The sequence below is a fragment of the Solibacillus sp. FSL R5-0449 genome (genome assembly GCF_037975215.1).
Lineage (GTDB): Bacteria > Bacillota > Bacilli > Bacillales_A > Planococcaceae > Solibacillus.
The window spans coordinates 2,196,757-2,312,099 of the sequence record NZ_CP150239.1 but is presented as its reverse complement, the minus strand read 5'-3'; the positions used below and the strand labels follow the sequence as shown (position 1 = coordinate 2,312,099).

Below are 115,343 nucleotides of genomic sequence, written 5' to 3'. Positions count from 1 at the left end.
GAAGCCAAATCCTGGCGAGATTCATAAAGAAGTTGTACTCAAGCTGCCAAAGGAACGTGATCGTGCTGATACGGATTTTCAGCATTACCGTGAAATCATATTTAATGAATTCCAATTTACGCATAAAGCAGCAATTGAATTTAATATTTAGGAGGATAGTAGATGAAAAAAGTTGTGTTAATGATGACGATGCTGTTCGTGGCATTGTTGGCAGCATGTGGGTCGAGCGAAACAGGCAGTTCTGCAGGTAACGGGGAAAAACCAACGATTAAAATCGGATATTTACCGATTACGCATGCAGTTCCGTTGTATATGCAGAATGACGAAAAGTATGAAGATTATAATTTAGAGCTTGTGAAATTCGGATCTTGGCCAGAGCTGATGGATGCACTGAATACTGGTGCTATTGATGGAGCATCTGTATTGATTCAGCTAGCGATGAATGCAAAGGAAAAAGGCATTGATCTAAAAGCAGTAGCACTTGGTCACAGGGACGGCAATGTATTAATCGGTGGTAAAGATATTAATTCAGTGGAAGAACTGAAAGGGAAATCTTTTGCGATTCCAAGCAGATTTTCAACACATAATATTTTGCTGTATGAAATGCTGAAAAAACATGGTATTGCTTACGATGAAGTAGATGTTATTGAATTGCCGCCAGCGGAAATGCCTGCAGCATTAGCGGAAGGGCGTATTGCTGGTTATGTAGTTGCTGAGCCGTTTGGTGCGATTTCCGTTGCTTTAGAAAACGGTAAAGTGCTTTATCAGTCAGAAGAAATTTGGAAAGATTCAATTGATTGCGGTTTAGTATTGCGCGGTCAGTTTATTAAGGAAAATAAAGAATTGGCTGGAAAGTTTGTCGATGACTATGTAGCGGGCGGAGAGCTTGCACAAGGTAAAGATGACCATATGCATGAAGTTGTTGGTCAGTATTTAACAGTTGAAAAAAATGTACTGGATATTTCATTGGATTGGATATCCTATGACAACTTAAGCATTGAACAGGACAGTTATGCGATTTTGCGTGATGCATTACTGGAAATGGGATTATCCGAAAACCCGCCTTCCTATGAAGATTTTGTTGATGCCAGCTTTGTAAATTAGTATAGGACGGAGGGATATTATGGCGATAGTGAAGAAATTGTCCCCGATTGCACTTGGCTTTCTATTATTAATAGTCGTTTGGCAAGCTGCAATTATGATCGGCGGGCATCAGTCGGCACTCTTCCCTCCGCCTTTAAAAGTGGGGGAAGCGTTACTGGCGATCATTTCCGATGGTACGCTGTTTGGACATATACAAATTAGTTTATTTCGATTTTTCTCAGGTTATCTGATTGCTGTCGTTGCAGCCATTTCATTAGGGCTGATTTTAGGAAGGCTGCCGGCAGTCTGGAAAGTGCTTGATCCGGTTGTGCAAGTATTGCGACCGGTTTCGCCGATAGCGTGGTCACCATTTATCGTTTTATGGTTCGGCATCGGGAATATGCCGGCGATCGTTATTATTTTTATCGCTGCTTTTTTCCCGGTCTTGTTGTCAACGGTATCAGCGGTAAAAAAGGTCGATAAAACGTATTTACGTATTGCAGCGAATTTTGAAATGAGTCCTTTTGAAACAATGAGAAAAATTATATTGCCGGCTTCATTTCCGATGATTGCCAATGGACTTCATATGGCGCTAGGTTCTGCATGGATTTTCCTCGTAGCCGGGGAAATGGTCGGTGCGCAATCGGGTTTAGGATTTTTAATTGTCGATGCGCGAAATTCTTTGAGCCTGGATTTAGTTATGGCGAGCATTGTTGTAATTGGGGTACTTGGCCTATTACTGGATAAGGGAATCCATTATTTTGAAAGCTGGGTAAACCGCATTTGGGGAGGCGCAAATAAAACTGCCTAAAGGTTTTAGACAGTTTTTAGCGGACGTATATGTATCGTGTCGACGCGTTCGCCTGATTCAGTAGAATAATATCCGATTTCTACACGCTGTTCATCAGGACCGACGATTTCTTTATAGCAGGTTTCCAGATGGTCAGCACCCCATATAATCATCGCATTGAATACATGCTCAAGCGCGGTACCTTTTTCCGTTAATGTATAACGGTAGCGCGGGGGATGGACGGAATATAGCTCACTTTGAACAATCTGCGCTTCTTCCAATTCTTTTAACCGGTTTGACAGAATATTTGCTGACAAACCAGGAAGCTTCAGCTTAATATCATTGAAGTTCGTTTCACCGATCAGCAGTTCATGAATGATGAGAAGCGTCCAGCGATCACCAAGAATATTTAATGTTTGTGCAATGTTACAAGGTAAGTCATAACGTGTTTTCATGTTTTCGCCTCCTTGATACAAGTATAAACATTAATTTTATGCAATGCGAGTTAATTTTTTTAACCTGTATAAGACACATTTAAAACGGGTATTCATAGTGCGCTCAATCCGAACGCCTATTTGAATATATAACTATCTAACATTTACTATTAGGAGGAAAATACAATGAGTTTATATTTAGTAGAATCAACAATTAACGAGGTTTCTTCGAAGGAAGCATTTTCGGCATTAGTCGAAAAGGTGCATGCTACAGAAGGTGTTGGAGTTATCGAAGTTCAAGTGGCAAAAGATTTTTCACGTGGTTATTTCATTATTGAAGCATCTAATGAGGAAGCTGCAAAAACAGCATTACAAACACAAGGTGTTGCAATTGATTTAGTAAAGGAAGTACGTTTAATCGGGAAAGAACTTGATGAAGTGAAAGCAGGCGGCGAGCAAGTAAACTACCTAGTAGAATGGGAAATTCCAGCAGAAATCACAATGGAAAAATATTTAGAGCGTAAAAAGAAAAATTCCGTAAAATACGAAGAAGTTCCAGATGTTAAATTCTCTCGTACGTATGTATGTGAAGATATGACGAAATGTTTATGTTTCTATGATGCACCAGACGAAGCAGCTGTTAAACGTGCACGTGAAGCCGTACAAACACCGATCACATCATTAACGGAATTGGCAGACTAAAAGGAAAGGATGCGGGGACAATGGCATTGAACAAAGAATTGTTAGATCAAATCATCGATGAAAAACTGAAGCCCGTAGTGAAGAAGGTCGATGAGCAGGCACATTATGCAGAAGATTATATTTTAGCGCTAAGTGAGGCTGGTTTCTTCCAATCGGCAAATAAGAACCAATCGACGCTATTACAGGATGAGGCAGCGGTTGTTCGTGAAACGGCAAAGGTTTGTATGACAACAGCATTTTGCGTTTGGTGCCATTTAGCCGCATTAACTTATATACGTAATAGTAATAACACATATTTAAAGCAGATAATACTACCTGAGCTGGAAACCGGTGTTAAACTTGGTGCAACAGGGTTATCTAATGCGATGAAGTACTATTCAGGATTGGAAAAACTTCATTTGAAGGCAGAAAAGACAGATGAAGGCTATGTTATAAATGGAACATTGCCGGCTGTATCAAACTTGGGGAATCGTCATTACTTTGGTGCAGTTGCGACAGTCGATGATCATGAAATTTTGGTGCTTGTCCCAACTGATAGTAAAGGGCTTGACATGAATGAACGACTTGGTTTCCTTGGCGTGAATGGCAGCGCGACCTATTCATGCAAATTCGATCAAGTCTTAATTTCGAAAGACTTTGTTATTTCCGAGGATGCGAAAGCATTTTGCGATATTATTCGCCCTACGTTTATTTATTATCAAGTTCCGCTTGGAGCAGGTGTGATTGCCGCAGCAGTTGAAGGAATTGAAAAAGTTAAGGCGAAGCAAAACGGCTGTAACGAGTTTTTAAAAGTACAGGCAACCGAACTGCGCGATCATTATGAAAGAATTAATGCGGAGTTGAACAACTTGGCAAGTAATTTGACTTTGAAGGATATTGTCAACACACGTCTGCAAGCAGTGCACGATACTTTATCTGCCGTACAGGCAAATATGATTCACAATGGAGCTGCCGGTTATGTTGCAGGAAGTGTACCATCCCGCAAGTTGCGTGAAGCATACTTTTTTGCCAACTTGACGCCAACCGTGCGACATCTTGAAAAAATTAAATCATCTTTTGCTTGAGTTTGAAAAGGCAAGGACTATACGAAAATATCATTTTTCTCAACGGGGGAAATGATATTTTTTATTTTTCCATTTGTTATCTTAATCCATATTGACGAAAGAGTTTTTAAAGTTTTCTTCATCTTCGCTTCGAACTAGTAATTCAATGAGTGACATGAGAAAATGGATGAGTAGAAAAAGGGGGATCGGCATGGATATTAAATTAACTGAAAAACAAATAAAAAATCTATGCGGAACCGTTTCTTTTAAAAAAGGGCAAACTTTTTATCAAACAGGGAAAGTGAATTTCCTGCAATACACGGATATGTATGGAGAAGCGGTTGTAAAAAGCACAGAACAATTCGTTGTCCGCATAGAAAAAGAGGGCACAGGTCAATTTAAGTCAACGTGCAGTTGCCCAACATTGGGTGATTTCAGCAAAAGCTGTCAACATGTAGCGGCAGTTCTGATCGCTATTTATAATCTCAACAAAAACAAGACACAATCTCTGCCAAATGAGGAATACGATGTAAGTAATATTTCTGAAAACAGTTTTCTTTCTATTTTTAAACAACAGCCGGTACAAACAACAAGTCGGCAGCGACACTTCGAAAAACGGGAAGTATTGGATGTACAATTCTCGATAACACCTGTTCAATATACAGAACAAGACCCCCTTATCGGAATGCAACTTCAAGTTAATGGAGACCAAGTTTTATCAATTCGTGAGTTTTTAACACATATAAAAAATAAAAAACCATACCGGATTTCCCGTAATACAACCTATAATTTTGAACAGTTTTGTTTTGACGAACAGCATGACGCCATCTTACAGCTCCTGATTAAAATTGTAGAAGATGATGCACTTTATAATGACATGCATGTACAAAATCAGGAGCAACAATTGCTGATTATTCCGCCTTCATCGTGGAATGTACTTGCTTCATTGATTCCGAATACGAAAAATGTGTCATTAATTTATCAAAATGAACGCTATAGCGAAGTTAATATACAAACAAAACCTACAGCACTTCGCTTTTACATTGAAGCAAAAGGGAAAGAGTATCGGCTTTATATAGAAGGAATTGAACGTGCTGTCTTACTTCCTAGTTACCGGTTAGCGCTATTTGAAGGCGAACTGACACATTTGAGTGAAGACAGCTTAATGCAGCTTTTCGAATTAAGGCAAATGCTGCTGCAAAAACCTTTCTTAACAATTGAACATTCACACTGGGATTACTTTAGGGAACAGGTCATACCTAAACTGAAAAAAATAGGTAATGTCGAAATGGCGCGGGAACTTTCGGTAAAACAGATGGAAAATCCGTTAGTTGTAAACGTTTATTTAGACCGTCTGAAAAACCGTTTCCTTGCAGGTGTGGAATTTCAGTACGGACAATTTGTCATTCAACCATTGGATGATCAGCTTTCGGATGACGTGTTCATCATACGGGATATTGAAAAGGAAGCGGCGGTATTGGCGTTGATGGATGAAAGCGGCTTTACAAAAACGGATGGCGGCTACTATATGCAGAATGAGGAACTTGAATATGAGTTTTTATATCACCAGCTTCCAAAGCTCACAAAGCTCGCGAAAATCTATGCAACCAATTCTGTTAAACTGCGGATTGCCAAAGAAAACAACTTTCCGAAAATCCGGGTGAATGTCCAAAAGGAACGGACAAACTGGCTGGAATTTAAATTTGAAATGGACGGGGTTACAAATAAGCAAATTAAAGAAATATTAGCGGCCATCAAAGTAAAGCAAAAATATTACCGTTTACAAGATGGGGCGTTGCTGTCTCTGGAGACGAGGGAAATTGAAGAAATTCAGCGCTTCCTTCGAGCAATTCCAGCTCAGGATGATGAGTATGAGTTATCCTTTAATATGCCGATATTGGATAGTCTGCCGTTTTTGGAGCAGTTTGAACAAAGTGACGTTTTCAAAGCGGAAGAATCGTTTAAACAGTTTACAGGACAGTTACTACATCCTGAATCTTTGACATTTGAAGTTCCGGAAAGTTTGGAACCGATTCTTCGCGATTATCAGAAACATGGTTTTAACTGGTTGAAATTGCTCTCGAATTATGGATTCGGTGGTGTGCTTGCCGATGATATGGGACTTGGAAAAACGGTACAGAGTATTGCGTTTATCGTATCTGAATTGCCGATAATCCGTGCGAACAAACAGCCGGTTCTTATTGTTTGTCCATCATCGCTTTCGTACAATTGGCTGTATGAGTTTATGCAATTTGCACCGGAAGTCGAAGCGATTGTCATTGATGGGGAAGTAGCGGAGCGGCGTCATTTACTGCGTACTATGGAAGATCATGATGTCATTATTACAACTTATCCATTATTACGTAAAGATAGCGCATTTTATGAACGTCAGCATTTCCATACCGTATTTTTTGACGAAGCGCAGGCATTTAAAAACCCTGTAACACAAACAGCAAGAACAGTGAAGAGAATCCAGGCTACAAATCGCTTTGGGTTAACAGGCACACCGATTGAAAATTCATTATCGGAATTATGGTCGATTTACCGCGTCATCTTTCCGCAGCTGTTTCGTGAGCTGGAGGAGTTCCGTCATATGCAGCGAAAAGATATTGCACGAAGAGTACGGCCATTTCTTCTTCGCCGAATGAAAGAACAGGTATTAGGAGAGTTGCCTCAAAAAGAGGAAATGATTGAAAAAGCAGAATTGTTACCGGAGCAAAAGGCGTTGTATGCGGCCTATTTGGCTAAGTTGCGTGTTGATACAATGAAGCATCTGGACAAAGAAACGTTTCATAAAAATCGTATCCGTATTTTGGCGGGAATTACGAGACTGCGTCAAATCTGCTGTCACCCGGCACTGTTTGTAGAAGGCTACAAAGGTGGTTCCGCGAAGTTTGAACAGCTGTTCCGGTTATTAGAACAATCAAAAGCATCCGGACGACGCGTATTGATATTTTCACAGTTTACGCAAATGCTTAAAATGATTGCGACAGAGCTTTCCAAGCGCGCGGAACAATATTTTTATCTTGATGGGCAAACGCCATCGGAAGATCGGATTGCGCTTTGTAACTCTTTTAATGATGGAGAGCGTGATCTGTTTTTGATTTCATTAAAAGCAGGGGGTACCGGACTGAATCTAACCGGGGCAGATACTGTCATTTTATATGATTTATGGTGGAATCCGGCAGTCGAGGAGCAAGCAGCTGACCGTGCCCATCGTATGGGGCAAAAGGAAGTTGTTCAAGTTATTAAGCTTATCGCCAACGGAACGATTGAGGAAAAAATGAGTGAGCTTCAACAGAAGAAGAAAATGCTTATTTCGGATATATTGGACGGTGATGAATCGTCGAAGGGAACTTTAACCGAGCAGGATATCCGTGAAATTTTAATGATATAAAAAGGTTATGAGGACATTTTTATGCACCTCATAACCTATTTTTATATTTCTGGTGTACGCACAATTAAAACATCGCAAGTTGCATGTCGAACGATTGCTTCTGTAGTGGAGCCCATGAATATCTGCTCGGCCGCATTCGATCCTGTGGCACCGCAAATGATAATATCTGCCGGCGCATGTTCTGAAAGCTTTCTTGCTAAAATTGTTTTAGGCGTCCCTTTTATTAAAATTTTATTGACCGCAGGAATGCCGGCTTCTTTTGCTTCCAATTCATAGCGGTCCAATAAAACTTCACCATGTTTTCGAACCAATTCAACCATATTATCGTAAAGCATATCAAAAGATGCGGAGAAGCTCGTATCGATTACATGGATAATGTGAAGAGTCGAACCGATATTTCGTTTTGCTATATCAATTGATTTTTGAAAAGCAAGTTCGCTTATTTCTGAACCATCTACTGCAACAACGATATTTTCATAATGATTTGCCATAACAAATTCCTCCTTCATCTATTGAATAAAGTATATCAAATATATGAACCTCGGTATAACGATGACGCCGAGAACATGAGATGAGGAGTCGCCATCAATCTACTATATTATTTTGTAGGCAGGATTTTCAGGATCTTTTGAATACGATATGCAAAGAATCCGGCAAAAATTGAAAGAATAATATCTTTAGGCATTGGAGGAATCATCCAAAGCCATGCCATTTTGAAAGTAAAACCTTCAGGTGCGGATGCCCATAATGTATAGGCAAAATACATCCACGTTGTTCCTATAATATAGTTAACTGCCATCGCAACTAACGCACCAATAATATAGGCAAGTCGCGTTTGAAACTTTTCGGCAATTTTACCGGCAATATATGCACTGATAATAAATGTTACGATAAAGCCGAAAGTCGGAAGCAGAATTGCCGAAAATCCACCTGTGAATTTAGAAAATACCGGTGCCCCTGCTAATCCAATAAACATGTATACGGCACATGCAATGGCACCTTTTTTTGATCCAAGCACTAAACCTGCTAATATTGCAAAAAATGCTTGTAAAGTTATCGGCACACCACCGACCGTTAGAAACGGTACGAACGAAGTAATATTTGCTCCTACCATAATAAGTGTCGCAAAAAGTGCACTATAAATTAAATCAATCGTTTTAAAACTTTGTGTTTTGTGAACAGTCTCCATAAATTACTCCCCTTATTGTTAACTTCTATATTATTTTAGTTAACATAAATATAAAATGAGGATTGTTTTGTGTCAACTTTTATTTTCGATAGGTTAACATATTAAATGAGCTTTTTTATAGAAAGGTCGGACGTAATTTTGGTTAACTTGCATAAAAAAGTTTATAATAAGTGCATCTTTGAAAGAAATGAGGCGAAAACAATGACAGATAAAAAGAAGAATTTCGGTTTTCGTTTTAATAACAGTTACATGGAGTTGCCGCAAACTTTTTATTCCCATGTAACGGCTAATGAAGTGACATCACCTTCCATCGTCATCTTTAACCGGACATTAGCAGAACAGCTTGGTTTAGAGGCTCAGGAACTAAAAGAACATGGTGCCGCTATTTTGGCAGGACATGAAATGCCGGATGGTGCTGCGCAAATTGCACAGGCCTATGCGGGTCATCAATTTGGTCATTTTAATATGTTGGGCGACGGAAGAGCGTTATTACTGGGAGAGCATCTTACACCGAATGGAGAACGATTTGATCTTCAATTGAAAGGATCCGGTCGTACACCGTATTCTCGTGGCGGTGATGGACGAGCTGCACTCGGCCCGATGTTGCGGGAATTTATCATCAGTGAGGCAATGCATGCACTTTCGATTCCGACAACACGCAGCTTAGCTGTTACTGCAACAGGGGATGTTATCTATCGGGAGACAGCTTTGGAAGGCGCTGTTTTAACTCGTGTCGCTTCAAGTCACTTGCGGGTCGGTACGTTTCAATATGCGGCTGCATTTGGTGAACCGGAAGATTTAAAAGCTTTGGCGGATTATGCAATAGAGCGCCATTATCCTGAGCTATTGCAGCAAGAAAACCGCTATCTTGCATTTCTTGAATCAGTGCTTGACAGACAAGCGGCCCTTATAGCGAAATGGCAAAGTGTCGGCTTTATTCATGGTGTAATGAATACGGATAATATAACGATCAGCGGTGAAACAATTGATTATGGTCCATGTGCGTTTATGGATACATATGATGTGGCAACGGTATTCAGTTCGATTGACCGTCAAGGGCGTTATGCCTACCGCAATCAGCCACCGATCGCATCATGGAACTTAACACGTTTTGCCGAGAGTTTACTGCCGCTCCTTCATGAAAAGGAAGAAGAAGCAGTCCAACTGGCTCAAAATACTCTTGGAAAATTCCCATCTATGTATGAAGCTTATTATTACAGTGAAATGCGGGAAAAATTAGGTCTGCTTTCGATTGATGAACAGGATGAAAAGCTGATTGATAATCTGCTGGATTTAATGGAAGAACACGAGGCGGATTATACAAATACATTCCGTGCATTGTCGGAAGGTAAGCGACCGAACAATGACTTGTTCCAGTCAGACGCCTTTAAAAAATGGGAAGAAACATGGTTTGAACGGATCGGACAGCAGGACACGACGATTGAAGAAACGATGCAAGTAATGCAGTCTGTTAATCCAGCCTTTATTCCTAGAAATCATTTTGTGGAACAGGCAATTGATCAATTTGCTGAAGGTGACCCATCAATGTTTGCGGAGATGCTGCAAGTGCTGACAAGTCCGTTTAGCATGACAGAGCAGTACAAAAAATATACAGAGCCGCCGACAGACGAAGAACCACCGTTTGTAAGCTATTGCGGGACATAAAAAGGAGCACGGTACAACGTATAAGTTGTTGCCGTGCTCCTTTTTTATTAGCTAATAAAAAAACATCCATTTCTTCAAAGAGAGAATGGATGTTTTTGTTACCCTGTATTGTTAATTAAGATAGACGGTTACGGTAGTCTTCATATTGGAATGTACGAACTACTTTTACACCATCTTGTTCATTGTATGTGCAAATACTTGGTAAATTTACACCGTTGAACATATGCGTTTTTACCATTGTATAATGGGCCATGTCCGTAAAGACAAGTTTATCGCCTGCTTGAAGCGGTTCATCAAAAGAATAGTCTCCGATAATGTCACCTGCTAAGCAAGTCATACCGCCTAATCGATAAGTGTAAGCTTTTTCGTTTGGCTGACCTGAACCGATAATATGCGCGCGATAAGGCATTTCAAGTGTATCCGGCATATGGCAAGTAGCTGAAGAGTCGACAATTGCAAGCTCCATACCGTTATGCACGATATCAAGCACTGTTGCCACTAAATACCCTGTATTCAGTGCAATTGCTTCACCTGGCTCTAAAATTACTTTTACACCATATGTCTCTTGGATACGGTTGATTAAGCTGATTAATAGCTCAACATTATAACCTGGTTTCGTAATATGGTGACCTCCGCCGAAGTTGATCCACTTCATTTGATGCAAGTATTCACCATATTTCTCTTCGAAGTGTACTAAAATACGCTCCAGTACTTCAGCGCCTTGTTCACACATTGCGTGGAAGTGAATGCCTTCAACACCGTCAAGTTCATCCGGACGGAATGACTCCACCGGAATACCTAAACGCGAGTTAATATAGCAAGGGTCGTACAGAGGTGTTTCCACTTCTGAATAACCAGGATTTACACGTAAACCAATTGAAATATTTTTCTCGTGATTTAACACTTTGTCTTTGTATTTATTTAACTGATCAAATGAGTTAAATACAATATGGTCGACATACGTTAAATATTCATCGATTTCATGCTCTGCATAGGCAGGGGCATATGCGTGCACTTCCTTGCCGAATTCTTCGAAACCAAGACGTGCTTCAAATAGTGAAGAAGATGTGATCCCCGCTAAATAATTGCGCGCCATCGGAAATGTTGACCACATAGAAAAGCCTTTAAGTGCAAGTAAAATATCACAATTCGTACGATCTTGTACAGATTTTAATAGTTTTAAATTGCGCTCAAGTAATCGCTCGTCCACTACGAAGGCAGGAGATGGTGCCTGTGACCAGTCGATCCCTGTTTCTTCAGCAAGTGCAGCCGCCATCACAGGTTTTTTCACATTTTTGATGTCTGTCATTACGCTTTTTCTCCAGCAGAAGTGAATTCCAAGTCGATTAATTCAGGGTTTTCTGTTTCGTGCCATGGTAATCCCCATTTATTTAGTGCATCCATGAATGGGTCCGGATTGAAGTCTTCCACATTCCATACACCTGGTTTTTGCCATTCGCCGTTCATTACAAGCATAGCGCCGATCATTGCCGGTACACCAGTTGTGTAGGAAATCGCCTGTGAGCCAACTTCTCTGTAGCATTCTTGGTGATCACAAACATTGTATACATAGTAAGTTTTTTCTTTACCGTCTTTAATACCGCGAACGATACAGCCGATGTTTGTTTTACCTTTTGTAAGTGGACCTAATGTAGCTGGGTCTGGTAAAACAGCTTTTAAAAACTGGATTGGCTGAATCATTTGTCCTTGGAATTCGATTGGCTCAATTGAAGTCATACCTACATTTTCAAGAACGTTTAAATGTGTTAAGTATTTTTCACCAAACGTCATCCAGAAGCGGATTTGTTTTAAACCTTTAATGTTTTTCGCTAAAGATTCTAATTCTTCATGGTATAGAAGGTAGCAATCTTTTTCACCGATTTCCGGTAAGTTATAAACTGTTTTATATTCTAAAGGCTCCGTTTCAACCCATTCGCCATCTTTCCAGAAACGTCCGTTCGCAGTAATTTCGCGAATGTTGATTTCAGGGTTGAAGTTTGTTGCGAATGGAAGTCCGTGGTCCCCACCATTTGCATCAACGATATCGATGTAATGAATTTCATCGAAATGATGCTTTTGTGCATGCGCTGTGAATACGCCTGTTACACCTGGGTCAAAACCTGAACCTAGAAGCGCAGTAATCCCTGCTTCTTCAAAACGCTTTTTATACGCCCATTGCCATTTATATTCGAATTTAGCAGTATCTAAAGGCTCGTAGTTCGCTGTATCTACATAGTGAGTCTTCGTTGCTAAACATGCATCCATAATAGTTAAGTCTTGATATGGTAAAGCTACATTGATCACCACATCTGGATTAAATCCATTGATTAGGTCAATTAGTTCCTCGGTGTTATCCGCATCCACTTGTGCTGTGTGAATAATCGTTTTTCCACCATCTAATTTTTCTTTTAAAGCATCACATTTTGATTTTGTTCGACTTGCGATCATAATCTCTTCGAATACTTCTGAGTTTTGTACACATTTATGTACGACAACGCTAGCTACTCCACCAGCTCCAATAATCAATGCTTTACCCAATTTCTTGTCACGCTCCAAATCTATAATTTTTTGGTTTCATTTTTGAAACAAGATTGATTATATAGAATAGTACGGTAGTTAGCAATTATGTTCTCGAATTTTTTTTAGGAGAATTTAGAGAAATTTAAATCATAATTTAATATCATTTTTGTCTAAAGAAGAAAAAGCCCAGTGAGAAGTCAATTCCACTGGGCAGATATTTCTATTTAACTGTCTGTTTTTGCAAAAAGCTATCACGATTTGTAACGGCCTCAACAGCTTCATAAATTGTACTTTCAAAATGATTGACTTGAAGGGAAGTGACACCTTGAATTGTCGTTCCTCCTGGTGAACATACTTGATCGATCAATGCCCATGGGTGAGATTCGGACTGTAATACCATTTGCGCACTGCCTAAAACAGAGCTTGCTGCAATTTGAAGAGCCATATCTTTTGGCATTCCTTCACGAACTGCCGCACGTGCCAATGAGTCGATATAAAGGTAAGTGAAGGCAGGGGAAGCACAACCGATTGTTGTAAAGATTGAGAACAGATTTTCAGGAAGCTCGACAATTGTTCCGACTGTAGCAAATAGCTTCTCAACGATTGCTTTTTGATCGGTACTAGCTTTCTGAGTTGAGTAACAGCTTGTCGATGCCCCGATTGTAGCGTTGATATTCGGCATAACGCGGAAAATAGATGTTTCGCTTCCTAGTTCTTCGTGTAAATAATCGAGCGATTTTCCGGCAGCGATTGAAATGACGATATGGTTATTTGTCAGATGTTGTTTAATTGCAGGTAAAACCTCTTCAAACATTTGAGGTTTAACAGCGATAACAATAACATTCACTTGTTTCATTAACTGTTCAATCGAATCAGTTGCCTGAATGCCGTATTTATCTACTAGGTCATCCGTTTTTTCGCGGCTCCGATTCATCCCGTAGACATCAGCAGCATTAAACTGCTCGCTTGTAATCATGCCGTGAATAATCGCGCCAGCCATGTTTCCGAGACCGATAAATCCAAATTTCATTTTTAAAGCCTTCTTTCAATTAATAATTATATTTAATACGTAAAATATCATAGCGCTTAGTATACCGCACTGGTCGGTCAATGCAACCAGAACGACTTTTTCCAAGCTTATAATGATGTTAATTCAGTTGCAATCCTCAATAAAACGGGTTATTTCCACGTAAGAACGGGAACATTGAGTGAAAAGGAGAACGATTTCGGATTAAATCACGCATTCGAGTAATAAATTGTATATAACGATAATTTTTGAGTACTTATTGTTGGAATGTATAAACAACGTTAAAATAAATGCAATGGACGAAGAGTGCAGCTGCATTACTTTGTCGCCGATGGAGTGATTAGATGAAGGAAAACAAAAAAAATAAGGGTCAGGGAAAAGTAATTATTTTTCCGGGGATGATGGACCGGTTACTTAATGAAGCGAAATATTTGGCCGAAAATAACCAATACAAAGAAGCGAATGAGTTATTTGAGCAAGCTTTGTTGCTAGGTGAAGGGGATGAAGTGTCACTTAGTATATTTGCATACTCTTTATATGAAGAAAAAAATTTCGAACGTGCCAAACAAGTATGTGAGGAACTGCTTGCGATAGGTCCTAACATGTACTTTGAAGTGATGGAACTGTATTTAACTATCTGCATGCAGTTACGCCAATTTAAACAAGTTGAAAAAATTATCGAATCATTGTTTGATGAACAATTAATTCCTGAACATGAAGCCGAAAAGTTTGAAAGGCTTAAGAACCTGAATGCGCATATCGCCGAAAATCAGGAATCTCATTTTCAAGCACCAATTATAGAAGGTGACGAACTAGAGGAATTTACGGCAGCTGAATTTTTAGAAATGTCCGCACAACAGCAAATGATGCGTATCCATGAGCTTACGGAAAAAAATATCCGTCCGTATTCAGAGGAATTGAAAGCGGTCATTGAAAATGAGTCAATTCAACCGTTTATAAAAAGTTTATTGCTTATTCTTCTTGTTGAACAGGAAGTTAATTTGGATGTAACTGTATCAAAATTTGGTCAGTCCAAAGCATTGAACCCAGTGGATTTTCCGTTGCCGACAGAGCTGCCTCGATATAAGGAAATCTCGGAAAAAATTGCGGAACAGTTAGCGCAGGAGCCCTCGACATTGGAGTTTGCGATGCACTTGATCGACAAGCATGCAATTGTCCTTTACCCGTATGAATGGTCAGGATACGCCACTGAAGAAGTCGCTTCAGGCTATATTGATTATGTGAAAACAATGTTTGGTGAAGAGAGAGAAATGAATGATGAAATAGTAACTTTTTTACAAAACATAGAAAAAATGTCGGATTTGCAAGAGTAGTGAAAAAAGTTGAAACATTGAGCATCTATGTTATACTAAAATGGTTGTCAAACAATATATATGACAGTTTGTTTAATCAAACGAATGTTAACTTTGGAGGTAATATATATGTCAGTAAAATGGGAAAAACAAGAAGGTAACGAAGGTTTATTAACAGTTACTGTAGAAGCTGCAGAAGTTGATAAAGCTTTAGACCAAGCTTTCAAAAAAGTAGTAAAACAAATTAACGTACCAGGTTTCCGTAAAGGAAAAATGCCTCGTAACGTATTTGAAAAAATGTACGGTGTAGAAGCTCTTTACCAAGATGCTTTAGAAATCGTTATCAATTCTTCATACCCAGTTGCTTTAGACGAAGCTGGTATTGAGCCAGTTGATTACCCAGAAATCGCGGGTACTGAGAATTTCGCTAAAGGTACTGACTTCACATACACTGCAACAGTAACTGTGAAACCAGAACCTAAATTAGGTGAATATAAAGGTTTAGAAGTAACAAAAGGATCAGCTGAAGTAACAGACGAAGAAGTTCAATCTTTAATCGACGCTCAATTAGCTAAAAAAGCTGAATTAGAAATTAAAGAAGATGAAGCAATCGTTGAAGGCGATACAGCTGTAATCGATTTCGAAGGTTTTGTTGGTGAAGAAGCATTCGAAGGCGGTAAAGGTGAAGACTACGCATTAGAAATCGGTTCTGGTTCATTCATTCCAGGTTTCGAAGAGCAATTAGTAGGCGCTAAAACTGGTGAAACGAAAGATGTAGTAGTTACTTTCCCAGAAGAGTACCATGCTGCTGAATTAGCTGGTAAAGAAGCGAAATTCGTAGTAACAGTTAAAGAAGTTAAAACAAAAGTATTACCAGAATTAACTGATGAGTTCGCTAAAGAAATCGATCCAGAAGTTGAAACTGTAGAAGCATTACGTACTAAATTAAAAGAAACAACTTTAGCTAACAAAGAAGCAGACGTTGAAGCGTCTTTACGCGACGAGTTAGTTGAAAAAGCTGCTGCTAATGCAGAAGTTGAAATTCCACAAGGTATGATCAACACTGAAGTTGACCGTATGATTCAAGAATTCGGCCAACGCTTACAAATGCAAGGCATGAACTTAGACTTATACTACCAATTCTCAGGTCAAAACGAAGAAGCATTACGCACTCAAATGGCTGAAGAAGCTGTAAACCGTGTACGTGTATCTTTAGTTTTAGAAGCAATTGGTCAAGCTGAAAATATTGAAGTATCTGAAGAAGATATCAATACAGAAGTTGAAAAAATGGCTGCTCAATTCGGTATGTCTAACGACCAAATTTTAACTGCTTTAGGTGGAACTCAAGTTCTTGAGAACGATATCCGCACTCAAAAAACAGTTGAATTCCTAGTTGAAAACGCTAAAATTTCAAACTAATTATTTGTTTTGAGTTATCGAATTTAAATTCGATCCTGTACTGATTCATGACCATGGTGAATCAAGAATCAGTACCGACAAGTATCGGTTTTATTACTGGGCTACCGTCTCACATAAAGGTAAAACTAGTACGGATTGAATAAAATGAGATTTTGACAAGGTACGGTATTCCCGTGCCTTGTTTTCTACCTTTGAATACATACATATAATAGTTGGTTCATTTGAATATTTAATGATAAAAAGTTACAATATAAAGTGAAACTTAAATCAGTGGGGTTCTTTATCTCCCACTGATTGTTAGTTGAACGAATCGGGCTTTTACGGGTAGTTGATTTCCCGTCTTTCCTATCGCTGTACTTTAGTCGAAAGGCGGGAATCATACTACCCGTTAATGCGGGATAACTTCATTAACTATTGAACAGCCAACAAAGTTTAATAGGACATAAAATAAGCTAGTAACAACGCGCAATCAATTTATTTGATAAAACAACTAGAATCTTGTAAGATTGTTGCTTGAATAGGGGTGAACCAAATTGTTTAAATTTAATGATGAAAAAGGCAATTTAAAATGCTCTTTTTGTGGTAAGCCACAAGAACAAGTTCGTAAACTGGTTGCAGGACCAGGCGTATATATTTGTGACGAATGTATCGAACTATGCTCGGAGATCGTAGTGGAAGAGTTAGGGATCGAAGAGGAAATCGAGTTCAATGAAATTCCAAAACCTAAAGAGATTTTAAATATTTTAGGTGAATATGTAATCGGACAAGAACGTGCAAAAAAAGCATTGGCAGTTGCTGTATATAATCACTATAAACGTATTAATTCGAATTCAAAAATTGACGAGGTTGAATTATCAAAATCGAATATCGTATTAATCGGACCAACTGGTAGCGGTAAAACTTTACTTGCTCAAACGTTGGCGCGTATTTTAAATGTACCATTCGCAATTGCTGACGCGACAAGCTTAACTGAAGCAGGTTATGTTGGTGAGGATGTTGAAAATATTCTTTTAAAACTAATCCAGGCTGCAGATTATGATATAGAACGTGCAGAAAAGGGTATCATTTATATTGATGAGATTGATAAGGTTGCTCGTAAATCTGAAAATCCATCTATTACACGTGACGTATCAGGCGAAGGTGTACAACAGGCATTACTGAAAATTTTAGAAGGTACAGTTGCAAGTGTTCCACCACAAGGCGGACGTAAGCATCCACATCAGGAGTTCCTTCAAATCGATACTTCGAACATCCTATTTATCGTAGGTGGCGCATTTGATGGTATTGAAACAATTATTAAACGTCGTCAAGGTGAAAAAGTAATTGGATTTGCTTCAACACAGAACAAAGGGATCGATGAAGATGCTTCAATTATGTCTCAGCTAATTCCTGAAGACTTATTGAAATTCGGTTTAATTCCGGAATTCATCGGACGTTTACCTGTATTGGCTACTTTAGAGCAGTTAAATGTTGATGCATTAGTACAAATTTTAACTGAGCCTAAAAATGCTTTAGCAAAACAATACCAAAAAATGTTGGAGCTGGATGATGTTGCACTAGAGTTTGAAGATGAAGCCCTTGTCGAAATTGCCAAATTGGCAATCGAACGCAAAACAGGTGCCCGTGGTCTTCGTTCAATCATCGAAGCGACAATGCTTGATGTAATGTTTGAATTGCCTTCACGTGAAGATATTAAAAAATGTATCATCACAGCTGAAACAATTCGTGATAAAGCAGAGCCAAAATTAATTTTGGATGATGGTTCTGAATTGAAAAAAGATGACAACAAAAAAACTTCAGCTTAATTTATAGCTGAATGGATTCCAACAATGTAGCTGACTTAGACTTCACAAGCAAGTCCAAAGTCAGCTTTTTCTTACAAAACGTATATACATAAAGTTTCGGGTATTTTCGCCGAATGTTACAGATTTTGAAGCGTTATTTATGGTTATTCCAGTATTTAGAGCACATAAACTCGGAAAAATCTGGACACAGTTACGCTAAGGCGTAATTGACAAGGAACTAACACATACTTATATTGCGGGTTGTTTTTAAGATTTGGATGGAGGTGAATACCCGCGTGACAAAAAAATTAACTAATATGCCAGTTTTACCGTTAAGAGGACTTCTTGTATACCCAACGATGGTTTTACATATTGATGTGGGTCGGGAACGTTCTATTGCTGCACTAGAACATGCGATGCTTGAAGATAGCACAATCTTTTTAGTAACTCAAAAAGATCTACGTGTTGATTCACCGGGAAAAGCAGATCTTTATAAAATGGGAACATTAGCGAAAGTAAAACAAATGCTAAAACTTCCAAATGGAACATTACGTATTCTGGTTGAAGGTTTAAACCGTGCGGAAATGGTTCGTTATGAAGATTCCGGTAAATTTACAACGGCAGATTTAGAACTATTTGAAGATGAGCTGCACAAAGATGCGGAAACCGAAGCTTTAATGCGTACGGTATTATCGTATTTTGAAAAATACGCAAAATCTTCAAATAAAATTACGACAGAAACAATCGAATCGGTGCTTGATATTGAAGAACCGGGCCGTTTAGCGGATGTCATTGCTTCTCATTTACCTTTCAAGATTAATGAAAAGCAAGAAGTGCTCGATATAACGAACATTAAAAAGCGTTTAGATCACTTAATGATTCGTTTGCATGACGAGCAGGAGATATTAAATCTCGAGAAAAAAATCAGTACAAAAGTGAAGCAGGCGATGGAGCGCACACAGAAAGAGTATTATCTGCGTGAGCAAATGAAAGCAATTCAAACAGAGCTTGGTGATCGCGAAGGGAAAACGGGAGAAATTGCCGAACTTCGTAAAAAAATCGATAGTGCCGGAATGCCTGAGTCTACACAAAAAGTTGCATTAAAAGAACTGGATCGCTACGAAAAGCTGCCTGCTGCAAGTGCAGAGAGTGGTGTCATCCGCAACTATTTGGAATGGCTTGTTTCGATTCCTTGGACAGAAAAAACGGAAGACCGTATTGATATTGCGTATGCAGAAGAAATTTTAAATCGCGATCATGATGGCTTGGAAAAGGTAAAAGAGCGTGTTTTAGAATATTTATCAGTACGTCAATTAATGAATTCATTGCGCGGTCCGATTTTATGTTTAGCAGGACCTCCGGGCGTAGGTAAAACGAGTTTAGCGCGTTCTATTGCAGAAAGCCTTGACCGTAAGTTTGTCCGTGTTTCACTTGGCGGTGTGCGCGATGAGTCTGAAATTCGTGGTCACCGTCGTACGTATGTAGGCGCAATGCCGGGACGTATCATTCAAGGAATGAAAAAAGCAGGTACGACAAATCCTGTATTTTTACTTGATGAAATTGATAAAATGTCAAATGACTTCCGTGGAGACCCATCTGCTGCTATGCTGGAAGTACTGGATCCGGAGCAAAACAATACATTCAGTGATCACTTCATTGAAGAGCCATACAATTTGCAGGATGTATTATTTATCGCAACAGCAAATGATTTAAGTACGATTCCTGCACCATTACTGGACCGTATGGAGGTCATTAATATTGCGGGTTATACAGAGTTCGAAAAAGTAGAGATTACGAAGAACCACTTGATTCCGAAGCAGATGAAGGAACATGGTTTAAAGAAAACGCAAATGGCAATGAAAGATGAAGCCATTACGGATTTAATTCGTTACTATACACGTGAAGCTGGTGTTCGTGGGTTAGAACGTCAAGTTGCAACGGTTTGCCGTAAAGCTGCGAAAAAAATCGTATCCGGCGAAAAGAAAAAAGTAACGGTCAACTCAAAAGTATTAGTAGATATGCTTGGGAAACACCGCTTCCGCTATGGACAGGCGGAAATGGAAAACCAAGTAGGTGTTGCGACAGGTCTTGCCTATACGACAGTCGGTGGAGACACATTGCAGATTGAGGTTTCATTAACACCTGGTAAAGGTAAATTAATTTTAACAGGGAAGCTTGGCGATGTAATGAAGGAATCCGCTCAAATAGCGCTTTCATTTGTCCGCACATTAACTAATGATTTAGGTGTCGATGCGGATTATTTCGATCAGCACGATATTCATGTCCACGTTCCGGAAGGTGCAGTACCTAAAGATGGCCCGTCAGCAGGTATTACGATGACGACTGCAATAGTTTCTGCAATAACTGGAAAAGCAATTAAACGCGAAATTGGAATGACGGGAGAAGTAACATTACGTGGTCGTGTACTGCCGATCGGTGGCTTAAAAGAGAAATCATTAAGTGCTCACCGTGCGGGATTGACGACGATTATCATTCCGCAAGACAATGAACGTGATATTGATGATATTCCTGAAACAATTCGTGAGCAACTCACATTTAAACTAGTTTCACAAGCGGAAGAAGTTCTTGCGCTCGCACTAGATGGAGGTTTTAATAAGTAATGAAAGTCCATAACGTAGAAATGATCGGCAGCTTTGTCCGACCAGAACAGTTCCCGGAAGACGGGCTACCTGAATTCGCTTTAGCGGGTCGTTCAAATGTCGGCAAATCTTCGTTTATCAATCGTATGATTGGCCGTAAAGCAATGGCGCGTATTTCGTCAAAGCCTGGTAAAACACAACAGCTGAACTTCTATAAAATTGAAGAACAGCTCTATTATGTTGACGTACCCGGCTACGGCTATGCAAAAGTTTCAAAATCAGAACGTGCAGCATGGGGAAGAATGATCGAGCAGTACTTTATGAGTCGTGAACAGTTAAGAGCGGTTGTCTTAATTGTTGATATCCGTCATAACCCTACTTCAGATGACTGCATGATGTATGATTTTTTAAAGCATTACAATATCCCGGTAATCGTTGTCGCAACGAAGGCCGATAAAATTCCGAAAGGAAAATGGGATAAGCATAAAAAGATTGTTCGCGAAACATTACAAATGGAAAAGCAAGATCCATTAATTGTGTTTTCTTCTGAAAAAGGTCTTGGTTTTGAAGAAGCCTGGGCCGAAATTGAATCACGCATGTAAACAATGCAACCCCGAATTAACTTTCGGGGTTGTTTTTATTTGGGCAATTTTCCTGTTTGAAATAATAATAATTACTTGATATTCATAGTATTTTGCCGATAAAGGTAAATAGGAGGTGTACTTTGGATATTGCTGCATTAGCGATGTCGATGAAACAAAATGAATTGATTCATGATGTTTCATTGGCCATGACGAAAAAAGTGATGGAGTTTCAGCAAGAAAATGCGGAACAAATAGTCGAAGTGATCGATGCGTCACACCCCGTATTAGGTAAAACAATCGATATTTCCGTATAAATAATTTCGACAACCAATGCCAATAGTCGGCAAATTTGTTACACTTATATAGGTCCTGCAACAATATTTGGGATTAAATACAAATATTTTCAGGCGTTTACTTTGATTAAAAAGAAAAGTTACTGAGAGAAGGAGGCGGAAAAATTGCTTAAAAAAATCATTACCGTATTGATGGCAATTACTTTTGCTTTAGCAATCTTACCAACAGGGCAGCAAGCTGAAGCATCAAATACATATACATTTATGAAAGCAAATTATAATGAAACCGAGGATAAGAAAGGGAATGTCACACGAACATTAAAAAGTGTCACATTAAAAAACAGCGCAGGGAAAACCGCAACATTTAATCTTGCAAATACGCAGAAATACTATATTAATAATACGCTGACAACAATTGCAGGGTTTAAAGCAGGCATGAGTGTCACGATTAAATTAAACTTAGGCAAAATTACTGAAATGCGTGGTTCTACAAATGTAGAAGGCGGTTCAATCGTCGAAAACAGCAAACAAGTAACCGGTGCTGTGACACAGATTGATCCGAACGGTTTGCAGATCCGTGTAAAAATCGATGGCTCTTCAACGAAAAATTATACAGTGACAAATAATACGGAAGTGTTCAAAGGAAACTCATCAGTAGATTTAAGCACACTTTATGTAGGAGACCGTGTCCGCTTAAAATTTGCAACAGCCAATACTTCCCGCATCGCTGAAATTACGATTATGAGCACAGCCAATATGGTAACGGAGTTATATAAAGCAGATTTAAATACAGTTAATACTAACAAAAATTCACTAAATGTTAAAAATGCCCATCCTTTACTAAACTGGCGTTTTGGAACAGTAAGAACAAAAACACAGGCAACATTCAATTTTACAAATAATACAAGCATTTATGTAGGGAATAAGAAAATTTCAAAAAGCCAACTGAAAAACTATAAAAATAGTGAACTATATTTTGTAACTAAAACTCAGTTCAGCAAAGAAGTAATCGATAAGATTATTGTATTAGCTAAAAATGAGCGTACATTCTATCAACCTATTACAAGTGTCAATCTTGGTGTAAACACGCTACAACTTAAAAACTCTTTAAAATTAAATTACCATAACGGTTCGATTTTAATCCGCAATGGCCGTTTAGTAGAACCAGAAGGCCTTATTGCGCTTGATTTAGCACAAAAACCAATCTCGACAACGGCGTTTGTATTAACGGATGGGGCGACTAAGAGTGATTATGCCCATATCGTCAATATTACAAATGATGCTTATTTAGCACCAAATCTATCGAAATACAAACTTTACTTTGGCCGAATTGATGTGGCGGATTTAGATGCTTATGAAGTGGAATTATCAGATTTACAACGCTTCGATAATCATTTCTGGAATACGGATAAATCCATTACATCATTTGCTTTCAGTAATTCAACAATCGCATCAGAACTGGATGGAACGAAGCAATTTAAAGTCATTCCGGAACTGGATCTCGATTTATATGATAATTACACAAATTCACCAAATCCATACTACGGATATTTCTTTGTAAATGATGGTCATATTGAAGGCATTCATTTTGTGCCAAATGAAAAACTGGCTACGTTAACATTAACTGGCCGTGCAAGTTCGATTAATTTCAATACGAAAAAGATATCTGTTGTTAACAGTAGCCAGTGGAGCAAGGATGGTCATTGGAGCTACCGTTCCGGTTCACTTTCACTCGACCTGTCTAAAGCGATGATTATTAAAGATGGGGAAGTTATCGACATTACTGATATTCATAAGGCAGATCATGTAACAGCGATTGCACGCTCTACATCGGAGGTCTATGTACTATTAGTGAACTAATTTAAAAAGGTGTGCGGGAGCATTTTCCCGCACACCATTTAAACTAAAATGATTTTAAAGAAATGGGGGACGAATTTGTGAGAAAGAAACTTTGCTTCACCTTCCTACTGGCATGCTCATTTTTTCTGATGCTGCTCCCTTCACTGAGTTCCGCACAATCTATTGATTTAACAGGCGGTATTAAAAATGAATATGAATATGAAGAATACTTTTTCTTAACAGGAAAGCCGATTAAATTTACAGGTACAAATAAAAATGCAACGATTTCTACGAAAGAGTCAAAAGGCAAGTTAACTGAAACATACAAGTTTACATTGGCTGGACCTAATGGAGAGAAGCTGACACGAAATTTTACGTATACATACGATGTGACGAACTATGACCAAGTAGGGCAAAGTTCGGCAACGGGTGAGGTTACTAAATTTACTGAGAAAATTACAGTTGGCGAAAGAACATTTACACTGGCGGATTATCAGCTGTCTAAAAGTACGATTACAGACAAACGGCCGGCATCCGACTATTATTCAGGCAATGCGATTGCCCGCAAAACATATACCGAAACAACAGGCCGTGGCAAAAATGCTGTGACAAAAACGATAACAGTACATGCAGATAGCCGAAACGAAGGATATGAAAACTTCTGGGGAGCTACAGAAACACAAATTACAGATTTTGAGATTGAATTTGATGACGGGACGATCGGGACAGTGAACAACAAAGTATCGACATCCAAGTCACGTACATTGGAATATAACGAAAGCGATGCATCTTTATCCAGTTTTTACGGCAACTATAAAACGATTAGCTCAGCCGATTCGCTATCGGAATATGAATATGATTTGCCTGATAGCGAGGGAACGGTCGCAAGCAATATCGATTATATGCCGAAGCTGGAAATGCTGAAAATCCCTAAATTCCGTGATTTATCTTCCAACTGGGCACGTGAGCAGATTGAAAAACTGTATTCACTTGGCATATTGGATGATCAATCGAACTTCTATTCACCAAATACACCTGTACAGCGCTACGATTTTGCAGTTGCTATTGGTAAAGCAATCGACCTTCGTGTATTGGAAGAAACGAACCGCAAAAAGACACAACCATCTATTTTTAAAGACGTGAAACGTACAGAAAAAGATTACAATTATTTAGTAGCGACTGTTGATAAAGGTGTTATTAAAGGGAAAAACCCAACGACATTTGATCCCGACGGTTTTTTAACACGCCAGCAGGCAGCAACAATTTTAGTGCGTGCACTGGGGCTGGAAGGAAAAGCGCCTGAACCGGGCTATACAACAGACTATAAAGACGACTATAAAATTACGGATTATGCACGCGATGCAATCTATGTCGCGACAGAGTTAGGATTAATGTCAGGAAGTGACGGTTATTTCAATCCGAAAGCTACATTGACACGTGCACAATCTTCTGCGATTATTGAACGATTTTTACGTTATTTAGAATCAGATTTAAAAGAGAATTACCGTGACAATATTCTGTTCTTTAACTAAGGGGTTGCAAACATGAGTAAGATGAAAAAAATAATGGCCATGCTGCTCAGTTGTCTTCTTGTATTTTCCGTAGTATTTCCGTTTGGTGCTACGGAAACGGAAGCTGCAAGCAAGAAAATTTCGGATATATCACAAAAAAATTCGAAGTATAAAGCAGCCAAGTGGACAATTGATAATGATTATTTGCAGTTGTATAAAGGCAATAAGTTCCAATCCGGCACACTCGTGATGGAATGGCAGATGCTGCAGTTTTTAGCAAAGATGGACAAAAACTATCATTTCAATACAAATGATAAAGATATGCTTTATGAATATTATGGTGATTTGAATATCCCGTTATATGGCGTGGATAATAAATCAAAGCGCAATGCCAATATTTCACGTGGCCACTTTGCAAGGCTCTATGCGGCGGTAAATGGTCTTGATTTATCCGAAATCCAGGCAGTCAGATATTTATATATGAATGAAATTACAACAGGTACAACAGGAAAACGAACTTATGAAGACTATAAGCCGACACGCAATATTAATCGCGGTGATATGGCGGTCTTCATGTACCGCATCAATCAACAAGGGAAGTTGGCGATTGAAGGCCTGGCAAGTGCTCCATCAGGCAAAGATAACAATAAAATTACATTACCTGTGAACTTTGTTGAGAGTAAGAACGGTACTGTGACGATTCCGACAACTCCGGGTAAAAACACGGATGATAAAGCGACACGTCCTGATGTTTATAAAGCGGTTAAAAAGATAAATGTAGAAAACGAAGAACTTACAGCAAACGGCGTCGATTCAACTTTAATTACGATTGATTTGCGTGATAGTTACGGTAATGACATTTCATATGATGAATCATTGGCATTTAAGGTGACTTCAAAAGCCGGGGCAAAAGTATCGGAAACGAATACAAGTACAAGCGGTCAATCAACAACAGTTTATACTGATGGACCACAGCTTAGCGTCTATGTAACGGCACCTGCTTTGACAAAATCAGTAGTCGATACAATCCGCTTTGAGATGATTAATCCATCAGAAAAATATTACACATATAAAAATCAGGTCATTGAAGCATCTGTCCGCTATGTACCGAAAGCGGAACTTCGAATTACTTATGAAGTGTTTGATCCGGAACAGACAGAATGGAACGGCGGAACGGTTGATCCTGGCGTACGCCCATTACCGGCATTACCACAAGGTGTTATAGGGACAACGACAGTACCATTTACACAAAATGGGGTTATTACCATTTCAGATTACGATCCCGATTTAAAACTGATGACAGGATCTAAATGGGAAAACTATACAACAGCTGACGGGAAACTGACTCAAGGTGAAGTTACTTCCAAGGAAATTCAGTACGGAAATGCGGATCTGAAGCTGGAAGGTCAAATTATTTCGGTTTGGCTGTTCGAACAAATTCTCGACTATATGATTGAAGGGCCAAAAGAGGAGTCTTCCTGGGGCGGTCTTGGCAGTGCTAAAGTGATGTACACGGTCAACAATGAGGGACGAGCAACATATGATTTGCAAGGTGTTATGAGTGAAGAAGACACTAAAGCATTCGATTCGATGCTCCATGCGGTCATTATTTATTTAACGGACAAGTTTTTACCGATTGCTGATCAGGTAACATTAGCACATGAAGAATCGGTAGAGGTCATTAAAGCGATGTATGATCGTTTAGGTCAAATCGACAAGAATTTATTGCGTAAAGATTATGCGGACGTAATCGGGAAGCTGGAAGGTGCCGTTGCAAAAGTTAAAGTATTACTTGCAGGAAAAGAACTGCAGCAACGTCCGGATGGTATGGATCGTTATACAAAAGTAATCATCAACCTTGTCGCACCGGGCGGGGTAATTATTACTGACTATAAAGGAACAGTGGAAGTGACATTTAACGGCAAAACACGTGTTGTATCATTTGATACAAACACGAAAGACTATAATAACGGCACAGGCAGCCGCGGCTCTGCTGTCGTATACTTTGACGATATCCTATATGGAAAATCACAAGTTAAGGCACGCTTGATCGATTTGGATCCCCGTTATGATAAAGTCATCCAGAGCCTGAAAAATACAACGGTCTCTGAACAAATCTTTGCCAATCCGCGCTATGAAAACAATTTATGTGCCGTTGAATCCGAAGTGATGTTCGTCGTAGACCACTCTGGTTCGATGAAAGCGCGAGATGCAAAAAATTATACAGCAAACAAAGTGAAGCAAACGATTAAACAAATCGGGGCAAATCCAAGTCATGTGTATCGTTTCAATAATCGACCAAATCACGAAGCGACAGATAAAGCGGATGTCGTTTCAAGTATTGACAGCTTATTGACGTACAAAAATGAAAACCGGTCGACAAATATTGTGAAAGCCCTTGAAACGGCAATCGCTAACTTCACGACAAACCAGTATACAAGTAAAGCCATTGTCCTTGTAACAGATGGTAATTCTAACAGTAACGGGCTTGAAAAAGTGCTGAATGATGCCAAAAATAAAGGGATTGCGATTCACACTGTATCGGTTGGTTCATATACAACGGTAAACGAAAAAATACTGAAAGATATTTCTTCCGAAACAAAGGGTACGTATCAAAATATTACATCGATTGAAAACCTGCACAGCTCATTGCAGGCGATTATTACAACGATTTTATGTAAAACACCTGTGATGAACAATAGTTGTTTAGTAGGAGATACAATCTTCAATAATACGGATGTGCGGATCGAAACATCAAAAGTAACTATATTAGCGGATGTGAATACTGGATGCGACAATGTAAAAGGTGTACGCGTTGTATTCATTTCACCAAGTGGCGATGTTAAATATGACTTGCCGGCACGAGGTTCTTCTCGCTATATGCATCGACCGAACCTGTATGAGTTCCCGGAATTTGATTTATATGTTGAAGTGGAATTCCAGGCACTTGATGCAACAGGAAAGGTAATAGGGACTAAAATTCATAATATGTGACAAAATAGAGGCTCACTCATAAAGTGAGCTTCTTTTTTGGTTTGAATGATTGAAATCTGTGTCGAACTTTGTTAGACTTACATTAGAATAATTCTAATTTAACAATATAAATTTCTTTTCCGAAAAGATTTCATCTTGCACGCTCTGTGACAAGATGTATTTTTCTGAAGTTAGGGTATAGATACAAAGATTTAAACATTTACTGACAATTTTAAAGTCGTTTTGGATTTAATTAAATACGTTTAGTAAATACTTTCAAAGCATGTTCACAAACTAAGCTAGAATCATGCTGTCATTATGTTACAATAAAAACTATGAATTAGAACGTGTGAGGTGTGGAGGTTCATGCATACATTAGTAGTAGGCCTGAATTATAAAACAGCGCCAGTAGAAATTCGTGAAAAGCTCTCATTTATCGAATCGGATCTTCCGAATGCTATGGAAGCGCTGCAAAAACAAAAAAGCATATTGGAAAATGTAATAATCTCTACTTGTAACCGTACTGAAATTTATGCGGTTGTCGATCAATTACACACTGGTCGCTATTATGTTAAGCAATTTTTGGCGAACTGGTTTAACATACCGATGGAACAATTTGAAGATCACTTATTCATCCGTGAAGAAGATGAGTCATTAAACCATTTATTCCGTGTAACGGCTGGTATCGATTCCATGGTGCTTGGGGAAACGCAAATTTTAGGACAAGTAAAGAAAAGTTTTTTACAAGGTCAGGAAATTGGGACAACTGGTACAGTTTATAACCAATTATTTAAACAGGCCGTAACATTCGCAAAACGCGCACATAGTGAAACAGCGATTGGGGAAAATGCTGTTTCGGTTTCTTATGCTGCCGTGGAGCTTGCCAAAAAAATCTTCGGTTCTTTAAAAGATAAGCATGTAGCCATTTTAGGTGCAGGGAAAATGGGTGAGCTTGCGATTCAAAACCTGTACGGAAATGGTGTAGGAAAAGTAACGGTAATTAACCGTACATTTGAAAAAGCTCAAAATTTGGCATCGAAGTTTGACGGTGATGCCAAAGCGATGAATGAGCTGCAATGTACGCTGCTGGAAGCGGATATTTTAATCAGTTCAACTGGGGCTACTGATTATGTCATCGATTATGACTTGATGAAAGATGTAGCGAAATTCCGTAAAGGCGATCCGTTATTTATGGTCGATATTGCAGTACCGCGAGATTTAGATCCGCGTATTGGCGATGTGCCAAATGTATTCCTGTACGACATTGATGACCTTCAAGGAATTGTACAAGCCAACTTGGCAGAACGGGAACGTGCGGCAAATGAAATTAGCACGATGATTCAAGAGGAAATCATTCAATTTAAAGATTGGTTTAATACACTTGGTGTCGTGCCTGTCATTTCTGCTTTACGCAAAAAAGCGGCATCTATTCAAGAAGAAACAATGATGAGTATCGAAAACAAAATGCCGAATTTAACGGAGCGCGAACGCAAAATTTTAAACAAGCATACAAAATCGATTATTAATCAGCTCTTGAAAACGCCGATTCTACAAGCAAAAGAACTTGCAAACGAGAAAAATGCGGAAGCACAGCTTGCTTTATTCCAGCAAATCTTCGGGATTGAAGACGAAGTGCAGCAAGAAGTACAGCAATTACGCCCGGAAGTAAAAAACAGTGAAACAGCAAAAGAGGCAACTTTAAAACCAGGTTTCTCTTATTAATTGAACAATAGCCAATAGACATTGAGCCTTATTGAAGCACTTTATTCAAATAAATCATAAGCGTTTTCGTATCTATATGGTAAAATTATAGATAGCGAAAGCGCTTTTTTTAGTAAGTTTCCATCAGGAGAAGGTGCATATGACAGAAATGGTAATGACAAGATTATATGAGCTCATGATCATTCTCTATGGGCTCTGTATCGTACTCTATTTTACAGACTACCTTTATAAAAATATGAAATTCAGACGTGTAGCCTTCTGGTTTGTTTCCATCGTCTGGGTATTGCAAACATTATTTATCGTCTTATTTATCATTGAAACGAAGCGATTTCCGATTTTGTCGTTGTATGAAGGGGTCTTCTTTTATGCATGGCTCTTAACGACGCTTTCGATTATCCTCCATTGTATAGTACGAGTTGATTTACCGGTGTTTTTTATTAATGTATTGAGCTTTGTCTTTATGACAATTCATTTATTTGCACCGCAAACTAATGATCAGATTGTTAGTGATTCATTAGTTTCAGAAATGCTGTTAATCCATATCAGTTTTGCGATTGTGTCATACGCCGCTTTTTCGGTTGCGTTTGTCTTCTCGCTGCTGTATTTAATTTTATATCGCATATTAAAGCAGAAAAAATTAACGAATTTATGGTCACGATTGCCAAGCCTGCAGCAAATGGTTAAGTGGATTAATTTATCGACCATTATTGGTATTCCATTGCTGTTAATAAGTTTAATTTTAGGGTTAGAATGGGCATTTTTAACATTAGAGGATGTTTCCGTTTTCGATGTGAAAATTTTAGGCTCGTTTATCGTATCGATTGTTTACTTAATTATCTTTTTGCTGCATCGGAAAGGAAAATTAATCGGCATGGTATATGCACAGGTGCATATCTACTTATTTTTACTCGTTGTCATTAATTTCTTCCTCGGCAGCAAATTATCAAATTTCCATCTGTGGGTTTAGCAGAATAGAAAGGTCGGAGTAACGTGAGAAAAATTATTGTAGGATCTCGAAAAAGTAAATTAGCATTAACACAAACAAACTGGTTTATTAATGAATTGAAAGAAGCTGACGTACCATTTGATTTTGAAATTAAGGAAATTGTAACAAAAGGCGACCGCATTTTAGATGTACAGCTTTCTAAAGTTGGAGGTAAAGGTCTATTCGTTAAAGAAATCGAACAAGCTCTATATGATAAAGAAATCGATTTTGCGGTGCATTCGATGAAAGATATGCCTGCTGTATTGCCTGAAGGACTGATCATCGGCTGTATTCCACCTCGCGAAGATGCACGAGATGCATTCATCTCAAATGGTCATGTAAAATTTGCCGATCTGCCAAAAGGTGCAATCGTCGGAACGAGTTCATTACGCCGCAGTGCACAATTATTACAGGCACGTCCAGATCTTGAAATTAAGTGGATTCGCGGGAATGTCGATACTCGCCTGAAGAAACTGGAAACGGAAGATTTCGATGCCATTATTCTTGCTGCAGCGGGGCTAAAACGACTTGGCTGGAGCGATGATGTCGTAACGGAATATTTAGATACAGATATTTGCCTTCCAGCTGTTGCGCAAGGTTCATTAGGAATTGAATGCCGTGCGGATGATGCGGAGCTGCTTGAACAACTGGCAAAATTAACGGATGACACAACATGGACTACTGCACATGCAGAGCGTTCATTTTTAGCTGCAATGGATGGCGGCTGCCAAGTGCCGATTGCCGGCTATGCTACAGTTGATGGTGAAACGATAACTTTAACAGGTTTAGTGGCAGCACCGGATGCTTCTGTATTTTATAAGGAAACATTAACAGGGACTGATGCGGATGCAGTGGGTAAAGCAGTTGCCGCAAAATTAACTGAGCAAGGTGCCTTTGACTTAATTCAAAAAGTAAAGGCTGAGTTAGATGCCGAGTAATGCGCTCTTAGGAAAAACATTGATTATTACAGGATCGAAGGTTGTAAGGTCAGTAGAGCAATTGATTGAGCAACATGACGGGAAAGTTTATAATTATCCATTAATCGAGACAGTAGAAAAGGTTTCGAAGGAAGATGAATTCTATTTTAGTCAATTACCTGCATACCAGTGGCTCATTTTTACAAGCCAAAATGCGGTGAAAAACTTTATCGATAAATGTATACGGCATGAGCAGTCGATTCCTGTAACAATGAAAATTGCGGCTGTCGGTGAAAAGACTGCTGCTTTATTACAGGAGCACGGCTATGAAATTCATTTTATGCCAACTGTTTACAGCGCGGATGTATTTGTGAAGGAATTTTCGATGAAGCCAGATGAACGTGCATTATTTGTCCGTGGATCGAAGGCAAAAAAGACGATTCATGAAGGTACCGGAGCAGATGAGTGGACCGTTTATGAAACCCGTCCGTGCAGAAAATATTTTTCGCAGTTAACACAATGCCTGCTGACAGAAAAACATCCGATAGTAATATTCGCCAGTCCTTCTGCGGTAGATATTTATGCTGAGCATATTGTGCCGCATGTAGAATGGCAAAATGTGAAATTTGCATCGATTGGTCATGTCACAACAGCAGCCCTTGAGAAATACGGGGTTGAGCCAATAGTGCAACCGAAAATCTATACGATGCAAGCTGTAATTGAACAGCTCATCCTGGAGGAACAGACAAAATGACAGAACTATATTTCCAACGTCACCGTCGCTTACGTCAAAATGCAGCGATGCGTGCACTTGTAAAAGAAACATACCTACAAAAAGAAGATCTAATTTATCCGTTGTTTATTATTGAAGGGGAAAATGTAAAAAACCCTGTAAGTTCAATGCCTGGCGTATTCCAATTATCTTTGGATAACTTGGCTGCGGAAGTGGATGAAATTGTAGACTTAGGTATTCGTGCGGTATTGCTTTTCGGTATTCCTAAAGAAAAGGATGCAGTCGGTACTGGTGCTTTCCACGACCACGGCATCGTACAGGAAGCGACACGTTTAATTAAAGAACGTCATCCAGAGCTTCTTGTCGTAGCAGATACTTGCTTATGTGAATTTACGGACCACGGTCATTGTGGTGTCATTGAAGGCGATCAAGTATTAAACGATCCTTCACTTGATGTGTTGGCACGTACAGCCATTTCTCAAGCGAAAGCCGGTGCTGATATCATTGCACCATCGAACATGATGGACGGGTTTGTAACAGCGATCCGTGCAGGATTGGATTCAGCAGGTTTCCAGCATATTCCGATTATGTCCTATGCGGTGAAATACGCTTCTAGCTATTACGGTCCTTTCCGTGAAGCGGCAGAAGGAGCCCCACAGTTCGGTGACCGTAAAACGTACCAAATGGATCCTTCTAATCGAATGGAAGCGATTCGTGAAGCAACTTCGGATGTTGAAGAAGGTGCAGATTTCCTAATCGTGAAGCCTGCATTGGCATATATGGATATTATCCGTGATGTAAAGAACAGCTTCCCATTACCTGTTGTGGCGTACAATGTATCAGGCGAATATTCAATGGTAAAAGCAGCTGCACAAAATGGCTGGATCGATGAAAAAGCGGTAGTAATGGAAACATTACTAGGTATGAAGCGTGCAGGTTCCGATTTAATCATTACTTATCATGCAAAAGACGTCTGTCGTTGGTTGGAGGAAAAATAATATGCGTAGTTATGAAAAGTCAAAAGCAGCATTTACAGAAGCGGTTGATTTAATGCCGGGCGGAGTAAACTCTCCTGTACGTGCATTCAAATCAGTAAACCTTGATCCGATTTTTATGGATTCGGGCAAAGGTGCAGTCATTAAAGATATCGATGGCAATGAATATATTGACTATGTCCTGTCATGGGGTCCTTTAATTTTAGGACATGCACACCCGGAAGTTGTTTCGGCTATTCAGGAACAGGCAGCTAAAGGCGCATCATTTGGTGCACCTACTGTTTCGGAAAACAAACTGGCAAAGCTTGTCATGGACCGTTTGCCTTCAGTGGAGATGATTCGTTTTGTATCATCAGGCACAGAAGCAACAATGTCTGCACTTCGTTTAGCGCGCGGGTTTACAGGACGCGATAAAATTTTAAAATTCGAAGGTTCGTATCACGGTCATGGGGATTCACTGCTTATTAAAGCAGGTTCAGGTGTAGCGACACTTGGTTTACCTGACTCACCGGGTGTTCCGGCTGATATTGCGAAAAATACTTTAACAGTTGCCTACAATGATCTGGAATCTGCAAAATTAGTATTCGAAAAATTCGGTGCCGATTTAGCCGCAGTTATTTTAGAGCCGGTTGCCGGGAATATGGGTGTTGTTCCGCCACAGCCAGGTTTCCTTGAAGGTCTGCGTAAACTGACTGAAGAAAATGGAACGGTTTTAATTTTCGATGAAGTTATGACAGGCTTCCGTGTAGACTATGGCTGTGCCCAGGAATATTACGGAATTAAACCTGACCTTACTTGTTTAGGTAAAGTAATCGGCGGAGGTTTACCGGTTGGTGCATTCGGCGGTAAGCGTGAAATTATGGAGAAAATCGCGCCTGCAGGTCCGATTTATCAAGCAGGTACATTATCAGGTAATCCGCTTGCCATGACAGCCGGCTATGAAACATTAAGCCGCCTGAACAAAGAATCATATGAATACTTCCGCAAACTGGGAGACCAGTTGGAAGAAGGTTTCCGCGCGGCAGCGACAAAATACAATATTCCGCATACAGTGAACCGTGCAGGCTCAATGATCGGTTTCTTCTTCACAAATGAAGATGTTATCGATTTTGATTCGGCGAAAAGTTCGGATTTAGAGCTGTTTGCAGAGTACTTCAAACTAATGGCCGAAGAAGGCATTTTCCTGCCGCCATCACAATTTGAAGGACTGTTTATTTCGACGGCGCATACGGAAGAACATATCGCAAAAACAGTTCAGGCATTCCATAATGTCTTTGAAAAATTAGCGAGATAATCTCATAAATAAATCATAAATTCCCTTTCTATGCATAATGTAAGCGTAGGGAGGGGATTTTTTATGCAACAGTGGGAAATGAAAGAAACATTTACATTTCCAAAGCAATTAGGAAATGTTCAAGAGAATTCTAAAATAGTAGTAGAACCAAAATGGCATGAAGAGATTAACGAAGATTCCGTTGTAGTAAGAGGCATTTATGTTGTAAAAGGAAATATTCAATTTGATCACGTAGCACGCGAGGAAGATGTTGAGGAAGGCATCTATATCGAACATATGGATATTGAAAAAGACCAAGGTTATTTCGAATACGCCCTGCCTTTTTCAGTAGATTTTCCGAATGAGGATATTGAAGCTGTTTCACTTCGCATAAATGATATTAAAGTGGAACCGAATAATGGCTACTGCTCATGTAGCTGGGCTGTCCATTGTGATGTGGAAAAGAAAGTACAAGCAATTCCTGAAGTAAAAGAACCGGCACCAGTAAAAGAAACCGTTGTGGAACAGCCAATCGTTGCCGAACAGCCTGCAGAAGAAGTACAACCCCGACTTCAAGCGGAAAAAGAAGTAGAGTCTACGCAGATGGCCCAAATCGTCCCGCATGAGCTTGATTTCCTGGAACAGTTGGCCGATGCATATAGCCGTGTGCAAATACAATTGAAAAAATAAACAAATGTTCCGTAAGATTGACCCTTACGGAACATTTTTTTGATTTAAAATTTTAAATAAAATCTGTGAGCAATAAGTAAGTGAATAAAATTAGAATGGCCAGCAATAATATATCACCCGTTGTCGGAAGGAAGACCGTTCGGATCGCCTGAAAGATCGTAATCGGCAAAATACAATGGCGCATAAAGAAACGGAATTTCCGCAGCCATGGAGGCAATAAATATGGATTGTAGTTTTTTCGCAATGTCCAGACTCCTTTTGCATAGTATATGTGAAGAGCGCAAATAACGTGTTAAAGTATATTCCCCATTCGTGCTTGATATTTCATAAAAAACAGCTTAAAATAAAGTGCAACTATATAATTGAAGCGAAGATTAGGAAGAGTACGTATGAGTTTGATGGCAAGAGAGGAAACGGCAGCTGAAAAGTTTCTCCATCAACCATGCAGAAGGTAGCCTAGGAGCTGACTTAGTGAACTAATAGTAGCTAGGATCCGGTTGAACACCGTTATCGAATGAAGTGCCGATTGGGCATTGCAACGCCGCAGATTACTGCATGCACGTTTCTTTTAAATCAAAGATCTAAAGGAAGTGTTGTCAGGTAGAAAAATGCGTGCGCTTGACTAAACCCGACCGGAAATAAAGGTGGTACCGCGAATTAACTCCCTCGTCCTTTTTTAAGACGAAGGGAGTTTTTTGATGTCCAATAATAAGTTGATAAAGGAGAGATTCATCATGTCGGAAATTACAATGCCAACAAAATATGATCCGCAACAAACTGAAGCCGGCCGCTATGAGTGGTGGTTAAAAGGCAAGTTTTTCGAAGCGGATCCAACAAGCGAAAAGGAACCATACTCTATCGTTATCCCACCGCCAAACGTAACAGGTAAGCTGCACCTTGGCCACGCTTGGGATACAACATTGCAAGATATTTTAATTCGTATGAAACGCATGCAAGGGTATGATGCGCTATGGTTGCCAGGAATGGACCATGCGGGGATTGCGACACAGGCGAAAGTTGAAGAAAAATTACGCGGTGAAGGGATTTCCCGCTATGATCTTGGCCGTGAAAAGTTCCTTGAAAAAACATGGGAATGGAAAGAAGAATATGCTTCCCACATCCGTGCACAATGGTCGAAACTAGGTTTAGGTTTAGACTATTCTAAAGAGCGTTTCACACTTGATGAAGGTTTATCGGATGCGGTAAAAGAAGTATTCGTTAAATTATACGAAAAAGGCTATATTTACCGCGGAGAGCGTATTATTAACTGGGATCCGGCTGCTAAAACAGCCCTTTCAGACATCGAAGTAATCCATAAAGAAGTAGAAGGTGCATTCTACCATATGGAATACCCGCTTGCTGATGGTTCAGGTAAATTACGCGTTGCTACAACTCGTCCGGAAACAATGCTTGGTGACTCTGGTGTAGCTGTACACCCGGAAGATGAGCGCTATGCACACTTAGTAGGAAAAACAGTTATTTTACCTATCGTAGGCCGTGAAATTCCTATCGTTGCAGATGACTACGTAGATATGGAATTCGGTACAGGTGTTGTAAAAATGACACCGGCACATGACCCGAACGATTTTGAAGTTGGGAACCGTCATGACCTGGAACGTATTTTAGTTATGAACGAAGATGGTACAATGAATGATCTAGCCGGTAAATATGCTGGTATGGACCGTTTCGAATGCCGTAAGCAAATCGTTGCTGATTTACAGGAAGCAGGCGTATTAATCGAGATTGAGCCACATGTACACCAAGTAGGCCACTCTGAGCGTACGAATGCTGTTGTAGAACCGTATCTTTCTAAGCAATGGTTCGTAAAAATGGGCCCACTTGCGGAAGAAGCATTAAAAATGCAGGCAGATGAAAACGAAAAAGTTAACTTCGTACCAAACCGTTTTGAAAACACATATAACCGCTGGATGGAAAATATCCATGACTGGTGTATTTCCCGTCAATTATGGTGGGGACATCAAATTCCAGCTTGGTACAACAAAGAAACAGGCGAGCTTTATGTAGGTAAAGAAGCCCCTGAAGATGCTGAGAATTGGACACAGGATGAAGATGTTCTTGATACATGGTTCTCATCTGCTTTATGGCCGTTTTCTACAATGGATTGGCCAAATGAAGAATCTGAAATGTTCAAGCGCTATTACCCGACAAATACGTTAGTAACAGGCTATGACATCATTTTCTTCTGGGTAAGCCGTATGATCTTCCAAGGGAAAGAATTTACAGGTGAGCGTCCATTTAAAGACGTTTTAATCCATGGTTTAGTTCGTGATGCTGAAGGCCGCAAAATGTCCAAATCACTTGGTAACGGGGTTGACCCGATGGATGTAATCGACCAATACGGTGCGGATTCACTGCGTTATTTCCTTGCAACAGGTTCATCTCCAGGTCAGGATTTACGTTACTCTACAGAAAAAGTAGAATCTACGTGGAACTTCGTAAACAAAATCTGGAATGCATCTCGTTTTGCATTGATGAACATGGAAGGCCTGACATATGAGCAAATCGATTTAACAGGTAATCTTTCAACAGCCGATAAATGGATTCTGTCACGCCTGAATGAAACAATTGACCGTGTGACAACATTATCTGATAAATACGAGTTCGGTGAAGTAGGCCGTGAACTTTACAACTTCATTTGGGATGACTTCTGTTCATGGTATATCGAAATGGCGAAATTGCCATTATACGGTGAAGACGAAGCAGCTAAATTAACAACGCGTTCAGTACTTGCTCACGTTTTAGATAACACGATGCGTTTACTGCACCCATTCATGCCTTTCGTAACAGAAGAAATTTGGCAGCACTTACCGCATGAAGGAGAGTCAATTACAGTTGCTGCATGGCCGACTGTAAATCCGGCGTTCAACTTTACTGCAGAAGCAGGCGATATGCAGCTGTTAATGGATATTATCCGTGCAGTACGTAATATTCGAGCAGAAGTGAATACACCAATGAGCAAAAAAGTACCGATGACAATTTCAGCGAAAGATGAACAAACATCGGCAGTACTTGAAGCAAACAAAGGCTATATTGAAAAATTCTGTAACCCGGATGGCTTAACAATCGGGGCTAATCTTGAAGCACCAGCACAGGCGATGTCAGCAGTTGTTTCAGGCGCAGAAATCTTCATGCCACTTGCAGGCTTAATCAATATCGAAGAAGAAATCGCACGTCTTGAAAAAGAGCTCGACAAATGGGCGAAGGAAGTAAAATTAGTTTCCGGAAAACTATCAAATGAACGATTTGTTTCAAAAGCGCCGGAAGCATTAGTAGCGACAGAACGCGAAAAACTTGCGGACTATGAAGCTAAATACGCAACAGTTGAGAAACGCATTGCAGAACTGAAAAATATGTAATGCCAAAGAGAGGTACCGTATAACGGTGCCTCTTTCTTTTAATTCAGCTATAATAAAACATATTACATATTACATATTAGCCGTATTAGGGAGAGAACATAATGTTTCAAACGATGGAGCAATGCACAGATTTCATTTTTAAATTAAAAGCAAGCCAATATAAAGGCGAACCATTACAGTCAGCGAAGATCATCCTCGATGCGCTTGGCAATCCGGAACAAAAAACAAAATTTATCCATTTTGCCGGCTCCAATGGCAAAGGTTCAACATTAAATGCAACAAGGGAGATTTTTATGGAGCACGGCTTAACGGTGGGTGCCTTTACCTCTCCGCATCTTGAGCGTGCCAATGAACGGGTGACAATCAATAAACAGCAAATTTCCGATGAGGATTTTTTACGTATTGCAAATGAAATAGCGGAAGTTATTAATCATAAAATGGACGGGAAATTCCCGAGCTTTTTTGAGTTCGTGACATTGCTTGCCTTAAAATACTTTTCGGAGCAGCAGTTGGATATCGCATTGCTGGAAACCGGTATTGGCGGGCGTTTGGACTCGACAAATGTTGTGACGCCTGAAGTAAGTGTCATTACAACAATATCGCTTGAGCATACGGATATGCTCGGGGAGACATATGCCGAAATCGCCGCAGAAAAAGCCGGGATTATTAAGCTAGGTAAGCCGGTCGTTGTCGGAGTGAAAAATGCCGAAGCGCTCGCGGTCATTCGGCAAACGGCAGCACAGCTTCATGCTCCAATCTATACATTGGGAGAACACTTTCATGTGGAAAATCAAAAAGGTACCCATTTTGATTACCGTGGAAATGTCCTGATCGAGGAAATTGAACTTGCGATGGCAGGGGAACATCAAATGGCGAATGCCGCGCTTGCCATTATGGCAGCAAAATTATACCTCGCGTCATTTAATGCGCAAAAAGTAAGGTTGGCCTTGCAGCATGCGAAGTGGGAAGGCCGTTTTGAAAGAGTGCGCCCCAATATAATTTTGGATGGAGCTCATAATTCGGAAGGGACGACAGCGCTCATAAATACATTAAAGGAAACGGCACCACAGCATAAAGTGAAGTTTGTGTACGCGGCATTACAGGATAAGGACCATGGTGTCAGTATAAATTTAATGGATGATGTCGCATCGGAAATGCACTTCACACAAATTAGCTTGCCGCGTGCGGCGACAGCAAAGCAGCTATATGAGCAAAGCGCACATCCAAATAAGTTTATGCATTCGGACTGGCAGGAGCTAATTGAAAAAGAGATGAATCATTTGGCTGAAGATGAGCTGCTCGTTATTACCGGGTCTTTATATTTTATCGCTGAAGTGCGCAGTTATTTTGCAGAGAGAGGTTGGATTTCATGATTCCGTTACTGGATGTATACAAAGAGAGTTGGCAAGTGGAAAGTGAACGAGCGATCAAGCCGGGTTTGGATGCTATTGAATCCGCGCTTCGTCTGCTTGGACAACCTGAAAAACAGCTGAATGTAGTTCATTTAGCAGGAACGAACGGTAAAGGTTCAACACTCGCTTTTATTGAAGGGATGGCACGAGAGTACGGGTTATCAGTCGGGAAGTTTATGTCGCCTTGTATTGTAGATGTTCATGATCAAATCCAGATTAATGGCCGTTCCATCACAAATGAGCAGATGGACAGGATGTTTCAGCAGTTGGCAAAAGCCGGACTTAGCGGAAAACTGACGGACTTTGAGCTATTGACGGCAGTTGCGCTTTTATACTTTGCTGAGCAAAAGCCGGACTTAGTGTTAATCGAAGCAGGTATGGGCGGCAGGGAAGACAGCACAAATGTGGTGACACCCATTGTCTCGGTTGTCCCGAGCATCGCTTTGGAACATACGAATTTTTTAGGCAATACATTAACGAGTATCGCGTATCACAAAGCCGGAATATTGAAAGAAAATCGTCCAGCGGTCATAGGACAGATGACAGATGAGGTTACCGAAGTTTTCGAAAAGGAAGCCGCTCAGAAAAATGTGCCGTTATTCAAGTTCGGTACCGACTTTTTCATTTCAAAAATTGAAGGAGAGGAAGCATATAAATATCCGCTAATGCAACTAAACATTACGGACTTGCATCGTCAGTTATTAGGACAACACCAAGGACATAATATGGCATTGGCCATTACAGCATTTTTGGAAGTGTTAAAGAAGTTTGAATTGCCGATAGATGATCAAAAGCTCCGCACAGGTGTGAACAATGCAAAACTTGCAGGCCGTTTTGAACAAATCCGACCGAACCTATATTTTGACGGAGCACATAATCCTGCTAGTATCCAGTCATTGATCGATACGGTAAAAGAACATTTCCCAAACAAGCGAATCGAGTTTGTCATCGGTTTACTTGCGGACAAGGATGTTAAAACAATATTACGGCTATTGGAAGAAGTCGGGGATGCTTTTTATTTCGCCAATATTCATAATGAACGGGCAATGCAGGCAATGACTCTTTACGATCATAGTCAGGCGATGGAAAAACATATCGTTGATGACGTAAATGAATTTTTACAGGGCCCAGTACTAGGTGAAACCGTACGGATTGTTACCGGTTCGCTTTATTTATTGAGTGAAATTCGACGGAATATGCAATGAAGACTCAATGACCAACCTTGGTAAAAGCTTGTATATTGCGGTATGGGGCAATTTGAAAGACCTTAAAGCGGGCTGCAAATAATGAAGAATAATAGCGAAAACTTTTTAGAAGGAGGCGACAGCAGTCTCCTCTTTTTTTATCGTTATTTTGCTATGGTTGTATGAAAAAGAGATGGAGCTGTGGCAACGATGAAAGCTTTAAGGAATAATGCCATTTTTCAAGCAATGTTCATTGGAAGTATTACAGGGCTTGCTGGCGTCATACTATTTGTTTTTATTCTGCAACTACCTTCAACAACCGAAGAAGCTGCAGAAACAATCCCGACAACTGTTCAAACACCTGAGGAGCAGCAAGTACAGCAAGAGTATTTTGCATTGCAGCATGGTGTTTTTTCAAATTTTGATAGTGCAGCACAATTTTTGGGGACTTATCCTACATTGAATAAAGCCGCCGTCGTTAAGGTGGGCGAACAATATTTTGTCTGGTCACGACTGGATACTGAAAAAGTGGAAACGGCATTAACGATAGTGCCGACAGGTTTTTATAAAAAAATTACGATTGCGAGCAGCTGTCCAAATCCTGCAGAACTGCAGCTGCCGGTTACATTAAAAGATTCAAAACTGTTCTCGATAGAGGAGGCAGAATCAGTTGACAAGCAACAGGTGCCGGAAGACTGGACAGGAGTAATGACCGAAGTTTCAAAGCTTTCCACGAATCCGAATGTTGTTCGTCTCCATATGTTTATAAATTATTTTGAGAGTCTTGATTGCTTGAAAGTGTCATTTTAATCGGTGGAAACTTCAAGAAATCGTGTTTTCTCATATATAGAAGTGGAGTTGGCTGTTGTTCAAATTTCCTTTTCTCAGTTACTATAGAGTGTAGGAGGATTGGAAATGAATTTTACTACTAATGAACAACTTATATTAGCTTCTGCATCACCACGGAGAAAGGAATTGCTCCAAATGCTGAACGTCCCGTTTGAAATTGTGACAAGTGATGTTGTCGAAACAAGTGTCACTGGCGATACGGTTCATGAATATGTGACAGAAGTGGCATTATTGAAAGCGCGTGATGTGGCTAAGAAATGTCCGGGGCATTGTATAATCGGAGCGGATACAATTGTTGTATTTAATGATCAAATATTGCACAAGCCAGTTTCGGAAGAAGAAGCTATAGAGCATTTAACGAAACTTGCAGGAAAACGGCATGAAGTGATGACTGCTGTTGCTCTGATTTTACCGGATGGAACTGAGCATACATTTGTTGAAGTCACATCGGTGCTGTTTAAAGCTATTTCCCCGCAGATGATCAAGGCCTATGTTCAGACAGGAGATCCTTTTGATAAAGCAGGCGGATACGGAATTCAGACGAGTGGCGCCATGCTCGTTGACCGTATTGAAGGCGACTACAATAATGTCGTCGGTTTACCGATTGCTACATTAGTGCAAAAAATGCTTACATTACAACTACTAAAACTACCATTTTAGGAGTGATGTAAATGACGGTCCAACAACCGTTATTAAATATGAAAATCCATGACGTGCATGAAGCGGACCGCCCGCGAGAACGCCTCATCCGCCAAGGCGCAAAAAGTCTGTCGAACCAGGAGCTTATTGCTATATTGCTCGGTACCGGAACAAAAAGAGAGTCTGTATTGACAGTAGCCAATCGGGTATTGATCAACTTCGAGAAATTGCATAATTTAAAGCATGCAACACTTGAAGAAATGACCGAGATTAAAGGGATTGGGGAAGCGAAGGCAGTTTTGCTGCTTGCTGCGATCGAACTGGGAAGAAGACTCGCATCCAAAGATTTGGAAGAGCGGTTTACAATTCGCTCGCCGGAAGATGCAGCTACCTTCTTAATGCAGGATATGACGTCATTACAGCAGGAACATTTTGTCTGTCTTTTTCTTAACGTAAAAAATCAGGTGCTCCATAAGCAAACCATTTTTGTTGGGAGCTTAAATGCAAGCATCGTCCATCCACGGGAAATTTTTCGCGAAGCTGTAAAACGTTCCGCTGCTTCTATCATTTGTTCCCACAACCATCCAAGCGGCATCCCGACCCCAAGCCCGGAAGATATCGATGTCACGACAAGACTTTATGAAGCCGGTAAAATAGTCGGAGTCGATTTGCTCGACCACGTCATCATTGGCGATCATCAGTTTATAAGCATGAAGGAAAAAGGATATTTCTAGGTAACTGGACAAACGTAGAAATTTTATAGAGAAAGTTCAATAACTCTTATAAAAGAAACGAATACTTTATAAAATTGATTGGAATGGAGGGCGACTCCAGCGGGAAAAGCACGACGCCTGAGACTACAGGCTCAGGCCGTGCCCGCGGAAAGCGTCCCGAAATGGAAATCATTAATACGGACAGTGAAAAAACACCATTTTTTCTTAAAAAGAAAAAATGGTGTTTTGAATTATGTCTCATGATTGTAGTTATTTTATAATTAGGAATTATTACATTGCGATAACAATTATTACGGATTTAAAAATTCATCGACAATTTTCGCAATCGCAACTTTTATCTGTTATATTCGTCATAAGTATGTGGCGATTTTGTTAAATCTTACATATTAATTTTATTTGTCTCGTAACGCAAATAGAAATACAATAGTAAAGTAGTGTTGCAGAAAAAAACATTCGACAAAAGTCGCGATTCGGTGCTAGTAACACTATAATTTTTTGATGGAATTCGTTATAATAGAGCGTATGATTTTGCTAGCATCATAAATTAGAAATCGTTTTAATAAGAAAGGGAGTACTTAATTTGTTTGGATTAGGGAATAAAGATGTCGGGATCGATCTTGGCACAGCTAATACATTAGTATTTGTAAAAGGTAAAGGAATTGTATTACGTGAACCTTCAGTAGTAGCGAAAAATACAAAAACAGGCGATATTGTAGCAGTCGGAAATGACGCAAAAAATATGATCGGTCGTACACCGGGTTCTATCGTGGCTATCCGCCCGATGAAAGATGGCGTTATTGCTGATTTTGAGATTACAACAGCAATGATCCAATATTATTTAAAAGAAGCAATGAAAGCATCGGGTTCTAACTGGAAGAAACCGAATGTCATGATTTGTGTACCATATGGTATTACTTCAGTTGAGCAACGTGCTGTAATTGATGCAAGCCGTCAAGCAGGCGCAAAAGAAGCATTTACAATTGAAGAACCATTTGCTGCGGCAATCGGTGCAAACTTACCTGTATGGGAGCCAACAGGTTCGATGGTAGTTGATATCGGTGGCGGTACAACTGAAGTTGCTGTTATTTCTCTTGGCGGTATTGTAACAAGTGAATCAGTACGTGTTGGTGGTGATGCAATGGATCAGTCTATCATTGCTTACATCCGTAAAACATATAACTTAACTATTGGTGAGCGTACGGCGGAAAGCATCAAGGTTGAAATCGGTACTGCACGTGCTGAAGGACCTGCTGAAACGATGGAAATTCGCGGACGTGACCTGTTAACAGGTTTACCAAAAACAATTGAAATTACATCAGATGAAATTTCAAAATCATTACATGAAGCAATTGTAGTAATTTTAGATGGCGTTAAGAAAACATTGGAACAAACACCACCTGAATTATCTGCAGACGTAATGGAGCGCGGCATTGTTTTAACAGGCGGTGGTGCATTATTACGCAACTTAGATAAAGTAATCAGCGATGAAACAAAAATGCCTGTATTTATTGCTGAAGATCCGTTGGATTGTGTTGCAATCGGTACGGGTAAAGCATTAGATAACATCGCTTTAATTCGCGCGCAACAATTGAAGTAAGGAGGACTGGCAGTGCCACATTTTTCTAATAAAAAGTTAATTGTCCTATTAGTAAGCGTGATTTTTCTAGTGGCATTGATTGGTTTCTCTTTACGTGATCGTCATAACGCAACATTACCCGAGAAAATTATTAAAGATACAGTTGGCTTTGCACAATCGCTTGTCGCAAAGCCGGCTAATTACATAACAGGTATTTTTAGCAATATTGATTCGCTGTTAAATACGTATGAAGAGAACCAGCGCTTAAAAATGCGTCTAGAAGACTTTGCCGTCCTAAAGGCGGAGGTAAGCACATTAAAGGCAGAAAATTCTTCATTGCGTGAACTCGCATCAATCGAGGAAAGTTTGCGTGATTTCGACCCAATTCAGGCGACGGTCATCGCGAGAAACCCTGATCAGTGGGAAGAAAAAATTATTTTAAATAAAGGGACAGCACATGGTGTTGAAAAAAACATGGCTGTTATGACTTCTCGAGGGCTAGTTGGTAAAATTGTCATCGCAACACCTTATACTTCTGAAGTGGAGTTGCTTTATACGAATAATGAAAACTATCGTGTATCAGCAGTAGTCCATGATGAAAAGAATAGGGAAATTCATGGTTTAGTAGAAGGGTATGACGTTGAGCGTAACGAATTATTATTAAAGCGTATCGATTCTAAAGTTGATCTGAAAGAAGGCGGAAAAGTCTTGTCTTCCGGACTCGGTGGAATCTTCCCGAAAGGTATCCTGATCGGTGAGATTACTGAAGTAACAACGGATGATTTCGGTTTAACGAAAATGGCCTATGTCAAACCAGCAGCAGATTTTTCAATGATCGAACATGTTATAATTGCTAAGCGCAAAACAATTTCGGTAGATGGGTCTGACGGGGGCAATACAAATGAAGATCTAGTAAATGGACCAGCCGATGAAAATGAGGGGGATAAGTAATGCTCGCTCGATTTTTAATTGGCTTCGTTGCTGTCTTGCTGTTTTTGCTGGAATCTGAATTCGCCGTCTTCTCTCCATTGCAGTTCGGCGAAGGAATCTATTATTTGATTCCGCGTTTTTTAATTTTATATTTAATTTTTCTATCCATTTATTACAGCCGAAAAAAAGCGATGATTTATGGTCTTATTTTTGGACTTTGTTTTGATGTGTTTTATATTAATATTATTGGTCTATATACAGTTTTATATCCCGCGATCTGCTATATTGCGGCATGGTGTGTAAAACGTGTTCATCCACATTTAGTATTTTCTACGATTTTGGCATTATTGCTAATGATTGTTTTCGAATTTGTTGTATATGAATTTTTCTATATGCTTCAATTTACAACGATGGCGCTTCAGCCGTTTCTAGTAAATCGATTAGTTCCGACAACAATTGGTAATCTATTATTTTTGATAATGCTTGCATGGGCGTTTAAATATTGTCTTAGCGCTCGTGTATTTCAACGGGCACAATAGCATTTTAAAAAAACGAAAAGAAACAAAACGGACCGATAATCCGTTTGTTTTCTTTTCGTTATTATGTAGCGCGAGGTGACTTGAAAAAGCTATGAAAAAACAACTTATCCATATTAAAGGAACAAAAGATGGGTTAGTACTACGTTTGGATGACCAATGTTCTTTTGCTGAGTTGATAGAAGAACTTGGAAAAAAAGTTACAGACGGCCATCTTGATGGTAAAATAGATGTACAACTGCACTTAGGAAAACGTTACTGTACACAAGAGCAAAAAGACCAGCTCACTGAAATTGTGGAAGGACAGCAAAAACTATGTGTAAAAAAGATCCAAAGTGATGTCATTACATTGGAAGAAAGCCATAAACTCCTAGAGACAAGTCGCTTAGAAACATTTGTAGGCATAGTGCGTTCCGGACAAACAATTCGTGTGACGGGTGATATACTTGTGTTAGGGGATGTGAATCCTAACGGACGTATTGAGGCAGGGGGTAATGTACATATTGCGGGTAAGTTAAAGGGCATTGTGCATGCAGGAATGGGTGGCAATGAACAAGCAATTGTATCCGCGTCACATTTTGAACCGACACATATATTAATTGGGAATTATGTGGAAGTAATGACGAACGAGTCGCAATATATATTAGATAATACCGATCAAATTTTTGCCTATCTTGGAGAAAACAATGTAATAGCATATGACAGAATCCAGGAAATAAGAAATGTACGACCGAATTTATCAACATTCAAAGGAGGAAGCTAAATGAGTGATGAAGAATTATTATTCTCTAAGAATACTGATGATACTGGAGCTCAAAAAGCTACCTTATATAAGGAAGGGGCCGCTAATGTGGGAGAAGCAATCGTTATAACTTCAGGAAAAGGTGGAGTAGGGAAAACTACTACGACTGCAAACCTAGGAACGGCATTGGCACTTCAAGGTAAGAAAGTTTGTCTAGTCGATACGGATATCGGACTGCGTAATTTAGACGTTATATTAGGCTTGGAAAATCGGATCATTTATGATTTAGTGGACGTAATTGAAGGGCGCTGTAAAATGCATCAGGCATTAGTGAAAGACAAGCGTGTAGATGAACGTCTATACTTGATGCCTGCTGCCCAAAATACAGACAAAAACGCCATCAACCCTGAACAGATGAAAGCTTTGATTGATGAGTTGAAGCGTGAGTTTGACTATATTTTAATTGATTGTCCTGCTGGTATTGAGCAAGGCTACCGCAATGCGGTTGCTGGTGCGGATCGTGCCATCGTTGTGACGACACCTGAAATTTCTGCAGTAAGAGATGCGGATCGAATTATCGGATTGCTTGAGCAGGAGCCGATTGAACCGCCAAAGCTTATTATTAACCGAATCCGTAAAAGTTTGATGAACACCGGAGATGCAATGGATATTACAGAAGTAACGACTCATTTATCGATTGATTTATTGGGAATCATCGTCGATAGTGAAGATGTTATCAGTTCATCCAACAAAGGTGAACCAATTGTCATGAATCCGAACAACAAAGCATCATTGGGATACCGTAATATCGCACGCCGTATATTAGGGGATTCTGTGCCGCTAATGTCCTTGGAAGATGATCAGCCAAAAGGCGTTTTCGCGAAACTGAAAGCATTATTTAAATAAGAAGTCAGCTGTATGGGATAGATTCAATTATTCTTTACAGCTTTTTTTCTGTTAAGGAAATTAAAGAGTTTTGGCATTGTGGATCACTTTGAAACAGGGTTACTTCCCGTCTAGGCTAAAGCGCCAGCTCCTCGGTCATTTCGGTCCCTCATGCAAAAGTGGTGAAGCGTTTACTTTTGCGTCGGGCCCTCCAATGTCTGAGGCTCACACGATGTGAGTCATTGGGGGCATGCCACATGGATGTGGCGTTTTGCCCACTCGGAGCTGAAAGGGCTTTAGCGCTTTTGTTTCTATGTACAGGCTTTCTTGAATTGTATTGTCATTCCTGACATATAATAGTGCAAAAAGATTGGATGGTGAGCTTGAAAAAATGGCAGTGGCTCATCGCGAGTATTGTCTTTGTTGTTATTTATAGCTGTAATTATTATGGGGATCTCGCTACAAAACGTGTCATCCATTCCATTGTCTACAGTTCGGATGATTTAGTCATGATGCGAAAAGCGGTTGTGAATATGTTATCTAAAGAAGACCAGCAGCTCCCTGTTAGTGCAGATGTATCGATTAATCAGTTACAGCTTTTTGAGACGATTGATCGTTTTAATGACGGATATTTACTCGTGTATGATGAACCGTTTGTATTAAATGCATTGTATGATGGGATGATTGTATTTACGGGCCATACAAAGTATAACGGGAAAACGGTCTCGGTTGTTTATGATACAGGCGATACGGTTACATTCGGATTTGTGGACGACTTCTATGTATTACCGTACACGACCGTAACAAAAGGAACGATAGTCGCAACGAAAAAAAGCGGGGAACTCTACATTCAGATCGAACGTGACGGGCAAGTGTTGAATATGGAAGAAACGATTCGCTGGCTAAAGGAACAGCCGATTTAGATGAAAGTTACGATTCATCCATTGTTTTTGTTACTGCTCTTATCGATTGTTTTATATGGAGATATTGCTTTATACAGCGTTATTATTGTTTCGCTTTTATTTCATGAGTTAGGTCATTTTATTGCTGCAAAACTCGTCGGAGCGAAAATAACGCAATGTAAAATTGTTCCGTACGGCGGGGAAATGACGATTAAGGATGAACTGCAGTTATCCTATAATCAGCTGATCATCATTGCTATTGGAGGACCTGTTGCAACATGTCTCGGAATCTTCATCAGTTTATTTCTGCCTGATATGCTGAGTGCTAAATTAATAGAAGTGCAGCTCTTTATTCTTGCTATTAATCTTGTTCCGATTTGGCCACTCGATGGTGGGAGAATAATATGTTACAGCATTTTGAAACGGCAGCCGTTTTCTAAAATTTTCGAATTTTATTTAACGGCTTCTTTTTATTTACTTACGGGAACAATTATCGTACTATTATATTTATTGCCGCAATCATTATCTTTAGTAATTATTAGCCTCTTTTTATGGAGCAAAGTTATTGGAGATTGGAAATATCGGAAATACCGCGCTGCTTTTGAGAAAATAGTAATGAAGCGGTTGACTTGATAATTTCGATGTGGTAGTATTTTAATGTTATTGTTTGTAGCACCCGTGCTACTGCAACCGCGCTGAACAGGTTTAAGTACCTTTATAGGTCACCTGCAATTCCGGGCGAGTCTGAGTCTAAGAGGAGGTGCATTTTAATGTACGCAATTATCGAAACTGGTGGAAAACAAATCAAAGTTGAAGCAGGTCAAGAAATCTATGTTGAAAAACTAGGTGTGGCTGCTGACGAAATCGTAACTTTTGACAAAGTTTTATTCGTAGGTGGAGAAACAGTTAAAGTTGGAGCTCCAACTGTTGCTGGCGCTACTGTAACAGCGAAAGTTGTTAAAGAAGGTAAGCAAAAGAAAATTACTGTTTTCAAACTTAAAGCGAAAAAGAACTACCGTCGTAAGCAAGGTCACCGTCAACCATACACTAAATTAGTAGTTGAAGCAATCAACGCTTAATAAGTAGGTGATGGACATGATTACAGTAACTATTTATAGTGATGATAATCGTAAATCGTATGGATTTGAAATTTCAGGACATGCTTTATCGGATGTCTATGGTCGAGATTTAGTTTGTGCAGGTGCTTCTGCTGTTGCCTTCGGTGCAGTAAACGCGATCCCGCAAATTACAGGAGTTACTCCTGAAATCGAACAAGGTGCTGAAGGCGGTTACTTAAAAGTGACTATTCCGCAAGCTGAACTGAATGATGAAACAGACGCTAAATTACAAGTTATTCTGAACACAATGGTGACACAGTTCTATACAATGACTGCAAGCTATTCAGAATATATCGAATTGAAATATAAAATGATCTAGGAGGTGGAACAGAATGTTATTATTAACTTTAGATCTTCAATTCTTCGCATCTAAAAAAGGTGTAGGTTCTACTAAAAACGGACGTGACTCTGAGTCTAAACGCCTTGGTGCTAAACGCGCTGATGGTCAATTCGTTACTGGTGGTTCAATTCTTTACCGTCAACGCGGTACAAAAATTTACCCAGGTACAAACGTAGGCCGCGGTGGTGACGATACATTATTCGCAAAAGTTGACGGCGTTGTTAAATTTGAACGCTATGGTCGCGACAAGAAAAAAGTATCTGTATACCCTACAGCTCAAGAAGCATAATTCTTGCAATGAAAGGACTGCATTTATTGCAGTCCTTTTTTTAAGTTTTTGCACAAATTATTGATGATTAACGATGCCTTCAAGTAATGCAAATGGATGATTGAACTTTTCTTAAGTATTGAATATGTCATGAGTATGGAGTATGGAAGGAAAACTGATAAAAAACTTGTTATACTAATAATACTGTAATACGGAGTGTGTGAAATGACCGTTTCGAAATTAACTGTAAGTGAAGCATTGCGCTTTGCAAATCACGATTATTTGAATCAGCTTCATTTAATCCAGATGAACCTGGATTTAGGACGAGTGGATGAAGCGAAAAAGGTGATTTTTGACCAGTCTGAATATTGTAAAATGCTTTCGAACATCAATCGTCTCCAAATTAAGGAAACAGTCGAATGGCTTCAGACCCTTTGCTGGCGTTATCCGGCTTTACAACTAAGCATGACGAGTGATGTAAATGCACCAATACAAAGCAAGTACGATGAAGCGATTGTTCAATACTTGGAAAACACAATTATTCATGTTTACGACAAGCTTGATCCATATGAAGAGCATCAATTACTGTTAAACATCGAAACATATGAAGATAAATGGAATATTTCATTTCATTTAAAGGGAAAATGGGAACAGTCGCCATTTTCAATAGAACAGAATATTTTTAATGTGGAAACATATGAACAAACGGATACAAGTTGGAAATATGTTCTTCACATATGAGGAGTGAAAGAAATGTTTGTCGATCACGTTAAGATTTATGTTAAAGGTGGAGACGGCGGGGATGGAATGGTTGCATTCCGCCGTGAAAAATATGTACCGAATGGTGGTCCTGCAGGTGGAGATGGAGCACGTGGCGGTAACGTAGTATTTGAAGTTGAAGAAGGTTTACGTACGTTAATGGATTTCCGTTACAAACGTCACTTCAAAGCTGAACGTGGAGAGCACGGAATGAGTAAAGGGATGCACGGTCGTCGTGCAGAAGATTTAATCGTTAAGGTGCCACCAGGGACAGTTGTAATGAATGCAGAAACAAAAACAGTCATTGCCGATTTAGTTGAACATGGCCAACAAGCGATTATTGCTAAAGCGGGCCGTGGCGGACGCGGTAACTGCCGTTTTGCAACACCTTCTAACCCTGCACCGGAATTAGCCGAAAAAGGTGAACCAGGTCAGGAACTTGAAGTAATTTTAGAATTGAAAGTATTAGCGGATGTTGGATTGGTAGGTTTCCCTTCAGTAGGTAAATCAACATTACTATCGGTAGTTTCTTCTGCAAAACCTAAAATCGGTGCTTACCACTTTACAACAATCGTACCGAACTTAGGTATGGTGGAAACAGATGATGGCCGTTCATTCGCAATGGCGGATTTACCTGGTCTAATCGAAGGCGCACACCAAGGTGTCGGATTAGGTATGCAGTTCCTGCGTCACATCGAGCGTACACGTGTCATCGTACACGTAATTGATATGTCCGGTATGGAAGGCCGCGAACCTTATGATGATTATGTAACAATCAACAATGAGCTTGAACAATATAATTTACGATTACTTGAGCGTCCTCAAATTATCGTTGCGAACAAAATGGATATGCCGAATGCGGAAGAGAACTTGGAAGAGTTCAAAAAGAAAGTAGGCGAAGATGTAAAAATCTTCCCGATTTCAGCCGTTTCCCGTCAAGGTTTAAAGCCATTGCTATTTGAAATTGCGGATCTTTTAGAAGTAACACCTGAGTTCTTATTACATGATGTACTTGAAGAAGAATCAGATGCGGTAGTAATGTACAAGCATGAAGGCCAAGGTGGCGACTTCGAAATTACACGTGATGATGATGGTGCATACGTACTTTCAGGATACACAATCGAACGCCTATTCAAGATGACGGACTTCAGCCGTGAAGACGGTATTCGACGCTTTGCTCGCCAGTTACGTGCGATGGGTGTCGATGAAGAGTTACGTAAACGCGGTGCTCAAAACGGCGATACTGTTCGTTTAATGGAATTCGAATTTGACTTTGTCGACTAATTAAGTGGGGGATGACGATGAAAAACGTAGCAAATCAGCGATATTATTTAGTGCGTGAAGATGTCCTGACAGATGCGATGCAAAAAACATTGGAAGCAAAACAATTATTGCAAAAAGGATCTGTTTCATCCATTTGGGATGCGGTAAAAGAAGTGGATTTATCTCGCAGCGCATTTTATAAATATCGTGATGCAGTTTTTCCTTTCCATTCGATTGTGCAAGAGCGTATTTTAACGGTTTTCATTCAATTGCAAGACCGAAAAGGTACACTTGCCAAATTACTCGAAACTGTATCTGATGCCCATTGCAATGTACTGACGATTCACCAGACGATTCCAATTCAAGGACGTGCCAATGTGACGCTTTCTTTAGATGTGACAAGCATGTCTTATGAGTTGGATGAACTTATTCGAAGCTTGAATCAGCTTGAATTTATCGAATCTGCTGAAGTAATCAGTTCAGGCGCATTTTAACTTACTTAAAATGAGATGTCCTATGTAATGGCAATGGCATCAGAAAATAAATAAAATTTGCTGTCCAATAAGTTTCAGGGCATATTGGACAGCTTTCTTTTTAGGGTAAATTTCCAGAAAATTTAGAACTTATAATAGAGGTGCTTTTTTATGTCAGAAAAAAATTGGGAAAAAAGAATTGCTTATCTAGGTCCGGAAGCATCATTTACATATTTAGCGACAAAAGGTCTGTTTCCGAATGATTGGCATATTCCATACAAGTCCATTCCGGAATGTATCGAAGCTGTATCGGAGGGGAAAGTCGAGCTGGCCGTTGTACCAGTTGAAAATGCGCTGGAAGGATCTGTTCCGCTGACAATTGACTATTTGTTCCATGAATCCGAGCTTTTCGTTACAGCCGAAGTCATGTCAAAAATCCAGCAGCATTTATTAGTTAATAAAAAATTTGCGGAAAATAGCGAGGCAATCGAAGAGATTTATTCACATCCGCATGCGTTGGCACAGTGTCATAAATATTTATATTATAATCATGGCGGAGTAAGACAAACATCTTATTCTTCAACTGCCGCCGCAGCAGAACTTGTTTCCCAAACGGAAGACCGCTGTATCGCCGCTGTTGCGAACCTTTCTGCCGCTGAGAAATATAATTTACATATACTCGAAAAAAATATTCATGATTTCCATTTTAATCATACGCGTTTCTTCGTTTTATCGAAGCAAAATATAAAGCATGGCTTAGTCCCGCTTCACGCACAGCCAAAAACTACATTCATGCTGACATTGCCGACAGATGTATCAGGGGCGCTCCATCAAGTACTTTCGGTATTTGCATGGCGTAAACTGAACTTGAGCAAGATTGAATCGCGTCCACTTAAAACCGGACTCGGGAATTATTTCTTCATAACTGATATACTAGCAGATGAAGAGGAACCGATGATGAAAGGCGCGGTGGAAGAACTGATTGCGCTCGGATGTAAGGTGAAGTCACTCGGAACCTATTATACATACGTCACACCAGAATGAGGTGAAAAGCATGAAGCGAATCTTATTATTTGATGGAGAGTGCAATTTCTGTGATGCGAGCGTCCAGTTTATAATTAAACGTGACCCGAATGCATTATTTCAGTTTGCCTCGCTACAAAGTGATGTCGGAGCAGCTTTGTTGAAAAAGTATGATGTGCCGGAAACAACGGACAGTATTGTGTTTATTGAAAATGACCGGCATTATACGGAATCGACGGCCGCACTTAAGATTACACGGAATTTATCAGGTTTGTGGAAGTTGTTTTATGTATTTATCGTTGTACCGAAGCCGGTTCGCGATCTTGTGTATCGCTGGATTGCCAAAAACCGCTACAAATGGTTCGGGAAAAAGCAGGAATGCATGTTACCGTCACCAGAACAGCGTAAACGTTTTTTATAAGATGTACAGGTGCACTTTGCTTTCATGCAGAGTGCGCTTTTTATTTGTTCGGAAGTTGTCGGGGGAGATTTTATTAGAACAATCTTGCCGGTTATTAGAACAATGGTGGTGTTTATTCGAACATGTGAAGAGGATATTAGAACTTTGGGGAAATTTGAATACGTACTCCGGATTTTTTGTCCGTATAGGGGCGAAAAAAATAGGCGTACCGTTTATATTAGAACATTGGTGCAACATATTAGAACATCTCATGCGGATATTTGAACATCCGGCAATGATATTAGAAAATAAGAAATTATATTAGCACATCCGGCCAGTATATTAGAAAACTGCCATTTTATTAGAAGATAAAAATTTATATTAGAAGATCTTCAAATATATTAGAATTTCCGATAAGAAATCAAACTTTCCCATATCGGGGCTCGTCTAATTGTTGAAAGGAGGTATTCCGATGGAAAGTTACTTAATCAATGATACCGCTAACTTATCAAATGAAGCGATTATAGACGAACTTATGCAACAGTACGGAGAAGACGTATTAAAGCTCGTCATGCAATATGTACATAACAACTCGGTTGCCGAGGATCTGACACAGGAAATTTTCGTGAAATGCTACAGGGCACTCCCAACGTTTCAGTATGGCTCGTCGTTAAAAACGTGGCTTTGGCGCATTGCCATTAACCATTCGAAAGATTATCTGAAAAGCTGGTATGCCAAAAATGTCGAAGCAAAAGATGATGATGTGTTTATGCAAGTGGAAAGCAGCCATTCCGTAGAACAGGAAGTCATCCAGCAGCAGGAAGATGCTGACTTAGTAAAGGCGGTCATGGCGCTGCCGGTCAAATACCGTGAAGTTATTTATTTATGCTATTACGAAGATCGGACGATGAAGGAAATGGCCGATGTACTGCAAATTAATGAAAACACCGTAAAAACGAGGCTTCGAAAAGGGAAGCAGCTATTAAAAAAACATCTGGAGCGTGAAGAAAATGGATGATCGTTTAAAAAATTTGAAAAAAGCGATGGATCGCACTGCATTTTCCGGCACGAAATTCACAGAGCAGCACAAGCAACAAGTTCAGCGTCAGTTAAACGTCGATGAGGTGAAAAAAGTGCTTCTATCACTTCTTTTCGAAGCAAAGTCCGGTATTGAAATTACGCAGTTACTCCATGTAAGGGGAGTACAGGATGTTGTCAACAATGAGGGCATGATCTATTCCATTCTACACGAACAGGAAAACGATGGACTTGTGCTTGCCAGTTGGAATGACGGTGTTAAGCGTTACGAGCTAACGAAGGCCGGTAAAAAACAATTACAGCAAGAAGGTCATGTGAAGCTGACATTGAAGGAACGTTTACTGGGGGTGCGCATGCATGCAGAGTGAAAGCTTCTTAAGAAAAGTCACTGCCTTTATTCGATCGAAGGAAGCTCAGGTTCATGTATATGATGAATTAAAGCAACATCTAGAACATTCGAAAATTGCATGGATGAAAAAAGGATATACAGCGGAGGAAGCAGAGCGAAAAGCAATCGAAGAAATGGGGTCGCCTTCTGAAATCGGTAAATCGATGGATAAAATTCACCGACCGAAAGTAGACTGGCTATTAATCGGTTTAGTGGCCATTCTTTTAGGTACAAGTTTTATCCCGATAGTAACATTTGACAGTACCATCTTTTTTGGAGCCGATATGACCGATCATTTTATTCGAGGTAAGTGGCTGCATCTTGTATTTGCCGTAATATTGATTGCCGTCCTGATGTATACCGATTATCGGAAGGTGGAACGATTCAGTCTCGCTCTATATTTAGGTGCACTTATTCTGTTAATGGTATTAAGTTATTTCCCGACAGTTAGAGTGCAGGGGCAAAGCTATTTAATGGCAGGACCGATACAGATTCAGGCTTTGACCGTTTTACCAATGCTGTTCATTGCCTGGGCAGGGTTTTTTACGCGGGGGAAATTTAAAAGCTGGCAGTTAATCGTCTTATTTGTTTTGCCGTTATGGTTTATTTTAAGTGCGCCAAGCCTGATAGCAGCATTCCTGTATGCTGGGGTAGTGACGGTTTTATTTTTTGTCAGTGACTATTCCGCCAAGGCAAAAATAGTAACAAGTTTAGCGGTAAGCGGGTTCGTAGCGAGCAACATGTTCCTCATTATACCCCGGTTGCATGATTACCAGCTTGTGCGGTTATACGCATATTTGGATCCGGCCAGTTATCCGACAGAGGAAGGCTATGTTTATTTGGCAGTTAAAAATGCATTAAATGAAGCAGGATGGTTTGGGACGGAGACGATTCGTTATATTCCGGAAGGACATACTGATTTCGCTTTAGTACTGCTTATTCAGAAATTCGGATATATTGCAGGAATTGCCGTCGTTTCGGTATTATTTGCCGTTGCCGTTCGTATACTTTGGAAAGTGAACCGATTACCCCGTTCCTATGGGAAAATGCTTGTAATTGGAGCAGTCTCTTTTTACTGCATGCAGTTTGGCTATTCTGTTGCGATGATCCTTGGCTGGCTGCCGATTATCGGATTGGCGCTTCCTTTTATCAGTTATGGTTTTACGTCTCTATTATTAAATTCGTTTGTCATCGGGATTGCACTAAGTGTATATCGCAGGAAAACATTCACCGGATATGGAGTACAACGGAATTATTCATAATGAAAAACAGCTTATTCATCGGACGAGTGTCTTTTGAATAAGCTGTTTTAACTTAGTTTTCAATTAAGAAGCCGCGCTGGCGTAATTTCTCTTCGGCCAGGTTCAGGCTTTCTTCAGAAGTCGAGCTAATGACGTGCAGGTGTGTACCATCCGTTAATGCAGATAGATACAGGGCGTTCGTTTCCTGGACGCGTTTCACAAAATGCTCAACTTCCAAACGGTTCGAAACCATAATCGAAGCGGTAATTTCTCCATATACCGGATGTTCGACAATAACGCTTTCGACAGTCACGCCACAATCGACCAATATGAAAAGTTCTTCTTTAGCTTCATTTGGATTGTGCATACACACAATTTTTCGCTGAAGGCGTGTTTGCTGGACATTGTGCATATAAATATACCCTTGGCTTGTTGCTACAATCGGTTCATTTCGTGCTTTCAATAAATTCATATCATTGACGATAACTTGTCTTGAAACATTTGTATGCTTCGCCAAATCTGTACCCGTCATCGGCTGTTCAGCATTTTTTAACAATGCGAGCAGTTCCAGACGACGTTCTTCACCTAATAATTTTTTCAATATCTTCACCTCAATTAGCATACCAGTTCCTTTTTATCTTATCATATTTACCGTTTGCTAAGCGTGAACATTGTGGCAATAGCACAATTTGTGCATATGCTATTACGAGAAAAGGAGGAAAGAAGTGCGCGTTCATATTGTTCAAAAGGGAGACACTTTGTGGAAAATCGCGAAGCAATACGCGGTTGGCTTTGATGAGTTAAAGCGATTAAATGCCCATTTAGCAAACCCTGACTATATTGTTCCGGGAATGGAAATCTATTTACCGGACACGACTACGAAAAAAGAAGTGCAGCAACCAGTGAAGGAACAGCCGAAGTCTGTTAAAGAGCAACCGGTACCAACACCGGCGCCGGCGCCAAAACCGGCTCCAGCCCCAGCGCCAGCGCCGAAAAAAGAGCAAGTTAAGCCGGCACCAGCGCCAGCACCGGCTCCAACACCGGCTCCGATGCCAATGCCACAACCGCAAAAACCGATTTGGCAAGGGGATATTATTTATTTCCAGCAACCGCAGCCGATGCCAATGCCGAATTGGCAAACACATGTACATGTTCAGCCGACATTCGAAAATACGGTGACAGTACCGCAACCAATGCCGACACCACAGCAACCGGTTGCTCAACAACCTCCGCAGCAACCACAGCAACCAATTTTTATCGAGCAACCGCAATATATCCAACCAATGCCGATGCCAATGCCGCAAATGCCGGTATGTCCAACATGTCACCATATGCCGATGCCAATGCCAATGCCAATGCCAATGCCTCAAATGCCTGTATGTTCAAAATGTCATCAAATGGCAATGGAATCTCCAATGCATATGCAGCCAATGCCAATGCCGATGCCAATGCCGCAAATGCCGGGTTGTTCGAAATGTAATCAAATGGCAATGGAATCCCCAATGCAGATGCAACCAAATATGTATATGGAGCCAATGCCAATGTCGATGCCGATGCAAATGCAGATGCAGCCGATTTGCCACGAAGAGTCATCATTAAAGAGAGATCATTGTCAGGATAAGGATCACCTAGTACATCAGTATTATGAAGAAATTGACCACATGATGCGTCAACCAAACCCTTGTCACCCACATATGATGCCGATGCCGTATCCTGAAAATACAATGCAGCAGATGATGCCATATCCAGCAAATACGATGCCTCAAATGCAACAAATGCCACACCCGCCGAAATCATGTCAATAGTAATTAAGGAAAATTGCTGGAAGTGGGATACACATAAAGGGTCCTTTTTTATGAAGTATTATGAAAATGGTTTTGTTGCACAGAAAGTTAAAGCGGTTCACCGAGAGCTTGAAAATATACAATTTCCATATCATATTCCACTTGTTGAAAATGAAGAGAAGCATATAATAAAGCAGTTTTGGTTTGAGGGGAAAAGTGCTGAGTATAAACGTTTTGAACATCAGCAGCTTTCCCTCCATGCTATCGAAAAACTGCATGAAACAAATGAAGTCATTCCTTGGGCGGAATTGGGCATCTTGTCCACGTATCAATTACAGGAGAAATGGACGAGGAGATTCGAGCGTTTTATCAATCATGAAAGAGAATTGAGACGTTTACTAAAAAGCAATTATGATATTTTAGTCAATCATGCTTCCTATGCCTTAGGTTTAATGGCTCAAATTACAGTGCCGAGTGAAAAGCCAACGATTTTACATGGGGATGTTGTTCATCATAATGTGATGCTACGTGGTGAAGATGTGAAACTTATTGATTTTGATTTAGCCTCTTTAGGAGAGGCGTCAGATGAAATTATTTTATGGCTTCATCGTGTATTGCCACATGTTCAATATGAAGTTCAGCCACTTGTAAATGATCATCAATATTTGCATAAAGCGCAGGAAAAGCTTCACTATCTGTTTTTCCCGAATGAAATATTAAGGGAATGTTTATACTATTTGAAACTCAGCGACCGGCAAAAGCTTTCCTGCTATCCGTTTATTCAATCGATTGTATATGACTGGATGAAACATTATGATTCTTTTGCAAGACAGATTGATACATTGCAAAACTAATTGGCAGTTTATAATCGATGTGAGATGGAGAAGAATATGATAAACTATTAAAGGCTGTCTTCAAGGACGGTCTTTTCTTTTTTGATGCAACATACGTTCGGTAATTCACAGTTCTTATGCTATAATAGAGCGAGAAATGTGAGGGATAAACGATGTATGATTATTTAAAAGGACAGGTTACTAGGGTTACCCCGGAATATATTGTATTGGAGCAGCAAGGGATAGGCTGGATGCTGTATACACCAAATCCATTTGCATTCCGTACGTCTGCAAGTGAACAGCAGATCTATGTGTCATTGCAAGTACGTGAAGATGCACAAAATCTATATGGGTTCAATAGTTTGGAGCAACGTGAATTATTTAAAAAACTGATTCAAGTATCAGGCATCGGACCAAAAGGCGCGCTTGCTATTTTAGCGAGCGGAAATCCGACTTCAGTCATCCAGGCAATTGAAATGGAAGATGAAGCATTTTTAATCCGTTTCCCGGGTGTCGGGAAGAAAACAGCACGTCAAATGATTCTCGATTTGAAGGGGAAACTGGATATGCTGCTTGATCACGTCGAGTTACCGAGCGCGGAAAATGAGCTGCCGTTGTTCGGAGTGAATCCGAATGAACATGAATTGCAGGAAGCGATGCTGGCACTTATGGCATTAGGCTATTCAGAAAAAGAATTAGATAAGATCAGACCGCAATTAAGTGAAGATGAAAAGTTAACGACAACAGACGCCTATATTAAGCAGGCTCTGAAGCTGTTGTTGAAATTGAAATAAAAAGGAGTGAGAATCATGTCAGACCGTGTACTTTCTGGTGAAGCAACAGATGCCGAAGAGCAGTTTGAGCTTTCTTTAAGACCGCAACGTCTAGCGCAATACATAGGTCAGGATAAAGTAAAGGAAAACCTGAAAATCTTTATCGAGGCCGCTAAGCTACGTCAGGAAAGTCTTGACCATGTTCTCCTTTATGGACCACCAGGTTTAGGTAAGACGACGTTAGCAATCGTTATTGCCAATGAGATGGATGTAAATGTGAAAATGACGAGCGGTCCTGCGATTGAGCGGCCTGGCGATCTAGCAGCGATTTTAAGCTCCCTTGAAGCAGGGGATGTACTTTTTATCGATGAAATTCATCGCCTGCCTAGAGCGATAGAAGAGGTGCTCTATTCGGCGATGGAAGATTACTGTCTTGATATCGTTGTCGGAAAAGGTCCTGAAGCCCGTTCGATCCGATTGGAATTGCCGCCATTTACTCTTGTCGGTGCAACAACGAGAGCTGGCGCTTTATCTGCTCCGCTTCGTGACCGTTTTGGTGTATTATCCCGCCTGGAATATTATGATGAACAGTCACTCGCTGAAATTGTTATCCGGTCCGGTGAATTGTTTGGTGTTCAACTCGATAAGCATGCCGCATTTGAAATTGCACGCAGATCCCGAGGGACACCTCGTATTGCAAACCGATTGTTAAAAAGGGTCCGGGACTACGCCCAAGTACTGGCAGATGGCATTGTTTCCACAAGTCTGGCTGAACAGGCACTGGAACTGCTGCAAGTTGACCCTCGTGGACTGGATCATATCGATCATAAGCTGATGCAGTCAATGATTGAACGATTCGGCGGCGGACCTGTCGGATTGGATGCATTAGCGGCATCAATCGGGGAAGAGCGCATTACGATTGAAGATGTATATGAACCATATTTACTGCAAATCGGATTTATCCAACGAACACCACGCGGCCGAATTGCGACAAATCTATGTTACGACCATTTCGGTTACCCGCCGACACAAAATGAATAGAAGGAAGTTTTAAACGTGAAAGTAGAAGATTTTGATTTTTATTTACCAGAAGAATTAATTGCCCAAACACCATTGTTGGACCGTACAGCGAGTCGTCTAATGGTAGTAAATCCAAACTCATTGGAAGTGGAGCATCACACATTCGGTCATATTTTGGATGAGTTAAATGCCGGAGATTGTTTAGTATTGAATGATACACGCGTATTGCCGGCACGCTTAATGGGTGTTAAAGCTGATACGGGTGCGAACATTGAATTATTGCTGTTAAAACAGACAAATGAAGATGAGTGGGAGACACTAGTAAAGCCAGCGAAGCGTGTGAAAATAGGCACTGTCGTGACATTTGGTGACGGACTATTGACGGCGACTTGTACAGGTGAGCTTGAGCACGGCGGCCGTACATTCAAATTCACATACGACGGGATCTTTTATGAGATTTTAGATCAGCTTGGTGAAATGCCGTTACCGCCATATATCCGTGAAAAGTTGGATGACCAAGATCGTTATCAAACGGTATTTGCGAAAGAGCGCGGGTCTGCAGCTGCACCAACAGCGGGTCTGCATTTTACACAACCTTTACTTGAGGCGATTAAAGCAAAAGGTGTTGAAGTTGTATTTATTACATTGCACGTAGGTCTTGGCACATTCCGTCCTGTGAGTGTGGATTCGATTGAGGACCATGATATGCACTCTGAATTTTACAGTGTGACAGAAGAGGCAGCTGCTGTAATCGAACGTGTTAAACAAGCGGGGGGCAAGGTGATCTCGGTAGGGACAACTTCCACTCGTACACTTGAAACGGTTGCATCGAGAAATGATGGGAAAATTGTCGCTTCTCAGGGATGGACAAATATTTTCATTTATCCGGGTTATGAATATAAAGCAATCGATGGACTCATTACAAACTTCCATTTACCGAAGTCGACATTAGTCATGCTTGTCAGCGCACTTGCATCGAAAGAAACAATAATGAACGCCTATGAACAAGCGGTTAAGGAAAAATACCGATTCTTCAGCTTTGGCGATGCCATGTTTATCCGCCCGGCTAAGTAATTTGCAATTAAATCAAAACCTATATACAATAATAATTTGTGCAACACCTACTAAATTTAGTAGGTGTTTTCATTCGAAGTACTGTTTTTACTTTAGAAACGAGAGGATTATTTAATATGACTGAAACAACAAAACAACCACCAATTCGTTATGAATTGATTAAAACATGTGCACAGACGGGTGCACGATTAGGTATTGTCCATACTCCGCACGGTTCATTTGAAACACCGACATTCATGCCGGTTGGTACACAAGCGACAGTAAAAGCAATGAGCCCTGAAGAATTAAAAGAAATGAATGCAGGAATTATCCTTTCAAACACATATCATCTATGGCTTCGTCCAGGGAATGATATTGTGAAAGAAGCAGGCGGGCTGCATAAATTCATGAACTGGGACCGTCCAATTTTAACGGATTCAGGCGGATTCCAAGTATTCTCATTATCTAAATTCCGTAAAATCGAAGAAGAAGGCGTTCATTTCCGTAACCATTTAAATGGAGACAAGCTGTTTTTATCACCGGAAAAAGCAATGGAAATTCAAAACGACTTAGGTTCTGATATTATGATGGCGTTTGATGAATGTCCTCCATTCCCGGCGACATATGAATATATGGAAGCATCTGTTGACCGTACAACACGTTGGGCAAAACGTTGTAAAGAAGCACACCAACGTCCTGACGAGCAAGGACTGTTCGGTATTATTCAAGGCGGAGAATATGAAGAGCTGCGCCGTAAATCGGCTGAAGCTTTAGTAGAGCTTGATTTCCCGGGTTATGCAATCGGCGGTTTATCAGTTGGTGAGCCGAAAGATATTATGAACAAAGTATTGGACTTTACTGCACCAATGATGCCGGCCGATAAACCACGCTATTTAATGGGTGTCGGTTCACCGGACTCTTTAATCGATGGAGCCATCCGCGGTATCGATATGTTTGACTGTGTATTACCAACACGTATCGCACGTAACGGTACATTAATGACATCTGAAGGACGTATGGTCATCAAAAATGCAAAATACGCAAAAGACTTTACGCCAATCGATGAGAATTGTGATTGTTATACTTGTAAAAACTATACTCGTGCATATGTGCGTCATTTATTACGTACGGAAGAAACGTTCGGTTTACGTTTAACTTCATACCATAACCTGCGCTTCCTTATTAAGTTAATGGAAGATGTACGTCAGGCGATCCGTGAAGACCGTCTTGGTGATTTCAAAGAAGAGTTCTTTGAAAAGTACGGCTACAATAAACCAAATGCTAAAAACTTCTAAAAATATGTTCGAAATCCGAAATTCACTATAATTTTTTGAGAAAAAATAGAGTTTTTTGCGCAATAACGTGCAATTCTATACTATACTAGGTAAGTGAGAAAGAGATAGAGAAAGGGGGCAATTTGAAAATGGAAGGTTTAGTACAATTTTTACCGATTATCGTAATGTTCGTTGCGATGTGGTTCATTTTAATTCGTCCAGCACAAAAACGTCAAAAAGCAACCGCTACAATGCAAAACAGCTTAAAACGTGGGGATAAAGTAGTTACTGTAGGTGGCTTACACGGAGAAGTTGATGCAATTGAAGATACGACTGTTTATTTAATTGTTGACGGGAATACTCGTTTAAAATTCGAACGCCAAGCAATTGGTCGTGTAGAATCAGTTTAAACGTTAAAAAAAGCTTGCGGAAATTTAATTTCCGCAAGCTTTTTTGTATCTTTCATGCAATTTAGAACAAGCTATTGTATGAGAGGTGAATCAATTGGAAGATTATACATTAATTATATTTCGAACAATTGTTTTGTATATTATTTTACTCATTGTTTTCCGTCTGATGGGCAAACGTGAAGTTGGTGAACTCAGTATTGTGGATTTGGCGATATTCGTGTTGATGGGTGAAATAGCTGCAATTGCTTTGGACGACTATGACCGGCAGTTCTTTAAAGCCGTTTTGCCTATTATTTTATTGTTTTTAATTCAATACTTAAACTCATGGCTTATATTAAAAAATAAAAAATTACGTGACTTTATTGAAGGCGATCCCTCTCTTGTTATCCGCGATGGATTCATATGTGAAGTAGAAATGAAAAAGCAACGCTACAATCTTGATGACCTACTCCAGCAATTACGTGAACAAGGAGTTTGTTCTGTTCAGGATGTTGCCTACGCTTTTTTGGAACAATCCGGAAAGCTATCGATTTATCAAAAAAATTCTGGCGGGTTTATATTGCCCCTCATTATGGATGGCTATGTTGACAAAAGACACTTGAGAATTATTGGTAAGGATGAAGAATGGCTCGTTCGCGAATTACTGGTTAATGGCTATCCGAATATACGGGATATTTTTTACTGCAGCTATGAAGACGGAAAGTGGTTTGTCCAATTACGAGCGCGAAAAAATGGAACGTAGATACTGGAAATCATTGAAACGAATTTGTTTTGTAATGAAAAGTAACAGCAAGACAAACCCGATTGTAATTGCAACGCTGATCATAAGCGGCATTCCGGCAGCAATGATCGGCTGTACAAACGACGTGAGGATAAAAATTCCGTATGGCAGAACGAAAAATCTGAAACCGACATTGATTTTCTTTTGCTGTTTAATTGAAGCGATGTGTAAAAAGGATGTGATAAGAACACCAAAGCCGATTGCAATAATCGCGCCTTTTTCCTGAATGGCTGGTTGTGAGGCAAGGAAGAACAGTAAAAACAGTTTTCCTATACCACCATAAATAGAATTCATCATGGCAGCCTGGGCTTCATCCAAAGCTTGTAAAATGGAGTGAAGCGGACTCTGAATATAGTAAAAATAAAAAATAGGTGCCAATATTTTCATATACCCACGATTTTCCTCAAGGTGAAACAGCACCATTGTCAACTCATCGCCGTGTATGAAAAACACAGTAGCGGCCATACAGCCGATTAATGAAGATAACCGTAATGAATGGGTGATCCGTTTATTCAGCAATGTGTAATTATTGCTCGCCAGTGCGCTACTTACTGCAGGAATCAGTACGATTGCCAATGCAGCAGGTATGAAAGCCGGGAACAGCAGTAATGGTATATGCACCCCGGAAATAATTCCGTACAATGTAGTAGCGGCTCCTGCAGCCAAACCTGAAACCGTCAGTGCTTTTAAGAAAATGATCGGTTCCAAAAACCATGTAAAGGTCCCGAACAACTTACTGCCGGCTGAAGGCAATGCAATGTTAAAAATCGGTTTTGTAAAGGAAGTGCCTGTCGACCCCTTTTTGAACATTTTACTCGAGCGTTTATAAAAAATCGCCAAAAACAGTAACGAGAAAATCTCACCAATTGCTGTTATTCCCATAGCGGCTGCGGCAGTCATTGCAGGCGATTCCGAAATGAAATAAGGCAATAAGACGACAATGAGGCCAATCCGTACAAGTTGCTCAAGAAGTTGTGCCCATGCAGTAGGGGCAATTTTTGCTAAACCTTGCAAATATGCTTTTATTAAGCTTGAAAAGATTACGATTGGAATTGTGAAAAGGCTAATATAAAGTGTGAAAATAAGGTTTTCATTATGTAAAAGCACTTTTGCAATATAAGGAATTGCAAAATAAATGAATGGACTAAATAAAATAATGGAAATGGCCGAAATTTTGATTGCTGTTTTCATTACGGATGTAACATGTTCTGTTTTTCGTTTCGCATGGTATTCTGCAATCAGCTTCGAGATCGCAATCGGAATACCTAATTGAATAAGCGAAATGAAAAATATAAATGTGGGATAAGCCGTCATATAGAGTCCGACCGCTTCCTCCCCGGCAATACGCATAAACTGCATTCGGTACAAAAACCCAAGACATTTTGAAATAAATATGACAAACATTAAAAATAATGTTCCTTTTAGAAATGAGCCCAAATAACTTCTACATTCTCCCTTCTCAATTTAATTTCATTCATATACAATAAAGTATGCAGTAGTAATCGCAGTTAAAACCTAAGTTCAGGAGTGATCGACATGCAAATTCCATTTTTCGGCCTTTACGAAAAGGTCCAGCTTATATTGACGAACAAAATCGAGGAATTTCATTACTATGGATATGATTCGATAACAGAACAGGATTTATGGAAATATTGCATCGATAAGGCGTGGCGCAAAAAAGATGTGCAAAATATGCGGTTGCATGAGCTGACAGCAGGCATTTTCGGTGCAACGGCTTCGGAAGTGCTGAGCTATATGCAAATAAGGGATTTTAAGCGTAATGAATTGAACTTAAAACTTTCTAATGAAGAGCTCCAAAGTTTATTTCAACCGCTTAAGGAATAGGGAAAAATAAGAATTCTATAATAAATTATCTAGTAATAATTTGACAGTTTCCACTAGCTGTTTCATAATGAGAGTGTTGTGCTTTTCAAACTATCGGATTGTTATTTTTGAAAAGTAATTCAGAAAATTATTGAAATGAATACATAGTTTGTGGAAGGTAATTTTTACGTTTTACATCACACCGCTTTTAGTGTGATATTGAGGAGGATTTTTTAATGAAATTAGCAAACCGTATCATTACGTTCGTTCTTGTCGTAGCATTGCTATTTACAGGAATGGGCACAACGGTAGAGAAGGTTTTAAACGATGTAAAACTTGGATTGGACCTTCAAGGTGGATTTGAAGTACTTTATGAAGTGGAATCACTTGTTGATGGACAAGCGATTACCCAGAGTGTACTGGCGGATACAACGACGGCATTAAACAATCGTATAAATGCATTCGGTGTTAGTGAGCCAAGCATTCAAATAGAAGGGGAAGACCGAATTCGTGTCCAGCTTGCCGGCTTGGCGGATCAGGACTCTGCTCGTGAGCTATTATCGAGTACAGCGAATTTAACTTTCCGTGACGTAAATGACAATATTTTATTGGATGGTACAGATTTAAAGGAAGGTGGCGCAGCAGCGTCATTTGACCAACAGAACCAGCCAATCGTAACTTTAACATTGAAAGACGCGGCTAAATTTGCGGAAGTGACGCAAAAAGTTATGAGCATGGGTGCACCGAATAACTTATTAGTTGTTTGGTTGGATTTTGAAGAAGGCGTAGATTCATACGCTAAAGAAAAAGAAAAGCCACCTGCAGAACAGAAATTCCAGTCAGCTGCTTCTGTAACACAAGTTTTAAATACAACAGATGTTATGATTTCGGGTAACTTCACAGTAGAAGAAACGAAAAACTTTGCATCTGTATTAAATGCAGGTTCTTTACCTGTTAAGTTAACGGAAATCTATTCAACATCGGTTGGAGCACAATTCGGTAAAGATGCATTGAATGATACAGTATTTGCAGGGGTAGTCGGCGTACTGCTAATCTTCCTGTTCATGCTGATCTACTACCGTTTACCGGGCTTTATCTCAATCATTACATTATCGGTATTCACATATTTAGTATTAATCGTCTTTAATGGTATTAATGCTGTATTAACATTACCAGGTATTGCGGCGATTGTTTTAGGGATCGGGATGGCCGTTGATGCGAACATTTTAACTGCTGAGCGTATTCGCGAAGAATTACGTGTTGGCCATACTGTAAAAGATGCATTCAAATTAGGTTCTAAGCAATCTTTATCAGCAATTATCGATGCACAGCTGACAACTTTGCTTGCTGCTGTCGTATTATTCTACTATGGTACAAGTTCTGTTAAAGGTTTTGCTACGACGTTAATCATTTCGATTTTACTATCATTTGTAACGGCTGTATGGGGTTCTCGCTTATTGCAAGGATTACTTGTAAACAGTGGCTACTTCAATAATCCGGCATGGTTCGGGATCAGCAAGTCGAAACAGCATTCACTTGATGAAGGAATCACTTCATTAGACTTAACAACGAAATTCGATAAATTGGATTTTGTTGGAAACCGTAAAAAATTCTATGCAATATCGACTTTTATTTTAGTTGCAGGGATTATTGTACTGGGTGTATTCAAACTGAACCTTGGAATCGATTTTTCACAAGGTACACGGGTGGAAATTAAATCCGATACGGAGCTAGTGCAAGAAGAAGTGGAAAATTATCTTGTTGAAATCGGTTTTGCAAATGATGATGTCGTAATTTCAGGCGACGATCATAATATTGCTGTAATGCGTTATAAAGATGACTTCTCCCAACAAGAAGTACTTGATTTTTCTGCGCAAGTAAAAGAAACATACGGTCATGAGCCAAGTTTGAGTACTGTATCAGCTACAGTCGGAAAAGAACTGGCTAAAAATGCAATCTATGCATTGGCATTGGCAGCACTAGGCATTATTATTTACGTAGCGATTCGCTTCGAATGGCGTATGGGTCTAGGTGCAATTGTTTCATTACTGCATGACGTATTCTTTATCATTGTGATTTTCAGTATGTTGCGTTTAGAGGTAGATATTACATTTATCGCTGCGGTGTTAACGATTGTCGGGTACTCGATAAACGATACAATTGTTACGTTTGACCGTATTCGTGAAAATATTGACCGTCAAGAAAAAATTACATCGAAAGAAGAGTTGGCTACGATCGTCAACAAATCGCTTCGTCAGACAATGGGACGTTCTGTTAATACAGTATTGACGGTTATTGTAGTAGTTATAGCATTGATTTTCTTAGGTGCTCCTTCTATTCAAAACTTCTCAATCGCTCTATTAATCGGATTAATTACAGGGATTTACTCTTCTATCTGTATTGCGGCACAAGTTTGGTATTCACTAAAATGCCGTGAAATGGACAAAAAAGGTACATCTGTTGTGAAAAAAGAGAAAAAACAATGGGGTTCAGACGAGCCACAAGTTTAAAACATATGAACCGCGTAATTGCATTTTGCAAATTACGCGGTTTTTGTTTACCCTTATTCAAAAAAAGGAATAAATTTCTTATATTATGTATGAGAGGAGACGAATATGAAAATTCAATGGACATTTGCAGTAGGACTCATTTTTGCTATTATCATTGCCATTTTTGCCACAGTAAATGTGGATAGCGTGCAGGTGAATTATGTCTTTGGTGAAGCGCGCTGGCCATTAATATTAATCATTTTAGGATCGGTACTCATCGGATTTATCATCAGCTTTTGCTTTTCAGCATTCCGTATGTACGGGGGAAAAAGGCAAACGAAAGCGATTCAGAAAGAACTGGATGCAGCACATGTATTGATTAACGAAAAGGATACAGAGATTGTCCGTTTAAAAAATGAACTCCACGAACTAGGTGCTTCCGCATTTGTGACAGAAGAAATGCCGGATGATAGCGAAATGCCGAAAAAATAGTGAAAACAGAAGATGACTAACTGAAGCAATTTTGAAGCAGGAATACGTTTCAAATTGCTTTTTTATTTTCAGTTAAGAACTGCATACTATCTCATTTTTTCAAACTGTCTTCCTGAAATTACATATCAACTTTTCTATTAATATCAGAAGAAACTTTGGGAAACAAGATAGATTTCCGTTATAATGAACTGCGTGAGGAAGTGAATAGATATGATACAGTCACAAAAATTATGGACAATAACACAGCAAGATGAGCAACTTGTAAAACAATTTAGTGAACAACTGAATATATCAACGATCGCAGCAAAAATCTTAATTGCCCGTGGCTGCACTTCGGTAGAACAGGCAAAGCCGTTACTGAAAATTGATGAAACCCAATATCATGATCCATTTCTAATGGCTGGGATGGAAGATGCAGTGATGCGTATTGAGCAGGCATTGGATAATGGCGAAAAGATTCTCGTATACGGTGATTATGACGCCGATGGTATTACAAGTACAACTGTGCTGCTTAATGCTTTACTAGATTTGGGTGCTGATGTCAGCTTTGTTATTCCGGATCGGTTTATTCATGGATATGGACCGAATGAAGAACTTTTCAAAAAAGCATATGAAGATGGCGTAAAATTAATTATTACGGTCGATAATGGGATAAGTGGAATCGAACAAGTAAAAGTTGCAAGAGAGCTTGGAATGGATGTCATTATTACCGATCACCATGAGGCGGGGGATGTATTGCCTGATGCCAATGTGATTATTCACCCACGTGTGCCCGAAGGCCATTACCCGTTTGGTGAGCTTGCCGGAGTAGGTGTTGCTTTCAAATTGGCGCATGCATTATACGGTGAGTTGCCGGACCATTTGTTTGAATATGTGGCAGTGGGAACTATCGCCGATTTAGTACCGCTCGTTGGCGAAAACCGTTATTTAGTTCAGCGGGGTTTGCAGGCATTGAAACAGTCTCCGAATCCTTGGGTTAAGGCTCTTTGTGATGCTTCAGGGGCAAACCAAAGAGATATCAATGAAGAAACTGTCGGTTTTTATTTTGGCCCTCGTCTTAATGCAATCGGCCGTTTAGGAAGTGCCGAGCCTGGAGTGCATTTTTTAATGAGTGAAGATCCGCAACAGGCAAATGCATTGGCAACCCAACTAAATGATAAAAATACAGAACGAAAAAAAATAGTAGAAGACATTACCAATGAAGCAATGGCAATGATTGAAAATGACGTTACCTTAAAAGATTCCCTCGTATTAGTCGTAGCAGGTGAAGGCTGGAATCCGGGTGTTGTCGGAATTGTTGCATCGCGATTAGTCGAAAAGTATTACCGACCGACAATTGTTCTATCACTTAATCCGGAAAAAGCGATCGCAAAAGGATCCGCGAGAAGTATTGAAGGGTTCCATCTGTATAATGAGTTGGCGAAAAACCGGGATATTTTACCGCATTTCGGTGGACATCCGATGGCAGCCGGGATGACATTGCCGATTGAACATGTCGATTCATTGCGTACACGTTTAAATGAACAAGCTAGACTTTGTTTAACTGAAGAACAGCTCGTACAGAAGATGCAGATTGATGTGCCGATTGAGCTAAGTGAAATTACCGTTGATGCGATTGAAGAGCTGCGACAGTTGGCTCCATTTGGCACAGAGTTTCCGAAGCCGGTCTTTGGCATCCAGGAAGTAAAGGTAAAATCGATGCGCAAAATCGGTTCAGGCGAAAATCACCTTAAAATGGAACTGGAAGATCCGTACCGTTCTCTTGATGCAATAGGGTTCAATAAAGGTTTTTTACACGATGAAATTTCGTATGGTGTTGCGTTGTCGGTAGTAGGCGATTTGCAGGTCAATGAATGGCAGGGCAATAAAAAACCGCAGTTTATGATTCAGGATGTCCGGGTTAATGAATGGCAGCTGTATGATTACCGCGGAAAAAGCAAGACGGCAAACTGGCTAGCAAAAATTAATGTGGAAAAAACCGATTTTATTGCGTTTTCCGAACAGACAAAGCTGCATTTTGAACAGGAGATACCGAAAGAAATAGTACATTTCACTGTTGGAACTGAAGCTGAAAAATTGCATAAAAATATCGTTTTACTGGATTTGCCGGAAAATGTAGCCACATTGGAAATACTACTAAAAGAAGTTCCAATTGAACGAATCTATGCACATTTATATACCGATCAATCCGCGTATTTCAATGGCATGCCGACAAGGGAACATTTTAAATGGTATTACGGATTCCTGAAAAAACGTCCGGATTTTAACCTGAAACAACATATTCGACAATTATCCGAACATATCGGACTAAATATAGAAGTAATTAAATTTATGACAAAAGTGTTTTTTGAGCTAGGATTTGTTACAATAGAGAATGGTTTGACGACCGTAAACGAAAATGCACCGAAAACAGCATTATCCGAAGCACCGTCATATAAATTGCGTTCACAACAAATTGAACTTGAGCAGAAACTGTTATATGCAACATACAGTGAACTGAAGCAATGGTTTAATGAACGATTGAGTTCTTGAGGAGGACATAGGAAGAATGGATTTAAAACAGTACGTAACAACAGTTGAAAATTGGCCGAAAGAGGGCATCAGCTTTAAAGATATTACAACGATCATGGACAATGGTCCGGCATATAAATATGCGACTGATGAAATTGTAAAATATGCAAAAGAAGTTGGCGCTGAAATTATCGTAGGTCCTGAAGCACGCGGATTTATTATTGGATGTCCAGTAGCCTATGCATTGGAAATCGGTTTCGCTCCAGTTCGTAAACCGGGAAAGCTTCCACGTGAAGTCATTTCTGCAGATTATGGATTAGAATATGGTACAGATACTTTAACAATGCACAAAGATGCAGTTAAACCAGGTCAGAAAGTTTTAATCTGTGATGACTTGCTTGCAACAGGCGGTACAGTAGAAGCAACTGTTCGCTTAATCGAACAATTAGGCGGCGAAGTAGTGGGTGCAGCATTCATTATCGAGCTTACAGAATTAAATGGCCGCAACAAAATCAACAATATTCCAATTAAAACATTAATACAATATTAATCCCTGAACTATCCCGTATAAACTTTGCGGGATAGTTTTTTTTCAATGAATTATCTTGTATAAGCTGTTCAATAATTCTACAAATTTCGACTTTCTGCAAAACTAAATGCCCGCGTGCCTTTACATTTAGTAGGCATTTTTTATACAATTGAACTTATACTTAAAGCGAAAATAGAAAGAACAGGTGGACTCATAATGGCGAAAGAACAAATATTGGCGCCCGAAGATGTTTTCGAGCTCGTCAAATCTTATATGAACGATGAACATGTTACCTTTGTTGTTAAAGCATATGAGGTAGCGAAAGAAGCACATAAAGAGCAGTTCCGCAGCTCCGGAGAACCATATATAATACACCCGGTACAGGTAGCGGGTATTTTGGCTGAGCTGCAAATGGACCCTGAAACGGTAGCCGCAGGGTTTTTGCATGATGTCGTGGAAGACACGGAAGTGACACGCGAAGATCTAGTAAATGAATTTAGTGAAGAAGTAGCCAAGCTTGTTGATGGGGTAACGAAGCTCGGTAAAATTAAATATATGTCAAAAGAAGAGCAGCAGGCCGAAAACCACCGGAAAATGTTCGTCGCAATGGCTCAGGATATCCGAGTAATTTTAATTAAGCTGGCAGACCGTCTGCATAATATGCGGACTTTAAAGCATTTACCGGCTGAAAAACAACGTCGTATTTCTCAGGAAACACTTGAAATCTTCGCTCCGTTAGCGCACAGATTAGGGATTTCAAAAGTGAAATGGGAGCTGGAGGATACGGCATTACGCTATTTAAATCCGCAGCAGTATTACCGGATCGTCAGCTTGATGAAGAAAAAGCGTGATGAACGTGAAGCTTATTTGGATAACGTAATGGACGAGATCAATTCCCAGCTGAAAGAAGTAGAGATTGAAGCGGATATTTTTGGCCGCCCGAAACATTTATATAGTATTTACCGGAAAATGGTGCTTCAAAAAAAGCAGTTTAATGAAATTTACGATTTACTGGCAGTGCGTATTTTAGTAGATAGTATTAAAGATTGCTACGCGGTAATCGGGATTATCCATACTTTATGGAAGCCGATGCCGGGACGCTTTAAAGACTATATTGCGATGCCGAAGCAAAACCTGTACCAATCCCTACATACAACTGTTATCGGACCATATGGGGATCCGCTTGAGGTGCAGATCCGTACGAAGGACATGCACAAAATCGCAGAGTTCGGTATCGCGGCACACTGGGCCTATAAAGAAGGTAAAACGGTAGAACAAAATGCCGAAACAATTGACCAGAAACTGACTTGGTTCCGTGAAATTCTTGAGTTCCAAAATGAATCGTCGAATGCTGCGGAGTTTATGGAATCGTTGAAATTCGATTTGTTTTCGGACATGGTCTATGTATTCTCGCCTAAAGGTGACGTCATTGAGCTTCCATCGGGCTCTGTCCCGATCGATTTTGCTTACCGCGTACACTCGGAAGTCGGGAACAAAACAATTGGTGCAAAAGTTAACGGAAAAATGGTACCGCTTGATACACCATTAAAAACAGGGGATATCGTTGAAGTACTAACATCGAAACAATCATTCGGCCCGAGCCGTGACTGGATAAAGATTGCCCAAAGTTCGCAGGCAAAAAATAAAATCAAGCAATTTTTCAAAAAGCATGTGCGTGAAGAAAGTGTTGTTAAAGGAAAAGAACTCGTTGAAAAGGAAATTAAAGCTCAAGAGTTTGATATGAAGGAAGTCTTAACAACTGAAAATATAAAGCGTGTGATTGAAAAATACAACTATACTCATGAAGATGATCTATATGCGGCTGTCGGCGTCGGCGGAATTACAGCACAGCAAATCGTCAATCGTCTTGCCGAAAAAATGCGCAAAGAGCGTGAGCAGGAAGAAGCACTCGAAAAAATCGTTAAAAGCATGAACAATCCGACACCGAAAAAGCGTACGGAATCAGGCGTTATTGTAAAAGGGATCGATAATCTACTAATTCGTCTATCACGCTGCTGTACACCGGTACCGGGTGATGATATTGTCGGCTTCATTACAAAGGGACGTGGTGTTTCTGTACACCGTGCAGATTGTCCGAACATCCAGGAAGACGGAAATTTGGAGCGTCTTATTGAAGTGGAATGGGAAAATGACGGTACACAAATCCGCAAAGATTACCCAGTGGATATCGAAATCTCGGCATATGACCGTCCAGGTATTTTAAATGACGTCATGCACGCGGTCAGTGAAGCGAAAACTAATATTTTGGCGGTTACAGGTCGTGCAGATCGTGAAAAAATTGCCACGATTCATTTGACGATAGCCATCACGAATATTTCAGGATTGCATCGTGTTGTCGAAAAAATTAAACAGCTTCCGGATATATACTCCGTTCAGCGTGTAATTAATTAATAGATAGTAGGGGAAAAGATGCGCGTAATATTACAACGTTCAAAACAGGCTTCTGTTACAGTCGATGGACAAGTAACAGGTGCGATTCAAAAAGGCTATGTGCTGCTTGTCGGCATTACACATAGTGATACAGAAGAAGATATTAAATATGTAGCGAAAAAAATTACCGACTTGCGTATTTGGGAAGATGAGGACGGCAAGATGAATCGTTCCATTATTGATGCAGGCGGGGATATTTTATCAATTTCACAATTTACGCTTTATGCGGATACACGTAAAGGGAAGCGGCCTAGTTTTGTGGAAGCAGCAAGACCGGAACAGGCAAAACCGTTATGGGAAGCTTTCAATGAACAACTGAAGGTAAATGGGCTGCATGTTGAAACAGGTGTATTCGGGGCAATGATGGATGTTGCGCTGATTAATGATGGTCCTGTAACAATCACAATAGAGTCTAAAGGCAAATAATCGATGAACGCATCACTCCTTTTTCGCATATTGTACAGTATGCATACAAAGGAGTGATTTTTTGGTTCAAATGAACACATATCCAAACGCGTATTGGCTTGAAGCGATCCAAAACTATTTAGGACAGATGGTTGCTGTCCAGCAAGAGGGGAATCGTGTTCAGCAAGGAATATTGGCCGCGATCTGTCCGGACTATATTGTGCTTGATGTATGCCAGACACCGTTCTATATCCGTATCGACAAAATTGTTTGGATTATGCCATTTTTAAAAAAATGAAATGAATGTGGTCTACGCACCCTCTAATCGTCATAAGCTTACTATGACAATTAGGGGGTGCTTTATTGTTTCAACGCGTCAATCGATTACTTATTGATTTACCACAGGTGGAATATGGAGACGCAAATGCTGCAAGTGCGGTACAGGAATTATTAGGCGGAAAGTTTGGCGAAATGTCGACTTTGAATAACTATATGTATCAGTCATTCAATTTCCGCGGAAAAAAGAAACTAAAGCCTTTTTATGATTTAGTTGCGAGTATTACTGCCGAAGAATTTGGACATGTGGAACTCGTAGCGACGACAATCAATTTACTCGGCAAAGATACGACGTTTTCCGGAAACCCGAATCTGGGACCGATGATGAATGCGAAAAACATGCGCAATACGCAGAGTTTTATCGCTTCTGCACAGACCGCTTTACCTGTCGATTCGATGGGAAAACCGTGGAATGGGGAATATGTTTTTTCCAGCGGGAATTTGGTACTCGATTTGCTGCATAATTTCTTCTTGGAATGTGGGGCGCGAACACATAAAATGCGTGTGTATGAAATGACGGACCATCCGACAGCCCGAGAAATGATCGGCTATTTACTAGTGCGCGGCGGAACGCATGTTGTTGCCTATGCTAAAGCACTTGAAATGGCAACGGGCGTTGATGTAACGCGGATGCTTCCGATACCTAGCCTTGATAACCATGTATTTGACCACGCGAGAAAATATGAAGAGCGTGGTTATGGAAATGTATTATTTACGTGGAATTACGTAGGGGATTATCAGGATATAAATAAAATCTGGAAAGGGCCTCATCCGACAACGAATGCACCGCTCATCGTAGAAGAGGGGATGCCAAAAGGTGCAAAAATGCCGGATCTTGATGAATTGCCGGAAGAGTTTGCACCGGGAATCGGTCCGGAAGAGTTCCAGATGATTGCAAAACGTCTTATGTTTAATATGTAAGAGCATAATAAAATTAAAAACCCATTTTTCGCTGAATGAAAAATGGGTTTTTGATGTTGCTAGCTACAGTAAGTATTGAGGTTCTATATTCCAACTGTCCAAGTAACTAAAAGACTAGCTATTCAATACCTTCGCAGTAATTCACCACTGTTTGGAAGTCCAGGTCACCACCGAAGATGGAAAGGGCACTGCCAATAGTGACATGTAATTTACCGTCTGAAAGTGATTCGAATTTTTTCAGGTCCTCAATTGAACGTACACCGCCTGCATACGTTGTAGGAATTGTTGTCCATTCCGCCAAATCACGAACTAAATCCTCCTGCATGCCACTGCGCTTTCCTTCCACATCGACTGCATGTATGAGCAGTTCGTCACAATAGGCTTCAATTTCCTTAATTGATTCCGCATTCACTTCGAAGTCGCTGAATTTTGTCCATTTATCTGTTACGACATACCATTTCCCATCACGTTTTCGGCAGCTTAGATCAAGGACAAGTTTTTCTTTGCCGATGTTTTTTACTAGTTGCTGCAGCCGGTCCATATCAAGCTGCCCGTCATGAAAAATATAGGAAGTCACAATGACATGTGAAGCGCCTGCATCGATATATTTCTGTGCATTGTCGGCAGTGATTCCGCCGCCTATTTGCAGACCGTTCGGGTAAGCTTTCAATGCAGAAATCGCCGCTTCCTCATTACCGGGACCAAGCATAATCACATGTCCGCCAGTCAGTTTATTTTGCAGAAATAATGAAGCGTAATACGAGGTATCCTGGTCAGATGTAAAATTTTCAACCACTTCTTTATTGTCATAGCCGAGAGTACTCCCGACAATTTGCTTCACTTTCCCATCGTGTAAATCAATACAAGGTCTAAAATTCATGTTCTTCACTACTTTCTCTTACATTCTATACGTATCATAACATTTCAGCGTGCTAAATTAATAGAAAAATCAGACGTGTAATCTATTGTTATATTGTAGGACAGGTTATTTCGGGTATGATAAAATAGGCATACTATTAATTAGAAAGCGTGGCATGGAAATGGCGGAAAATCTAAACTTGTTTGACATAAATAAGCTCTTTATTTTAGGTCGACCAATTGTAACAATTTTTCATAATGCAACGAATATGTACTCCATTGTTCGTGTCAAAATTCAAGAAACCAATATACAGCATGACGAAAAAGAAATTATCATCGTTGGTTATTTTCCTCAATTAGTAACTGATGAACTATACCGTTTTACAGGGCAGCTAAAAAGTCATCCGAAATACGGGATGCAGTTTCAAATTGATACATTTGAAAAAGAAGTGCCGACAACAGAGCAGGGAATTGTCCATTATTTATCAAGTGACCTATTTACAGGGGTCGGGAGAAAAACAGCAGAGACAATCGTAGAAAAGCTCGGAATGGATGCCCTCACGAAAATATTGGAGGATCCGTCAGCACTTGATGCAGTTCCCCGACTATCTGCTGAAAAGAAATTACATATTCGCCAAACAATCGAAGAAAATCTTGGTTTGGAACGGGTGATGGTACGCCTGAATGACTGGGGCTTTGGACCACAGCTCGGGATGAAAATTTATCAGGCTTACCGGGAAGAAACCATTCCGCTGCTGACAGAAAATCCTTATCGTTTAATTGAGGAAGTCGAAGGGGTCGGATTTATACGTGCGGATGAACTCGGTTCGAAGCTGGGGATCACGGGAAATCACCCGGACCGAATTAAAGCAGCCATTTTTCATGTGCTGACAAATGCAGCATTATCTGAAGGCCATGTTTATTTGGATGCGGAAATGGTGCTTCCGATGGTGAAAGATATACTTGAACAAAGTCAGCGCATTGAAATTCCGTATGAAGCGATTTCGAAAGCGGCAATCGAAATGCGAGAGGATTCGAAAATATGCGGTGAAGAAACACGCATGTACTTGCCTTCACTTTATTTTAGTGAAGTGGGCATTGCCAGTAAGATTAATGAACTGAAAGAAAAAAATAAAATGGCTGAAAGTTTTTCGAAAGATGAAATCCGAAAAGCGATTGGCGATATTGAAGAGCAGTATGATGTGACCTATGCGCCGACACAGGCACAGGCGATTGAAACGGCGATTAATTCCGCGGTAATGATTTTAACAGGCGGACCGGGAACTGGGAAAACAACGGTTGTCCGGGGTTTGGTCGAAGTATATGCTGAGCTTCACGGATTATCACTGAACCCGAAAACGTACGCGGAAAAAGAAGAACCGTTTCCGATTGTACTAGCTGCACCTACAGGACGTGCAGCGAAAAGGCTTGCGGAATCTACGGGATTGCCTGCAATGACCATACACCGCTTATTAGGATTTAATGGGCAGGAAAAGGATGAAGAAACGGAGCGTGAAGTTGTAGGGCGGCTCATCATTATCGATGAGATGTCAATGGTGGATACATGGCTCGCACATCAGCTTTTAAAAGCGCTGCATGAAGATGTACAAGTCGTTTTTGTAGGTGACCAGGATCAGTTACCGCCTGTCGGACCGGGGCAAGTATTAAAGGATTTGCTTGCATCGAAGCAAATTCCAACCGTTGAATTGACGGATATTTATCGTCAGGCTGAAGGATCTACAATTATCGAAATGGCCCACCAAATTAAAAAAGGCAAAGTTCCGGATACGCTGACTGCCAAAACAACGGACCGTTCGTTTATCCAGGCAGGAGCCGGACAAGTGACAAGCGTTGTCACACAAATCGTAAAAGGGGCACTTGCAAAAGGACAGGCGATACGGGATATTCAAGTATTGGCGCCGATGTACAAAGGTCCTGCAGGCATCGACAATTTAAATAAAGAAATTCAGCAGCTTGTAAATCCGAATGACGGGTCGAGAAAAGAACTTGTTTTCGGTGATACGATTTACCGAATCGGGGACAAAGTGCTGCAGCTGGTAAATCAGCCGGATAATAATGTATTCAACGGAGATATGGGCGAAGTGATTTCCATCATCCGTGCAAAGGAAACAGTGGAAAAGCAGGATCTGCTTATTGTCAGCTACGATGGGATTGAAGTAACATACCAGCGTGCAGACTTAAACCAGATAACTTTGGCCTATTGCTGTTCAATTCATAAATCACAAGGTTCGGAATTTCAAACGGTCATTATGCCGATTGTTCGTGGCTATTCAAAAATGCTTCGCAGAAATTTACTGTATACAGGGATTACACGTGCTAAAAACTTTTTGATTTTATGTGGAGAGCCGGATGTATTAGCGAACGGATTAGCGAAAACAGATGATCTAACTCGATTGACAACCTTAAAGGCACGATTAAATCCGGAATTTATCACTGCAGAAAAGATGAAAGAATTACCGGAAACAGAAGAAAAACAAGTGGCTGTTAAGGAAGAGAAACAAAATCCTTCCACAGAACAGCTTGGTCTGTTGAATGTCTCGGATTCGCATAAGATCGGTGAATCACTGCCAAATCACTTAACAGCTGAAACAGCACCATATATTCATCCATTAATTGGTATGGCAAATATTTCGCCATACGACTTCAATGAAGAATAGAACTAGCCATTTTCGTTCATGTTTGAATGGGAATGGCTAGTTTTTTATGTACATAGAAATGTACTATTTTGGACAAATTTATTAAATGATGTGTTTACGTTCAAAGGGAGAGGGAAAATGTTTTAAATATAATAAAAAGTTGAAACAAGTAGGATTATAATGGAAAATAATAATTTTTTGCGGAAAAAATCAGAAATTTTAAAAGAAACTATTAATTAATATTAATTGTCCAGATATGTTAGTATGAAAAAAACTTATATGACGTCCGAAGTTTGATGTCAAATATTACAAAATGAAAAGGTTTTCAAAACTAAAAAAGAAGGTGCACATACATGGATTTCGTATGGGGAATCATAGGTATTCTGGGAATCGTACTGATTGCCATCGGGTTATCTAATAACCGTAAAGCAATTCAATGGAGAATTATTATTTCAGGATTAGTTGTCCAACTGATTTTTGCATTTATCGTATTGAAGTGGTCTTTCGGCCGCGAGAAGCTTATGCAACTTTCAGAAGGTGTTCAGAAGCTGATTGGTTATGCCAATGAGGGGATTAACTTCGTATTCGGCGGTTTAGCAAATCCGGATAATGTTGGTTTTGTATTCGCGATGAGTGTATTAACTATTATTATTTTCTTCTCATCTTTAATCTCTGTGCTTTACTACTTAGGTATTATGCAATTTATCATTAAGATTATTGGTGGTTTCTTATCAAAAGTATTAGGTACAACAAAAGCGGAATCGGTAAATGCTGCTGCCAATATTTTCGTTGGACAAACAGAAGCACCGCTTGTAATTCGTCCATTTTTAAATAAAATGACGAAATCGCAAATGTTCGCTGTTATGACAGGTGGACTTGCATCGGTTTCAGGTTCGGTCTTAATCGGTTATTCAGTATTAGGTGTTCCTCTTGAATACCTACTGGCGGCTAGTTTCATGGCTGCTCCAGCAGGATTGGTTATGGCGAAATTAATGATTCCTGAAACAGAAGAAGTAAATGAAGATGACTTTAAATTAGAACGTAATTCTGAAGCGACAAACGTTATTGATGCAGCTGCATCAGGTGCATCTGACGGTTTGAAATTAGCTGTAAACGTTGGTGCAATGCTATTAAGTTTCATCGCATTAATTGCGTTATTAAATGGTATTTTAGGTGGCATTACAGGATTATTCGGTTTTGATAATGTAACGCTTGAAGGTTTATTGGGCTATGTCTTTGCGCCATTAGCATTTTTAATTGGTGTTCCTTGGGATGAAGCAGTACGTGCAGGTTCATTTATCGGTCAAAAATTAATTTTAAATGAATTTGTTGCATATTCTAACTTTGGTCCGGTTATCGGCGAACTTTCTGACAAAACAGCCATTATCATTTCGTTTGCACTTTGTGGTTTTGCAAACTTAAGTTCAATGGGTATTTTAATCGGTGGTTTAGGTGGTATGGCACCGGATAAACGTCCAATCATTGCAAAACTTGCGATTAAAGCAGTAGCTGCAGGAACATTGGCATCTTTATTATCAGCTGCAATTGCTGGTATGTTTATATAATATCTTTCAAAGACTGTGCTAAAAATTTAGCGCAGTCTTTTTTTAGTACGTAATTTCTGCTGCAAGCTTCTCCAGTTCAGAACGATTTGTCAGTACATATCCGCGGTTTTGCTTCGTAATATAGCCGGCTTCGCTGAATTGTGCAAGGACAAATAGCAAGTGGCGATAGGATACCCCTAAATATTCACATACTTCTGTATGCTTTTCTTTATAGAATTGCTGATCCGACGATAGTAAAATGAATGAGGCTAACCGGTTCTCCAATGGATAGGCCTGATTTTGCGTATATTTTGCTGTTGCTGTCGTTGCTTTATGACTTAAAAAAATACAGAGCATTTTCAGAAAAACAGGATCTGCCAATAATTTTTCTTTCACTTCCTGGATCGATATCGCAAAGCAAATTGACTTGGATAAAGTCTGAATGCCTTTTGAGTAACGTTCAGCATTTAATAATTCCATTTCCCCCATAAATGTAGGCGCTGTAATAAAATCAATGAGCGAAATTTTACCGTTTTTATGGGTAATATACAATTTAGCTTTTCCCTCAACCATGTAATACAAATAATCGGGGAATGAATGCTCATGAAAAATAAATTCGCCTTTATCGAATTCATACACGTGGATAAATGGAACAATATCAAACGAAAAATACTGGGAAATCGGGTATTGTTCGATATATTTGAGACTTTCATCTATTGGTAACTTTCTCAAAGTATAAAGCAACTCCTTCCAATAAAATATGAGATTTCTCACATTATTGTAGTATTTCTCGTGTTAATATTCAAATTAATAAAAACGAAAAAGGATGAAGACAATGAATAATCAGCGCTGGCTCGCGAAAAATTTCTTTATGTTCTTTATTACATGGGGGATTTTTCTTCCATATTGGACAGGTTGGCTTATCAACGATAAAGGGCTTACGGTATCAGAAGCAAGCATTATAATGGGCTTTGGGCTAGTTGCACGGGCTGCCTCAACGATGTTTATCTTCCCGTTTGTGTCAAAAGTAATGAGCAACAAAAATGTGCTGATCTTTTTTACGGCAAGTTCATTAATTGTGACACTGCTGTACATACCGATTAATTCATTTGCCGGCTTATTTTTAATGACATTGCTGTTCAGTGCTTTTTACCCGGCATTGTTACCGGCTGTTGAGAGCAGTGCCTCCACACTAATGCAACATGGATCCATCCATTACGGGAGAGCCCGTTCTTTCGGGTCGTTCGGATTTGTCGTCGCAGTATTAATCATCAGTATGATCAGCGGAATGTACGGGGAGCGAATGATTTTATGGATGATGATTTTAGGTTTAACGTCATTACTCATTATTCAGTTCATGCCTGCGCCTCGAGTATTAAATATCGTGACGGTTAAAGAGGAGCGAAAAACGCTCTCCATGAAGGGTCTCTTTGAAGTAAAGAGCTTTATCATCGTATTGTTTGTCGTCATTCTGCTTCAGGGGGCGCATGCATCGTACTATAACTACGGATATATTTATCTGCAGGATCTGAATGTCAATCCGTTTTATATCGGAATGATTTTAAATGTTGCAGTAATTTTTGAAGTTCTTTATTTTTATAAGGCCGATACAATTTTAACAAAATGGAAGCCGTCTTCTTTATTGCTTATCGCGGCAATTGGTTCGACCGTTCGATGGATACTTGTATATGCATTTCCGAATATGCCGATGTTTATCTTCTCTCAGGCACTTCATGCACTGTCGTTTGCGATGGCACATTATGCCTTTATACGCTATATTTCCAAAGCTTTACCGCAGGAGCAGATTCCAAATGCACAAGGGATCTATTCAGCACTAGCGATGAGTTTAAGTGCAGCGGTTCTAACATTATTAGGTGGTGCACTTTATGAAATCGAGCCAGGTTTGGCGTTCTTAGGAATGATTATATGTACAGTACCTGCAATCCTTTTAATTTTACTGACGAAAAAACGTTTCAATTATTAAGGAATGCCGATTGACAGCGCGATGTCTATTTTTTATAATGAAGAGCATAATAAAATGAAAACGATGATGGAACAAGTACGTATGGACTTCGTGAGCAGAAAGAGATTTCCCGGCTGAAAAAATCTCCCCGAATAAATACTGAAAGCTACTCCAGAGTGCAGCTAATCCCTGCCGTCTGCTTACGTTACAAGCACTTGAGATATAATGCATAGCGCATTATAAATTAGGGTGGTACCACGAGATAATAGTCTTCGTCCCTTTACCGGGATGAGGGCTTTTTTTGTTTTCTTCAGCGAATTATTAATATAACCGGTGAAAGAATCAATTATTTACGTGCAGCTGTTATTAAGATGTACCAAAACTCATCGACTTCAACAAAAATTAGGAGGAAAAAAATCATGACAACAAAAATTATGACAGGTTCTGAAATTCGTCGTCTTTATTTGAATTTCTTTAAAGAAAAAGGGCATCATATTGAACCATCAGCACCATTAGTTCCAATCAATGACCCATCACTATTATGGATCAACTCGGGAGTAGCTACATTAAAACCATATTTTGACGGACGTATCATTCCAGATAACCCGCGCATTACGAACGCACAAAAATCAATTCGTACAAACGATATCGAAAATGTAGGGAAAACAGCGCGTCACCATACATTCTTTGAAATGTTAGGGAACTTCTCAATCGGGGATTACTTTAAAAAAGAATCAATTCATTACGCTTGGGAATTTTTAACGGATCCAAAATGGATGGGCTTCGATCCTGAAAAGTTATCGGTAACAATCCACCCTGAAGACCAGGAAGCATATGACGTATGGCACAATGAAATCGGAGTGCCGAAAGAGCGTCTAATCCGACTTGAAGGCAACTTCTGGGATATCGGTGAAGGTCCATCTGGTCCAAACTCTGAAATCTTCTATGACCGCGGTGAAGAGTACGGTGTTGGTGCGCCGGCGGAAGAAATGTATACAGGCGGGGAAAACGAACGTTATCTTGAAATTTGGAACCTTGTATTTTCTCAATTCAACCACAATCCGGATGGCACATATACACCACTTCCAAAGCAAAATATCGATACAGGTATGGGGCTTGAACGTATCGTTTCTGTAGTACAAAATGTACCGACAAACTTTGATACAGATCTTTTCATGCCAATCATCGAAAAAACAGAAACGTTTGCAAACCGTACGTACAAACGTCCGCATGAAGTGGATTTAAATGAAATTTTCGGATCAACTGAAGATGTGAATACACCATTCAAAGTAATTGCCGACCATATCCGTACAGTAGCGTTTGCTATCGGTGACGGTGCATTACCATCAAATGAAGGCCGTGGCTATGTATTACGCCGTTTATTACGTCGTGCTGTCCGCTATGCGAAAAAAATCGGCATTGAAAAGCCGTTCATGTTCGAATTAGTACCGACTGTCGGAGAGATTATGGAAGATTTCTATCCACAAGTAAAAGAGAAGGAAGCATTTATTCAACGTGTTATCAAAAATGAAGAAGTGCGTTTCCATGAAACACTTGATGGCGGTTTAGCAATTTTCAATGAAGTAGCAGAAAACCAAAAAGCTAAAGGCGAAACAGTGATTCCTGGTGCTGACGCATTCAGACTATATGATACATTCGGTTTCCCGATTGAGTTAACGGAAGAATATGCTGAAGAAGTTGGCATGACAGTTGACCATGAAGGTTTTGAAGCTTCTATGGAGCAACAGCGTGAACGTGCACGTAATGCACGTGCTGATGTGGATTCAATGCAAGTGCAAAATGAAGTGCTTTCAAACTTAACTCAGCAATCGACATTTATTTATGATGCATTTGAAGCTTCTGCAAAAGTTGCTGCAATAGTTGTCAATGGACAAGAAACGTCAACTGCTTCTGAAGGTGAAGAAGCGTTAGTTATTCTAACTGAAACACCGTTCTATGCTGAAATGGGTGGACAAATTGCCGATACAGGTATCATTCAAGCAGACGGATTTACGGCGATCGTAAAAGATGTTCAAAAAGCACCAAATGGTCAGCCACTGCACACAGTAGTAGTGGAATCAGGTGAAATGAACGTCGGCGATGCAGCTACAGCAAAAGTAGATGAAGCAAAACGTAAATTGATCCTTAAAAACCATACAGCAACACACTTAATGCACCGTGCCTTAAAAGACGTATTAGGTGACCATGTAGCACAAGCGGGATCTTATGTAGGTCCAGACCGTTTACGCTTTGACTTCTCTCATTTTGGCGCTGCAACGAAAGAAGAGCTTGCACAAGTTGAGCGTGCAGTGAACGAAAAAATTTGGGAAGATATCGAAGTTGTTATTCAGGAAATGGATATCGATTCTGCAAAAGTGATGGGCGCAATGGCATTGTTCGGTGAAAAATATGGTGATGTTGTCCGGGTTGTAGCCGTTTCAGATTACTCGATTGAACTTTGCGGTGGACTGCATGTCAGCCGTTCATCTGAAATCGGTATTTTCAAAATCGTATCCGAAAGCGGAATCGGTGCAGGTACACGCCGTATCGAGGCTGTTACAGGTAAGGCGGCATATGAAGCGATTAAAGAGGAAGAAGCAATCTTAAATGAAGCAGCCGGCCTTTTAAAAGCGAATGCTAAAGATGTAGCAACTCGTGTGGCAACACTTCAAGCGGACTACAAAGAACTGCAACGCGAAAATGATTCATTGTCTCAAAAAATTGCAAATGCACAAGCGGGTGCTGTATTGGATGCTGCCCAAAAAATCGGTGATGTAACAGTACTTGCAACGCGTGTAGAAGCAAAAGACAACAATCAATTACGCCAAATGATGGATGATTTAAAAGAAAAAATGGAATCAGCTGTTATTGTTCTTGGTGCAGTCGATGGCGAGAAAGTCATGCTGTGTGCAGGTGTGACGAAAGATATCGTAGGTGGAAACTATCACGCCGGGAACATCGTGAAGCAAGTTGCTGAAGCTTGCGGCGGTAAAGGCGGCGGTCGTCCGGATATGGCAATGGCTGGTGCAAAAGATGCTGCAAAACTTGAAGAAGCATTAAATGCTGTTTACGAACATGTAAAATCTTTCTAAACATCTAAAATTTACTACTGGCATATTTGAAGTGCTTACAGGAATAAGTTATAATGATATAAATGGAGATGGAAGAGTGTGCTTCATCTCCTCATTGCTGAAAGCGAGGTGCTGGTCTTGAGTTCTTTCGATAAAACAATGAAATTCAGTTTTCCAGAAGAATCCATGGAACAAGAAGTAAAGCAAGTGATGCTGAAGGTGTATACGGCTTTAGAGGAAAAAGGGTATAATCCAACAAATCAAATTGTAGGGTATTTGTTATCTGGCGACCCGGCATACATCCCTCGCCACCAGGACGCACGTAATTTAATCCGCAAGCTTGAACGTGACGAGATTTTAGAAGAACTCGTTAGATTTTATATTAGAAAGAATACTGAGGCGGATAAATGAAAATTATGGGTTTAGACGTCGGCTCGAAAACAGTCGGCGTTGCAATTAGTGATGCGCTAGGGTGGACAGCGCAAGGTATCGAGACGGTTAAAATCAATGAAGCGGTAGGCGAATTTGGTATTGAGCGTATTAAAGAGCTTGTGAAGGAACACAATGTAACTGAATTTGTTGTAGGCTACCCAAAAAACATGAATAATACAATCGGCCCTCGAGGTGAAGCTTCCGAAAGTTACAAGAAGTTGCTGGAAGATACATTCGGTTTTCCTGTTAAGCTTTGGGACGAGCGTATGACAACGATGGCTGCTGAGCGTATGCTGATCGAGGCAGACGTAAGCCGTAAAAAAAGAAAGCAAGTTATTGATAAAATGGCTGCTGTCATGATTTTACAAGGCTATTTAGATAGTAAAAACTAAAGTTGCTCCATATAAGGCTTTTTTGTACTTATCCGAAAAGGCTTTATGTATAATGAATTGAGCAGCAACAGGCACCAATGCCTAAATATTATGAAGAGGTGACGATCATGTCAGAACAACAAAATCACATTACAGTAGTCGATGAAAACGGCAACGAACAACTTTGCGAAATTTTACACACTTTCGATTCAGAAGAGTTCGGTAAATCATACGTATTATATTCTTTAGTAGGTGCAGAAGAAGATGAAGATGGCGCAGTTGAAATCTTTGCCTCTGCTTTCGTTCCTGCTGAAAATGGTGAAGATGGCGAATTAACGCCAATCGAAACAGAAGCAGAATGGGATTTAATCGAAGAAGTATTAAACCAGATCGAAGACGAATTAGGCGAAGAAGAATAATTCATTTGACACGATAAAAACAGAGCAGGTGATTTGCCTGCTCTGTTTTATTCATTCAACGGGAGGCAACAGTATGGAAGAAAATATTTTTATTTTACAAAAAGAAGACGGCGGAGAGCAGCAATGCCGCGTTGTATTTACATTTGATTCGGAAGAGCATTCTTATGTTTTATTCTCGTTAATCGGTGATGAAGAAGCAGGTATTTCTGCACTTCGCTATGTACTCGATGAAAACGGCGAAATGAGCGGCTTTTCGGATATTGAAACTGATGATGAATGGGCAATGGTTGAAGAAGTAATGAATACCGTTCTTGCTGAATTTGGCTCAGATCAGACAAATTACTTCACAATCACAAATGAAGATGATGAAGAAATTATGTGCCAAATATTACACCGCTTCGAAAACAACGGCAAAAATTATCTGTTCTATGCAATTATGGAAGACGATGAGCCTGTATTGGAGGAAGTATATGCATCAGCCTACATCGCTGGCGATAACGGTGAAGTAGCGGACTTGCTTCCTATCGAAACAGACGAAGAGTGGGAAATGGTAGAACAAGCTTTAAACTCACTAGCACAAAACTAATTGCAAGGACCTTACTGACGATGTAATACGAAAGTAAGGTTTTTTTATTGTTCAAAAATAGACAAAAACGAACATTTTATTTTATAAAACGTCGCAAATAGTGAGAAATTACATACCTTTCGTGGCTCTATATTGTGTCGAAAGAGATTTTTATGTATCATTATGGAAGAGAAAAAGGGGGGACTCCCGTGCTAGACGAAAATAAGAAGCAAGAAATGTTCAATAAGATGAAAGAGCGTAAAGGAGAAGTTAAAACGGTGCGTAAAATTGTGGGAATCATCGCGCTTGTCGCTCTTCTTATTATTGCCATTGTCGGTTTCGCAGGATACAACTACGTGACATCGGCATTAAAACCAATGGACCCGGAGTCGAATGAACAAGTTGAAGTCGAAATTCCGATGGGCTCAGGGATTACCTTAATATCAACTATTTTAGAAGATAAGGGTATTGTAAAGAATGCAAAGATTTTTAAATATTATACTAAATTTAAAAATGAATCGGAATTCCAAGCCGGCAGTTATTCTTTAACGAAATCCATGACACTTGACGAAATTATTGAAAGTTTAAAGACAGGGCGAGTATATCGTGAACCTGTATTTACAATGACGGTGCCAGAAGGATTAACACTCGAGCAAGTAGCTGATGTTGTACAGAAAAATACTTCGCACAAAGCAGAAGACTTTATGAAAAAAGTGACGGATGCTGCCTATGTGGAGCAATTGATCACTGAATATCCTGATCTATTATCAGAAGATATCTTAAAGGAAAATATACGTCATCCGTTGGAAGGCTATTTATATCCTGCAACCTATCCGTTCTTTGAGGATAACCCATCGATTGAGGAAATTATCGGTACAATGCTAACTGCGATGAATACAATTGTTTCTGAATATACGCCAATATTGGAAGAACGTAATACATCGGTTCATGAATTGCTGACATTTGCTTCATTGCTTGAAGAAGAGGCAACTGCGCAAACGGACCGTGAAACAATTGCGAGTGTATTCTATAACCGTATCGAGATTGATATGCCTTTACAGACAGACCCAACAGTACTGTATGCATTAGGATCGCATAAGGACCGTGTACTGTATGAGGATCTGGAAGTAGACAATCCGTATAATACGTACCAAAATGTCGGATTGCCGCCTGGACCAATCGCTGGAGCCGGCAAGACATCAATCGAAGCTGCGCTGAACCCTTCGCAAACTGATTATTTATACTTCCTGGCAGATAAAGATGGCACAAACCATTTTGCCAAAACGTATGATGAGCACTTAGCGAACATCGAAAAGTATTTACGTTAAGAAAGATAAGTTGTAGAAAAGGAATCGAATGGCTTGAAATTTCCGTTTTAAGACGGAATTCATTAAATTGTTCGCATTCCTTTTCTTTTCATGCTATTATAAATTGTGATTTTTTGTCCTTATATAACAATTTTGTAGGCGCAAACAACTTCGTTTCGTCTTTTTTCTTGTGAAAGAAAGATGTGCGCAAACAACCAGGTAAAGGGAGAATGACAAATGGAATTATCAGACGCTTATATTGCTTCCTTCATTCCTGAACGTGATGAATTATTAATGGAAATGGAACGCTTCGCAGAACAGAATCATGTCCCGATCATGCAGCTGGCGGGGATTGAGTCATTGAATCAAATTTTGCGTATTCAAAATCCAAAATCAATTTTAGAAATTGGCACGGCAATTGGCTATTCTGCGATACGAATGGCGCAAGCGCTGCCACAAAGTCATATTGTGACGATAGAACGCGATGTATCGCGAGTTCAGTATGCCAAGGAATTCATTGCAAGGTCAGAGGTGGCAAACCGCATACAAGTAATTGAGGGCGATGCGTTAGAGGTAGACATGGAAACACTTCCTACTACTTTTGATGCTGTTTTTATTGATGCGGCAAAAGGGCAATACATGAAGTTTTTCGAAAAGTACGCATCGCTCGTTCCTTCGGGTGGCGTTTTATACATCGATAATATGTATATGCACGGACTATCGGATTTAGATATAAAAGAAGTACCTAGAAGAAAAAGAACGATGATCCGCAACTTAAAAACATTTTCAGACTGGATCATGGCACATCCGGATTATTCGAGTGCCTTTTTCCCTGTCGGTGATGGTTTGTTAATTTGTTTGAAGAGGTGATTAGTGTGAAAAAACCAGAATTATTAGTAACACCACAATCTATTGAGCATATTACAGCACTACTTGAGGCGGGTGCAGATGCTTTTGTGATCGGTGAACAGAAATTTGGCTTGCGCTTAGCTGGAGATTTTACAGTAGCACAGGTAGAAGAAGCAACTAAGCTGATTCATGCTGCAGGTAAAAAAGTTTATGTAGCGGTCAATGCATTATTCCATAACGATCGTTTAGACGCATTGGATGACTATTTAGTGCAGATGCAACGTATTGGCGTAGATGCATTATTGTTTGGGGACCCTGCAGTCATTATTGCTGTACGTGAAAACAATGTAACGATACCGTTGCATTGGAATCCGGAAACGACGGCAACAAACTTCTTCCAAGTGAACTATTGGGGTGAACGCGGAAGTAAGCGTGCAGTACTAGCTCGTGAACTTTCAGTCGATGAAGTGATTGAAATAAAAGAAAATACAAAGCATGAAATCGAAGTGCAAGTACATGGAATGACGTGTATGTTCCAATCTAAGCGTTCACTTTTAGGAAACTATTTCCTGTACCGTGATGAAGCGATGGAAATCGAAAATCGTAAAGAAAACAAAAATATGTTCCTTCACGATAAAGAGCGTAAAAATAAATATCCGATCTATGAGGATATGAACGGTACACATATTTTCTCACCGAATGATATGTGCATTATCGAAGAGTTAAATGAGCTGTTTGAGGCAGGTATCGATTCATTGAAAATTGATGGTGTTCTTCAAACGTTTGATTATACGGTAACGGTTACAAAACTTTACCGTCAAGCAATTGATGTGTATTTCGATCAAGGCAAAGATGCGTACGATGACATTAAATCCGAGTTATTCGAGCAAATCGAAGCGATTCAGCCAGCGTTACGTCCACTGGATACTGGCTTCATCTACAAGGAAACAGTTTACTAGGAAGGAGAACGAACGCAGTATGCTACAATTAATTCAAAATGAAAAAATTCGTCAAACAGTTAACGGAAAGACAGTAATTACGAAAAAACCGGAGCTTTTGGCGCCAGCTGGAAGTCTTGAAAAGTTAAAAGTAGCTGTCCATTACGGTGCTGATGCAGTATTTATCGGTGGTCAGGAATTTGGTTTACGTTCAAACGCAGGTAACTTCACAATTGAAGAAATGAAGGAAGGCGTTGAATTTGCAAACAAATACGGAGCCGTTGTCTATGTCACAACAAATATTTTCGCGCATAATGAAAATATGGATGGTTTGGAAGAATACTTGCAGGCAATCGAAGGCGCAGGCGTAAAAGGGATTATCGTTGCAGACCCGTTAATCATTGAAACATGTAAAAAGTGTGCACCATCTCTGGAAATCCATCTTTCTACACAACAGTCACTATCCAACTGGAAAGCGGTAAAGTACTGGAAAGAAGAAGGTTTGGAACGTGTTGTATTGGCACGTGAAGTAGGCGGAGAAGAAATGCGCAAAATGAAAGAAGAGGTAGACATTGAAATCGAGGCATTCGTACACGGTGCAATGTGTATCGCTTATTCAGGACGCTGTACACTTTCAAACCATATGACTGCCCGTGACTCAAACCGTGGCGGCTGCTGTCAGTCTTGCCGTTGGGATTATGATTTATATGAAAATAACGACGGTGAAGAAGTAGCATTGTTTAACGAAGGTGAAGCACCGTTTGCAATGAGCCCGAAAGACTTGAAATTAATCGAATCCATTCCTCACATGATTGAGCTGGGGATTGATTCATTGAAAGTCGAAGGCCGCATGAAGTCTATTCACTATATTGCAACAGTTATTTCCGTTTATCGTAAAGTAATTGATGCATACTGTGCAGATCCGGAGAACTTTACATTCGAAAAAGAATGGCTGGAAGAATTGGCACGCTGTGCAAACCGTGCAACTGCTTCGTCATTCTTTGAAGGTGAGCCAAGCTATAAACAACAGATGTTTGGTTTCCATTCACATAAAATGAAGTGGGATTTTGCCGGATTTGTGATGGATTATGATGCCGAAACGCAAATGGTCACATTGGAACAGCGTAACTATTTCAAGACAGGCGATACGGTTGAATTTTTCGGCCCGAATATGGATACATTCAAAATGACGGTTGGCCAGCTTTGGGATGAAAAAGGCAATGAACTTGATGTTGCCCGCCACCCACTACAAATCGTTAAATTTAAAGTTGATCGCTCATTATCACATTTTGATATGATGCGAAAGGAGAATAATTAAATGTCAAACCGTCCAGTTGTAATCGGAATTGCCGGTGGATCATGCTCAGGTAAAACGAGTGTGACACGTTCTATATACGATGTGTTCCGTGAACATTCAGTAGTTGTTATCGAACAGGATTATTATTATAAGGATCAAAGCCATATGACGTTTGAACAGCGTCTGGAAACGAACTATGATCATCCGCTTGCATTTGACAATGATCTACTGATCGAGCATATCCATAGTTTACTTGCCTACAAATCAGTGGAAAAACCGGTCTATGATTATGTGCAGCATACACGTTCAGACGAGGTAATTCACGTAGAACCGAAAGAGGTAATCATTGTCGAAGGAATTTTAGTGCTGGAGGACGAGCGTCTGCGTGATTTAATGGATATTAAATTATTCGTGGATACAGACTCTGACTTACGTATTATCCGACGCATTCAACGTGATATTAAAGAGCGTGGCCGTACAGCTGATTCGGTAATCGAACAGTATTTAACAGCAGTGCGTCCAATGCACAATATGTTTATCGAACCGACTAAGCGATACGCTGATGTCATCATCCCTGAAGGCGGGGAAAATAACGTTGCAATTGACTTAATGGTAACGAAAATAAAAACAATTCTTGAAACTGAATCGAACTTGTAATATGATGATGTAGTATTTACATTAATTACATTTTAAATTGATAGAACAACATAAATAATTAATCATAAAATTCGGCTGCCCGTATTACGGTGTAAACTTCTTCTAAAAGAAGGGATTTACACATACCGTAAACTAGTAGCCGGGTTTTCTGTTATTTATGAACAAAATACGTGAGAATAACTTTTAAATTTATCCGTATTTTTTTAGAAATAGAAATAGAAAACGCCAAAAGTAAACGTTTTCAAGTTAATATTAAGGAGTGGGAATAATGTCAAATGAAAAACAATATCCAATGACACTTGATGGAAAACAAAAATTAGAAGAAGAATTAAACACATTAAAGACAGTAAAGCGTCCGGAAGTAGTAGAGCGTATCAAAATAGCTCGCAGCTTCGGTGACCTATCTGAAAACTCTGAGTATGATTCAGCAAAAGAAGAGCAAGGATTTGTGGAAGGTCGTATTTCATTGATCGAGCAAATGCTGCGCAATGCTGTCATTATTACAGAAGATGAAACATCAAATACAATCTCTTTAGGGAAAACTGTTACATTTGATGAGCTGATCAATGGTAAACGTGCAAACTTTGAAGAATCTTACACAATTGTTGGTTCTGCTGAAGCAGATCCGATGGAAGGTAAAATTTCAAATGACTCTCCGATTGCGAAAGCATTAATGGGCAAGCATGTAGATGATGTTGTTAAACTGACAACACCAGGCGGAGAAATGGAAGTAATAATTTTAGAAGTAAAATAATTTTAGGAGCAGTTAGCATCGATTGCTAGCTGCTTTTATTATGTTGATAAATTTGGAAGAGCTTCCAATGTTCGATTTTCGTGCAACCATTGCGGTTCTAATGCTAAAATAGGTGTGCATAGGAGGAATTGAAATGGACCGAAAAAGACGATTTCAAACACGACAACAGTATGCTGAACAAAAGACAAAACAGACGAAATTTCAAAAAGCGGATAAAAGATTAAATTATTTAATCGCTATTGTCGCTGTGTTAATTGTGGCAACATTAATTTTTATAATTACTCAAGAGCCAGAGCCGAAAAACGAGGCAGTGGAGGAAGATTCAGCTGAAGAAGTAGCAACGGATGTCCAGGATGAAGATAATGGACAAGAATCGGAAGAAAATGAAACAGAAACTAATGTACCGGAAGAAGTAGAAGAGGAAGATACCGCTTCGGATGAATCCGAACAGCCAACTTCCGAATCTGGTGAAATCGTAAGTCCTTCCGACGATCCGTCAGTAAAAGAAGTCATTACAAATCCGAATTGGCCGGCCTATCCGACGGCACAAACAGGTAATCATGTGTCGACATATGAAAAAGGACATATTGATTATGAAGAAAAACTAAAAGCAATTTTTAGTGTGATTGATTTACAGCAGGAAAACAGTATTGTACTGCGCGTGAATAATAATGGCAGTGCGGAAAGTGCAATTGCCGTTGTCACATCGATGGACAAAGAACAAAAATATCGAGTGAGTATAGAATGGGTTGACAATGAAGGCTGGAAACCGGTCCAAGTGGAAGTTTTATCGACATTGGAAGGTTCCCGGTAAAAAATAGTTAGCAAGATTAATTGGAGGAATAAATAAATGACTATAGCAGTAATCGGTGCAATGGAGCAGGAAGTGGAGTTATTACGCGGTGCTCTGCAAAATACGAAAACAGAAACAATTGCAAACAGTGAATACACAACAGGTACATATGAAGGCAAAGAAGTTGTACTGTTAAAAAGCGGTATCGGTAAAGTAAACGCGGCAATGTCTACAACGATCCTATTGGAAAAGTATAATCCGAAAGTTGTCATTAATACAGGATCTGCAGGCGGTTTTGATGCTGCATTAAAGGTTGGGGATATCGTTATTTCGGATGAAGTACGTCACCATGATGTGGATGTTACGGCTTTTGGCTATGAAATCGGTCAAATGGCAGGAATGCCGGCCTCATATAAATCGGACGAAAAATTAATGGAAGTTGCGAAACAGGCTGTTGAAGAAGTGGGAGAGCATAATTACAGTGTTGGTCTTATTTGTTCGGGCGATGTATTTATGAGCAACCCTGAGCGTGTCGAGACAGTGCGAAAAGATTTCCCTACAATGAAGGCCGTTGAAATGGAAGCGGCTGCTGTAGCGCAAGTATGCCACCAATTCAACACACCATTTGTTGTAATTCGTGCATTATCAGACATTGCAGGTCAAGAATCGAGCATGTCATTTGATGAGTTTTTACCTGTTGCAGCGAAACACTCAACAGAAATCGTATTAAACGCAATTACAAAATTATAATTTAAATCACCATAGAAATGCCCAATCACTAAAAGGATTGGGCATTTTACTTTTGGGATGTGGAGAACAGGTTTACCTTTCTAACTGGTTTATTCTTTCTCGCCATGCTTAAACTGCTGATATAGCTTAATAAGTGCCCTTTTTTCAATGCGTGAAACATAGCTGCGTGAAATATTGAGCCTTTTGGCAATTTCTTTTTGTGTATGCGGGTCAAAGTTTTGAAGCCCATAGCGGTAGGAAATAATTTCGAGCTCACGTGGATCTAATGTATCCAAATAGCGATACAGCTGGGCAAAATCCTCCTGTCGTTCGATTTTTTCAATTGTTGAAGGTTCGTCAAGCTGCAGTAAATCACGGATTTGAAGAGACTGCCCATCTTTATCGACACCAATCGGTTCAAATAAAGAAACATCTTTTTGCACTTTTTTTTGTGCACGGAGATGCATCAGAATTTCATTTTCGATACATCGGGCGGCATAAGTGGCGAGACGGGTCTTTTTTTCTGGTGTGAAGCTGCTGACGGCTTTCATCAGACCGATCGTGCCAATTGAGATATAATCATCAAGTAAATCATGGGAGGGATGGAATTTCTTAACAACGTGCGCGACTAAACGCATATTTCGCTCGATTAATTCAATACGAGCACTTTCATCCCCCTTGATAAAACGATTGATGACTTCTTCTTCTTCCTCGCGTGATAACGGTTTATAAAACGTCTGCCCTTTTAAATAGCCTAATAATGCGGGAAGCTCAAGCCAAAGTTGAACCAAAGCTGTTACGAAACCGCTCAAGCAATTAACATCCTTTCATCTTTTCGACAGTATATGATGAATTTTGCGCAGAAATGAAAAAAGTGTAAGAGCGATATTTCTGCTCTTACACTTTTTTTAATGTAAACGTACTTACCATCAATAATGCCAATACCGGGAAAAGAATTAAATAAAACGTTTCCGATAGCATGTTTGTAAAGAAATAAGAAAAAGTGAGTAATGTACCCGCCGCTGTAATCGGCAGTCCTACGAAATAACCTGTTGAATCCATCACATTGAAACGAGCTAAACGCAACGCCCCAGCAGCAATAAATAATACCGGCATCATCATACCTGTAAATCCTGCATTCATCAATGCCATTTCATACATTAACAGGGCAGGTGCTACACCGAAAGAAATTATATCTGCCATGGAATCGAGCTGTTTTCCCAATTCGGATTCCTGATTGAATTTACGAGCAACCTTACCATCATACCGGTCTAAAAAAGCAGCGATAAAAATTAATAATACACTGTAGCTATGATACTCATTCAGTGTAGCCATAATTGCAGCCCCACCAAACGACATATTTGTAATTGTAATAATATTAGCAGCATTTGCTTTTATTTTTTTAAATGTTGAATCAACTTTTTGAAGTAGAAACATTGGAAAACACTCCCTTGCACATCGGCTATATTCTATTATACTTGTTCTATTAAAAAAAGGTAATAGTTAATTCATATTAAGACCTATCTTTGTATGGCCAGTCATTATATAATTTACTTTTATCCTGCATTTGCAGGTGATCATTAATCTGCTTCCAGAGCGTAGCAGCAAAAGCTTCAATATTTAATCAAAACCGGAGGACCTAGAATGAAGGAAAAATTATACCGGAATATGATAGAACTATCAAATGGTAAGATCTCTTCGAAAATTTTACAACAAATTGCACAATCCCGTTTAAGTAAAAATTTTATTCGTAGCTATAGTCAAATATACGGAATTAACATACAAGAAGTTTCAAAATCTCCAAAAGAATTTACGAGCCTGCATGATTTTTTTGTTCGCCAGTTAAAAGAAGAAGTGCGTCCTGTCGATATTCGTGAAAATATATTTACCAGTCCTGTTGACGCAAAAATAGAAGCATTCGGCAATATTGAGGATCAGAAAATGTTTACTGTGAAAAATAAACCGTATTCGTTAAATGATTTAATGGGAAATGAAACACAGGCAAAGAGGTATAATAATGGCAAATATATTGTTTTCTACTTGAGTCCTGCAGATTATCACCGAATTCATAGTCCAATTGATGGTGTTGTGAAGAGACAGTACATACTTGGACAAAAATCGTATCCAGTAAATCAGATGGGCTTACAATACGGAAAAAAACCGATCAGTCATAATTATCGTATGATTAGCGAAATTAACTATGAAAAACAACATTATACAGCATTCATTAAAGTAGGAGCGACATTTGTAAATTCAATTGAGCTTACAAACACGTCAACACAGTGGAAAAAAGGGGAGGAAGTCGGCTATTTTGCTTTCGGCTCAACCGTTGTCATGTTATTTGAACAAAATGCAATTGAATTTACCGAGAATGTTACAAACGGGGCGAAGATAAAAATGGGAGAAGCCTTTGCTACTATGGTATAATGAATAAATAAATTTTGAGTTAGGGGTTACGGCTTTGTACAACTTTTTATTACCAGATGAATTTATTCGCAGTGTATATGAAATTACACCGGAAAAATTAAAGGATTTAGGCATTAAAGGGATCATAACAGATTTAGATAATACGCTTGTTGAATGGGACCGTGCTGATGCGACGGAAGAGCTTGTACAATGGTTTGAAATGATGCGTGAAGCAGGGATAAAAATTATCATTGCCTCAAACAATCATGAAGCGCGGGTGCGCCAGTTTGCAGAACCGCATGGCATACCGTTTATTTTCCGTGCCAAAAAACCATTAGGTGCAGCATATTATGCGGCCCTTGTTCAGCTGCGTCTACGTCGCCATGAAGTTGCGATGCTGGGAGATCAGCTATTGACAGATGTGATGGGTGCGAAACGTCAAAAACTTTATACGTTTTTAGTTCGTCCTGTAGCTGACTCTGATGGACTCGTTACAAAATTTAACCGCTTCGTAGAACGTCGTGTATATAACGATTTAAAGCGAAAAGGAAAGTATCCTTGGGAAGACTAATCAGCGACCCGAGTTTTTTTGCATGAATGTGCAATAGTAGTTAGGAGGAAATAGTGAATGAATGAAATGCCACAATGTATTGGCTGTGGAACAGTGATTCAAACTGAAGATAAAAATGGATTAGGGTATGCACCTGCATCCTCGCTTGAAAAGGAAATGATTATTTGCCAACGTTGTTTCCGTTTAAAAAACTATAATGAAATCCAACCTGTTAGCTTAACGGATGATGATTTTTTACGTATTTTAAACGGTCTTGGACAACAGCAAGGTCTGATCGTGAAAATCGTGGATATTTTCGATTTCAATGGCAGCTGGTTACCAGGTTTACACCGATTCGTTGGAAATAATCCGGTTCTTTTAGTAGCAAATAAAGCAGACCTTTTACCAAAATCGGTAAAAGAAAAGAAAGTGATCAACTGGTTAAAACGAGAAGCGAAAGCACTTGGGTTGAAGCCGGTTGATGTCAAACTTGTTTCGGCACATAAAGGAATGGGCATGCAGGAAGTCGTGGAAGCGATAGAAGAATACCGTAACGGCAAAGATGTATATGTCGTAGGTTGTACAAATGTCGGCAAATCGACGTTTATTAACCGTATTATTAAGCAAGCTACAGGTGAGGGCGAAATTATTACAACTTCCCATTTCCCTGGAACTACGCTTGATATGATTGGCATTCCGCTTGATGACGGATCATCTTTATACGATACGCCTGGTATTATCAATCACCACCAAATGGCACACCATATCGATTCGAGTGAACTAAAATATATTATGCCGAAAAAAGAAATTAAACCAAAAGTGTATCAGCAAAATCCTGGACAGACACTGTTTATCGGTGCTCTTGCCCGTTTTGATTTCATTCAAGGTGAACGTTCGGCATTTACAGTACATGTTGCAAATGATTTACCGATCCACCGTACGAAGCTGGAACGTGCAGATCAATTATATGAAGAACATAAAGGTGAGTTACTGGCACCTCCAACGTCTAAACATATCGATCAATTACCGCCATTAGTGCGTCATGAGTTCTCGATTAAAGAACCGAAAACGGATGTAGTTATTTCAGGATTGGGCTGGATTACAGTACAGCATGCCAATGTTGTCGTAGCAGCACACGCACCTAAAGGCGTAGAAGTATTCATTCGTCCATCACTGATTTAACGGAATCGTTATTTTGAAGTGAATGCGCGGTAGCAGGAAAGAGGGAAATGTTGATGAAAAAGTGGTTTGCGGTTATTGGGGATCCGATTGCCCAGTCAAAATCTCCGGAAATGCATAATGCGTGGTATGAAGAAGCGAATGTGGATGCGACGTATATCCCAATCCACGTGAAACCCGAACATCTACAACAAGCTGTTGCATCATTCAAACTGTTAGGGACAAGCGGCTGGAATGTAACGATTCCACATAAGCAATCGATTATTCCGTTCCTCGACGAGCTGGACGAGCTTGCCGAAAAAATGGGAGCGGTCAATACGGTCGTGCGCACTACAGAGGGGAAATTAAAAGGCTATAATACGGATGGTCCTGGTTTTGTGAAGTCACTCGAGCATGTAATCGGTACGGAGAAACGCAAGGCACCGGTATTACTGATCGGAGCAGGCGGCGCAGCTCGCGGAATTGCATTTGCCCTTCAAATGGCAGGTTATACGAATATAACAATAGCCAACCGGACAGTTGAAAAAGCACAACAGATTATTAATGAACTACATGCCGGCCAAGCTGTTTCGATGCAAGAAGCAGAACAAAGTCTGGCGAATTATAAGATTTTTATTCAAACAACACCAGCTGGAATGACTACGGGCGACTTTGCATTACCATTTTCGCTTGAAAAGTTCCCGGCAGGCGCAATTGCTGCAGATATTGTGTATAATCCATTAATGACGCCATTTTTGCAAGCGGCTGAGCAAAAAGGGGCGACGATTGTCAATGGGTTAGGCATGTTCGTGCATCAAGGTGCGATTGCCTACGAACACTGGTTAGGTCATTATCCAAATACAAATGCAATGATTGCCCGTTTAACGGCGCAATTAGGAGGAAATTATGTTAACAGGTAAACAAAAACGTTTTTTACGTGCTGAGGCACATCACTTAGATCCAATTTTCCAAGTTGGGAAAGGTGGCGTAAATGATGCAATGATTGCACAATTACGCGATGTATTGGAAGCACGCGAACTTATTAAAGTACGCATTTTAGACAACTGTGAAGAAGACAAAAATGTCGTGGCGGAAGAACTGGCTGAAGGTACACGTGCCGAGCTTGTTCAACTGATCGGATTGACTGTTGTTTTATATAAAGAGTCACGCAATAACAAAAAAATCGTGTTACCAAAAGTAGCTACGAAATAAGGTGAATTGTAATGAAGAAAGTCGGTCTTTTTGGCGGAACTTTTAATCCACCGCATATTGGACATTTGATGATGGCCAATGAAGTATATGCAGCACTTGATTTGACGGAAGTGCGCTTTATGCCGAACGCAAAACCGCCGCATAAGGATCTGGCCCGCTCAGCTACAAATGCGCAGCGTCTGCGGATGGTTGAGCTGGCGATCGAGGACATTCCTTATTTTCAAGTCGAAACATATGAACTTGAACGCGGAGGGGTATCGTATACATTCGACACAATGAAAGCATTGTGTGAACGTGAACCACAAACACAGTTTTATTTTATTATCGGCGGGGACATGATCGATTCATTGCATACATGGCACCGTATCGATGAATTAATGGAACTTGTCACATTTGTTGGAGTGAAGCGCCCGGGCAGTGAAGCAAAATCTTCCTACGACGTGTGTATGGTGGAAGCTCCGCAAATTGACCTTTCTTCAACATACATTCGAAATCGACTACAGCAAACGGAGGCACCGTTACAGTTTTTATTGCCTGCTGCAGTTGAACAGTATATTCGAAAGGAAGGTTTGTATGGAACGTCAAACGATGCTGGCAGCGATTAAGGATCGAATGCCTGAAAAAAGGTATATTCATACAATCGGTGTAATGGAAACAGCGATCCGTTTAGCTCATCAATATGGTGAAAATCCACAAAAAGCAGAGATAGCGGCTATCTTTCATGATATCGCTAAATATGCGGACGTTGACTGGATGAAGCAAGTCGTGATCGATCAGCAGTTGGATTCGCGTCTGCTTGACTGGAATGCAGAAATATTGCATGGTCCTGTCGGGGCCTGGATTGTCGAGACGGAATTCCAAATTCATGATGAAGCCATCTTAAATGCAATACGTTACCATACTACCGGACGTGCGAATATGACAACTTTTGAGAAAATTATTTATGTAGCAGATATGATTGAACCAAATCGTAAGTTTCAGGGTGTTGAGGAATTAAGAACGCTGGCAGACAGCAGTTTAGAGGATGCATTCCGAGCATGTGTGACACACACGCTCAGTTTCTTAGTTTCGTCACAGCAGGCAATTTACCCTGTTTCAATTGAATGCTACAACAGCTTACTAAGAGAGGAATAAACATACATGAATGAAACGTTATTAAATATTACGTACAAAGCAATCGATGACAAGCGAGGAGAGGATATCGTTGCATTAAATATGCAGGGGATTTCACTTTTAGCTGATTATTTCATTATTGCTGAAGGTAGCTCAGAGCGCCAAGTGCAGGCAATTGCACGTGAAATTAAAGAAAAAGCAGAAGAAGCGGGCTACACAGTACGTAAGCTTGAAGGCTTTGATACTGCACGCTGGATTTTAGTCGATATGGGTGATGTGGTTGCACATATTTTCCATAAAGATGAGCGTGCCTATTATAACCTAGAGCGTCTATGGGGAGATGCACCACAATTAGACGCGCCACAAATGGAAAATGAATAGTTATGATCGTTTTGCGGAAGTTTATGATGAATTGATGACAGATATCCCTTACGCGGAATATGTGGAATGGATTCAAACATATGCACCTGCACAGAACTATAAAAATCTGCTCGATATCGGCTGTGGTACAGGAACGCTGGCATTAATGCTGCATAAAGCGGGTTACGCTGTATCAGGTATTGACTTATCCGAAGAAATGCTTGCCATTGCAAGTGCCCGTATGGAGGATGAAAAAGTTTCAATGCCTCTATATGCGATGTCAATGGACGAACTGGACGGTTTTAGCGAGTTGGATGTTGCGATTATTCCAATTGACTCGATCAATTATGTAAAAGAACAGCAAAATGTCTTGGAAACATTGAAACGGGTATTTGACAGTCTTCGTGAAGGCGGACAACTATTCTTTGATGTACATTCGTTATTTAAAATGGACGATATTTTTCTGGATGGTCCATTTACCTATGACGACGGCGAAACTTCATATGTTTGGCATACGGAGCCGGGTGAAGAACCCCATTCTGTGTACCATCAGATGACGTTTTTTGTACTAACAGAAAGCGGTCTGTATGAACGTTTTGATGAAGAACATTATCAGCGCACATTTGCGTATGAGCAATATGTGACATGGCTGAAAGAAATCGGTTTTTCTCATGTTGAAGTGACGGCAGACTGGATGCCAACACAACCTGCCGATGAGAGCGAACGAATTTTTATTCGGGCGGTTAAATAAAATAGCTGAAAAAGTAAGTTTCGGCAGTTTTGATGGAAATACCTTTTCATAAAGAAGCGGAATTTGTATAGTGGATGTAAGCTCCATATATAAAACCTTCTTTATGAAAGGGTGTTTTTTATTTTGCAGCCATTTCTGGAGAAGTATAAAAAGCAACTCGCCATCCTGGGCGGAGTCGTTGCTGTAGTATTAATCTATTTCCTATTCCTCAATGATTCCCCGCATAGTGCATCCATTGAAACAATCGACCAAATGACAATTCCTGCTATTGATGAACATTCCACAAATCCTGAAACAGAAATCGAAACTGAATATAACCGAATAATGGTTGATATAAAGGGAGCGGTAAAATATCCGGGTGTGTACACATTATCGGAAGAGCAACGGATTGTCGATGCCGTCGAAGCAGCAGGAGGCTACACAGACGATGCCAATCCGGTGCTCATTAACCATGCTCAAAGGCTTCAGGATGAAATGGTCATCTATATACCTAAAACGGGTGAAGAGCCGGCAGAAGTAATGGAACAGGTGTTACAGGGCAGTCCGTCAACCGGCTCAGGCAGTGGAAGTACATCCGGGAAGATTAATATAAATAAAGCGGTGGAAGCGGAGTTAACCCAGCTTCCGGGAATTGGTCCATCCAAAGCGGCAGCGATTATTCAGCACCGGTCCGAACATGGGAAATTTCAAGTCATAGATGAATTAAAAAAAGTAACGGGAATCGGGGATAAAACATTTGAGCAGTTAAAAGACTTAATCGATGTAAAATAAGCCGAAATTTCTGAACGATCTTACATTGCGCATGTCAGGAACTACGTATAAACTGATAGGTGACAAAACATTTGGGGGTTATCATATGGAGCGAATTACTTGGGATCAATTTTTTATGGCACAAAGTCATTTACTCGCATTAAGAAGCACGTGCAGCCGTCTTGCGGTAGGAGCGACAATAGTAAGGGAAAAGCGCATTATTGCCGGCGGATATAATGGATCGATTTCAGGCGACGAACACTGTATCGAAGAAGGATGCTACGTTGTGGACAACCATTGTGTCCGTACAGTGCATGCAGAAACGAATGCATTACTGCAATGTGCCAAATATGGTACGCCATCAAATGGAGCGGATCTGTATGTCACGCATTTCCCATGCCTGCCATGCACGAAAACAATTATTCAGGCCGGCATTAAAAATGTGTACTATGCAAAGGATTATAAAAATAATTCATATGCAATGGAGCTGTTCAAAAAAGCAGATGTCCATGTTGCACATATTCCGTTTGATGAAGCAAAGATCGACTTTCTGCAGGACGAAAAGTTTGCGTTGACTGCTGAAATGCTCGAAAAGCTTCGTGAGTTAGGTGCAAGCCGCGATCAATTGCTCCCATTAGAGGAGAAGATGCATGCTTTATTTGGTAAACTTGTTCAAGCATAACTGGATATTTTACGCCTTGTCGATTTGTATCAGTGCACTTGCTGCATTTGAATCGGGAAGGCTTCTTTTTCTGATTGCGTTATTGTTGATATTTAGTCTTTATAAACGATTGGCAAACATACATCTGTTGTGTATAGTAATTGTTGGCATTGGGAGTTACAGCTATTTTTCCTTTGAAGTCAATAAGCTTTCAAGACCTGTTGAACTGCCGGCATTGTTAACATGGACCGATGAGTACAATATCAATGGTGTGATGTTGAGAGGGTTCATGCATGATGATTCCGGCGACAAAGTATATGTCACCTATGAATTGAAAAATGAAAACGAAAAGCAGCGTTTCGAGGCTCAGCAGCTTGCTGGTACAAGTTTTCTTGTGACCGGGGAGCAAGTATCCCCATCAATCCCTTCACACCGCTATGGCTTTTCTATGGCCCGCTATTTGCAAAGCAAAAATGCAAGAGGGATCATTGAAATTCATCAACTCCAATATTTAAGACAAAATAAAAACTTTATGCAACCAATCTATGAACAACGCTTTCGGTTAAAAAGACATATTGAAAAAACTTTTCCACCCGCACTTTCAGCAGAAGCACAAGCTCTTTTAATCGGTTACCAGGACAATGTCGATGAACAATTAAATCGCGCTTATCAAAAACTTGGGATTACCCATTTATTCGCGATTTCGGGATTGCATGTTGCGCTTGTTTCATTTCTGTTTTTCCAGATATTGCTCCGCTTAACGATACGTAGAGAAATCGCGACAATACTTTTGCTTATACTATTGCCTCTCTATGCAATTTTAGCAGGAGGAGCACCGTCTATTTGGCGCGCAGTTAGTGTCGTTGAATTTGTTTTACTTGCACAGTATGTTCGTTGGGGAATACCGATGGATGATGCATTATCGCTCAGCTTTATTATATTTGTCTTATTAGAGCCTGGTGCGGTATTTCAAGTCGGCTTTCAGCTATCCTATTTGGCCACTTACAGCTTAGTTTATTCGAACCGCATTTTAGCCCGCTATTCAAATTTTTGGGTGCAGTCTTTTTACATTACATTTGTATGCCAAATCCTCGTTTATCCTTTATTACTGTTCCACTTTTACGAAATTAGCCTTTCCTCTTTTGTCGCGAATATCATTTTTGTCCCTCTTTTTTCCTTTATTATTTTACCAGTCAATCTATTTGTTCTTGTTCTTACTTTTTTGCCATTCCCGGTTGATACCACTCTCTTTTTTATTTATGAGCCGCTACGTACAGCACTGACAAACTTCATACTCTACATTCAGCAGCCGATTGTTCAAATGTGGAATCCCGGTAAACCTTCAATTACGTGGCTTATTCTTTTATATAGTTCGGTTTTATTTGCTTTTTACTTACTTGACCAGCAAGCGCGTTTAAAGAAAGTAATCTTTGTTTTAGTACTGCCGGCATTAATATTCCATGGACAGCCATTTTTGAACAGTGATCTGAAAATTGCTTTTGTCAACGTCGGACAAGGGGACTGCATTGTCATTGAATTGCCGCGCAGAAAATCGGTCATTGTCATCGATGCAGGAGGCTTGCTGCGATTTGAACAGGAAAAGTGGAAAGAGCGAAAAACGCCCTATGAAATCGGGCGTCAAGTTGTCGTTCCTTATTTAAAAGGGCGAGGGATACAGACAATTGACACATTTGTACTGTCACATGCGGATGCCGATCATGTTGAGGGGGCTGAAGAGGTGTTGCGGGAGGTAATTGTAAACGAGGTGCATGTGACACCAGGTTCGTTCGGTAAGCCGGTTATGAATGATTTTTTACAGGAACTTGAGAAAACGAATACAAAACTAATGGAGAAAATGGCTGGTCATAAGTGGCAAATCGGGGAAACAGCTTTGGAATATTTATGGCCATTGGATATCGAATATGAAGGAAATAATGATTCACTCGTTTTATTTATAAAGCACGGGGCATTCAGAGCACTATTCACAGGGGACTTGGAGCAGGAAGGCGAGAGCGAGCTCATTCGGCTTTATAACGGGAAATTACGTAATATCGACTTATTGAAGGCAGGGCATCATGGCAGTAGAACTTCAAGCACTGAAGAATTTATCACCGTAACAAATCCTGAATTTGTTGTGTTTATGGCAGGCGAAAATAACCGCTATAATCATCCGCATACAGATGTTGTCAATCGATTTGAGGAGAAAAATATCCCATACGCGATAACAGGATTAGATGGAACTGTAGAAGTTTCCGTTTCACAAAGTCAAATGTACATTGAAAAATCGAATTCTATTTTTATGAAATAAAAAAGGGGATGGTTTCTAATTTTAACTAGAAACCATCCCGCTTTTAAGGAATTACATACGTGTAGCTGCTTCTACGATTGTTGCAATAATAAACAATACGATGAAGAAACCGCCACCAATGGCGAAACCGTAACCTGCATCCGGAAAGTCATTGCTTTTCATCGCGCGGCCACGACCTTCAAATGGGTTTTCAGCTACATAGTTTGGATCTTGATGTCCTGCCATAAGTATCCCTCCTAATCTCCAATAATTATAGAATATTCTAACTTAAAATGCTATATGAAATGCTAATTATTCCTTTTATTGGTTTATGGAGTTAGGTTTAATTTCAAAAAAATCCATAATTAAATATACAGGAGATAGAAACAATAAGTACGAGTTCGAGGCATAAGGAGATATGAAACTGGACATCCTCAGTAACGTAAAAAATGGTATACTTAGAACTACGAAAGTAAAGGAGGTTCCCAGTATGATAACAAAAGTATGGCAAGATTTTAAAAAGGGGAATTTCGCACCGGTTTACTTGCTTGTAGGAGAAGAATCCTATTTTGTGGACGAAACAATTAAGCAGTTGAAGGCAGCTCTTCAAAAAAATGAGGAAGCGGAAATTATGACCTTTGACTTAAATGAACAGCCGATTGATTATGTTATTGATGAAGCAGATACGATTCCGTTTTTCTCGGAACGTAAATTAATAATAGCTAAAAATGCCTCATTTTTAAAAGCGACTGAAAAAGGCAAAGAAAAGATAGACCATGATTTGAAGCGCCTTGAAAACTGGTTGCAGCACCCTACTGATACAGCCATCACGATATTTATCGCCCCGTATGAAAAGTTGGATGAGCGTAAAAAAGTTACAAAGCTTATGAAAGAAAAATGTACAGTAATCGCAGCAGAAACCCCGCAGAACAATGATTTGAATGTATGGGTGAAAAACGAAGCAGAGCAGCATGGAAAAGCGATTACCGATGAGGCAGTCGGCAAACTGCTTGAAATGGTCGGGCCGAATATGCTCCAGCTTCAGATGGAAATAGAGAAGATGGCCTTGTATTTAGGAGAAGATCATGAGATTACACGTGATCTTGTAGAAGATTTAGTAGCGAAAACGCTTGAGCATGATGCATTTAAAATGCTGAATGCCTATTTGGACCACAATCAGGAAGAGGCGCTCAAAATCTACCATGATCTATTACGTCAAAAAGAAGAGCCCATTAAACTTGTAGGCCTCTTGGCAAATAATATACGAACGATGACAAATATTTTTTATTTGCAAAAAAAAGGATACCATCAGCAACAGATTGCAAAACAGCTTAAAATCCATCCTTATCGGGTGCAAGTTATTTCAGGCCAAAGAAACCGCCCATCCGACCAGCGTCTGCTTCAGGCCCTCTACAGTTTGGCGGAAGTGGATCTTCAGCTGAAAACAACGGGCGGAAACCGTGAACGCCACCTCGAGCTATTTTTAATGAAGAAACTATAGAAAATTTTATTCTAGGAAACAATGAAAAAAGCCAACTGTGCAGATGCACAGTTGGCTTTATAAGTTACAATTAAGCTTTTTTCGCTAAACGAGACTTTTTACGAGAAGCCGCGTTTTTGTGAATAAGACCTTTAGAAGCAGCTTTATCTAATGCTTTAGAAGCAGCAACTACTAATTCTTGTGCGTTTTCAGCACCTGTTGCGATCGCTTGCTCAGCTTTTTTAACTGTAGTACGCATAGCAGATTTTGCTTGTACGTTAGCAGCGTTAGCTTTTTCGTTAACTTTTACACGTTTGATAGCAGATTTAATGTTTGGCATTTCTTTCACCTCCTAGATTTAGGTACGAGATGAGTATTTTCTCACTTATTTCATGTGTCAATACAACAAAAATCATTCTACCAAAGGATTGAAGGAATTGCAATACATAAATGCAAAGAATATTTACTTGACAGTTTGAGCAAACTGAATTGTGGAGGTGCAATATGAAAAAAATTGACTGGAATCGAACAGATTTAATTGATGAAACAGCAGAAGTCGTCCAACATCAAACAAAAGAGCAAAAGGAAACATTGGAACGCGAACGTGGCATTCACATGGAAGAATCCCAACAAAATCGTGTCAAAATCACAAAAGTTGAAGTGAATGCTGCAGGGGAAGAAAGAATAAGTAAAAAGCAGGGCACGTATATAACGTTGTCCATCCCTACATTAACATCAGAAGACCGCCATGGTTTTGAACAAATGCAGGAGTCTCTGATCCATTACCTGCACGATCTGCACAAAGATATAAAAATTACGGCGGATTCAAAAATTTTAGTGATTGGCTTAGGGAACAAGACGATTACCCCGGATGCGATCGGTCCTTATACAATCGATGCCATGCATAAAAAACAGTCAGAACTGGATTCACCAAAGTTTATTTTGTATGCGCCGGGTGTTACCGGCCAAACAGGATTTGAAACAAGTGATTATATCCATGCATTGGCAGAAAGAATTAAACCTGCGCTCGTCATTATTATCGATGCGCTTGCAACGAGCGGAAGTGCCCGATTATGCCGTACTATCCAGCTAACTGATACAGGTATCCATCCAGGAGGGGGCGTCGGCAACCATCGCAAAGAAGTATCCAAGGAAGTGCTCGGCGTTCCGGTAACAGCAATCGGCGTTCCGACCGTTGTGGAAGCCCCGATTTTAATCGCTGATGCAATTGATGTTGCATTCAGATCAATTGCGGCTAAAATCCAGGAAAGAGGGAAACCGTCCGGCAAGCTTTCCGTAACAAGCTGGACACCTGTAAACGAAGAGGTCGATTTAACAACAGTCGAACCGATTTTCGGTCAGTGGGCGACATGGCCAACTGAAGACCGAAGACAATTATTTGAAGAAGTTTTCAGCACCCATCCCGAGCGATTGATGGTTACACCGAAAGAAGTCGACTTCTGGCTTAGTCAATATGCATTTCTACTAGGTGAAAGCTTGTTTACATGGCTTGATGAAAAACAAAAAGCCGGAAATTAGCCGGCAATTTTTTTCTGAACAATAAAAACTAGTTATACGTTCTAAGTTTTACTCTTTTCCCATATTGTATTGGAGAAAGGGTGATGTGTTTGCGGAAACTAAAACGCTTCTCATTATTGTTCTTATTTTTATTTTCACTGCCTATTATTATTGGGCAATTCCCTTTTCCAAATAATGAAATGACTACACAAAAAATTAAAAGTGAACGTCCGCACGTTGTTTATGCGGCGACAGAGCCAATAGACACAGTACCTGAAGAACCGAAAGTCGATCCATTCGATGTACTGCTGATGTTCACACATTCACACGAGTCTTATAAGCCGATCGTCAAGAAAACAAAAGGGATGCAGGCAGTCTATGATGAAGAAATGAATATCTTTTCACTCCAGGAAATGATGCAGCACTATCTTGAATTAAACGGTTTAACACCACATATTGTTGATTTTGATGTTATGACCGAAATGAAACAGGTTGATGCGACATTTCACCAGGCATACAAAGTGGCGCGACCTGTATTGGCCGAGTATTTGGAAGGAAGCAAATATGATCTTGTCATCGATTTCCATCGGGATTCAGCACCTAAAAAAGTGACGACACTTACAGCAAATAATGAACAATATGCAAAAATTGCATTTGTCGTCGGTGCAGAACATCCTGCATATGAAGCAAATTTAGCTTATGCAACAATGCTAAGCGAGCAAGTGAATCGAATTGTGCCTGGCGTTTCACGCGGAATTATGAAAAAGTCGGGAACTGGTGTTGACGGTGTTTACAATCAGGATCTTGCGACTAATGTATTGCTGATTGAACTTGGAGGCATAGACAATACGGAAGAAGAGCTTCAACGTACAATGGCGATTTTAGCGCAGGCGATTCGGGTTGCTTTTGTTGAATCAGCAGGTTAAGTATTATTTGAAATACAAAATAGCAGGCGGGTAGTGTGAAGTTGATGAGCCATATCAGTACGGCTGCCCGCTCGAATATGAAAAACCGCATTTCGCAAAAGTTTGGTGCGAAATGCGGTTTTCCTATTGCAGGTGAAGGTTCGCTGTTGTCGTTTCACTACAATTCATAGTATAATTTAAAATACGTTATGCCTCTATTGTTCCATTACTTCAAATTATGGAGAATAGAGGCTGTATTTTAGTAGAAAAGTAAATGGATGAATAACCTACATATGTAGTGACACCAAACCCTAAATGGGCTCAGGTGTTTTTTCTAATTAGGAGAGGAATTATACATGAACCGAGAACAACGTTTAAAACGACAAGAAAATATCCGAAATTTCTCGATTATTGCACATATCGACCACGGGAAATCGACACTTGCTGACCGTTTATTGGAAAAGACGCAAACTGTTACACAACGAGAAATGAAGTCACAGCTTCTGGATTCGATGGATCTGGAGCGTGAGCGCGGAATTACAATTAAATTAAATGCCGTACAATTAAAATATAATGCTAAAAATGGCGAAATCTATACTTTCCATCTGATCGACACACCGGGTCACGTCGATTTCACATATGAAGTATCACGTTCATTAGCGGCATGTGAAGGTGCCATTTTAGTAGTCGATGCCGCACAGGGAATTGAAGCGCAAACGCTTGCGAACGTATATTTGGCTCTGGACAATGACCTTGAAATTTTACCGGTTATCAATAAAATCGACTTGCCTGCTGCAGACCCGGAACGTGTCCGCGCAGAAGTAGAAGATGTAATTGGACTGGATGCTTCTGAAGCAGTACTTGCATCAGCAAAAGCAGGAATTGGGATCGAGGATATTTTGGAACAGGTCGTTGAAAAAGTACCTGCCCCACAAGGTGATCCTGATGCTCCATTACAAGCATTAATCTTTGACTCTGTGTATGATGCCTATAAAGGCGTTATTATCTCGATCCGTATTGTAAATGGTACTGTGAAAGCCGGAGATACAATTAAAATGATGGCAACAGGTGCAGAATTCGAAGTAATCGAAGTAGGAATCCATACACCGAAAGCAATACCGCAAGCTGAACTGACAGTTGGTGATGTAGGTTATTTAACAGCATCCATCAAAAATGTTCAGGACACACGTGTAGGTGATACTGTAACTTTCGCGGGCAGCCGTGCCGCTACAGAACCGCTTCCGGGTTACCGTAAATTAAATCCGATGGTATATTGCGGCCTTTATCCGATTGATACTGCCAAATACAACGATTTACGTGAAGCACTTGAAAAACTGGAACTAAACGATTCTGCACTCCAATATGAGGCAGAAACTTCTCAGGCATTAGGCTTCGGTTTCCGATGCGGATTCTTAGGGCTATTGCACATGGAAATTATTCAGGAGCGTATTGAGCGTGAGTTCAACATTGATTTAATCACGACTGCGCCTTCTGTAATTTATGAAGTGACAAAAACTGATGGTTCGGTATTAAAAGTCGATAACCCGTCAATGATGCCGGATCCGCAAAAAATCGACCGCATTGAAGAGCCGTACGTAAAAGCGACAATTATGGTACCAAACGATTATGTAGGTGCTGTAATGGAACTTTGCCAGAAAAAACGCGGTAACTTCTCAGGGATGGATTACATCGATGACTCGCGTGTAAAAATCGTTTATGAGATGCCTTTAGCGGAAATCGTATACGACTTCTTTGACTTCCTGAAATCGAATACGAAAGGCTATGCGTCGTTTGATTATGAATTAATCGGATACCAGCCTTCTAAATTAAGCAAAATGGATATTCTATTGAACGGTGAACAAGTCGATGCGTTAAGCTTTATCGTACACAAAGACTTTGCATATGAACGCGGAAAAGTAATTGTAGAAAAACTAAAAGAGCTCATTCCACGTCAACAATTCGAAGTACCGGTACAAGCAGCAATCGGACAAAAAATCATTGCCCGCTCGACAATTAAGTCAATGGGTAAAAACGTACTTGCCAAATGTTACGGCGGTGACATTTCACGTAAACGTAAATTACTTGAAAAGCAAAAAGCCGGTAAAAAACGTATGAAACAAGTAGGTTCAGTAGAAGTTCCACAAGAAGCATTCATGGCCGTACTGAAAATGGATGACAGTAAATAATATTTGTAAAGGCAGATAGAGCAATCTTTCTGCCTTTTATTTTTAGAAGGACAAGTTTACTGAAATGTTTTTTGAAAATGAGGTAGAAATAATGACCGATATTTTAAATTTTTTGCAATATAAAAATGAAAAACTGGAAAGTGAATTGAATAGATTGTTTGAACGTGCCAACTCTCCGGGAGGCCGTGTAGATGCACTGTTGGAAAACAAAGCGCTGAAGCTGGAGGACCACAAGCTGTTTTTGGCATTTTTAGCGTATTTAGCACAGCAGAACATTGAAGCGAAACGACTGTTTCAGGATGTGTTGCGCCTGCCAAAGCATCTATTTGAAGCGAAATATGAAATGAACTGGGCACAGGTAATCAAGTTGAGTGTCACATTTTTTACAATTTTACGTGATAATGACCTCAATAGTTATAAACAATTTATCGACTAGCTTGTAACAACCGGCAACAGTTCGCTATAATGATGAAATGAGTTAAGGTAATAAATGATAGGGGGGCAAGTAGTCGATGAATGAAGAACAACGACTAGCTAGTCAGCAGATTAAACAACCTAAGGAAGAAAAAGACTATAGTAAATATTTCGAAAAAGTATTTACAGCTCCTTCACTAAAAGAGGCGAAAAAACGCGGTAAAGAAGAAGTGAAATATCATAAAGATTTTGATATTGAAGAAAAATTTCTAGGAATGGGACAGAATCGTAAGTTTTATATTCGAACATACGGCTGTCAAATGAATGAGCACGATACGGAAGTAATGGCTGGTATTTTCATGCAGCTTGGCTATACACCGACTGAAATGATTGAAGAAGCGGATGTTGTTTTACTAAACACGTGCGCAATCCGTGAAAATGCGGAAAATAAAGTATTCGGTGAGCTGGGCTTCCTGTTAAAATATAAACGTAAAAATCCGGAAATGCTGATCGGCGTCTGCGGATGCATGTCGCAAGAAGAGTCTGTTGTGAACAAAATATTAAAACAGTATCAGCATGTTGATATGGTGTTCGGGACACATAATATCCACCGATTACCGAATATTTTACACGATGCCTATATGTCTAAGGAAATGGTTGTTGAAGTATGGTCAAAAGAAGGCGATGTCATCGAAAACCTTCCGAAAAAACGTATTGGCTCGATTAAAGCTTGGGTGAATATTATGTACGGCTGCGACAAGTTCTGTACATATTGTATCGTTCCATATACACGGGGCAAGGAACGTTCACGTCGACCTGAAGAAATTATCCAGGAAGTGCGTGAATTGGCAGCACAAGGCTATAAAGAAATTATGCTTTTAGGCCAAAACGTCAATGCATACGGGAAAGACTTTGATGATATCGAATATCGACTGGGTGATTTA

Annotated in this window: 113 protein-coding genes and 2 other annotated features (2 of these 115 only partly in view); of the genes, 98 read left to right on the top strand and 15 right to left on the bottom strand. The window is 39.9% G+C overall.

The annotated features are described in order from the left end of the window. The 3 genes in view from MKY27_RS11535 to MKY27_RS11525 are tightly spaced (at most 19 nt apart) and all read left to right on the top strand, a layout consistent with a single transcriptional unit that may run on beyond the window. Window positions 1-151, top strand: the 3' end of a protein-coding gene (locus MKY27_RS11535; RefSeq protein ID WP_339195186.1) for an ABC transporter ATP-binding protein. 623 nt of this gene lie to the left of the window's left edge; 151 of the gene's 774 nt are visible here — the last part of the coding sequence; the start codon falls outside the window, past its left edge; the stop codon is at window positions 149-151. An 11-nt stretch (window positions 152-162) separates the two neighbouring features. Beyond that, window positions 163-1,104, top strand: a complete 942-nt coding sequence (locus tag MKY27_RS11530; RefSeq protein WP_339195185.1) for an ABC transporter substrate-binding protein — start codon at window positions 163-165, stop codon at window positions 1,102-1,104. Window positions 1,105-1,123: 19 nt separating this feature from the next. Then, window positions 1,124-1,894, top strand: coding sequence for an ABC transporter permease (locus MKY27_RS11525; RefSeq protein WP_339172262.1), 771 nt, complete (start codon window positions 1,124-1,126; stop codon window positions 1,892-1,894). Window positions 1,895-1,899: 5 nt separating this feature from the next. Here MKY27_RS11525 and MKY27_RS11520 read toward each other — a convergent pair whose 3' ends face one another. Next, window positions 1,900-2,328 (bottom strand): helix-turn-helix domain-containing protein, encoded by a 429-nt coding sequence (locus MKY27_RS11520; RefSeq protein WP_339195183.1) that lies wholly within the window; start codon window positions 2,326-2,328, stop codon window positions 1,900-1,902. 165 nt (window positions 2,329-2,493) lie between these two features. On the opposite strand from MKY27_RS11520, the gene MKY27_RS11515 reads away from it, so the two are divergent. The 3 genes from MKY27_RS11515 to MKY27_RS11505 all read left to right on the top strand — a co-directional run bounded on the left by MKY27_RS11515 (window position 2,494) and on the right by MKY27_RS11505 (window position 7,449). Next, complete coding sequence (locus tag MKY27_RS11515) at window positions 2,494-3,009, top strand: DUF4242 domain-containing protein (RefSeq protein ID WP_339172258.1); 516 nt, start codon at window positions 2,494-2,496, stop codon at window positions 3,007-3,009. Between the two features lie 20 nt (window positions 3,010-3,029). Next, window positions 3,030-4,073: an acyl-CoA dehydrogenase family protein gene (locus MKY27_RS11510; RefSeq protein ID WP_339195180.1), complete on the top strand. Its 1,044-nt coding sequence runs from the start codon at window positions 3,030-3,032 to the stop codon at window positions 4,071-4,073. A 190-nt stretch (window positions 4,074-4,263) separates the two neighbouring features. Then, entirely contained in the window at window positions 4,264-7,449 is a 3,186-nt protein-coding gene (locus MKY27_RS11505) for a DEAD/DEAH box helicase (protein ID WP_339195178.1), read from the top strand. A gap of 41 nt (window positions 7,450-7,490) precedes the next feature. Here the strand turns inward: MKY27_RS11505 and MKY27_RS11500 are convergent, their stop codons facing one another. Continuing rightward, window positions 7,491-7,940: a universal stress protein gene (locus MKY27_RS11500; RefSeq protein ID WP_339195177.1), complete on the bottom strand. Its 450-nt coding sequence runs from the start codon at window positions 7,938-7,940 to the stop codon at window positions 7,491-7,493. Between the two features lie 107 nt (window positions 7,941-8,047). Further along, window positions 8,048-8,638 carry a biotin transporter BioY gene (locus MKY27_RS11495; RefSeq protein ID WP_339172252.1) on the bottom strand — a complete coding sequence of 197 codons (591 nt, stop codon included), beginning with the start codon at window positions 8,636-8,638 and terminating at the stop codon, window positions 8,048-8,050. A 201-nt stretch (window positions 8,639-8,839) separates the two neighbouring features. On the opposite strand from MKY27_RS11495, the gene MKY27_RS11490 reads away from it, so the two are divergent. Continuing rightward, window positions 8,840-10,303: a YdiU family protein gene (locus MKY27_RS11490; protein ID WP_339195174.1), complete on the top strand. Its 1,464-nt coding sequence runs from the start codon at window positions 8,840-8,842 to the stop codon at window positions 10,301-10,303. A 115-nt stretch (window positions 10,304-10,418) separates the two neighbouring features. Here MKY27_RS11490 and nspC read toward each other — a convergent pair whose 3' ends face one another. The 3 genes from nspC to proC all read right to left on the bottom strand — a co-directional run bounded on the left by nspC (window position 10,419) and on the right by proC (window position 13,853). Next, entirely contained in the window at window positions 10,419-11,579 is a 1,161-nt protein-coding gene (gene nspC / locus MKY27_RS11485) for a carboxynorspermidine decarboxylase (RefSeq protein WP_339176625.1), read from the bottom strand. A 32-nt stretch (window positions 11,580-11,611) separates the two neighbouring features. After that, window positions 11,612-12,841 carry a saccharopine dehydrogenase family protein gene (locus tag MKY27_RS11480; protein WP_339195172.1) on the bottom strand — a complete coding sequence of 410 codons (1,230 nt, stop codon included), beginning with the start codon at window positions 12,839-12,841 and terminating at the stop codon, window positions 11,612-11,614. Between the two features lie 202 nt (window positions 12,842-13,043). Further along, complete coding sequence (gene proC / locus MKY27_RS11475; protein WP_339195170.1) at window positions 13,044-13,853, bottom strand: pyrroline-5-carboxylate reductase; 810 nt, start codon at window positions 13,851-13,853, stop codon at window positions 13,044-13,046. A 341-nt stretch (window positions 13,854-14,194) separates the two neighbouring features. Between proC and MKY27_RS11470 the strand changes: the two genes are divergently transcribed. The 16 genes from MKY27_RS11470 (at window position 14,195) to MKY27_RS11395 (ending at window position 35,481) form a co-directional block, all read left to right on the top strand. After that, window positions 14,195-15,184 carry a DUF3196 family protein gene (locus tag MKY27_RS11470; RefSeq protein WP_339195168.1) on the top strand — a complete coding sequence of 330 codons (990 nt, stop codon included), beginning with the start codon at window positions 14,195-14,197 and terminating at the stop codon, window positions 15,182-15,184. Between the two features lie 108 nt (window positions 15,185-15,292). Then, window positions 15,293-16,582: a trigger factor gene (gene tig / locus MKY27_RS11465; protein WP_339172239.1), complete on the top strand. Its 1,290-nt coding sequence runs from the start codon at window positions 15,293-15,295 to the stop codon at window positions 16,580-16,582. 533 nt (window positions 16,583-17,115) lie between these two features. Next, window positions 17,116-18,387, top strand: a complete 1,272-nt coding sequence (gene clpX, locus MKY27_RS11460) for an ATP-dependent protease ATP-binding subunit ClpX (protein ID WP_339172238.1) — start codon at window positions 17,116-17,118, stop codon at window positions 18,385-18,387. Window positions 18,388-18,644: 257 nt separating this feature from the next. Then, window positions 18,645-20,987: an endopeptidase La gene (gene lon / locus MKY27_RS11455; RefSeq protein ID WP_339172235.1), complete on the top strand. Its 2,343-nt coding sequence runs from the start codon at window positions 18,645-18,647 to the stop codon at window positions 20,985-20,987. Further along, window positions 20,987-21,568, top strand: coding sequence for a ribosome biogenesis GTP-binding protein YihA/YsxC (gene yihA, locus MKY27_RS11450; protein ID WP_339172233.1), 582 nt, complete (start codon window positions 20,987-20,989; stop codon window positions 21,566-21,568). Before lon ends, yihA begins: the two co-directional genes overlap by 1 nt. A 122-nt stretch (window positions 21,569-21,690) precedes the next feature. Beyond that, window positions 21,691-21,864: a YjfB family protein gene (locus MKY27_RS11445; protein WP_339195166.1), complete on the top strand. Its 174-nt coding sequence runs from the start codon at window positions 21,691-21,693 to the stop codon at window positions 21,862-21,864. Window positions 21,865-22,008: 144 nt separating this feature from the next. Continuing rightward, complete coding sequence (locus tag MKY27_RS11440) at window positions 22,009-23,703, top strand: phosphate ABC transporter ATPase (RefSeq protein WP_339195164.1); 1,695 nt, start codon at window positions 22,009-22,011, stop codon at window positions 23,701-23,703. Between the two features lie 77 nt (window positions 23,704-23,780). Continuing rightward, window positions 23,781-25,214: an S-layer homology domain-containing protein gene (locus MKY27_RS11435; protein WP_339172227.1), complete on the top strand. Its 1,434-nt coding sequence runs from the start codon at window positions 23,781-23,783 to the stop codon at window positions 25,212-25,214. A 12-nt stretch (window positions 25,215-25,226) separates the two neighbouring features. Next, entirely contained in the window at window positions 25,227-28,187 is a 2,961-nt protein-coding gene (locus MKY27_RS11430; RefSeq protein WP_339195162.1) for a vWA domain-containing protein, read from the top strand. Between the two features lie 345 nt (window positions 28,188-28,532). Further along, window positions 28,533-29,888, top strand: a complete 1,356-nt coding sequence (hemA, locus tag MKY27_RS11425; RefSeq protein ID WP_339195160.1) for a glutamyl-tRNA reductase — start codon at window positions 28,533-28,535, stop codon at window positions 29,886-29,888. Window positions 29,889-30,027: 139 nt separating this feature from the next. Further along, on the top strand, window positions 30,028-30,855 hold the full coding sequence (ccsA, locus tag MKY27_RS11420) for a cytochrome c biogenesis protein CcsA (RefSeq protein WP_339172221.1): 828 nt from the start codon (window positions 30,028-30,030) through the stop codon (window positions 30,853-30,855). A 23-nt stretch (window positions 30,856-30,878) separates the two neighbouring features. Further along, window positions 30,879-31,811: a hydroxymethylbilane synthase gene (hemC, locus tag MKY27_RS11415; protein WP_339195158.1), complete on the top strand. Its 933-nt coding sequence runs from the start codon at window positions 30,879-30,881 to the stop codon at window positions 31,809-31,811. Continuing rightward, window positions 31,801-32,544 (top strand): uroporphyrinogen-III synthase, encoded by a 744-nt coding sequence (locus MKY27_RS11410; RefSeq protein ID WP_339195155.1) that lies wholly within the window; start codon window positions 31,801-31,803, stop codon window positions 32,542-32,544. The genes hemC and MKY27_RS11410 overlap by 11 nt, the downstream gene beginning before the upstream one ends. Then, a complete protein-coding gene (gene hemB / locus MKY27_RS11405) occupies window positions 32,541-33,521 on the top strand; it encodes a porphobilinogen synthase (protein ID WP_339195152.1) in 981 nt (326 codons plus the stop codon). The genes MKY27_RS11410 and hemB overlap by 4 nt, the downstream gene beginning before the upstream one ends. 1 nt (window position 33,522) lies before the next feature. Beyond that, window positions 33,523-34,812, top strand: a complete 1,290-nt coding sequence (gene hemL, locus MKY27_RS11400) for a glutamate-1-semialdehyde 2,1-aminomutase (RefSeq protein ID WP_339195151.1) — start codon at window positions 33,523-33,525, stop codon at window positions 34,810-34,812. Window positions 34,813-34,875: 63 nt separating this feature from the next. Continuing rightward, complete coding sequence (locus MKY27_RS11395) at window positions 34,876-35,481, top strand: alanine racemase (RefSeq protein ID WP_339195150.1); 606 nt, start codon at window positions 34,876-34,878, stop codon at window positions 35,479-35,481. A gap of 52 nt (window positions 35,482-35,533) precedes the next feature. Here the strand turns inward: MKY27_RS11395 and MKY27_RS11390 are convergent, their stop codons facing one another. After that, on the bottom strand, window positions 35,534-35,725 hold the full coding sequence (locus tag MKY27_RS11390) for a hypothetical protein (protein WP_339172208.1): 192 nt from the start codon (window positions 35,723-35,725) through the stop codon (window positions 35,534-35,536). A gap of 117 nt (window positions 35,726-35,842) precedes the next feature. Beyond that, window positions 35,843-36,158, top strand: a binding site (T-box leader). A 57-nt stretch (window positions 36,159-36,215) separates the two neighbouring features. On the opposite strand from MKY27_RS11390, the gene MKY27_RS11385 reads away from it, so the two are divergent. The 24 genes from MKY27_RS11385 to MKY27_RS11270 all read left to right on the top strand — a co-directional run bounded on the left by MKY27_RS11385 (window position 36,216) and on the right by MKY27_RS11270 (window position 57,579). After that, entirely contained in the window at window positions 36,216-38,858 is a 2,643-nt protein-coding gene (locus tag MKY27_RS11385; RefSeq protein ID WP_339195148.1) for a valine--tRNA ligase, read from the top strand. Window positions 38,859-38,959: 101 nt separating this feature from the next. After that, window positions 38,960-40,231, top strand: a complete 1,272-nt coding sequence (locus tag MKY27_RS11380; RefSeq protein WP_339195145.1) for a folylpolyglutamate synthase/dihydrofolate synthase family protein — start codon at window positions 38,960-38,962, stop codon at window positions 40,229-40,231. Next, complete coding sequence (locus MKY27_RS11375; RefSeq protein ID WP_339195143.1) at window positions 40,228-41,475, top strand: folylpolyglutamate synthase/dihydrofolate synthase family protein; 1,248 nt, start codon at window positions 40,228-40,230, stop codon at window positions 41,473-41,475. The genes MKY27_RS11380 and MKY27_RS11375 overlap by 4 nt, the downstream gene beginning before the upstream one ends. 189 nt (window positions 41,476-41,664) lie before the next feature. Continuing rightward, the gene (locus MKY27_RS11370) at window positions 41,665-42,264 is read left to right on the top strand and encodes a translation initiation factor 2 (RefSeq protein ID WP_339199712.1); all 600 of its coding nucleotides are present in this window, start codon (window positions 41,665-41,667) and stop codon (window positions 42,262-42,264) included. Window positions 42,265-42,369: 105 nt separating this feature from the next. Continuing rightward, the gene (locus MKY27_RS11365) at window positions 42,370-42,963 is read left to right on the top strand and encodes a Maf family protein (RefSeq protein ID WP_339172199.1); all 594 of its coding nucleotides are present in this window, start codon (window positions 42,370-42,372) and stop codon (window positions 42,961-42,963) included. Window positions 42,964-42,974: 11 nt separating this feature from the next. Further along, window positions 42,975-43,676 carry a DNA repair protein RadC gene (gene radC / locus MKY27_RS11360; RefSeq protein ID WP_339172196.1) on the top strand — a complete coding sequence of 234 codons (702 nt, stop codon included), beginning with the start codon at window positions 42,975-42,977 and terminating at the stop codon, window positions 43,674-43,676. Between the two features lie 580 nt (window positions 43,677-44,256). After that, window positions 44,257-45,273 (top strand): rod shape-determining protein, encoded by a 1,017-nt coding sequence (locus tag MKY27_RS11355; protein ID WP_079528052.1) that lies wholly within the window; start codon window positions 44,257-44,259, stop codon window positions 45,271-45,273. Between the two features lie 12 nt (window positions 45,274-45,285). After that, window positions 45,286-46,203 (top strand): rod shape-determining protein MreC, encoded by a 918-nt coding sequence (gene mreC / locus MKY27_RS11350; RefSeq protein ID WP_339172193.1) that lies wholly within the window; start codon window positions 45,286-45,288, stop codon window positions 46,201-46,203. After that, window positions 46,203-46,721, top strand: coding sequence for a rod shape-determining protein MreD (gene mreD / locus MKY27_RS11345; RefSeq protein WP_339195140.1), 519 nt, complete (start codon window positions 46,203-46,205; stop codon window positions 46,719-46,721). Before mreC ends, mreD begins: the two co-directional genes overlap by 1 nt. A gap of 91 nt (window positions 46,722-46,812) precedes the next feature. Beyond that, on the top strand, window positions 46,813-47,481 hold the full coding sequence (locus tag MKY27_RS11340) for a septum site-determining protein MinC (protein ID WP_339195138.1): 669 nt from the start codon (window positions 46,813-46,815) through the stop codon (window positions 47,479-47,481). An 87-nt stretch (window positions 47,482-47,568) separates the two neighbouring features. Further along, window positions 47,569-48,366, top strand: coding sequence for a septum site-determining protein MinD (gene minD, locus MKY27_RS11335; protein WP_339176622.1), 798 nt, complete (start codon window positions 47,569-47,571; stop codon window positions 48,364-48,366). A gap of 362 nt (window positions 48,367-48,728) precedes the next feature. Beyond that, entirely contained in the window at window positions 48,729-49,268 is a 540-nt protein-coding gene (locus tag MKY27_RS11330; RefSeq protein ID WP_339172187.1) for a hypothetical protein, read from the top strand. After that, entirely contained in the window at window positions 49,269-49,880 is a 612-nt protein-coding gene (locus tag MKY27_RS11325) for a M50 family metallopeptidase (protein WP_339172186.1), read from the top strand. It abuts the gene before it with no gap. A gap of 45 nt (window positions 49,881-49,925) precedes the next feature. Next, window positions 49,926-50,003, top strand: a sequence feature (ribosomal protein L21 leader region). 14 nt (window positions 50,004-50,017) lie between these two features. Then, on the top strand, window positions 50,018-50,326 hold the full coding sequence (gene rplU / locus MKY27_RS11320) for a 50S ribosomal protein L21 (RefSeq protein ID WP_008405205.1): 309 nt from the start codon (window positions 50,018-50,020) through the stop codon (window positions 50,324-50,326). 16 nt (window positions 50,327-50,342) lie between these two features. Continuing rightward, window positions 50,343-50,684: a ribosomal-processing cysteine protease Prp gene (locus MKY27_RS11315; protein ID WP_339172183.1), complete on the top strand. Its 342-nt coding sequence runs from the start codon at window positions 50,343-50,345 to the stop codon at window positions 50,682-50,684. A 13-nt stretch (window positions 50,685-50,697) separates the two neighbouring features. Next, window positions 50,698-50,994, top strand: coding sequence for a 50S ribosomal protein L27 (rpmA, locus tag MKY27_RS11310; protein WP_008405208.1), 297 nt, complete (start codon window positions 50,698-50,700; stop codon window positions 50,992-50,994). A 204-nt stretch (window positions 50,995-51,198) separates the two neighbouring features. Then, on the top strand, window positions 51,199-51,714 hold the full coding sequence (locus MKY27_RS11305) for a Spo0B domain-containing protein (RefSeq protein WP_339195135.1): 516 nt from the start codon (window positions 51,199-51,201) through the stop codon (window positions 51,712-51,714). Between the two features lie 12 nt (window positions 51,715-51,726). Next, a complete protein-coding gene (gene obgE / locus MKY27_RS11300) occupies window positions 51,727-53,016 on the top strand; it encodes a GTPase ObgE (RefSeq protein ID WP_339172180.1) in 1,290 nt (429 codons plus the stop codon). A 17-nt stretch (window positions 53,017-53,033) separates the two neighbouring features. Beyond that, window positions 53,034-53,489, top strand: coding sequence for an ACT domain-containing protein (locus MKY27_RS11295; protein WP_008405215.1), 456 nt, complete (start codon window positions 53,034-53,036; stop codon window positions 53,487-53,489). A 150-nt stretch (window positions 53,490-53,639) separates the two neighbouring features. Next, on the top strand, window positions 53,640-54,512 hold the full coding sequence (gene pheA / locus MKY27_RS11290; RefSeq protein ID WP_339195133.1) for a prephenate dehydratase: 873 nt from the start codon (window positions 53,640-53,642) through the stop codon (window positions 54,510-54,512). Window positions 54,513-54,522: 10 nt separating this feature from the next. Further along, window positions 54,523-54,912: a thiol-disulfide oxidoreductase DCC family protein gene (locus MKY27_RS11285; RefSeq protein ID WP_339195132.1), complete on the top strand. Its 390-nt coding sequence runs from the start codon at window positions 54,523-54,525 to the stop codon at window positions 54,910-54,912. Between the two features lie 451 nt (window positions 54,913-55,363). Then, the gene (locus MKY27_RS11280; RefSeq protein WP_339195130.1) at window positions 55,364-55,909 is read left to right on the top strand and encodes a sigma-70 family RNA polymerase sigma factor; all 546 of its coding nucleotides are present in this window, start codon (window positions 55,364-55,366) and stop codon (window positions 55,907-55,909) included. Beyond that, window positions 55,902-56,297: a helix-turn-helix transcriptional regulator gene (locus MKY27_RS11275; protein ID WP_339195128.1), complete on the top strand. Its 396-nt coding sequence runs from the start codon at window positions 55,902-55,904 to the stop codon at window positions 56,295-56,297. The genes MKY27_RS11280 and MKY27_RS11275 overlap by 8 nt, the downstream gene beginning before the upstream one ends. Further along, window positions 56,287-57,579: an FtsW/RodA/SpoVE family cell cycle protein gene (locus tag MKY27_RS11270; protein WP_339195126.1), complete on the top strand. Its 1,293-nt coding sequence runs from the start codon at window positions 56,287-56,289 to the stop codon at window positions 57,577-57,579. The genes MKY27_RS11275 and MKY27_RS11270 overlap by 11 nt, the downstream gene beginning before the upstream one ends. Before the next feature lie 52 nt (window positions 57,580-57,631). Here MKY27_RS11270 and MKY27_RS11265 read toward each other — a convergent pair whose 3' ends face one another. Then, window positions 57,632-58,180 (bottom strand): transcription repressor NadR, encoded by a 549-nt coding sequence (locus tag MKY27_RS11265; RefSeq protein ID WP_339172170.1) that lies wholly within the window; start codon window positions 58,178-58,180, stop codon window positions 57,632-57,634. Between the two features lie 103 nt (window positions 58,181-58,283). On the opposite strand from MKY27_RS11265, the gene MKY27_RS11260 reads away from it, so the two are divergent. The 8 genes from MKY27_RS11260 to MKY27_RS11225 all read left to right on the top strand — a co-directional run bounded on the left by MKY27_RS11260 (window position 58,284) and on the right by MKY27_RS11225 (window position 65,447). Next, window positions 58,284-59,363: a LysM peptidoglycan-binding domain-containing protein gene (locus MKY27_RS11260; RefSeq protein WP_339195125.1), complete on the top strand. Its 1,080-nt coding sequence runs from the start codon at window positions 58,284-58,286 to the stop codon at window positions 59,361-59,363. A 50-nt stretch (window positions 59,364-59,413) separates the two neighbouring features. Beyond that, a complete protein-coding gene (locus MKY27_RS11255) occupies window positions 59,414-60,196 on the top strand; it encodes a phosphotransferase (protein ID WP_339172167.1) in 783 nt (260 codons plus the stop codon). A 152-nt stretch (window positions 60,197-60,348) separates the two neighbouring features. Continuing rightward, window positions 60,349-60,969, top strand: a complete 621-nt coding sequence (gene ruvA / locus MKY27_RS11250; protein WP_339172165.1) for a Holliday junction branch migration protein RuvA — start codon at window positions 60,349-60,351, stop codon at window positions 60,967-60,969. 15 nt (window positions 60,970-60,984) lie between these two features. Next, entirely contained in the window at window positions 60,985-61,989 is a 1,005-nt protein-coding gene (gene ruvB / locus MKY27_RS11245) for a Holliday junction branch migration DNA helicase RuvB (RefSeq protein WP_339172163.1), read from the top strand. 15 nt (window positions 61,990-62,004) lie between these two features. After that, window positions 62,005-63,042 carry a tRNA preQ1(34) S-adenosylmethionine ribosyltransferase-isomerase QueA gene (gene queA / locus MKY27_RS11240; protein ID WP_339172161.1) on the top strand — a complete coding sequence of 346 codons (1,038 nt, stop codon included), beginning with the start codon at window positions 62,005-62,007 and terminating at the stop codon, window positions 63,040-63,042. 116 nt (window positions 63,043-63,158) lie between these two features. Further along, window positions 63,159-64,316 (top strand): tRNA guanosine(34) transglycosylase Tgt, encoded by a 1,158-nt coding sequence (gene tgt, locus MKY27_RS11235; RefSeq protein ID WP_339195121.1) that lies wholly within the window; start codon window positions 63,159-63,161, stop codon window positions 64,314-64,316. Window positions 64,317-64,444: 128 nt separating this feature from the next. Continuing rightward, on the top strand, window positions 64,445-64,705 hold the full coding sequence (gene yajC / locus MKY27_RS11230) for a preprotein translocase subunit YajC (protein ID WP_014823349.1): 261 nt from the start codon (window positions 64,445-64,447) through the stop codon (window positions 64,703-64,705). A gap of 94 nt (window positions 64,706-64,799) precedes the next feature. Then, a complete protein-coding gene (locus MKY27_RS11225; RefSeq protein WP_339172156.1) occupies window positions 64,800-65,447 on the top strand; it encodes a DUF421 domain-containing protein in 648 nt (215 codons plus the stop codon). Here the strand turns inward: MKY27_RS11225 and MKY27_RS11220 are convergent. Then, on the bottom strand, window positions 65,421-66,890 hold the full coding sequence (locus MKY27_RS11220; RefSeq protein WP_339195119.1) for a polysaccharide biosynthesis protein: 1,470 nt from the start codon (window positions 66,888-66,890) through the stop codon (window positions 65,421-65,423). The genes MKY27_RS11225 and MKY27_RS11220 overlap by 27 nt on opposite strands. Window positions 66,891-67,022: 132 nt before the next feature. Between MKY27_RS11220 and MKY27_RS11215 the strand changes: the two genes are divergently transcribed. The 9 genes from MKY27_RS11215 to MKY27_RS11175 all read left to right on the top strand — a co-directional run bounded on the left by MKY27_RS11215 (window position 67,023) and on the right by MKY27_RS11175 (window position 77,444). After that, complete coding sequence (locus MKY27_RS11215; RefSeq protein ID WP_339195118.1) at window positions 67,023-67,331, top strand: post-transcriptional regulator; 309 nt, start codon at window positions 67,023-67,025, stop codon at window positions 67,329-67,331. Between the two features lie 215 nt (window positions 67,332-67,546). After that, window positions 67,547-69,820, top strand: a complete 2,274-nt coding sequence (gene secDF, locus MKY27_RS11210; RefSeq protein WP_339195116.1) for a protein translocase subunit SecDF — start codon at window positions 67,547-67,549, stop codon at window positions 69,818-69,820. A gap of 105 nt (window positions 69,821-69,925) precedes the next feature. Further along, window positions 69,926-70,291, top strand: a complete 366-nt coding sequence (locus MKY27_RS11205; RefSeq protein ID WP_339195113.1) for a LapA family protein — start codon at window positions 69,926-69,928, stop codon at window positions 70,289-70,291. A 210-nt stretch (window positions 70,292-70,501) separates the two neighbouring features. Continuing rightward, complete coding sequence (gene recJ / locus MKY27_RS11200) at window positions 70,502-72,823, top strand: single-stranded-DNA-specific exonuclease RecJ (RefSeq protein WP_339195112.1); 2,322 nt, start codon at window positions 70,502-70,504, stop codon at window positions 72,821-72,823. Between the two features lie 16 nt (window positions 72,824-72,839). Continuing rightward, window positions 72,840-73,352, top strand: coding sequence for an adenine phosphoribosyltransferase (locus MKY27_RS11195; protein WP_008407673.1), 513 nt, complete (start codon window positions 72,840-72,842; stop codon window positions 73,350-73,352). 195 nt (window positions 73,353-73,547) lie between these two features. Continuing rightward, on the top strand, window positions 73,548-75,743 hold the full coding sequence (locus tag MKY27_RS11190; protein ID WP_339172145.1) for a bifunctional (p)ppGpp synthetase/guanosine-3',5'-bis(diphosphate) 3'-pyrophosphohydrolase: 2,196 nt from the start codon (window positions 73,548-73,550) through the stop codon (window positions 75,741-75,743). An 18-nt stretch (window positions 75,744-75,761) separates the two neighbouring features. Then, a complete protein-coding gene (dtd, locus tag MKY27_RS11185) occupies window positions 75,762-76,208 on the top strand; it encodes a D-aminoacyl-tRNA deacylase (protein WP_339195109.1) in 447 nt (148 codons plus the stop codon). 70 nt (window positions 76,209-76,278) lie between these two features. Then, the gene (locus MKY27_RS11180) at window positions 76,279-76,485 is read left to right on the top strand and encodes a YuzF family protein (RefSeq protein WP_251689991.1); all 207 of its coding nucleotides are present in this window, start codon (window positions 76,279-76,281) and stop codon (window positions 76,483-76,485) included. 65 nt (window positions 76,486-76,550) lie between these two features. Next, window positions 76,551-77,444 (top strand): manganese catalase family protein, encoded by an 894-nt coding sequence (locus tag MKY27_RS11175; protein WP_339195107.1) that lies wholly within the window; start codon window positions 76,551-76,553, stop codon window positions 77,442-77,444. A gap of 118 nt (window positions 77,445-77,562) precedes the next feature. Here the strand turns inward: MKY27_RS11175 and hisA are convergent, their stop codons facing one another. Next, a complete protein-coding gene (hisA, locus tag MKY27_RS11170; protein ID WP_339195104.1) occupies window positions 77,563-78,324 on the bottom strand; it encodes a phosphoribosylformimino-5-aminoimidazole carboxamide ribotide isomerase in 762 nt (253 codons plus the stop codon). A gap of 160 nt (window positions 78,325-78,484) precedes the next feature. Between hisA and MKY27_RS11165 the strand changes: the two genes are divergently transcribed. Continuing rightward, complete coding sequence (locus tag MKY27_RS11165; protein WP_339172136.1) at window positions 78,485-80,980, top strand: ATP-dependent RecD-like DNA helicase; 2,496 nt, start codon at window positions 78,485-78,487, stop codon at window positions 80,978-80,980. A 332-nt stretch (window positions 80,981-81,312) separates the two neighbouring features. Continuing rightward, complete coding sequence (locus tag MKY27_RS11160; protein ID WP_339172134.1) at window positions 81,313-82,524, top strand: NupC/NupG family nucleoside CNT transporter; 1,212 nt, start codon at window positions 81,313-81,315, stop codon at window positions 82,522-82,524. Window positions 82,525-82,566: 42 nt separating this feature from the next. On the opposite strand, the gene yeiL is transcribed toward MKY27_RS11160, so the two are convergent. Then, complete coding sequence (yeiL, locus tag MKY27_RS11155; protein WP_339172132.1) at window positions 82,567-83,235, bottom strand: transcriptional regulator YeiL; 669 nt, start codon at window positions 83,233-83,235, stop codon at window positions 82,567-82,569. Window positions 83,236-83,338: 103 nt separating this feature from the next. Between yeiL and MKY27_RS11150 the strand changes: the two genes are divergently transcribed. The 14 genes from MKY27_RS11150 to mtnN all read left to right on the top strand — a co-directional run bounded on the left by MKY27_RS11150 (window position 83,339) and on the right by mtnN (window position 96,669). After that, window positions 83,339-84,487 (top strand): MFS transporter, encoded by a 1,149-nt coding sequence (locus MKY27_RS11150; protein ID WP_339172131.1) that lies wholly within the window; start codon window positions 83,339-83,341, stop codon window positions 84,485-84,487. 398 nt (window positions 84,488-84,885) lie between these two features. Continuing rightward, window positions 84,886-87,558: an alanine--tRNA ligase gene (gene alaS, locus MKY27_RS11145; RefSeq protein WP_339195102.1), complete on the top strand. Its 2,673-nt coding sequence runs from the start codon at window positions 84,886-84,888 to the stop codon at window positions 87,556-87,558. 117 nt (window positions 87,559-87,675) lie between these two features. Next, window positions 87,676-87,948: an IreB family regulatory phosphoprotein gene (locus tag MKY27_RS11140; RefSeq protein WP_014823361.1), complete on the top strand. Its 273-nt coding sequence runs from the start codon at window positions 87,676-87,678 to the stop codon at window positions 87,946-87,948. Next, window positions 87,945-88,361, top strand: coding sequence for a Holliday junction resolvase RuvX (gene ruvX, locus MKY27_RS11135; RefSeq protein ID WP_339172127.1), 417 nt, complete (start codon window positions 87,945-87,947; stop codon window positions 88,359-88,361). The genes MKY27_RS11140 and ruvX overlap by 4 nt, the downstream gene beginning before the upstream one ends. Window positions 88,362-88,468: 107 nt before the next feature. Beyond that, window positions 88,469-88,759: a DUF1292 domain-containing protein gene (locus MKY27_RS11130; protein WP_014823362.1), complete on the top strand. Its 291-nt coding sequence runs from the start codon at window positions 88,469-88,471 to the stop codon at window positions 88,757-88,759. Between the two features lie 73 nt (window positions 88,760-88,832). Continuing rightward, a complete protein-coding gene (locus tag MKY27_RS11125) occupies window positions 88,833-89,345 on the top strand; it encodes a DUF1292 domain-containing protein (protein WP_339195100.1) in 513 nt (170 codons plus the stop codon). 188 nt (window positions 89,346-89,533) lie between these two features. Then, entirely contained in the window at window positions 89,534-90,652 is a 1,119-nt protein-coding gene (gene mltG / locus MKY27_RS11120; RefSeq protein WP_339172122.1) for an endolytic transglycosylase MltG, read from the top strand. 216 nt (window positions 90,653-90,868) lie between these two features. Further along, window positions 90,869-91,501 carry an O-methyltransferase gene (locus MKY27_RS11115; protein ID WP_339172120.1) on the top strand — a complete coding sequence of 211 codons (633 nt, stop codon included), beginning with the start codon at window positions 90,869-90,871 and terminating at the stop codon, window positions 91,499-91,501. A 5-nt stretch (window positions 91,502-91,506) separates the two neighbouring features. Further along, window positions 91,507-92,439, top strand: coding sequence for a peptidase U32 family protein (locus MKY27_RS11110; RefSeq protein ID WP_339195097.1), 933 nt, complete (start codon window positions 91,507-91,509; stop codon window positions 92,437-92,439). A 19-nt stretch (window positions 92,440-92,458) separates the two neighbouring features. After that, on the top strand, window positions 92,459-93,736 hold the full coding sequence (locus tag MKY27_RS11105) for a U32 family peptidase (RefSeq protein WP_339172115.1): 1,278 nt from the start codon (window positions 92,459-92,461) through the stop codon (window positions 93,734-93,736). Next, a complete protein-coding gene (gene udk / locus MKY27_RS11100) occupies window positions 93,737-94,372 on the top strand; it encodes a uridine kinase (RefSeq protein ID WP_339172113.1) in 636 nt (211 codons plus the stop codon). 268 nt (window positions 94,373-94,640) lie between these two features. Beyond that, window positions 94,641-95,126: a transcription elongation factor GreA gene (greA, locus tag MKY27_RS11095; protein ID WP_339172111.1), complete on the top strand. Its 486-nt coding sequence runs from the start codon at window positions 94,641-94,643 to the stop codon at window positions 95,124-95,126. Window positions 95,127-95,259: 133 nt separating this feature from the next. Next, window positions 95,260-95,940 (top strand): YrrS family protein, encoded by a 681-nt coding sequence (locus tag MKY27_RS11090; protein ID WP_339195094.1) that lies wholly within the window; start codon window positions 95,260-95,262, stop codon window positions 95,938-95,940. A 36-nt stretch (window positions 95,941-95,976) separates the two neighbouring features. Then, window positions 95,977-96,669 carry a 5'-methylthioadenosine/S-adenosylhomocysteine nucleosidase gene (gene mtnN / locus MKY27_RS11085; protein ID WP_339195091.1) on the top strand — a complete coding sequence of 231 codons (693 nt, stop codon included), beginning with the start codon at window positions 95,977-95,979 and terminating at the stop codon, window positions 96,667-96,669. A gap of 89 nt (window positions 96,670-96,758) precedes the next feature. Here the strand turns inward: mtnN and sigK are convergent, their stop codons facing one another. Both sigK and pssA read right to left on the bottom strand, forming a co-directional pair. Then, entirely contained in the window at window positions 96,759-97,460 is a 702-nt protein-coding gene (sigK, locus tag MKY27_RS11080; RefSeq protein WP_339172101.1) for an RNA polymerase sporulation sigma factor SigK, read from the bottom strand. Between the two features lie 85 nt (window positions 97,461-97,545). Then, window positions 97,546-98,085: a CDP-diacylglycerol--serine O-phosphatidyltransferase gene (gene pssA, locus MKY27_RS11075; RefSeq protein WP_251686729.1), complete on the bottom strand. Its 540-nt coding sequence runs from the start codon at window positions 98,083-98,085 to the stop codon at window positions 97,546-97,548. Between the two features lie 207 nt (window positions 98,086-98,292). Between pssA and MKY27_RS11070 the strand changes: the two genes are divergently transcribed. From MKY27_RS11070 to MKY27_RS11015, 12 genes are all read left to right on the top strand, one after another. Continuing rightward, a complete protein-coding gene (locus MKY27_RS11070; protein WP_339195088.1) occupies window positions 98,293-99,075 on the top strand; it encodes a phosphatidylserine decarboxylase in 783 nt (260 codons plus the stop codon). A 34-nt stretch (window positions 99,076-99,109) separates the two neighbouring features. After that, window positions 99,110-99,625 carry a YqeG family HAD IIIA-type phosphatase gene (locus MKY27_RS11065; protein ID WP_008407628.1) on the top strand — a complete coding sequence of 172 codons (516 nt, stop codon included), beginning with the start codon at window positions 99,110-99,112 and terminating at the stop codon, window positions 99,623-99,625. 57 nt (window positions 99,626-99,682) lie between these two features. After that, window positions 99,683-100,786 carry a ribosome biogenesis GTPase YqeH gene (yqeH, locus tag MKY27_RS11060; RefSeq protein ID WP_339172091.1) on the top strand — a complete coding sequence of 368 codons (1,104 nt, stop codon included), beginning with the start codon at window positions 99,683-99,685 and terminating at the stop codon, window positions 100,784-100,786. Between the two features lie 53 nt (window positions 100,787-100,839). Then, the gene (aroE, locus tag MKY27_RS11055; protein ID WP_339172090.1) at window positions 100,840-101,682 is read left to right on the top strand and encodes a shikimate dehydrogenase; all 843 of its coding nucleotides are present in this window, start codon (window positions 100,840-100,842) and stop codon (window positions 101,680-101,682) included. Continuing rightward, window positions 101,669-101,974, top strand: a complete 306-nt coding sequence (yhbY, locus tag MKY27_RS11050; protein ID WP_339172088.1) for a ribosome assembly RNA-binding protein YhbY — start codon at window positions 101,669-101,671, stop codon at window positions 101,972-101,974. The genes aroE and yhbY overlap by 14 nt, the downstream gene beginning before the upstream one ends. Window positions 101,975-101,985: 11 nt before the next feature. Continuing rightward, window positions 101,986-102,579 (top strand): nicotinate-nucleotide adenylyltransferase, encoded by a 594-nt coding sequence (locus MKY27_RS11045; RefSeq protein ID WP_339172085.1) that lies wholly within the window; start codon window positions 101,986-101,988, stop codon window positions 102,577-102,579. After that, window positions 102,548-103,108 (top strand): bis(5'-nucleosyl)-tetraphosphatase (symmetrical) YqeK, encoded by a 561-nt coding sequence (gene yqeK, locus MKY27_RS11040; RefSeq protein WP_339195085.1) that lies wholly within the window; start codon window positions 102,548-102,550, stop codon window positions 103,106-103,108. Before MKY27_RS11045 ends, yqeK begins: the two co-directional genes overlap by 32 nt. A gap of 6 nt (window positions 103,109-103,114) precedes the next feature. Continuing rightward, on the top strand, window positions 103,115-103,468 hold the full coding sequence (rsfS, locus tag MKY27_RS11035) for a ribosome silencing factor (protein WP_339172082.1): 354 nt from the start codon (window positions 103,115-103,117) through the stop codon (window positions 103,466-103,468). Next, a complete protein-coding gene (locus MKY27_RS11030; protein WP_339172080.1) occupies window positions 103,461-104,198 on the top strand; it encodes a class I SAM-dependent methyltransferase in 738 nt (245 codons plus the stop codon). The genes rsfS and MKY27_RS11030 overlap by 8 nt, the downstream gene beginning before the upstream one ends. Window positions 104,199-104,321: 123 nt before the next feature. Next, window positions 104,322-104,969: a helix-hairpin-helix domain-containing protein gene (locus MKY27_RS11025; protein ID WP_339195083.1), complete on the top strand. Its 648-nt coding sequence runs from the start codon at window positions 104,322-104,324 to the stop codon at window positions 104,967-104,969. A gap of 85 nt (window positions 104,970-105,054) precedes the next feature. Further along, a complete protein-coding gene (locus tag MKY27_RS11020) occupies window positions 105,055-105,630 on the top strand; it encodes a ComE operon protein 2 (RefSeq protein WP_339172077.1) in 576 nt (191 codons plus the stop codon). Next, window positions 105,599-107,917, top strand: coding sequence for a DNA internalization-related competence protein ComEC/Rec2 (locus MKY27_RS11015; RefSeq protein ID WP_339195081.1), 2,319 nt, complete (start codon window positions 105,599-105,601; stop codon window positions 107,915-107,917). Before MKY27_RS11020 ends, MKY27_RS11015 begins: the two co-directional genes overlap by 32 nt. A gap of 51 nt (window positions 107,918-107,968) precedes the next feature. Here MKY27_RS11015 and MKY27_RS11010 read toward each other — a convergent pair whose 3' ends face one another. Then, window positions 107,969-108,142 (bottom strand): YqzM family protein, encoded by a 174-nt coding sequence (locus MKY27_RS11010; RefSeq protein WP_339172073.1) that lies wholly within the window; start codon window positions 108,140-108,142, stop codon window positions 107,969-107,971. Window positions 108,143-108,386: 244 nt separating this feature from the next. Between MKY27_RS11010 and holA the strand changes: the two genes are divergently transcribed. Beyond that, on the top strand, window positions 108,387-109,397 hold the full coding sequence (gene holA / locus MKY27_RS11005; RefSeq protein ID WP_339172071.1) for a DNA polymerase III subunit delta: 1,011 nt from the start codon (window positions 108,387-108,389) through the stop codon (window positions 109,395-109,397). A gap of 70 nt (window positions 109,398-109,467) precedes the next feature. Here holA and rpsT read toward each other — a convergent pair whose 3' ends face one another. Beyond that, complete coding sequence (rpsT, locus tag MKY27_RS11000) at window positions 109,468-109,716, bottom strand: 30S ribosomal protein S20 (RefSeq protein ID WP_251686766.1); 249 nt, start codon at window positions 109,714-109,716, stop codon at window positions 109,468-109,470. 164 nt (window positions 109,717-109,880) lie between these two features. Here rpsT and gpr point away from each other — a divergent pair, with 164 nt between their 5' ends. The 5 genes from gpr to miaB form a co-directional block, all read left to right on the top strand. Next, on the top strand, window positions 109,881-110,915 hold the full coding sequence (gene gpr, locus MKY27_RS10995; protein WP_339172067.1) for a GPR endopeptidase: 1,035 nt from the start codon (window positions 109,881-109,883) through the stop codon (window positions 110,913-110,915). An 83-nt stretch (window positions 110,916-110,998) separates the two neighbouring features. Next, on the top strand, window positions 110,999-111,820 hold the full coding sequence (spoIIP, locus tag MKY27_RS10990; RefSeq protein ID WP_339195078.1) for a stage II sporulation protein P: 822 nt from the start codon (window positions 110,999-111,001) through the stop codon (window positions 111,818-111,820). A 335-nt stretch (window positions 111,821-112,155) separates the two neighbouring features. After that, the gene (lepA, locus tag MKY27_RS10985) at window positions 112,156-113,985 is read left to right on the top strand and encodes a translation elongation factor 4 (RefSeq protein ID WP_339172063.1); all 1,830 of its coding nucleotides are present in this window, start codon (window positions 112,156-112,158) and stop codon (window positions 113,983-113,985) included. Between the two features lie 91 nt (window positions 113,986-114,076). Next, window positions 114,077-114,421, top strand: coding sequence for a hypothetical protein (locus tag MKY27_RS10980; RefSeq protein ID WP_339195076.1), 345 nt, complete (start codon window positions 114,077-114,079; stop codon window positions 114,419-114,421). A 76-nt stretch (window positions 114,422-114,497) separates the two neighbouring features. Then, window positions 114,498-115,343, top strand: the 5' portion of a protein-coding gene (gene miaB / locus MKY27_RS10975) for a tRNA (N6-isopentenyl adenosine(37)-C2)-methylthiotransferase MiaB (RefSeq protein ID WP_339195074.1). The gene runs 690 nt beyond the window's last position; 846 of the gene's 1,536 nt are visible here — the first part of the coding sequence; the start codon lies at window positions 114,498-114,500; its stop codon lies off the right edge, out of view.

Bases quoted from the DNA above. Each gene is read 5' to 3' on its own strand.
- MKY27_RS11275 (WP_339195128.1), top strand. From the start codon at position 55,902: ATGGATGATCGTTTAAAAAATTTGAAAAAAGCGATGGATCGCACTGCA.
- lepA (WP_339172063.1), top strand. From the start codon at position 112,156: ATGAACCGAGAACAACGTTTAAAACGACAAGAAAATATCCGAAATTTC.
- MKY27_RS11130 (WP_014823362.1), top strand. From the start codon at position 88,469: ATGTCAGAACAACAAAATCACATTACAGTAGTCGATGAAAACGGCAAC.
- MKY27_RS11160 (WP_339172134.1), top strand. From the start codon at position 81,313: ATGGATTTCGTATGGGGAATCATAGGTATTCTGGGAATCGTACTGATT.
- hemL (WP_339195151.1), top strand. From the start codon at position 33,523: ATGCGTAGTTATGAAAAGTCAAAAGCAGCATTTACAGAAGCGGTTGAT.
- MKY27_RS11530 (WP_339195185.1), top strand. From the start codon at position 163: ATGAAAAAAGTTGTGTTAATGATGACGATGCTGTTCGTGGCATTGTTG.
- obgE (WP_339172180.1), top strand. From the start codon at position 51,727: ATGTTTGTCGATCACGTTAAGATTTATGTTAAAGGTGGAGACGGCGGG.
- MKY27_RS11270 (WP_339195126.1), top strand. From the start codon at position 56,287: ATGCAGAGTGAAAGCTTCTTAAGAAAAGTCACTGCCTTTATTCGATCG.
- greA (WP_339172111.1), top strand. From the start codon at position 94,641: ATGTCAAATGAAAAACAATATCCAATGACACTTGATGGAAAACAAAAA.
- MKY27_RS11070 (WP_339195088.1), top strand. From the start codon at position 98,293: ATGAAGGAAAAATTATACCGGAATATGATAGAACTATCAAATGGTAAG.
- rpmA (WP_008405208.1), top strand. From the start codon at position 50,698: ATGTTATTATTAACTTTAGATCTTCAATTCTTCGCATCTAAAAAAGGT.
- holA (WP_339172071.1), top strand. From the start codon at position 108,387: ATGATAACAAAAGTATGGCAAGATTTTAAAAAGGGGAATTTCGCACCG.
- rpsT (WP_251686766.1), bottom strand. From the start codon at position 109,716: ATGCCAAACATTAAATCTGCTATCAAACGTGTAAAAGTTAACGAAAAA.
- MKY27_RS11015 (WP_339195081.1), top strand. From the start codon at position 105,599: ATGCTTTATTTGGTAAACTTGTTCAAGCATAACTGGATATTTTACGCC.
- hisA (WP_339195104.1), bottom strand. From the start codon at position 78,324: ATGAATTTTAGACCTTGTATTGATTTACACGATGGGAAAGTGAAGCAA.
- tig (WP_339172239.1), top strand. From the start codon at position 15,293: ATGTCAGTAAAATGGGAAAAACAAGAAGGTAACGAAGGTTTATTAACA.
- dtd (WP_339195109.1), top strand. From the start codon at position 75,762: ATGCGCGTAATATTACAACGTTCAAAACAGGCTTCTGTTACAGTCGAT.
- MKY27_RS11380 (WP_339195145.1), top strand. From the start codon at position 38,960: ATGTTTCAAACGATGGAGCAATGCACAGATTTCATTTTTAAATTAAAA.
- MKY27_RS11365 (WP_339172199.1), top strand. From the start codon at position 42,370: ATGAATTTTACTACTAATGAACAACTTATATTAGCTTCTGCATCACCA.
- MKY27_RS11295 (WP_008405215.1), top strand. From the start codon at position 53,034: ATGAAAAACGTAGCAAATCAGCGATATTATTTAGTGCGTGAAGATGTC.
- MKY27_RS11030 (WP_339172080.1), top strand. From the start codon at position 103,461: ATGAATAGTTATGATCGTTTTGCGGAAGTTTATGATGAATTGATGACA.
- yajC (WP_014823349.1), top strand. From the start codon at position 64,445: ATGGAAGGTTTAGTACAATTTTTACCGATTATCGTAATGTTCGTTGCG.
- yqeH (WP_339172091.1), top strand. From the start codon at position 99,683: ATGAATGAAATGCCACAATGTATTGGCTGTGGAACAGTGATTCAAACT.
- ccsA (WP_339172221.1), top strand. From the start codon at position 30,028: ATGACAGAAATGGTAATGACAAGATTATATGAGCTCATGATCATTCTC.
- MKY27_RS11375 (WP_339195143.1), top strand. From the start codon at position 40,228: ATGATTCCGTTACTGGATGTATACAAAGAGAGTTGGCAAGTGGAAAGT.
- udk (WP_339172113.1), top strand. From the start codon at position 93,737: ATGTCAAACCGTCCAGTTGTAATCGGAATTGCCGGTGGATCATGCTCA.
- MKY27_RS11195 (WP_008407673.1), top strand. From the start codon at position 72,840: ATGGATTTAAAACAGTACGTAACAACAGTTGAAAATTGGCCGAAAGAG.
- yqeK (WP_339195085.1), top strand. From the start codon at position 102,548: ATGGAACGTCAAACGATGCTGGCAGCGATTAAGGATCGAATGCCTGAA.
- ruvX (WP_339172127.1), top strand. From the start codon at position 87,945: ATGAAAATTATGGGTTTAGACGTCGGCTCGAAAACAGTCGGCGTTGCA.
- MKY27_RS11315 (WP_339172183.1), top strand. From the start codon at position 50,343: ATGATTACAGTAACTATTTATAGTGATGATAATCGTAAATCGTATGGA.
- MKY27_RS11340 (WP_339195138.1), top strand. From the start codon at position 46,813: ATGAAAAAACAACTTATCCATATTAAAGGAACAAAAGATGGGTTAGTA.
- hemB (WP_339195152.1), top strand. From the start codon at position 32,541: ATGACAGAACTATATTTCCAACGTCACCGTCGCTTACGTCAAAATGCA.
- recJ (WP_339195112.1), top strand. From the start codon at position 70,502: ATGATACAGTCACAAAAATTATGGACAATAACACAGCAAGATGAGCAA.
- proC (WP_339195170.1), bottom strand. From the start codon at position 13,853: ATGAAATTTGGATTTATCGGTCTCGGAAACATGGCTGGCGCGATTATT.
- MKY27_RS11020 (WP_339172077.1), top strand. From the start codon at position 105,055: ATGGAGCGAATTACTTGGGATCAATTTTTTATGGCACAAAGTCATTTA.
- MKY27_RS11510 (WP_339195180.1), top strand. From the start codon at position 3,030: ATGGCATTGAACAAAGAATTGTTAGATCAAATCATCGATGAAAAACTG.
- MKY27_RS11125 (WP_339195100.1), top strand. From the start codon at position 88,833: ATGGAAGAAAATATTTTTATTTTACAAAAAGAAGACGGCGGAGAGCAG.
- alaS (WP_339195102.1), top strand. From the start codon at position 84,886: ATGACAACAAAAATTATGACAGGTTCTGAAATTCGTCGTCTTTATTTG.
- pheA (WP_339195133.1), top strand. From the start codon at position 53,640: ATGTCAGAAAAAAATTGGGAAAAAAGAATTGCTTATCTAGGTCCGGAA.
- ruvA (WP_339172165.1), top strand. From the start codon at position 60,349: ATGTATGATTATTTAAAAGGACAGGTTACTAGGGTTACCCCGGAATAT.
- yhbY (WP_339172088.1), top strand. From the start codon at position 101,669: ATGTTAACAGGTAAACAAAAACGTTTTTTACGTGCTGAGGCACATCAC.
- MKY27_RS11490 (WP_339195174.1), top strand. From the start codon at position 8,840: ATGACAGATAAAAAGAAGAATTTCGGTTTTCGTTTTAATAACAGTTAC.
- MKY27_RS11525 (WP_339172262.1), top strand. From the start codon at position 1,124: ATGGCGATAGTGAAGAAATTGTCCCCGATTGCACTTGGCTTTCTATTA.
- gpr (WP_339172067.1), top strand. From the start codon at position 109,881: ATGAAAAAAATTGACTGGAATCGAACAGATTTAATTGATGAAACAGCA.
- MKY27_RS11115 (WP_339172120.1), top strand. From the start codon at position 90,869: ATGGAATTATCAGACGCTTATATTGCTTCCTTCATTCCTGAACGTGAT.
- MKY27_RS11470 (WP_339195168.1), top strand. From the start codon at position 14,195: ATGAAGGAAAACAAAAAAAATAAGGGTCAGGGAAAAGTAATTATTTTT.
- mtnN (WP_339195091.1), top strand. From the start codon at position 95,977: ATGACTATAGCAGTAATCGGTGCAATGGAGCAGGAAGTGGAGTTATTA.
- ruvB (WP_339172163.1), top strand. From the start codon at position 60,985: ATGTCAGACCGTGTACTTTCTGGTGAAGCAACAGATGCCGAAGAGCAG.
- MKY27_RS11520 (WP_339195183.1), bottom strand. From the start codon at position 2,328: ATGAAAACACGTTATGACTTACCTTGTAACATTGCACAAACATTAAAT.
- MKY27_RS10980 (WP_339195076.1), top strand. From the start codon at position 114,077: ATGACCGATATTTTAAATTTTTTGCAATATAAAAATGAAAAACTGGAA.
- MKY27_RS11285 (WP_339195132.1), top strand. From the start codon at position 54,523: ATGAAGCGAATCTTATTATTTGATGGAGAGTGCAATTTCTGTGATGCG.
- MKY27_RS11325 (WP_339172186.1), top strand. From the start codon at position 49,269: ATGAAAGTTACGATTCATCCATTGTTTTTGTTACTGCTCTTATCGATT.
- rsfS (WP_339172082.1), top strand. From the start codon at position 103,115: ATGAATGAAACGTTATTAAATATTACGTACAAAGCAATCGATGACAAG.
- rplU (WP_008405205.1), top strand. From the start codon at position 50,018: ATGTACGCAATTATCGAAACTGGTGGAAAACAAATCAAAGTTGAAGCA.
- secDF (WP_339195116.1), top strand. From the start codon at position 67,547: ATGAAATTAGCAAACCGTATCATTACGTTCGTTCTTGTCGTAGCATTG.
- MKY27_RS11280 (WP_339195130.1), top strand. From the start codon at position 55,364: ATGGAAAGTTACTTAATCAATGATACCGCTAACTTATCAAATGAAGCG.
- MKY27_RS11205 (WP_339195113.1), top strand. From the start codon at position 69,926: ATGAAAATTCAATGGACATTTGCAGTAGGACTCATTTTTGCTATTATC.
- spoIIP (WP_339195078.1), top strand. From the start codon at position 110,999: ATGTGTTTGCGGAAACTAAAACGCTTCTCATTATTGTTCTTATTTTTA.
- lon (WP_339172235.1), top strand. From the start codon at position 18,645: ATGGAGGTGAATACCCGCGTGACAAAAAAATTAACTAATATGCCAGTT.
- MKY27_RS11190 (WP_339172145.1), top strand. From the start codon at position 73,548: ATGGCGAAAGAACAAATATTGGCGCCCGAAGATGTTTTCGAGCTCGTC.
- MKY27_RS11090 (WP_339195094.1), top strand. From the start codon at position 95,260: ATGGACCGAAAAAGACGATTTCAAACACGACAACAGTATGCTGAACAA.
- hemA (WP_339195160.1), top strand. From the start codon at position 28,533: ATGCATACATTAGTAGTAGGCCTGAATTATAAAACAGCGCCAGTAGAA.
- MKY27_RS11220 (WP_339195119.1), bottom strand. From the start codon at position 66,890: ATGTTTGTCATATTTATTTCAAAATGTCTTGGGTTTTTGTACCGAATG.
- MKY27_RS11385 (WP_339195148.1), top strand. From the start codon at position 36,216: ATGTCGGAAATTACAATGCCAACAAAATATGATCCGCAACAAACTGAA.
- MKY27_RS11500 (WP_339195177.1), bottom strand. From the start codon at position 7,940: ATGGCAAATCATTATGAAAATATCGTTGTTGCAGTAGATGGTTCAGAA.
- MKY27_RS11410 (WP_339195155.1), top strand. From the start codon at position 31,801: ATGCCGAGTAATGCGCTCTTAGGAAAAACATTGATTATTACAGGATCG.
- MKY27_RS11515 (WP_339172258.1), top strand. From the start codon at position 2,494: ATGAGTTTATATTTAGTAGAATCAACAATTAACGAGGTTTCTTCGAAG.
- MKY27_RS11505 (WP_339195178.1), top strand. From the start codon at position 4,264: ATGGATATTAAATTAACTGAAAAACAAATAAAAAATCTATGCGGAACC.
- MKY27_RS11215 (WP_339195118.1), top strand. From the start codon at position 67,023: ATGCAAATTCCATTTTTCGGCCTTTACGAAAAGGTCCAGCTTATATTG.
- MKY27_RS11305 (WP_339195135.1), top strand. From the start codon at position 51,199: ATGACCGTTTCGAAATTAACTGTAAGTGAAGCATTGCGCTTTGCAAAT.
- MKY27_RS11255 (WP_339172167.1), top strand. From the start codon at position 59,414: ATGAAGTATTATGAAAATGGTTTTGTTGCACAGAAAGTTAAAGCGGTT.
- MKY27_RS11010 (WP_339172073.1), bottom strand. From the start codon at position 108,142: ATGGCAGGACATCAAGATCCAAACTATGTAGCTGAAAACCCATTTGAA.
- nspC (WP_339176625.1), bottom strand. From the start codon at position 11,579: ATGGCGGCTGCACTTGCTGAAGAAACAGGGATCGACTGGTCACAGGCA.
- MKY27_RS11495 (WP_339172252.1), bottom strand. From the start codon at position 8,638: ATGGAGACTGTTCACAAAACACAAAGTTTTAAAACGATTGATTTAATT.
- MKY27_RS11045 (WP_339172085.1), top strand. From the start codon at position 101,986: ATGAAGAAAGTCGGTCTTTTTGGCGGAACTTTTAATCCACCGCATATT.
- mreD (WP_339195140.1), top strand. From the start codon at position 46,203: ATGCTCGCTCGATTTTTAATTGGCTTCGTTGCTGTCTTGCTGTTTTTG.
- yihA (WP_339172233.1), top strand. From the start codon at position 20,987: ATGAAAGTCCATAACGTAGAAATGATCGGCAGCTTTGTCCGACCAGAA.
- MKY27_RS11150 (WP_339172131.1), top strand. From the start codon at position 83,339: ATGAATAATCAGCGCTGGCTCGCGAAAAATTTCTTTATGTTCTTTATT.
- MKY27_RS11265 (WP_339172170.1), bottom strand. From the start codon at position 58,180: ATGCTAATTGAGGTGAAGATATTGAAAAAATTATTAGGTGAAGAACGT.
- MKY27_RS11105 (WP_339172115.1), top strand. From the start codon at position 92,459: ATGCTACAATTAATTCAAAATGAAAAAATTCGTCAAACAGTTAACGGA.
- radC (WP_339172196.1), top strand. From the start codon at position 42,975: ATGACGGTCCAACAACCGTTATTAAATATGAAAATCCATGACGTGCAT.
- MKY27_RS11430 (WP_339195162.1), top strand. From the start codon at position 25,227: ATGAGTAAGATGAAAAAAATAATGGCCATGCTGCTCAGTTGTCTTCTT.
- MKY27_RS11395 (WP_339195150.1), top strand. From the start codon at position 34,876: ATGCAACAGTGGGAAATGAAAGAAACATTTACATTTCCAAAGCAATTA.
- aroE (WP_339172090.1), top strand. From the start codon at position 100,840: ATGAAAAAGTGGTTTGCGGTTATTGGGGATCCGATTGCCCAGTCAAAA.
- MKY27_RS11370 (WP_339199712.1), top strand. From the start codon at position 41,665: ATGAAAGCTTTAAGGAATAATGCCATTTTTCAAGCAATGTTCATTGGA.
- pssA (WP_251686729.1), bottom strand. From the start codon at position 98,085: ATGTTTCTACTTCAAAAAGTTGATTCAACATTTAAAAAAATAAAAGCA.
- tgt (WP_339195121.1), top strand. From the start codon at position 63,159: ATGACTGAAACAACAAAACAACCACCAATTCGTTATGAATTGATTAAA.
- MKY27_RS11165 (WP_339172136.1), top strand. From the start codon at position 78,485: ATGGCGGAAAATCTAAACTTGTTTGACATAAATAAGCTCTTTATTTTA.
- MKY27_RS11180 (WP_251689991.1), top strand. From the start codon at position 76,279: ATGAACACATATCCAAACGCGTATTGGCTTGAAGCGATCCAAAACTAT.